Here is a 110,840-nt window from a genome sequence, read left to right on the forward strand (position 1 = left end):
CGCGGCGCGGCCCGCCGGTGTCCCGCCCGCGGGTGACCCCGTCGGCGACGGCTACCAGACGCTGAGCGGCACGTCGATGGCGACACCGCACGTCGCGGGGTCGGCGGCGATCCTCGCCCAGCAGCACCCCGGCTGGACCGCCGACCGGCTCAAGGCGGCCCTGACCAGCACCGCCGTTCCCGTCGACGCCGGCCCGGCGGCGGTCGGCACCGGCCGCGTCGACGTCGCCCGCGCGACGACCACGACGGTCACCGCGACCGGCAGCGCGTCGGCGTACCTGCCGTGGCCGAACCGCGGAACGGCCAAGAAGGCCACCGTCACCTGGTACAACTCCGGCGCCACACCGGTCACGCTGACGCTCGCGTCTTCCCTCGAAAGTGTCGCGTTTCCGCCGGCCGTGACCGTGCCGGCGGGCGGCAGCACCCCGGTCGAGCTGACCTTCACCGCGCGCGACGGCCACCCGGGCACCTTCACCGGTGTCCTCACCGCCCGCGGCGACGGCGTCAGCACCCGCACGGCGCTGTCGATGCGGCAGGAAGGCGAGATGTACGACCTGACCATCGGCCTGGTGAACCGCGAGGGCAAGCCGTGGACGACGACCGGCTACCCACCGGTGACGATCTTCGACCTCGACACCGGCGCGGTCACCAACGGCGAGCCGGGTACCTACCGGCTGCCGCGCGGCCGGTACGTCGTGAACAGCGTCATCGAGACGCCGCGGCCGGGTCAGGAACCGTCGTACAGCTTCATCACCCACCCGGAGCTGGTCCTCGACCACGCCGTGACGCAGACCCTGGATGCGCGCGACGGCCACCCGGTGTCGCTCGAGCCGGACAACCCGGCCGCGCGCGGCGGCCCGCACACGGTCGAGCGGCTCAGCCGGGTCGCGGCGTGCGCGTGCGTCTTCGCCGCCCGGATGGATCTCGATCCGCGGTTCCAGCCGGCGTTCGCCGCGACGGTGCCGGGGACGGCGTCGCCGACCTTCGCGTTCAGCCAGGAACGCCGCGCCACCGAGCCCGACCTGGAACTCACCGCCGACGACGGGACACCGTTCGCCGTCCGCGGGAGCTGGCTCGGAGCGGCCGCGCCGGCCGGAAAGACCACACTTCCGGTGGTTTTCGGCGGCACCGGCACCCCCGAAGACCTGGCGAAGATCGACGCGCACGGCAAGCTCGTGGTCGTCGAGCTGCCGCTGGGCACATCGGTGGGCGAGGCGTACCAACGGCTTTCCAACGTCCAGCGGGCCGGGGCGAAACTCGGCCTGGTCGGCCTGTCCGGCGGTACGGCCGGTCCCACGGTCCTCGGCGGCGGCCCGGACCTGACCCTGCCGGCGATCTGGAGCGGGCAGAGCGTGACCGCGCAGCGGTTCACCGAGCTGGCGAAGACCGGGCACGCCTCGGCGACGGTCGTCAGCCGTCCGTCGCCGGACTTCCGCTACGAGCTGGCGGACGGCGCCCAGCAGCGGGTGACGGCGCCCCGGGAGCAGCGGCCCAAGACCCGCGACCTCGCCGAAGTGCGCACGGCGTACCACGACAACGCCCCGGGCGAGGTCCGGTACGTCGCCGCGCACGAGTTCTTCGGCCGGATGGTCGGCTACGGCTACACCGAACCCGTCGCGGCGCAGCAGGAACGCGTCGAGTACTTCTCCCCCGGCAAGTGGGAGACGGTGTGGACGGCCGGTTTCCGCGGCGAGCTGACCGAACACCTCGACGTGACCGCCGGCCGGAAGTACCGGCTCGCGTGGAACAAGGCCGTCGCGGGACCGTCGCTGCGCGGGCTGATCGTGACGTACTCCGGGGAGCCGCCGCGGCCGTGGGCGTGGCGCAAGAACGGCGTCTTCGACCTGTGGCTGCCGATGTTCGGCGACGCCGCGGGCCGGCCGCGCAAGCCGGACTCGGCCGCCGGCGACACGGGCTCGGTGAGCCTGGCCCGGGACGGCGTCGCGATCCCGGTCGAGCCGACCGGCGAACCGACGCTGGCCACTATCCCCGTGCCGGACGCCGACGGCGCGTACCGGCTCACCGCCGAGGTCCACCGGCACACCGCCTGGTGGCCACTGTGGACGGACGTCTCGGCGGAGTGGGCGTTCCGCTCGTCGGCCGCCGCGGAGGGCAAGGCGTTGCCGCTGCTGACGGCCCGCTTCGATCCCGCCACCGACCTGCGGAACACCGCGCCGGCCGGGCGGGTCGTCACGTTCCCGGCGTACGTGGAGCGGCAAGGCGGCGGAGCGGGAAGCTCCTTGGCCGTCGAAACGTCCACGGACGACGGACGGACCTGGCAGCCCGCGCCGGTCATCCGCCTCGGTGACCACTGGACGGTCGTGGTGCGGAACCCGGCCAGTGGCTACGTCTCGCTGCGGGCGAGCGCCGCGGACGAGAGCGGGAACACCGTGCGGCAGACCGTGATCCGGGCCTACGGGGTCGGCTGAACGGAAATGAACCGGTCCGGTGACGGGGAGCCGCCGTCACCGGACCGGTCCGGACCCACACCATCCCAACAGTGTGGAATCCGGCCTCCCCTCGTCAGGTAGGGGAGGCCGGGGCCCCTGCTACCGGGCGTCCGTGAGGTACCGCGCGTAGGCACCCGTGGTGAGGAAGCTCGGCAGCTTCTCGCCCAGCGCGGTTTCGGTGAAGATCTCGCGGGCGTCGTCGAGGCGGTTGGCCTCGCCGAGGTCAGCGCGGACCTTGGCCAGCTCCTCCTGGAGGAACTCGACCGCCAGCTCGCGGGTCAGCGCGGTGCCGTCCTCGAGCTTCGTGCCGTTGCGGATCCACTGCCACACCTGGCAACGCGCGATCTCCGCGGTCGCCACGTCCTCCATCAGGTTGTGGATCGCCGCGGCGCCGGTGCCGCGCAGCCACGCGTCGACGTAGCGCAGCGCGACGTTGATGTTCGCGCGCACGCCCGCTTCGGTGACCTCGCCGCCGGCGCTCGCCACGTCCAGGAGGTCCTCCGCGGTGACGTGGACGTCTTCGCGGAGCTTGCCGAGCTGGTTCGGCCAGCCGCCGAGCACGCGGTCGAACACCTCGCGGCAGACCGGGACCAGGCCGGGGTGCGCGACCCAGGAACCGTCGAAGCCGTCGCCGGCCTCGCGTTCCTTGTCGGCACGGACCTTCTCGATCGCGGTCGCGTTGACCTCGGGGTCCTTGCTCGGGATGAACGCGGCCATGCCGCCGATGGCGTGCGCGCCGCGCTTGTGGCAGGTGCGCACGAGCAGCTCGGTGTAGGCGCGCATGAACGGCACGGTCATGGTGACCTGCGCGCGGTCCGGCAGCACGAAGTCGGCGCCGTGCGCGGCGAAGTTCTTGATCAGGCTGAAGATGTAGTCCCAGCGGCCGGCGTTCAACCCCGCGGCGTGCTCGCGCAGCTCGTAGAGGATCTCGTCCATCTCGAACGCCGCGGTGATCGTCTCGATCAGCACGGTGGCGCGGATCGTGCCGCGCGGGATGCCCAGCTCGCGCTGCGCCATCAGGAAGACGTCGTTCCACAGCCGCGCTTCGAGGTGGTTCTCCAGCTTCGGCAGGTAGAAGTACGGGCCGGCGCCGCGGGCGATCAGCTGGCGCGCGTTGTGGAAGAAGTACAGGCCGAAGTCGACCAGGCTCGCCGACACCGGACGGCCGTCGATGCGGATGTGCTTCTCCACCAGGTGCCAGCCGCGCGGGCGCGCGACGATCGTCGCGGGGTCGTCGCCGATCGTGTAGCGCTTGCCGGCCTCGGTGGTGAAGTCGATGTTGCGGCGGATCGCGTCGTAGAGGTTGATCTGGCCGTCGATGACGTTGTGCCAGGTCGGCGACGTCGCGTCCTCGAAGTCCGCCAGCCACACCTTGGCGCCGGAGTTCAGGGCGTTGACCGTCATCTTCCGGTCGGTCGGGCCGGTGATCTCGACGCGGCGGTCCTCCAGGCCCGGCGCGGCCGGGGCGACGTGCCACGACTCGTCTTCGCGGATCCGGCGGGTCTCCGGCAGGAAGCCGAGCGGCTTCTCACCGGACTGCAGGTCCTCGCGCCGCACGCGGCGGGCGTCGAGCAGCTCGCGCCGGCGTCCGGCGAACGTGTTGTCCAGCTTGGCCAGGAAGTCGAGCGCCGCCGGGGTGAGGATCTCGGCGAACCGGCCCTCGACTCCTCCGGTGACCTCGATGCGGTAGTTCAGCCGATCAACCATGGGATGCCTCCGCGAGCTGTGGGCAGGGGAAGGAAAAGGAGGGACGCGGCCCGGCGGCTGAGGGGGTGTCGCCGCCGGGCCGCGGCCGGGATCAGTGGAACTGGGCTTCCTCGGTGGAGCCCTTGAGCGCGGTGGTCGAGCTCTCCGGGTTCAGCGCCGTCGACACGAGGTCGAAGAAGCCGGTGCCGACCTCGCGCTGGTGCTTGGTCGCGGTGTAGCCGCGCTCCTCCGAAGCGAACTCGCGCTCCTGCAGGTCGACGTAGGCGGTCATGCCCTCGCGGGCGTAGCCGTGCGCCAGGTCGAACATCGAGTAGTTCAGGGCGTGGAAGCCGGCCAGCGTGATGAACTGGAACTTGTAGCCCATCGCGCCCAGCTCGCGCTGGAACCGCGCGATCGTGTCGTCGTCCAGGTGCTTCTTCCAGTTGAACGACGGCGAGCAGTTGTAGGCCAGCATCTGGTCCGGGTACTCGGCCTTGATCGCCTCGGCGTACTTGCGCGCGATCTCCAGGTCCGGCGTGGAGGTCTCCATCCACAGCAGGTCGGCGTACTTCGCGTAGGCCAGGCCGCGGTCGATGCACGGCTCGATGCCGTTGCTGACCTCGTAGAAGCCCTCGGCGGTGCGGCCGCCGGTCAGGTACTTGCGGTCACGCTCGTCGACGTCGCTGGTCAGCAGCGTCGCGGCCTGCGCGTCGGTGCGGGCGACGACCAGCGTCGGCACGTTCAGCACGTCCGCGGCGAGGCGGGCGGCGTTGAGCGTGCGCTCGTGCTGCTTGGTCGGGATGAGGACCTTGCCGCCGAGGTGGCCGCACTTCTTCTCCGACGCGAGCTGGTCCTCCCAGTGCACACCCGCGGCACCGGCGGCGATCATGCCCTTCATCAGCTCGAACGCGTTGAGCGGGCCACCGAAGCCCGCCTCGGCGTCGGCGACGATCGGGGCGTACCAGTCGATGTCGGTGTTGCCCTCGGCCCAGTTGATCTGGTCGGCGCGGCCCAGCGCGTTGTTAATGCGGCGGACGACGGCCGGGACCGAGTTGGCCGGGTAGAGGCTCTGGTCCGGGTAGGTCTGGCCGGCCAGGTTGGCGTCGGCCGCGACCTGCCAGCCGGACAGGTAGATCGCCTTGAGGCCGGCCCGCACCTGCTGGACGGCCTGGTTACCGGTCAGCGCGCCCAGCGCGTGCACGTAGTCCTCGGTGTGCAGCAGGTCCCAAAGCTTCTCCGCGCCGCGGCGGGCCAGGGTGTGCTCCTCGACGACGCTGCCGCGCAGCTTGATCACGTCTTCGGCCGAGTAGGAGCGCTGCACGCCCGCCCAGCGGGGGTCGTTCGCCCACTGCGCTTCCAGCTCCGCGGCCGCCTGCTTGGCCTGTTCCGTCATCGGATCTCCCGGTGTTGCGAAGTTTGCGATTGCTCGCCTTGCCTGCTCTGACCATTGCACGCCAGGGAAAACCCGGTCCAGTCGTCCAATTTGCCAATTTGTGCGAAGAGTACGTACGCTCTTTGCAAAGCTTGCGAATCGCTGGTTCGCAAGCTGGCCGAAAATCCGCGTTCTTGACCGTTCACGTAACCGTTCAGGACCGGAAACCTTCCGGAGAGGCAGGCACGAATGGAGAAGACTTTCGCCGGAGCGAGGTTGCGCCATCTCCGCGAAAGCCGGGCGATGAGCCAGGCCGACCTCGCCCGTGTGCTGGAGATCTCACCCAGCTACCTCAACCAGATCGAGCACAACTCGCGTCCGCTGACCGTCCCGGTGCTGCTGCGGATCACGCAGGCGTTCGGCGTGGACACCGAGTTCTTCGCCAACAACGACACCTCCCGCCTGGTCGCCGACGTCAAGGAAGCCCTGCTCGACGAGGTGCTCGGCATCGAAGTCACGACCAGCGAGCTCAACGAGCTGGCGACGAACCTGCCGGCGATCGCGCAGGCGCTGGTCAAGCTGCACCGCAGCTACCGCAACGCCGTCGAGAGCACCGCCGCGCTGACCACGGAAAACGGCCTCGGCCTGCACGGCAGCGCCGCCGCGCCGCTGCCGCACGAGGAGGTCAGGGACTTCTTCTACGAGCGCGAGAACTACGTCGCCGAACTGGACGAGCGCGCCGAGAAGATGGCCGCGGAGATTCCGCTGCAGCGTGGCCAGGTGCTGAGCGCGCTGAAGGAACGGCTCTCCCAGCGCTACGGCGTCGAGGTCACCAGCGAAGGCATCGACGAGGCGTCCGGTCAGCAGCACCGCTACGAGCCCGCGACGCGCGTGCTGCGCCTGGCCCCGAGCCTGCGCGTCGGCCAGCAGGCGTTCCGGATGGCTTCGCAGATCGCCCTGATCGAGTACGACGACCTGATCACCGAGCTGGCCGACTCGTGGGCGTTCTCCGGGCCGGCGGCCCGCTCGCTGGCCCGCGTCGGCCTGGCGAACTACTTCGCCGGGGCGCTGATCCTGCCGTACGGACCGTTCCTGGCCTCGGCCGAGCGGTTCCGCTACGACATCGAGCGGCTGTGCGACCACTACGGCGTCGGCTTCGAGACCGTGTGCCACCGGCTGTCCACTTTGCAGCGCCCGAAGCAGCGCGGCGTGCCGTTCTCGTTCGTGCGCGTGGACCGGGCCGGGAACATGTCGAAGCGCCAGTCGGCGGCAGGCTTCCACTTCTCCCGGGTCGGCGGCGCGTGTCCGCTGTGGAACATCTACGAGGCGTTCACCCAACCGGGGAAGATCCTGACGCAGATCGCGACGCTGCCGGACGGCAAGAGCTACTTCTGGATCGCGCGCACGGTGTCCCGCAACATCGGCGGGTACGGCAGCCCGGGCAAGACGTTCACGGTCGGCCTGGGCTGCGAGCTGCGCCACGCCGGCCGGCTCATCTACTCGACCGGCCTCGACCTGGACGAGCCGGCCGCGGCGACGCCGATCGGGATGGGCTGCAAAGTCTGCGAACGGCCTGCCTGCTCGCAGCGCGCGTTCCCGACGATCGGGAAGCAGCTCACCGTGGACGAGAACACCAGCACGTTCGTTCCGTACCCGGCGGTGCCGAAGAGCTGATCACCCGATCACGTGCGTGGTCCACTTCGTCTCGTCCGGGCCGAGCACCGTGATCCGGCTCAGGAGTTCCTCGGCGGTGACGCCTCCGATCTTCGGCTGGTTGAACGAGACGCACGCCTTCAGGCCGTTCTTCGTCACGCACTCCGGCTCGCCGAGGCCGTCCGTGGGGCCGCCGGGGGGCGAGACGTTGATCGTCGCCAGCCCGCCGTCCGCGGTGTACTGCAGCACCAGCCGCCACGGGACGCCGTCCTGGCCGGCACGACGCCTCAGGTAACCGTCACTGAGGGAGAACGTGCGCGGCAGGCTGGTGATGTGCAGCGGCAGCGGAACCGGCCGGTTCCCGAACCGCACGTCGGCCGCCACCCGCGTCAGCACCTGCTGCAAGTCCGGGCCCGCGAGGTAGTACGCGTGCAGCTGGGCCCACCGGCCGTCCCGGGCCCGCCAGCTCAGGTAGGTGTCGCCGTGGTTCAGCGGGTCGTTCGCCTCGGTCGTGAGCCAGTAGCCGTCACGGTCGCCGACCCGGGCCGGGATCCGGGACGGCGACCCGCCCAGGCCACCCGGGATCGGCGGCTCCTGGTCGTGCACCGACAACCAGATCATCGGCGGCAGCTCGCCGCGGCCGACGGCCAGCGCGGCGTCGCCGTGCGCGCCCACGGCGTACTCGACGCCCTCGATCTGCCCGGGCAACCAGCCGAAGCTCGCCTTCGTCTCCATGGGATTGTCCGCCGGCACCGGCGTGACGGGCGTGACCCCGGGGGCCGTGGCCACCGGCGCGGTCGCCGGCGGGACCGGCCGGAACAGCGAAACCGCCGTCACCGCGCCGGCCGTCACGACCGCGGCGCAGCCCAGGACCAGCGCGGTGGTCCGCACGCGACGACGGCGTCCCCCGATCCGGCGGGCGCGGCCGAGGTCGATCCGGGGTGGCGGGGCGGGCGCCTCGGCCAGTTCCTTCAGCTTGGTGGCCAGCTCGTGGTCGGTCATGCTCGTCCCTCCCGGATCGGTTCGCGCAGCAACTCGCGAAGCGCGTCCACGGCTTTCGCGGTCTGGCTCTTGACGGTGCCTTCGGAGCAGCCCAGCGCCCGGGCGGTTTCCGCGACCGGCAGGTCGCAGAAGTAGCGCAGGACGACGGTCGCGCGCTGGCGCGCCGGGAGCCGCTCCAACGGCGCCCGCAGGTCCAGCGCCAATTCGACGTCCGCCCCCGGCGCGGGGCTGTCGCCGGCGCCGCGCAGGTCGACCCGCCGCCACCACGACGTCCGCTGTTCGGCCAGGAACGTGTTGACCAGCGTGCGGCGGGCGTACCCGTCGACGTTGCCGGCGCGGGAGGCCCGCGGCCAGTTCGTGTACAGCCGGGTGATCGCCGACTGGACCAGGACGTCGGCCCGGTGCCAGTCGCCGCAGAGCAAGTACGCGACCTTGCGCAGCCAAGCGGTGCGCGCGGTCGCGTACTCGGTGAAACCGGCGTCCATCGGCGTCCCCCATTTCGTTCGGCACCTCTTTGATGCGGCCGGAGGCCCGGGAGGTTGCCCGGGGCGCGCGAGTCGTAGATTCATCGGGGTGCACGACATCGACACGGTGACCGCGGCGACCATCGAGAAGGCCGCCGAGCGGCTGGCCGGGGTGGTGACCCGCACGCCGCTGGAGCCGAGCGCGCGGCTGTCGTCCCGGGTCGACGCCCAGGTCTGGGTGAAGCGCGAGGACCTGCAGACCGTCCGGTCGTACAAGATCCGCGGCGCCTACAACTTCATCGTCCAGCTCGGCGAAGACGTCCGCGCGAACGGCGTCGTCTGCGCCAGCGCGGGCAACCACGCCCAGGGCGTCGCGTACGCGTGCCGGCGGCTCGGCGCGAACGGCCGCGTGTACGTCCCGGGCACCACGCCACGGCAGAAGCGGGAACGCATCGCGACGCTCGGCGGCGCGCACATCGAGGTCATCGTCGTCGGCGAGACGTACGAAGACGCCTTCGCCGCGGCCAACGAGGACGCCCAGCGCACGGGCGCGACGCTGGTGCCGGCCTTCGACGACGTCCGGACCGTGGCCGGCCAGGGGACGGTCGCGCTGGAGGTCGTCGAGCAGCTCGGCTTCGTCCCGGACGTCGTGGTCGTGCCGGTCGGCGGGGGCGGGCTGCTCGCCGGCGTCGGCAGCTGGCTGCGCGAACGTCACCCGGAAGTGCGAATTGTCGGCGTCGAGCCCGCGGGCGCGGCGTGCATGGCGGCGGCGCTCGCGGCCGGGCGGCCGGTGCGGCTGCCGGAGCTCGACTCGTTCGTCGACGGCGCCGCCGTGCGCGAGGCCGGCGCGGTCACCTACCCGCTGATCCGCGAGAGCGGCGCCGAGCTGACCGCGGTCGCCGAGGGCGCGGTGTGCACCGAGATGCTGGCGATGTACCAGTCCGACGGCATCATCGCCGAGCCCGCGGGCGCGCTCGCGGCCGCCGCGCTCGGGTCGGTCGTCCAGGTGGAGCCGGGACAGACGGTCGTCGTGCTGGTCTCCGGCGGCAACAACGACGTCAGCCGCTACAGCGAGATCCTCGAACGTTCGCTGATGCACGAAGGGCTGAAGCACTACTTCCTGGTGAGCTTCCCGCAGGAGCCGGGCGCGCTGCGGTTGTTCGTCGAGCAGGTGCTCGGACCGGAGGACGACATCACGCGCTTCGAGTACGTCAAGCGCAACAACCGCGAAACCGGCCCGGCGCTGGTCGGCGTGGAAATCGCCCGCCCGGCCGACCTGCCGGGGCTGCTGGCGCGGATGGCGGCGAGCCCGCTGCAGGTCGAGCGGATCGAGCCGGGCAGCCCCCTGTTCCACTTCCTGCTCTGAGACGTGGTCCACTGGGCGGATGATCGAAGGTGTCCGCAGTGTCGAGGCGTTGCGCGAAAAAGTCCACGAGGGTGCGGAGCCCGAGTACCTGCTCTTCTACGGCCACACCCCGTCGAAGTCCGGGCGGGTGACGGCGAGCTGCCTGAGCCAGTGGTGGCTGGACCCGTTCGAGGCCGACGGCGTCGTGTACCCGACCGCCGAGCACTACGTGATGGCGGGCAAGGCGGAGCTGTTCGGCGACCACGAGAAGGCGTCGCTGATCCGCGCGGCACCGGACCCGAAGACGGCGAAGGTGCTCGGCCGCGAGGTCGCGGGGTTCGACACGGACACCTGGGAGCGGCACCGGTTCGACATCGCCGTCGACGCCAACCTGGCCAAGTTCCGCGCCCACCGCGACCTGCGCCGCTTCCTGCTCGGCACCGGCGACGCGGTGCTCGTCGAGGCGTCCAAGAAGGACCTCGTCTGGGGCAGCGGCCTCGCCCGTGAAGAGAAGAACGCGACCAAGCCGGACTACTGGCGCGGGCTGAATCTGCTCGGTTTCGCGCTGATGGAGGTCCGCGACCAGCTGCGGGCTCGCCTCTGAGCGGTCACGGCGCCGGGCCGTGGTCGATTCGCGACCACGGCCGTCGCGCTCACTCCAGGCCGACGAACATCGTCTGGTGCAGGCCGCGCACGTGCTTTCTGGTCACCCGGGCTGCCGCGTCCGGGTCGCCCGCTGCCAGCGCCTTCACCAGCTTCCCGTGGTCGCGGTTCGACTCTCGCAGCTTCGGCATCGGGTACGGCAGGTAGAACCGGTACAGCTCCGCCAGCACCATCTCGTACTGCGCGACCGCCGCCGGTGGGCCCGGGGCCGCCACCGCCCGGTGGAACTCCGCGTCCAGTTCGTGGAACTCCGCCCAGCCCGTCGCCGTGTCCATCCGGGCGACCAACGTCCGCAGGCGCGGGAGGTCAGGGGACCGTTTCGCCACCAACTGGACCAAGCCCGACTCCAGGACCAGGCGGTGGTCGATCAGCTCGCGGACCTCGGCCGCCGACTCGCGGTACGCGCCGACCTCGCCGACTCGCTCCGACGGCGGGTTCGCGGCCACGTGCGTTCCGCCGCCACGGCCGCGGCGGCGTTCGATCAGGCCGTCGCCGACCAGGGACTCCAGGGCCCGCCGGACCGTGATCTCCGCGACGCCGAGCGCGCGGGCGATCTCGGCGTTCGACGGCAGGCGCTCCCCCGGCTTCAGCAGGCCCAGCTCCACCGCGAGCGCGATGCGGGCGCGGACCGTGTCCAGCGCGGACAACCGCCGGATGCCGGTCAGCGCGGGGGCGCTCAGGTCTGCCGTCGCCATGAACCGACCGTACCGCACAAACTGCTCATCTTGAGCACTCTTGTTTAAGTGTTCAAGATGGACTATTTTTCGTCCATGCCGCGACCACTGCCGATCGCCCTGGTGCAAGCGCCACCCAGGCCCGTCGGGGACGCCGGGTTCGCCGACGAGGTCGAGGCGGTCCTTCGCCGTTTTCCGGACACGCGCCTGGCCGCCTTCCCCGAGCTGCACCTCTGCGGCGTCGACGGCGAAGGCGACGAACGCACCGGACAACTGCGGGCCGCCGCGGAGCCGTTGGCCGGAAAACGGACCAGGGCCCTCGCCGAGCTGGCCGGTGACCTCGGGATCTGGCTCGCGCCGGGGACCGTTTGCGAAGCAGGCGACCACGGCGAGCTGTTCAACACCGCCCTCGTCTTTTCCCCGCGAGGGCAGCTCGCCGGCTGGTACCGGAAGGTCTTCCCGTGGCGGCCGCACGAGCCCTACGACCCCGGTGACCGGTTCGTCGTCGCCGATCTGGCCGACGCCGGCCGCGTCGGGTTCTCCATCTGCTACGACGCCTGGTTCCCCGAAGTGACCCGGCACCTCGCGTGGATGGGCGCCGAGCTCGTGCTCAACCCCGTCCAGACCACGACCCCCGACCGCGCGCAGGAGCTCGTCCTCGCGCGGGCGAACGCCATCGTCAACCAGGTCTTCGTCGCCAGCGTGAACACGGCAGGCCCGTTCGGCATGGGCGACAGCCTGCTCGTCGGCCCCGAAGGTGACGTCCTGGCCGCGTTGCCGGGAAACGACCACGGCGTCCTCGCCCACACCATCGACCTCGACGAGGTGGCCCGCGTCCGCCGCGACGGCACCGCCGGCACCAACCGCGTCTGGGCGCAGTTCACGCCTGCCGACGCACCCCTGGACCTGCCGCTCTACCAGGGCCGGATCAACCCGGACCGCTGGCGTCCACGAGAAGGAGACGACCGATGACCACCACGGCCGCGGCCCCCGCCCTGCAGCGCCGGCTCGGCCTGCCCGGCGTCGTCCTGTTCGGGCTCGCCTACATGGCGCCGCTGATCGTGCTCGGCACCTTCGGCATCGTCGCGACGACGACCGGGGGCATCGTGCCCTCCGCCTACCTGCTGGCCCTGGTCGCGATGCTGTTCACCGCCGCCAGCTACGGTAAGATGGCCGCCACCCACCCGGTCGCCGGGTCGGCCTACACCTATGTCCGGAAATCGGTCGACGCCCGCGCCGGGTTCCTCGTCGGGTGGGCCGTGCTGCTCGACTACTTCTTCCTGCCGATGGTCATCTGGCTGATCGGCGGCGCGTACCTCTCGGCCGAGTTCCCCGCGGTCCCCAAATGGATCTGGTTGATCACTTTCATCGCGCTGACGACCATCCTCAACGTGCTGGGCATCAAGATCGCCGAGAAGGCCAACTTCATCCTCATGGCGTTCCAGCTGCTGGTGATCGGCTTCTTCGTCGTCCTTTCGATCAAGCAGGTGCTGCACGTCGGCGGCTCGCTGGCGAGCACCCAGCCGTTCTTCCACGCCGGCAGCACGCTGGGCACGATCTCCGGTGGCGCCGCGCTCGCGACCTACTCCTTCCTCGGCTTCGACGCCGTGACGACGTTGACCGAGGAGACGACCGAGCCGCGCCGGACGATCCCGCGGGCCATCCTGCTCACCGCGCTGATCGGCGGCGGCATCTTCGTCGTGCTCGCCTACTTCACCCAGCTCGCGCACCCGGGCAGCGCGTTCGGCGACGAGTCGTCCGCCGCGTTCGAAATCGCGACGACGATCGGGGGCAACCTCTTCGCTTCCTTCTTCCTCGCCGGCCTGGTCGTGGCCCAGTTCGCGTCCGGGATCGCCGCGCAGGCGAGCGCGTCGCGGCTGATGTACGCCATGGGCCGCGACGGCGTGCTGCCGCGGATCTTCGGCAAGCTGCAGCCGCGGTTCGCGACCCCCGTGTTCGGGATCGTCCTGACCGGGCTCGTCGGGCTGGTCGCGCTGGCGCTGGACGTCAGCACGTCGACGTCGTTCATCAACTTCGGCGCATTCACCGCGTTCACGTTCGTCAACGTCAGCGTGCTGGCCACGTGGCTGCGCGACCGGGCCGGGAAACGGGTGCTGACCTGGGTGGTGTTTCCGCTGGTCGGGGCCGTGGTCGATGTGTGGCTACTGGTCAACCTCGACGGCATCGCGCTGGTGTTCGGCCTGGTCTGGCTGGCGATCGGCGTCGTCGTGCTGGCGGCCATCACCCGTGGCTTCCGGCGGCCGCCACCGGAAATGACCTTCGAGGAGTAGTCAGCCGCCCGGGCACTCGTTGCCGCCGCCGCTGTGCTCGACGCAGTGGCGCGGGCCCGGCGGCGGTGGCGGGGCGTGCCGGAGGTCGTCGGCCAGGCTCAAGGCCGCGACCGCGGCCGCCAGCGCCAGGCAGCTGCCGAAGAACCACGTCCAGCCGCGGCGTCGCGTTGTCGCGGAAACGACCACGCCGGCGGCCGGGAGGCCCGCGCCGAGCACCGCCGCCCAGGTCAGGTAGCCGCCCGCGTGGTCGCCGACCTCGCCGAACACCGGAATGCTCGCCAGGAAACCCAGCAGCACCAGGAACGGGACGACGAGCAGCAGGCCCCCGGCACACAGCGCCAGCACGAGCGAGGACCAGCCGGTCCGGAATTCCCCCACCGGACCAGCATGCCCGGCCGGCCGAGCGAAAGCCTGAGTACTTCTACGCCTCGCCGAGCGTCTTCTGCAGCGCCTTGTTCGCCTTCCGCGCCATGTCGGCCACGGCCTCGCGGCGCGCGGCGTCGGCGGCGTAGTCGTCCTCGCGGTTACGGACCACGCGCGCCGGTGCGCCGACCGCGATCGAGTAGTCCGGGATGTCGCCGCGGACCACCGCGTGCGCGCCGAGGACGCAGCCGCGGCCCACGCGGGTGCCCTTCAGGACGCTGACCTTCGTGCCCAGCCACGTGTCCGGGCCGATCCGGACCGGTGACTTGACGATGCCCTGGTCTTTGATCGGCACGTGGATGTCCGAAATGACGTGATCGAAGTCACAGATGTAGACCCAGTCGGCGACCAGCGTCGCCGCGCCGAGCTCGATGTCCAGGTAGCAGTTGATGACGTTCTGGCGGCCGAACACGGACTTGTCGCCGATCCGCAGCGAACCCTCGTGGCAGCGGATCGCGTTGCCGTCGCCGATGTGGACCCAGCGGCCGATCTCCAGCCGCCCGTAGCCGGGACGGCAGTGGATCTCGACATCCTTGCCGAGGAACAGCATGCCGCGCAGGATGATGTGCGGGTTGGCGAGCCGGAACTTGAGCAGCCGGTAGTAGCGGACCAGGTACCAGGGCGTGTACGCGCGGTTGCGCAGCACCCAGCGCAGCGAGTCGGCGGTCAGGAACTTCGCCTGCCGCGGGTCGCGCCGGGCGCGGCGCCAGGCCCGCACCCGCGACAGCGCGGGCGCACCCCACATCGACGTCATGCCCGTGACCGTAACCTGTGTGCGGGACGGGTTCACAGGCAAGGGGAGCTGGATGGGCACGAAGCTGATCATCGACACCGACCCGGGCGTCGACGACGCGCTGGCGATCGCGCTGGCGGCGCTGTCCCCGGACGTCGAGCTCCTGGGCGTGACGTCGGTGTTCGGCAACGTGCCCCTGGACCGCACCACGTCGAACGCGCGGCGGCTGCTGGAGCTGTTCGGCCGCGCCGACGTGCCCGTGGCCGCCGGGGCGGCGCGGCCGCTGGTGTACTCGAAGCCACGTGACGCCAAGGCGGTCCACGGCGGCGACGGCCTGTCGGGCCACTCCTACACGCTGCCGGAGGCGAGCCGGCCCCTCGACGAACGTGACGCCGTCCGGCTGATGCTCGACCTGCTGGAGGCGTCCGACGAGCCGGTGACCATCGCCCCGATCGGGCCGCTGACCAACATCGCCGCGCTGCTGGCCGCGCACCCGGGCGCGGCGGCGAAGATCGCGCGGCTGGTGATCATGGGCGGCGGGGTGACGTTCGGCAACAGCACCACCGCCGCCGAGTTCAACATCTGGAGCGACCCCGAAGCGGCGCGCCGGGTGCTGGTCGAGGAGGACGTGCCGGTCGTGCTCGTGCCGCTGGACCTCACGCACCGCTGCGCCGTCGACGGCGAGTGGCTGGCGAAGCTCGCTGCGTCGGGGCCGGTCGGCGCCACCCTCGAAGGCCTCACCGCCACCTACCGGCAGCACTACACGCGCGTGTTCGGCGAAGACCGGATGGTCATGCACGACGCCGTCGCGGTCGCGGAGGCGATCTCGCCGGGGATCCTGCGCACCGAGACCTACCGCGTCGACGTCGACTGCGGGCTGGGCCCGGCACGCGGGCAGACCCTCGTCGACCGGCGACGGCTCGGCGAGGACGATCCGCAGTTCACGCCCGGCCGGCCGATCGAGGTCGCCATGGACACCGACCTCGACGGCCTGCGCGGCTTCGTCCTCGACCGGCTGACCGGGGCCGCGCGGTGAGCGAGGAGCCCGCGGCCGTGCCGGACGAGACCCCCCAGCCGCGCCGTCGCAAGGCCGCCGTCGTGGTCGCCGCGGTGGTCGTGGTCGTCGCCGCGCTGGTGGCCGGCGTGCAGTTCGCGCCGAAGCAGGAGACGACGACCAACGCGGCCGCGACGGTCACGGCGCCGCCGACCGTTGCCCGGAAAACGACCACGCCGCCCACCCAGCCGAACGTGCCGCAGGCCGGCGAGTTCGACGCCTGGGCGTCCAAGACCAGCCAGTGGCTCGACATCCCGCTGCGCGCGATGGTCGGCTACGCGAAGGCGACGACGAAGCTGAGCAAGGACGTCCCCGGCTGCCACCTGTCCTGGGTGACGCTGGCCGCGGTCGGAAAAGTGACCACGGACCACGGCCGGGCGAAAGGCGGCCAGTTCGGCCCCACCGGCGTGCTGGACAAGCCGCTCGGCACGGTCGAGGTGCGCGACTTCTACGACAAGGTCGTCTCGACGGCGAACGCCGCCGGGCCGATGCAGCTGTCGCCGTCGATCTGGGCGAAGTTCCAGGCCAGCTACGCCGGCGGGAAGCCCGATGTCCAGAACATCGACGACGCCGCACTGACGACCGGCCGCGCGCTGTGCGACGGCGGCCGTGATCTGTCGCAGGGCCAGCCGTGGTGGGACGCCGTGAGCACGCTGGAGCCGGCGCCGCTGCTGCTGCACCGGACGCTGGCCACGGTCAACGTCTACGGCACGGTCGGCCAGGGCTCGGCGGCGCCGAACCCCGCGGTCCTGAGCGCGGTGAACTTCGCCATCGACAAGATCGGCCTCCCGTACATCTGGGGCGGCAACGGCACCGGCGGCAACGACCCGGGCTTCGACTGCTCCGGCCTGACCACGGCGGCGTACGCGAGCGCCGGGATCAAGCTGATGCGCACCGCCGACACGCAGTTCCGCAGCGTCCCGCACGTGACCGATCCGCAGCTGGGCGACCTGATCTTCTACGGCGAGCCGTCGACGAAGATCCACCACGTCGGCCTCTACATCGGCAACCAGCAGATGATCGACGCACCGCAGACCGGCCAGGCCGTGCAGGTCCACCCGTACCGCAAGGACGGCGACGACTACGCCGGCGCCGGCCGTCCGACGGCCTGACCCCGCGGATCAGCTCGCCAGCTTGCGGAGCAGGCCCTCGAGGTCGCGTTCGCCGTCGCGGGTCTGGGCGCCGTGGGCCAGCCCGTCGCGGATCAGCCGTTCGGCCGCGGGCCGGACGAACTGGCCCGCCCAGGCGTCGTGCTCCCGCCGGTACCCCTCGGCCAGCTCTTCGGGGACGAGGGCGTGTTTGGCCGCGGCGACCACACCTTCGGGTAGCGCGGCGATGTTGCGGGCCAGGCGGTCGACGACGTCGTCGAGCTCGCCCGCCGGGACCGCGCGGTTGACCCAGCCGTAGCGCTCGGCCGTCTGCGCGTCGTACAGGTCCGCGCCGAGCACCGCCTCCAAAGCGCGGTGGCGGCCGATCCGCCCGGCGAGGTACTGGGTGCCTCCGCCGCCGGGAACGATGCCCATCAGGGCTTCGATCTGGCCGATCCCGGCGCGGCCGATCGCGGCGAACGCCATGTCCGCGGCGGCGACGAACTCCGCCCCGCCGCCGCGGGCCAGGCCGGCGAGCTTGACGATCGTGACCTGGGGCTGGTGCCGCAGCAGTTCCCCGAGCGCTTGGAAGACGTTGACGCCCGGGGGTGCTTCCGCCGCCAGTTCGGCGAAGGCGTCCGGCGTGTCGACGAGGGACATGTCGACGTGGGCGATGAAGAAGTCGGGGTCGGCGCTGTCGAACACGATCACGCGGACCGACTCGTCGGCGCGCAGGCTGGTCAGCAGCCGCCGGAGATCGGTCATGAGCGCGACGTCCAGGACGTTGACGGGTGGATTGTCGAGCGTGACGCGGACGATGCCGGGCTCGCGACTCAGCCGCAGGGTCGCGTAGGCGTCGTGGGACATACCGATCTCCGATCCGTATCTGGCAGGCATGCAGGTATCTGCCGTATACCTAGGCTGTGGCGAAGATCGACGAGCGTCAAGAAGGCACTTCCGGCAGCCCAAGGATCGCGGAGGATACCGGTCCGGTGTACCGGGCCGACTGTCCCAGCCGCCCGATCCTCGACCAGATCGCGGACAAGTGGTCGATGATGGCGATGGCCGTCCTCGAACGGCCCCGGCGGTTCAACGACATCCGGCGCCGCCTCGAAGGCGTGACGCAGCGGGTCCTGACCCAGACCCTGCGCCGTCTGGAACGCAACGGGATGATCGAGCGGCGGGTGCTGCCGACGTCGCCGGTCGGGGTCGAGTACTCCCTCACCCCGCTCGGCGAATCCCTGCGGGAGCCGTTCGGCAGGCTGTACGACTGGACGGTCGCCCACGCCGCCGAGATCCAGGAGTGCCGGCAGGTCTACGACCGGCGGACGGGCTCCGCGGAAACCGGTTCGCCGGGCGATGTCGAAAACGCGTGACCGGCTGCGTCCCCGGGGCGGACACGGCCAAGATGGGCCGCACCCGACACCGAGGAGAACCACGATGGCCAAGTACCTGCTGCTGAAGCACTACCGCGGGGCCCCGGCTTCGGTCAACGACGTGCCCATGGACCGGTGGACGCCGGAGGAGATCTCGGCCCACGTGCAGTACATGCAGGACTTCGCCGCCCGGCTGGAGGAGACCGGCGAGTTCGTCGACACCCAGGCGCTCGCCCCGGACGGCGTGTTCGTCCGCAACGACGGCGAGGGGCGCCCGCCGGTCACCGACGGGCCGTTCGCCGAGACCAAGGACCTCATCGCCGGCTGGGTGGTGATCGACGTCGACAGCTACGAGCGCGCGCTCGAGCTGGCCGGCGAGCTGTCGGCCGCGCCCGGCGCGGGCGGGAAGCCGGTCCAGGAGTGGCTCGAGCTGCGGCCGATCTACGGCACGGCGCCCACCATCACCGAATGACCGGGAGGAGACCGTCATGGCGTTTCCGCGTCTGGAACACGTCGGCATCGTCGTCGGCGACTTGGCCGCGGCCAAAGCGTTCTTCGCCGAACTCGGGCTCGAAGTGGAAGGCGAAATGACCATCGAGGGCCCGGCGGTGGACCGGATCACCGGGGTCGCCGGGGGCCGGTCGGAGGTGGCGATGCTGCGGACCCCGGACGGGCACGGGGCACTCGAGCTGATCCGGTACCTGGCCCCGGCGGGCCCGGACGGCGACCCGGGCGCGCCGGCGAACACACCCGGCATCCGGCACATCCTGTTCGAAGTGCAGGACATCGAAGACGTCCTGCACCGCCTGCGGCCGCACGGCGCCGAGCTCGTCGGCGAGCTCGTCCAGTACGAAGACAGCTTCCGGCTCTGCTACGTCCGCGGCCCCGAAGGCATCATCGTCGAGCTGGCGGAACGGGTCGGGTGAGCGTGGACGAGGCACTGCTGCGGGCCCTCACGCCGGAGGTGCTCGGCGTTCTCGTGCGGCGCGGGGCCGGCTTCGCGCCGGCCGAGGACGCCGTGCAGGACGCGCTCGTCGAGGCGCTGCGCGTCTGGCCCGCCGATCCGCCGCGTGACCCGAAAGGGTGGCTGATCACGGTCGCCTGGCGGAAGTTCCTCGACGCGACCCGGGCGGAGACGGCTCGCCGCCGGCGTGAGGACCTCGTCGACGTCGAGCCGCCGCCCGGGCCTGCGTCCACTGTGGACGACACGCTCCAGCTGTATTTCCTGTGCGCGCACCCGTCGCTGACGCCGTCGTCGGCGGTCGCGCTCACGCTGCGGGCCGTCGGCGGGCTGACCACCCGCCAGATCGCCCAGGCCTACCTCGTCCCGGAAGCGACCATGGCGCAGCGCATCAGCCGGGCCAAGCACACGGTCTCGCGGGTGCGGTTCGACCAGCCCGGCGACGTCGCGACCGTGCTGCGCGTGCTCTACCTGGTGTTCAACGAGGGGTATTCCGGGGACGTCGACCTCGCCGCCGAGGCGATCCGGCTCACCCGGCAGCTCGCGGCCGCGATCGACCACCCCGAGGTCGCGGGACTGCTCGCGCTGATGCTGCTGCACCACGCCCGGCGGCCGAGCCGCATCGCACCCGACGGCAGCCTGGTGCCGCTCGCCGAGCAGGACCGCGGCCGATGGGACACCGCGGCGATCGCCGAAGGCGTCGGGATCCTGCAGGCCGCGCTGGCGCGTGACCGGCTGGGCGAGTTCCAGGCCCAGGCCGCCATCGCCGCGCTGCACGCCGACGCACCCAGCGCCGCGGAGACCGACTGGGTGCAGATCGTCGAGTGGTACGACGAGCTCGCGCGGCTGACCGGCAGCCCGGTCGTCCGGCTGAACCGGGCGGTGGCGGTCGGCGAGGCCGACGGGCCGCGCGCCGGGCTGGCGGCCCTCGCCGAGCTGGACGAGTCGCTCCCCCGCTACACCGCCGTGGCCGCGTACCTCCACGAGCGCGACGGCGATCTGGTGACGGCGGCCCGTCTCTACGCCGAAGCCGCGCAGAAAGCCCTCAACCTCGCCGAGCGCGAGCACCTCACCCGCCAGGCCGCCCGGCTCAACGCGCACCAGTGACGGACCTCGGTCCGGCGCCCGCCCGGTCGAGGTCGAAAAACGACCGCAGCAGCGGCACCAGGACGTCGGGCCGGTCCAGCGGGATGATGTGGCCGCAGTCCGCCACCAGGTGGGTCACCAGGTCGTCGGCGACGGGCGCCAGCTGGTGCGCGAGCGCGTCCCCCACCGGGTGGGCGCCGATCGCCATCGTCGGCACTGCCAGCCGTCCCGCTGCGACCGCGTCCGCGATCTGTCCCGCGCTCACCGGCATCGCGCGGTAGTGCGCGAACGCGCCGCGCAACGCGTCTTGCCCGGTGTACGCGGCGACGAAGTCGTCACGGATCTCGCGCGGCACGCCGCGTCCCTGCGTGCCCGCTTGGAGGAACCAGTCGACGTATTCGGCTTCGTGCCCGGCCAGGACGGTCTCGGCGAGCCCGGGGACGGCGTGGAACCCGAACCACCACGGCGGCCCGCCGGCCAGGAAGTCTTCGGCGCCGGGCAGGCGGCCCAGCAGCGACTCCATGAGGACGAGCCGCCGCACGCGCTCCGGGCGGCGCATGGCCAGCAGGAAGGCGGGCGGCGTACCCGCGTCGATGCCCACCACGGCCGCCGCCGGTTCGCCCAGCGCGTCCAGCAGTGCCTCGGCGTCGGCCGCCAGGGTGCCGGCGTCGTAGCCGCCGTCCGGGCGGGCCGACGCGCCGAGCCCGCGGAGGTCCGGCGTGATGACCCGGTAGCGCGTCGCCAGGTGCGGGACGACTTCGGCCCAGAGCCGCCGGGTGTGCGGAAAGCCGTGCAGCAGCAGGACGGCGGGCCCGTCCCCGGTGACCGTCACGCCGACCTCGATGCCGTTGACCCGCAGCATGACGCTCCTTTCGGTTACCATTGGTTACCTGCAAACCGTAGGTAACTCGACAGCGCCGGCCAAGACGGCACTTTCCCGACAGGTGGTGAGCTCCAGGTGACCCCCTCCGCGCGCGGCGACCTGTTCGACCCGGCGTGCCCGACGCGCCGGCTGCTCGACCGGATCGGCACCAAGTGGACGTCGATGGTGGTCAAGGTGCTGGCCGAAGCGGACCCGCGGGAGGTGCGGTTCGCCGAGCTGCTGCGGCGGATGCCGGGTGTCTCGCAGAAGATGCTGTCGGTGACGCTGCGCTCGCTGACCCGCGACGGCCTGGTCGCCCGCCGCGTCGAGCCGACCGTGCCGCCGAAGGTGCATTACCGGCTCACGGATCTGGGCCGGTCCCTGGAAGTTCCGCTGGCCGCGCTGCGGAACTGGGCCGAGGAGCACATGGCCGCGATCGACCGGGCCAACGCGGCCGCGGCGGACTGACGCCTCAGGCCGGGCCGGCGAGCCCGATCAGGTTGCCCTCGGGGTCGGTGAAGTGGGCGACCACCAGGTCGCGTCCCGGCGCCCGGTCCGGCCCCATCCGGCGCGTGCCGCCGAGCCGTTCGGCCGCCGCCAGCGCGGCCCCGACGTCCGGGACACCCACGTAGAACACCACGTGACGCTCGTATCCCGCGCCGCCGCCGACACCGCCCGGAATGCCGTCCGGCCGCACGAAGCCGTAGCTGCCCGCTTCCGAGACGCAGTCCGACACCGGGCCCGACGTGTCGAACTCCCAGCCGAACAGCTCGCCGTAGTAGCCGCGCAGCCGCGCCGGGTCGGTCCCGATGATCTCGAAGTGCACGACCGGGTGTCCCATGACGTTCCTTCCTTCGGCGACGCGGCCACCGTACGCCGCGATAGTTGTTAAAAACAACCTCGAAGTTGTAAGTTCATACTATGCCGACGAGCCGCAGCTACGGGGACGCCTGCACCATCGCCCGCGCGCTGGACGTGGTCGGGGAACGCTGGGCACTGCTCGTCGTGCGCGAGCTGCTGCTGGGACCACAGCGGTTCTCCGACGTCCGCCGCGCGCTGCCGGGCGCCAGCTCCAACCTGGTCACCGACCGGCTCCGCGAGCTGACCGGCCACGGCGTCGTGACGCGGCGGAAGCTGCCGCCTCCCGCGGCGTCGACGGTCTACGAACTGACGGAGTGGGGCCGCGAGCTGGAACCCGTCGTCCTGGCGCTGGGCGCGTGGGGCTCCCGGCTGTCCCTGCCGCCGTCGGCGCACCTCGGCACGACGTCCACGCTGCTGTTCCTCCGCGGCTTCGCCCGACCGCGCTCGGCCGCCTGCTTCCACGTCGAACTCGACAGTCGCGTGTGGACGGTCCGCGCCGAGCCGGGACGGCTGACCGTCGAACCCGGCGAGCCCGCCGCGCCGGACGCCACGATCCGGACCGATCCGCCCACGTTGAACGCGCTGCTCGAAGTGCCGTCCGACCTGGACGCGGCGATCGCCGACGGCCGGATGCGGATCGAAGGCGACCGGAAAGCCGTGCGACGGCTGCTGCGCGAGACGCTCAGCGCGTGAGCGCACCCTCCCGCACCCGCAGCGACGGCGCCAGGAAGCAGATCGCGAAGGTCACCACGACGGCCGAAGACAGCGCCCAGTGCAGGCCGATCCGGGTGGCCAGTGCCCCGACCAGCGCCGGCTCCACCAGGAAACCCAGGTAGCCGCACGCGGCGACGGCGGCGACCGCCCGGCCCGGCGCGTCCGCCTGCTTCCGGCTCGCCACGCTCCACGCGACCGGCACGATCCCGGCCACGCCGAGCCCGACGACCGCGAAGCCGGCCACTGCGGCGGCCGGCCACGGCGCGGCCAGCACGACGGCGAACCCCACGACGGCGACCGCGGCCGCCACGCGGACGAACCGCACCGCGCCCGTGCGCGCCACGATCCGGTCGGCGACCAGCCGGACCGCGATCATCGTCCCGGAGAACGCGAAGTAGCCCAGCGAGGCGAGCGCGGGTGCCGCACCGGTGACGCCGGCGAGGTACACCGCGCTCCAGCTGTTGACCGCGCCCTCGGCGACGAACCCGCAGAACGCGATCACGCCCAGCGGCACCAGGGCCCGGCTCGGCCACGCGAACGCCGTCTCGCCCTGGCCGCGGTCGGCTCCGGTCAGGAACAGCGCCCGGCCCCAGAGCGCGAACGCCAGCAGCACCGCGCCCGCGACGGGGAAGTGCACCGCGACCGGGACGTGCGCGGCCTCCATCAGCGCGTCGGCTCCGGAGCCGGCGAGGCCGCCGATGTTCCAGAAGGCGTGGAACCCGGCGAAGATCGGCCGCCCGTAGCCCTCCTCGACGCGGGCCGCGTGCGCGTTCATCGCGACGTCGAGCAGGCTGTTGCCCACGCCGAGGACGACGAGCGCGACGACGAACACCGGCGCCGACCACGCGAACGCGACCAGCGGCAGCCCGCCGCACAGCACGACCGCGCCGAGCACGACCGCCGCGCGGCTGCCGATCCGGGTGAGCAGCGCACCCGCGCCCAGCAGCGCGGCCACCGACCCGAAGGCGAGGCCGAACAGGCCGGTCGCCAGCTGCCCGGTGGTCAGCCCCAGCTGCTCCTGCACCGCCGGCACGCGGGCCAGCCACGTCGCGAACGCCGCGCCGCACACCGCGAACACGACGGAGACGCCCACGCGGGCGCGCTCAAGTTCCCCCGTCACGTCGCGAGGTTATCCAAACCGGACCACCAGGCGGCGTAAGGTTCCTGTCATGAGTCCAGCACCGACCGGCGAACGGCCCGGCTACCTGCTGAAGCGGGCCCAGCAAGCGTTGCACCAGGCCTGCACCGAGCGCCTGCGCTCCCTGGAGCTGTCGATGTCGCAGTACGCCGTGCTGCGCGCGCTCGACGACCACCCCGGCGCGTCGTCGGCCGAGCTGGCCCGGATCACCTTCGTCACGCGGCAGTCGTTGCGAGACGTCCTCGGCGGGCTGCGGACGGCGGGACTGGTCACGGTGGCCGAGCAGGCGAGCACCGGCCGGGCGCGGCCAGTGGCCCTGACAGCGTCCGGACGCGCGAAGCTGCGCGCCGCCGAAGAGGTCGTCACGCGGGTCGAGACGGAGATGCTGGGCGACCTGTCGGCCGGCCAGCAGCAGTCACTGGCGGACCTGCTGCGGACCTGCATCGGCAACCTGGCTTGACCGACGCCGTATAGTCGGTTCCGACTAATAGGGAGCGACTAGTGGCACGCAAAATCCGCAACACGCTCGCGCTGGCCCTGCTCGGCCTGCTGCTGGAACGTCCGATGCACCCGTACGAAATGGCGTCCACGCTGCGCGAACGGCACAAGGACACGAGCTTCAAGATCAACCCCGGCTCGCTCTACGACACCGTGGAGTCGCTGGCGAAGCACCGCTGGATCGAGCCGGTCGAGACGGTCCGGGAAGGCAACCGGCCCGAGCGGACCGTCTACGCGCACACCGAGCTCGGCCGCCAGGAGTTCATCGCCTGGCTCGACGAGCTGGTCCGCGAGCCCGTCGCCGAGTACCCGAAGTTCGTCGCGGCGGTGAGCTACCTCGGGGCGCTCGGCCCCGAACGGGCCGCCGACGCGCTGGAGGAACGCGCCCGCCACCTCGCCGAGCGGATCGACGGCGCGAACACCGCGCTCGAGGCAACCGTGGGCAAGGGGGCGCCGCGGCTGTTCATGATCGAGGTCGAGTTCGTCCGGCACGCGTGGCAGGCCGAGCTCGAGTGGGCGCGCGCCACCGCCGCCGAAATCCGATCCGGCTCCCTTTCCTGGCCCGACCACTTCTGAGGGGAAACTCGTGCTCGACACCGATGTCCTCGTCGCCGGCGCCGGTCCGGCCGGCCTGCTGCTCGCCGCGGAGCTCGCGCTGGCGGGCGTGCGCACCACCGTCGTCGAACGCCACCCGGAGCGGCCGCCGTACTGCCGCGGCTTCAACCTCAACGCGCGCGCGTTGGACCTGCTGGCCCGCCGCGGGCTGGCCGAGGACCTGGTCGCCGAGGGGCACCGGGTGCCGCACGCGCCGGTCACCGGCCTGCCCGGGCCGCTGCTGCTCGACGGGACGGCGACCGGCCACCCGTTCTCGCTGGGCATCCCGCAGACCCGCGTCGAGGAAGTGCTGGAGGCGCGGGCCGCCGGTCTCGGCGCCGAGATCCTGCGCGGCCACGAGCTGCGGACGTTCACGCAGACGCCGGACGACGTCTCCGCGTTACTCCACAATGGACGGACGATCCGGGCCCGCTACCTCGTGGGGTGCGACGGCGGGCGCAGCACCGTCCGCAAGCAGGCGGGAATCGGCTTCCCCGGCGTCGACGCGCGCTGGTACGCGTTGCTCGGCGACGTCGAGTGCGACCTGCCGTACGGTCCTTCGGCCGGGCCGGACGGGCGGACGGTATTCGTCATCCCGCGGCCGGGGTACGTCCGCGTCATCGTGCGCGAGGACGCTCCGCCGTCCGACAAGAACGAGCCGGTCACGCTCGACCGGTTGCAGGCGCAGGTGGACGCGGTGCTGGGCAGGCACGTCGAGCTGCGCAACCCCCGCTGGCTGAGCCGGTTCGGCGACGCGGCGCGCCTGGCCTCGCGCTACCGCGAAGGCCGGGTACTGCTGGCGGGCGACGCGGCGCACATCCACCCGCCCGCCGGCGCGATCGGGGTGAACGTCGCGCTCGACGACGCGTTCAACCTGGGCTGGAAACTGGCGGCGACGGTGCGCGGAACGGCCCCGGAAGGCCTCCTGGACACCTACCACGACGAGCGCCACGCGGCGGGCGCGCGAATCCTGGCGAACACGCGGGCGCAGGTGGCGCTGGAGGAGGCCGGCGACGAGCCGTGGGCGGACCTGATGCGCCGGGTCGCCGCGCATCCCGCGGGAAACCGCGCCCTGACGGAGATCATCACGGGCCTGGACACGTGTTACGCGCCGGGTGATCACCCGTGGCTGGGCCGGCTGGCGCCGGACGTGCCCATCTCGGTCGGCGGGCGCGCGACGCACCTGGCCGCGCTGCTGCACCCGGGACGTCCGGTCCTGCTGGACTTGACGGGCTCCCTCAGCGCGTGGTCGCCGGCGGTGGAAGTGGTTCCCGGCACGTCGCTGTCCGATTTGGACATCGCGGCCGTGCTGCTGCGGCCGGACGGCCACGTGGCGTGGGTGGGTGTGCCCGGCTCCGGGGACGACGGGCTCGCCGAGGCGCTCCACCGCTGGATGGGCGGCGTCCCGGTCCGGGCGTAGGTCAGCGCGGGCGGTCCAGCACCGCCCGCTGCTCCACCCTTCCGTCCAGCGTGAACCGGCTGTGCGGCGTGAAGCCCAGCTTTTCCACCACCCGCGCCGACGCCGTGTTCTCCGGTTCGTACACCGCCAGCAGGCGGTCCGCGAAGCCCGACTCGAACACAAAGTCGCGCACCGCCGTCGTCGCTTCCGTCGCGTAGCCGCGGCCCCAGCCCGACGGCGCTATCCACCAGCCCATCTCCACCGCCGGCAGGCCCAAGCCCGACTCCGTGGCCGTCCGGCGGACCAGCGACACCACTCCGTCGAACGAGCCCGGCGCCGTGGACACCGCGAACCAGCCGAACCCGTGCTCGGCCCAGTGCGCGAGCGTCGCGCGGTGCTTGGCCAGCGTGTACTCGCGCGCCCACGGCTCGCCGGTGCCCACGTACCGGACCGTCTCGGGAATCCGGGCCAGGGCGAACAAGCCGTCGAAGAACTCTTCCGACCACGCCCGCAGCGTCAGGCGTTCCGTGGTGATCCGCACCCGCCACAGTCTAGGCGTGCGCGGTCTTCCCGCCGTCGATCACCAGCTGCGCCCCGGTCATGTACGGGAAGTCGCCGGAGGCCAGCGCCAGCGCGAACACCGCGATCTCGTCCGCCGTCGCCATCCGCTTCAAGCCTGGCACGTTCGTCTTCGCCCAGTTCGCCGCCATCGCGTCCCACACCGCGTCCGGCAGGTTCATCGCGCCGCCCGCGCGGCGGACCAGCTCCGTGTTCGTCGTGCCCGGCACCAGTGCGTTGACGCGGATGCCCTGCTCGGCGTAGTCCAGCGCCGCGGTCTGGACCAGCCCGACCAGGCCGCGCTTGGACGCCGTGTACGCGGCGCGGCCGGCGTCGGTCGCGAGCGCGTTGGAGGACGCCGTGACCACCACCGTCCCGCCGCCCGCCGCCAGCAGGTGCGGGACCTCGTACTTCAGCGCGAGGAAGTTGCCGCGCAGGTTCGTCCCGATGACGTCGTCCCACTCCGCCGCGGTGTACTCGTGCAGCGGCTTCTGGATGGTGATGCCCGCGTTGTTGAAGCACACGTTGAGGCCGCCGTACTTCGCCGCGATCGTGTCGACAAATCGCTTCACATCGTCCTCGGAGCGGACGTCGGCACGCACGTACGTCGCTTCGCCGCCCGCCGCACGGATCTGGCGCTCCACCTCCGCGCCCAGGTTCTCGCGGCGTCCGCAGAAGCCGACTTGCCCGCCTTCGGCCGCGAAGCGCACCGCGGCCGCGCGGCCGATACCCGACGTCGCTCCCGTGACCAGCACGACCTTCCCCGCGAACCGCCGCGCCGCCGACGGCCCGATCTGCGGGGCCGGCGCCCCGCCCTGCACGAACGCGACGCCGCCCGCGACCCCCGCGACCGCGCCCACCCCGGCGGCGATCCCGCCGGTGGCCAGCAGCCGGCGACGGCTGTAGCGGCGGGGTTCTTCGTTGTTCTCGCTCATGCCCCCAGCCTGGCCGGACCGGGCGGCGCGGCCATCCGTCAAACCGACTGGTGCCGCTCCAGCAGCACGGCGATGCCGTCGAGCTGGCGCACCAGCCCGAACTCGAACGCTTCGTCCAGCCCGACGTCCTCGACGCCGCTCATCACCTCCACGAGCACCGGGAAGCGGCCCGAGCCGAGGTACTCCGCCAGCAGCGCCATGTCCGCCGCCAGCCGCTGCTCGGCGGAGATCCCGGTGTCCTGCTCGGCCTGCACCTCGAAGGCGTTGCTCGCGGCGAGGCCGCCGACCCAGCCGTTGAGCGTCATGACGACCTGCAGCTTCACCCGCCGCCGCAGCCCGGTGCCGGCCAGCGCCCGCAGCGACCAGTCGACCAGCCGCAACCCGGCAGCCAGCACCGGGGGCCGGACCAGGGAGTTCAGCAGGATCGGCGCGAGCCACGGGTGGCGCCGGTAGGCCCGCCACTGCGCGCGGGCGGCCAGCTCCAGCCGCGGCCGCCAGTCCGCCGGTCCCGGCTCGGGCAGTTCCGCTTCGCCGAGCGCCGCATCCGCCATCAGGCGCAGCAGCTCTTCCTTGCCCGGGACGTGCCGGTAGAGGGCCATCGGCCCGACGCCGAGCTCGGCGGCGAGCCGGCGCATCGACAGCGCGGCGATGCCCTCGGCGTCGGCCAGCCGGACCGCCGCCCGGACGAGGTTGTCCCGGCCCAGCGGCGGTTTCCGCGGCGTCCGGTCGGCGACGACCGTGCCGCTGCCCGAGACGGCACGCACCCAGCCTTCTTCGCGCAGCGTGGCCAGCGCCCTCGCCGCGGTCGCCATCGCGACGCCCCACTCCCGCACCAGCGCGCGCGTCGACGGGACGCGGTCGCCTGGCCGCAGCTCGCCGGCATTGATCCGGCGGCGCAGGTCGGCCGCGATCCGCAGGTACGGCGGCTGCTCGGCCACACATCCTCCGTTCTAGAACACTTCACCCGGACACCTAGAACACTTTCAGGGTAGTCCCCCATTACGCGCCCGCGAGATTGCCGCCTGTCTCGGCCGGTCCATACGCTGCTCTGACAGCGTAAGGAGAGACTCAATGACCACAACCGAAACCCGCGCCCCGGCCGGCACCGCCCCGCGCGCGACACCGTGGTGGCGCCGCCCGTGGGTGTTCCCGCTCGGGCTGATCGTCACGGTCTTCCTGGTGTACTCGCTCCCGCCGTACTTCGGGCTCGACCCGGCCGAGTCGCGCGTCCCGGTGCCCAGCGGCGCCGGCTGGTACTACCCGGCGCTGGTGACGCACATCGGGTTCGCGACCATCGCGATGGTGACCTGCGCGCTGCAGATCTGGCCGTGGCTGCGCCGGAAGCACCCGGTCGCCCACCGCCGGATCGGCCGCGTCTACGTCTTCGCCGGCGCGATCCCCGCCTCGATCGCCGGGTTCGCGATCGCGCTCGCCGCGCCGTTCGGGCCGGTCGGCGCGGTGTCGAACGTGCTGCTGGCGACGCTCTGGTTCGGCTGCACCGTGCAGGGTTACCGGATGGCGCGGGCGCGCCGGTTCGGCGAGCACCGGCGCTGGATGGTCCTCAGCTTCGCGCTGTGCATGTCGATCATCAGCAACCGGGTCTGGGGCGTGGTCTGGGTGATCGCGCTGGGCCCGCAGCTGGACACGACGTTCGGCGGCAGTCCGGCGGCGATGGGGCAGACGATCGCCGGGCTCACGACGTGGACCGGCTGGGTGGTGCCGCTGCTCGTGGCGGAGTGGTGGGTGACGCGGCGGCGGGCCGGGGCGGGTTCCCGCTGAGCGGGGTAGCCCGTTCGGCTGATGGTCCGGACCACAGTAGTGGTCTATACCAATCATGACCGGAATTCCCGCCTCGCGCACCACGCCGTGGAGGTTTCCCATGCGCCTGCGTTCCCTGCTGGCCGGCCTGGCCCTCGTGACCACCGGCTTCGCCGCTCCGGCCGAAGCCGCCGCCGGATCCCCGATCCCCGTCGGGCCCTACGTCGACATGGGCGCGTGGCCGACGCCCAGCCTGTCGGCGATGTCGGCCGCGAGCGGCGTCAAGGGCTTCACGCTAGCCTTCGTCAACTCCTACGGCTGCAGGGCCAGCTGGTTCGGCGCGTACGACCCGCGCACGGCGTGGCAGAAGGACGAGATCACGAAGATCCGCAACGCCGGCGGCGACGTCAAGATCTCCTTCGGCGGCGCGTCGGGCATCGAACTGGCCCAGGCGTGCAGCACGTCCGCGCAGGTCGCGGCGGAGTACGACGCGGTCGTCAAGGCGTACGGCCTGAAGTACGCCGACTTCGACATCGAGGGCGCGGCCGTCGCGGACCCGGCGTCGATCACCCGCCGTTCGCAGGCGCTGAAGACGTTGCAGGGCAACAACCCGGGCTTGAAGATCTCGCTGACGCTGCCGGTGCTGCCGAGCGGCCTGACCGCCGACGGGCTCAACGTCGTCAAGTCCGCCAAGGATGCGGGCGTTTCCCTCGATCTGGTGAACATCATGGCGATGGACTACTACCAGGGCGCGGGCGACCAGGGCGCGAAAGCGATTTCCGCGGCGAAGGCGACGCAGGCCCAGCTGAAGTCGCTGTACGGGCTCAGCGACGCGGCGGCGTGGAAGAAGGTCGGCGTGACCCCGATGATCGGCGTCAACGACTCGCAGAACGAGATCTTGTGAGAGCGAAATGCCCTCTGACCTGGGGATCAGCACCTCGATTCATGGGCTATGAGTAGGCCAGGCCGTCACCAGGCCGTCAGGCCGTCTCTTCGGCTTCTCCACCAGCCTTGCGCGACTTGAACATCTCATCGGCAGCGGCCCGCGCCCGCTCGTGGCTGGTTGCATTTCGACCTTGGGAATGCAAACGAAGCAGTGCAGTCCTGGCGAAAGACGCTGAAGATTGCCAAGGACTCGGGCGACGCCCCTTTGGCGGCGTGCGCGCTCTCCTATTGGAGTTACCTGGCATCGTCGCGGAACGACACCATCCCAGCCGTGCGACTACTACAACAGGCCGAAAGCTACGTTCCTGGTAATACAGCTCCCGCTACCCGCTCGTGGGTAGCGGCGCGCGAGGCCGAGGAACTAAGCCGTCTAGGAAAAGAGACAGAAGCTATGCGCGCACTCGAACGGGCTTTCACCGCTTTCGACTTCGCACATCCGCGTACGGAGCGTCATTGGAATACGTTCTTCACGGCGAACAGACTCGGAAGTCTCACAGTGTCGACCTACATGAGACTACAGCATAAGGACGCTCCTGCTATCGCAGATTCCCTGCTCGCCTCCCTACCTCCGACCGTTCGGAAGCAGCACGCGCTAGCTCTCGCCGACTTGACCACGCTTTGCGTGCGAGCGAACGACTACGACCGAGCGCGCGCATTGGTGGACAGCGCGATAGATTCGACGATCCGCACTGAAAGCAGCTTGTCACGACAGCGCCTGCTCACACTTTCTTCCGAGCTTGCGTCCGCGAAGAAGGGCAGTCCCGGAAGCACCATGCGAGATAAGATCCGATCAGGCTTGCAGCGATAGCGATTACGCTGGTCGAGTCTCGACTGTCAGCCAGGCAAGATATTCTTCGCTACCGGCTTCGATCGGCTGCGCGACGATATCGGGTACGTCGTAATGGTGATTCTCTTTGATGTGCGCGAAAAGCAGGTCAAGCCGGTCACCGTCAGTCTTGACCAGGCATTGCCACTCCTGCTCATCGTGAATGCTGCCTTGCCAACGGTAGAAACTCCGGACAGGGCCAGTCACTTGAGCGCACGCGCCGAGACGCACCTCTACGATGCCCCGAGCTAAACGCGCTGCATCTTCCGCGCTGTCCGTCATCGTAACGACCGTGTAGTAGCTCCGCGACAACATGTCCTCCTCGATCCGCTCCCGCTCAGCCGAGTTTACTGCCGAATTTGGCTCTATGGGATCAAGGCGCGCCACCTGCGGCGGCGCGCACAGGTCACCTTGCGTCCGTCGGGCTCCGCCCTTGGCGGACCGGCCTCCCGCTCCGCTCCGCTCCGGCCGGCCGCCGGGCGAGCCCGCCGAAGAGCTCGGTACCCGCTTACGCGCCGCCGCTACCTAATCGACATCTTCGAAGAACTGCCTGACGTCGTAGTTCGCGATGAGTCGAGCCAGTCCGGCGGGGGTCTGTCCGGAGCCGTTGACCCTGTTTGGATCGGCCCCGTGCCGCCGAAGGAGCCGAATGACTTCGCCTCGTCCACGTGAATGGAAAGCCGCCACGAAAAGTGGCGTGTTCCCGTATTTGTTTACCGCGTCGACGGTAGCTCCGGCCTCGAGCAGCACCTCGGCGACGGCCACGTTCCCCTGCTGGGCGGCCAGATGGAGCGGGACGAAGCCGTCACGGTCCCCTGAGTTCGGGTCCTGCCCCGCCGCCAAGAGCGCGCGAGCCTGGTCGGCGGTACCTTCAAGCGCGCTGTAGTGCAGCTCGGAGCGACCTTGGCGATCAACCATGCCTGCGTCTCCCGTTGCTCATCGAGGTAGCTAGTGCGCTCACCTCGCAGGCGATCATTTAACGCCGGGCCGCCGATATCAAGGGCGCCTTCGGCGTCGCTACGCGATGAGCTGCGCTCACCCTTGACACCGACGACCCAGCGCTAACCGTGGCAGGGGCGAGGAAGGCGGGAGCGGACCGCCACTCCCTGAGTTTGACTGCGAGGAGCGCCACCATGAAGCGACCGAGCCGACAGCTCAGCCCGAATCAGACGGCCCTGTTCAGCCCGTACCAACTCACCCTTTGGACCGAGCAGGCCCGCGCCGCCAGGCCGTCAAACGACCCGACGGGACCGGACGCAACAAGCACAAAGCAGCAGGTCAACGGCACGTCACGCCGCCGACCCGCTGCTAGGTCGCGCAAGCTCGCAGAACGAGATCTTCTACCAGAAGGACGCGAAGGCGCTGGTGGCGTTCGCGAAGACGGTCCACCTGGGCATGCTGTCGTTCTGGGAACAGGGCCGCGACGCGAACGCGTGCACGGGCGCGCTCTACCGGTGCACGAACGTGCCGCAGTCGCCGTACGAGTTCGCGAAGATCTTCGCCGGCTACACCGGCTGAGTCACCACCGGTCGGCGTCCGCGAGCAGTGCGTCCCGCACTGCCGCGGGCCCCGGCCGGCACGGTTCCGCCCGGGTGACCACGAACAGCGTGTTGATCGGTGGCTCCGCCGGCTCCAGCAGCGCGACCAAGTCCCCCGAAGCCAGCTCCGCCGCGCACAGGTACCGCGGGAGCACCGACACGCCGAACCCGGTCAGCACGCACGTCAGCACGCCGCGCAGGTCCGGGACGACCACCGCCGGCCCGGACGGCGGCCGCACGCCCAGCACCGAACGCCAGTAGCGGCGGATGATCGGCAGGTCCTCGGCGTAGGCCACCAGCGGGGCCGTGCGCGGGTCGCCGTCGAAGCCGCGGGGGCCGACCAGGACGAACTCCTCGTCCGTCAGCGGTGTCGCCGTCAGGCCGCGGCCGCGCGGGCGGATCGTCGAGACGACGACGTCGAACCGGCGCTGGGCCAAGCCCGCCAGCAAGTCTTCGGCCAGCCCGAACGTCACCCGCAGCCGGAGCCCGGACGCCACCAGGCCGGTCAGCGCGGGCAGCACCCGCATGGTCGTCAGCTCGGCCGGGCCCGCCAGGTGGACCGGCGCGGCGAAGGCGTCCGCCGGGCCCAGGGCGACGTCCGACAGCGCGTCCACGTGCGGGGCGATCCTGGCCGCCAGCTCGTCGGCCACCGAGGTCGGTGTCACGCCGCGGGCGCGCCGGACGAACAGCTGCTGCCCGAGCTGCTCCTCCAGGGCCCTGACCTGCGCGGTCACCGTCGGCTGGGACAACCCCAGCGACGGCGCCGCACCGGTCAGCGATCCCGCCCGGTAGACGGCCAGGAACGTCCTCAGCAGGTCGAGGTCCAGCTCAGTCCTCGATCAGCTCGATCGAATCCACGACGTTCGGGTAGAACGCGACGTGGTCCTTGATCGGCGCGACCGCGTCGTACGGCCGCTCGTACGTCCAGACCGCGTTCTCGCCCTTCACCTCGCCGGCGTTGAGCGTGAAGTAGCCGGCCTCGCCCTTGTACGGGCAGTACGTCTCGTGGTCGGTCCGCTCCAGCACGCTGAAGTCGACGTCCGCCCGCGGGATGTACTGGACCGCCGGGTACGACGCCTCCTGCAGGGTGAGCGCGTTGCGGCTGTCGGCGACGACGCGCCCGCCCGCCTTGACCACCACGCGGGCCTTGGTCGGCTCGACGGTGATCGGGTGGTCCGGGCCCGGCTCCAGAACCTTCTTCGCCATGTCAGCTCCCTAAGAGTCCTGTGTACCGGGTCCAGCACGCCGGGAGCGGCCGTTATTCCGTCCCCGCACTCAGGGCAGGTAGTACATCGGGTTCGGCAGCTTGACCGGACGCAGCGCGTAGCCGCCTTCGAGGTCGCTGAACTGGTCACCGACGTTGAGCACGATCCTCGCGCCCGTCGCCTCGATGTGCGCCCGCGTACCCGACTTGTACTGGACGGTGGTGCAGGTCAGCCCGCACGGCAGGTAGCCCGGCGCGGTCGTCTTCGGCTTGAAGAACGCGCCGGCCGGCGCCGGGTAGCCCTCGCCGGCCAGGTTCTTCAGCGACTGCGGGCCCTGGAACTCGTTGCGCCCGGTCAGGAAGTAGACCTTGACGCCGTGCTGCGCGGCCCAGCCGGCCAGCTCCAGCACCGGCTTGTTGGCCACGAACGTGCCGTTGTCGATGGCCTGCTGCTGCTTGACCGGGTCGAAGCCGAAGTCGTTGTCGGCCTCCCAGCCGTAGGTCACCTCGGAGGTGTCGTCGACGTCCAGCACGATCGCCGGGTTCGGCACGCGGCCCAGCTGCTGCTGCAGAAAGCGCTTCGCGTCCGAGACGATCCGGTTGGTGTCCTTCACGAACTGGCTCGTGTCGGAGTAGTGGTGCTTGCCCGCGGCGTCGAGGTAGTCGCCGTAGTAGGCCTTGACGTCGAGCTTGACCTGGCCGATGTTGGCCGGCTCCTTCGAGCGCGCGGCGGTCGAGTCGGCCGAGCCGGCGAGCGCGGTGGCTCCCGAGGCGACGGTGGCGCCGATGGCCGCCGCGGCGGCGAGCTTGACGAGGCCTGACCATTTTCCGGACACGGCGACCCTCCAGTGACGACTTGCCGACCGGGGGAACCTACGTCACCCGCTCCGCCCGGCAGACAAAAGCCACCGGCGCGCGGCCGATCCGCGTCAAAACCACCGAAGCTTCCGCTTCCCCGCGCGGCTTCAGCCTGCGGCGCAACGCGTCCGGGTCGACGTCCAGGCCGCGGACCAGGATCTCCAGGCGGCCGACGTCGTGCCGCTTGAGGACGGCCTTCAGCGCCTTTTCGCTGTACGGGCCGTGTTCGAGGACGCGGAACGCGCGCACGCCCGGTGGCGGCGTGTCACCGGTCAGGTACGCGATGCGTTCGTCCAGCTGCCACAACCCGTGGCGGGCCGCGTAGTGGCGGACCAGCCCGGCCCGGACGACGGCACCGTCGGGATCGACGATCCACTCCCCCGGCTCGCGCGTGGGCAGGTCGTCCGGCTCCGCGTCGGTGACCGTCCACTGTGTCCCGTCCGAGTGCAGCACGCTCGCCCGGCGGGTGACACCGGTGCCCAAGCCGCGCCAGAGGCAGGATTCGCGCACCTGGCCGTCGAGCGACACCAGCTCGACCTCGTCGGCCCACGGCGTGAGCGCGAAGTCGAGCCCGGGCGCGCACTTGACGGCCAGCGGCCGTCCCGGGTACGCCTCGACCAGCCCGTCCAGCGGCGGGGCGAAGTCGGCGGGTTTCCACGCCCGGCGCCCGGCGGAGTCGCGGCGGGCCGGATCCGCGACGACGACCCCGGAGCGGCTGACCGGCCGCAGCGCGTCGGCGCGGGCGAGCCCGAACGCGACCCCCGCGGTGAGTCCGTTGTGCCGCGCCATTTCCAGCCGCACCGGGTCCACATCGGACCCGAGGGCGCACCGCGCCACCTTGGCGATCTCGACGAGGTCCGCGCCCACCGAGCACGTGACGTCGTGGACGTCGAGCCCGGCCAGGCGCCCCGCGCGGTGCCGCGCGACCGGCGCGGCACTCGCCTGCTGCAGCGCGTCCGCGGTGAACAGCCAGTCCTCCGTGGACAGCTTGGCCACGGCTTTCCGGCGCAGCAGCACGGTTTCCAGCACCGCGGCCGCGTGCTCCTCGCCCACGAGGCGGCGGACGGCGGCGACGGCCGCGATCCGGTCGGTCAGCGGCAGCGCCGAGACCGCGGCGAGCGCCGCCTTCCCCGCGCCGGAACGCAGGTAGGCGACGTCGCCGAGGGTGAACGAATAGCCCAACTCAGGACGGCCGCTTGGTCCCGGTGATCATCACGTTGTAGAACAGCTCGCGCGGCAGCACCTTCGCCAGCACCTTCTTGTCCACGGCGGACAGCCGCAGCCACAGGTGGTAGGCGAACATCCGCCAGCGCACGGTGAGCTTCTCCTGCGGTACGGCGGCCTCGAACGTCCGGATCGGCCAGCCGGCCAGCGCGGCGGCGAACTCCTCGGTCACCGCGCGGACGTCCTGGGCGCCGGCGCCGCGGGCCGTCGACTCCAGCTCGGACGGGTCGAACGTGTGGATGTCGACCACGGCCTCGAGCGCGGCAGCACGCGAGGACTCGTCCAGCTCGGACTGCGGACGCCGCCAGCCGCGCAGCGCGGGCAGCTTCGTCACCCGGGTCGTCAGGAACCAGGTGAGCTGGCCGAGCTTGCGGGCGTAGAAGTCGCCGATCTTCGTCGGCTCGCCCGCGAAGACGAACCGGCCACCCGGCTTGAGCACGCGCAGCACCTCGCGGAACGCCGCCTGCACGTCCGGGATGTGGTGCAGCACCGCGTGCCCGACCACCAGGTCGAACGTGTTGTCGTCGTACGGGATGCGCTCGGCGTCGGCGACCCGGCCGTCGACGTCGAGGCCGAGCTTCTCGGCGTTGCGCAGCGCGACCTGGACCATGCCGGGCGAAAGGTCGGTGACCGACCCCTTCTTGGCGACGCCGCCCTGCATCAGGTTCAGCAGGAAGAAGCCGGTGCCGCTGCCCAGCTCCATCGCGTGCTGGTAGGGCTGGCCGTCCTCGCCCGCGACGGCGTTGAACACGTCCGTGGCGTAGGAGATGCAGCGCTCGTCGTACGAGATCGACCACTTCTCGTCGTAGGTCCCGGCTTCCCAGTCGTGGTAGAGCACGTTTGCCAGCTTGGGGTCGGCGTAGGCGGCCTGGACCTCTTCGGCGGTGGCGTGCGGGTTCGGCGCCGGGTCGTTCACGTCGGTCAAGGCGTCATTTCCCTTCGAAAGTGGCCTTGCCCGGCCCGTTTTCGATGAACGACTGCATGCCGTTCTTCTGGTCTTCGGTCGCCCAGAGCGCGGCGAACAGGTGCGACTCGAGCCTGAGCGCGTTCGGCAGGTCCATGTCGAGGCCGCCGTCGATGGCCGCCTTCGCCGCGCGCAGCGCCACGGCCGGGCCGTTGGCGAACTGCGCGGCCCACTTGTGCGCGGCCGCGTAGACGTCGTCCGGGGCGACGACCTCGTCGACGATCCCGAGCCGCAGTGCCTCTTCGGCCTTGACGAACCGTCCCGTGTAGACGATGTCCTTGGTCTTGCTCGGCCCGATCAGCCGCGCCAGCCGCTGCGTGCCGCCCGCGCCGGGGATGACGCCGAGCTGGATCTCCGGCTGGCCGACCTTGACGTTGTCGCCGGCGATCCGGCGGTCCGCGGTCAGCGCCAGCTCGAGGCCGCCGCCGAGGGCGTACCCGGTGATGGCGGCGACGACCGGCTTCGGGATGTTCGCGATGGCCGCGAGGGCGCCGGTCAGGTTCGCGCCGAACTTCGCGATCTCCGGGTAGGTGCGGGTGGCCATCTCCTTGATGTCCGCGCCGCCCGCGAAGGTCTTCTCGCCGCCGTAGAGGATCACCGCGCGGACGTCGTCACGGTCGGTGACCTCCTTCGCCAGCTCCGCGAGCTCGGCGGTGACCTGGGCGTTCAGGGCGTTGACCGGCGGCCGGTCGAGCCGGATGGTGCCGACCCCGTCCTTGACCTCCAGGGTTACGAACTCTCCCACGCCCATCCTCCTCGTTGACGATCTGCCAGCACGCTACCGGTCGGTAGGGACAGCCTAGCGACGACGGGCGAAGAAGCGATCCCCGGAACGCTCGAGCACGAGGTCCTGGTCGAACGTCTTCGACAGGTTTTCGCCGGTGATGACGTCGTCGACCAGGCCGGAGACGACCGCGTGGCCGTCGCGCAGCAGCAGCGCGTGGGTGAACCCCGGCGGGATCTCCTCGACGTGGTGGGTGACCAGCACGAGCGCCGGTGCGTCCGGGTCCATCGCCAGCGCCGAGAGCCGGGCCACGAGGTCTTCGCGCCCGCCCAGGTCGAGGCCCGCGGCGGGTTCGTCGAGCAGCAGCATCTCGGGGTCGGTCATCAGCGACCGGGCGATCAGGGCCCGCTTGCGCTCGCCCTCGGACAGCGTCCCGAACGTGCGCTCGGCCAGGTGCCCGATGCCCATCGCTTCGAGCAGCTCGGTCGCGCGGGCGGTGTCGAGGGTGTCGTATTCCTCACGCCAGCGGCCGAGGACCGCGTAGCCGGCGCTGACCACGACGTCCTTGACCAGCTCGTCGCCGGGGACGCGCTGGGCGATGGCCGCCGAGGTGAAGCCGATGCGCGGGCGCAGGTCGAAGATGTTGACCCGGCCGATCCGCTCGCCGAGCAGGTCGACCTCGCCGGTCGTCGGGTGCAGCTCGGCCGCGGCCAGCCGCAGCAGGGTGGTCTTGCCCGCGCCGTTCGGCCCGAGCACCACCCACCGCTCGTCCAGCTCCACGCTCCAGTCGAGACCGGCGAGGAGGTCGTTGGTGCCCCGGCGGACGCCGACACCGGCCATCCGGACCACGAGGTCGTCAAGTTCGCTGGGCTGGATCGGCTCGCTCACGAGGCCCATTCTGTCTGCCGTCGCGCGCGCGTGCGCACCCGCCCGGGTGAGACGGCGAACCGGCAGGTCGGAGCGTGTCCACGACGTGGAACACCGCACCGCGGAAGTGCCGGGCGCGGCGGCGCTGTGGCAGGATCACGGCATGTCCGCCGACGCGCCCGTGACCCCGGTGACCCGGGGCTCGTTCTGGCGCCGTCGCGCGATCGACCTGCTCCTGGTGGCTTCGGCCGGGTGTACGCGGGCGCGGCTTCGCTGATCTTCTCCTGCGGTGCCGCGCTGCCTCGCGCCCTGATCACCTTCGCGTCCGAGGAGCACCCGCGTTGACCACATCCATCATCCGTCCCGCCGTCGAGATCCACCCGCAGCTGACCGACCCGCTGCTGCCCGAGCTGCTGCACCCGTCGCGGCTGCTCTGGACCCCGCGTGAGCTGGCCGACCTGACGGCCACCGTGACGACCGAGCTGACCGCCGGCCTGCGCGGGATCCTGCGGTTCGACGAGGACCGCCGCTGGTGGGCCCGGCTGGCCCTGACCGACGGCGTCGAGCTGTGGCTGCTGTCCTGGCTGCCCGGCCAGCGGACGAAGCCGCACGACCACGGCGGCGCATCCGGCTCGTTCACGGTCCTGCAAGGCGAGCTGGGCGAGGAGTACCGCTACCCGGGCGGCCCGATCCGGCGGCGCACGCACGTGGCGGGCGAAGGAATCGGCTTCGGCGCCGGCCGCGCCCACCAGGTGACCGGAATCGGCGACCAGCCGGCGGCGAGCGTCCACGCGTACTCGCCACCATTGGTGCCGACGCGGGAGTACGCGTCGCTGGCCGACGTCCCGGCCGAGATCCCCCCGCTGCCCGCTATCGTCCACGGATGAGCGCGATCGACGTCTTCCTGGCCGACGCCCGGTCCGGACTGGACCGCGTCAGCCCGGCCCGGGCCCGCGAGCTGCAGGCGGCCGGTGCGCTGCTCGTGGACATCCGCCCGCTGGCGAACCGCCAGGCGGAAGGCGAGATCCCGGGGGCGGTGATCGTCGAGCGGATCCATCTGGAGTGGCGGCTGGCGCCGGACTCCGACTGGCGGCTGCCCGGCGTGACGGCCGAGTCGACGGTCGTGGTGTTGTGCAATGAGGGCTACTCGTCGAGCCTGGCCGCGGCTGACCTGCAGCGGCTGGGATTGGCTCGGGCGACGGATCTCGAGGGCGGGTTCCGTGCCTGGGCCGCCGCTGGGCTGCCGGTTGTCGAGGGTGGGAGCCCGGCGGTTCCCTAGGCCTGCGGTGCGGCTGCCACTCGCGGCGGGGTTCCTGCTGGCCACGCGGCGTGCGGCTCGGGCGAGGTATCCCGAAGGTGGGCTCCGCACTTGGACGGCCGCCGGGCTGCGGGTACCGCCCCGCGGGGCCTGGTTGTCCACATCACGACGGCGCTGTGGACAAACCAGGCTCGAACGTCAAGCGAGTGCCGGTGCGACCTTCTCGGCGAACAGATCGATGCCCGACCGGTCGTACGCCGCTTCCGGGAAGTTGAAGATCGCGTACGACATGCCCAGCTCACCCATCGCCGTGAGCTTCTCCGTGACCTGTTCCGGCGTGCCGGTCGTCGGGCTGTTCTCGAAGTTCGCCGCCCAGCGCTCGACCGCCTCCGCCTCGATGTACTTCGCCAGGTGGGACCGCAGCCAGGCCAGTTTGTCCTGGACGTCCTTCTCCGTCTCGCCGAGGACGATGTTGTGGTTCGCCGAACGCACGATCGCGTCGAAGTCCGTGCCCACGTCCTTGCAGTGCGCGGCGAGGATCTCCGACTTCCGGGTGAACGTCTCCGGGTCGGCGGCGAAGTTCGTGTACTTCGCGTACTTCGCGGCGATCCGGAGCGTCTTCTTCTCGCCGCCGCCGGCGATCCACAGCGGGATACCGCCCTCCTGCGGGGGCAGGGGCCGCAAGATCGCGCCGGCCGTCCGATAGTGCTTTCCGTCCAGTGTGGACGTTCCCGTCGTCCAGAGGTCACGCATGATCCGGACGCCTTCGTCGAGCTGGCCCAGCCGCTCGCCCGCGGCCGGGAAGCCGTAGCCGTACGCCCGCCACTCGTGCTCGTACCAGCCCGCCCCGATGCCCATTTCGACGCGGCCGCCCGAGATCGTGTCCGCCGTCGCCGCCACCTTCGCCAGGTAGGCCGGGTTGCGGTAGCCCATGCACGTGCACATCTGGCCGAGCCGCACCGTCTCCGTCGCCGCGGCGAACGCCGAGATCAGCGACCACGCCTCGTGCGTGGCCTCCTCCGTCGGCACCGGCACGGTGTGGAAGTGGTCGTAGACCCAGATCGATTCGAACGGCCCGGCCTCCGCGTGCTTGGCCAGGCCGAGCATGGTCTTCCAGTGGTCCGCGGGCTCGATGCCGGCCAGGTCGAGCCGCCAGCCCTGCGGGACGAACATTCCGAAGCGCATGCCTCCAACCTAACGCGCCCGCGGCGCCCGCGCGGGGTGTTTTCGCCGACGCGCGAGGTGGAGCAACTCCAGGTCAGGCCAGGACGACGCGGGCCAGCTCCGCCGGCGTCGCCAGCAGGCCGTGCTTCGGCAGCACCCGCACCGTGTACCCGACCGCCCCCGGCCTCGGCAGCTTCAGGCGCGCCACGAACGCGCCGATGCCGTCGGGGGTCATCGGGACCGTCACCGTGTCGCGCAGCTCGTCGTCGTCGCCCACCTGGCCGACCACCGCCTGGACGTCCACTTCGGACGGATCCAGCCCGGCCAGGTCGATGCGCGCGCGGATCGTCACCTCCGTGCCGACGACCAGCCGCTCGCTCGTCTCCACCAGCAGCTCCGAGTCGAAGATCCGCACGCGCGGCCAGGACACCTCCAGCTTGGTGCGGTAGTCCGCCAGCGACAGCGCGCCGCGGTACCCGTCGCCGGTCGCCGCCGCCACCATCCTCGACGCGGGGAGGTAGCCGTTGTCGACGTACTCGCGGACCATCCGGGACGCCTGGACCCGCGGCCCGAGCGTCTCCAGCGTGTGCCACACCATCGACAGCCAGCCGGTGGGCACGCCGTCGGGCGAACGGTCGTAGAACAGCGGCGCGATCTGCTGGCCGAGCAGCTCGTACAGCGCCGCCGCCTCCAGGTCGTCACGGCGCAGCGGGTCGGTGACGCCGTCCGCCGTCGGGATCGCCCAGCCGTTGCTGCCGTCGTAGCACTCGTCCCACCAGCCGTCGCGGATCGACAGGTTGAGCCCGCCGTTCAGCGCCGACTTCATCCCCGACGTCCCGCACGCCTCCAGCGGCCGCACCGGGTTGTTCAGCCAGACGTCGCAGCCGCGGTACAGGTAGCGCGCCATCGACATGTCGTAGTCGGGCAGGAAGACGATCCGGTGCCGCACGTCCGCGCCGTCGACGAACCGGACGATCTGCTGGATCAGCTGTTTGCCGTTCTCGTCGGCCGGGTGCGACTTGCCGGCCACGACGACCTGGATCGGCCGGTCCTCGTGCAGCAGCAGCGTCCGCAGCCGGTCCGGGTCGCGCAGCATCAGCGTCAGCCGCTTGTACGTCGGGACGCGGCGGGCGAACCCGACGGTCAGCACGTCCGGGTCGAACACCGAGTCCACCCAGCCCAGCTCCAGCGGCGACGCGCCCCGCTGCAGCCACGCGGCGCGCACCCGGCGCCGCACCTCGTGCACCAGCTTCTCGCGCAGCTCACGCCGCAACGCCCACAGCTGGGCGTCGGAAACACCCTCGCGCAGCGGCCCCTCGCCGACGTCGAGGCCCCACTCGCGGCCGAGCAGCGTGCTCAGCTCACGCGCCACCCACGTCGGGCCGTGGACGCCGTTGGTCACCGACGAGATCGGCACCTCGTCGTGGTCGAAGCCGGGCCACAGCCGCGAGAACATCTTCCGCGTGACGCGCCCGTGCAGCTGCGAGACGCCGTTCGCGCGCTGCGCCAGCCGCAAGCCCATGTGCGCCATGTTGAACAGGCCGGGGTTGTCCTCGGCGCCGAGCGCCAGGACGCGGCGCGGGTCGATGTCGGGCACCAGGCGGCCGTCGGCGAAGTAGCGCTGCACCAGGTCCACCGGGAACCGGTCGATGCCCGCGCTGACCGGCGTGTGCGTGGTGAACAGCGTGCCGGCCCGGACCGCGGGCATGGCCTCGTCGAACGACAGGCCGTCGGCCTGGACGATCTCGCGGGCCCGCTCCAGCCCGAGGAACCCCGCGTGCCCCTCGTTCGTGTGGAACACCATCGGCTGCGGGTGCCCGGTCAGCTCGCAGTACTTCCGGACCGCGCGGAACCCGCCGATGCCGGCGAGGATCTCCTGCCGCAGCCGGTGGTCGGCGTCGCCGCCGTAGAGCCGGTCGGTGACGCCGCGCAGGTCTTCGTCGTTGGCCTCGGTGTCGGTGTCGAGCAGCAGCAGCGGCACGCGGCCGACGCGGGCCTGCCAGATCTGGGCGCACAGTTCGCGCCCGCCCGGCATCGCGACGCCGATCAGCACCGGCCGCCCGCCCGCCGTCAGCAGCTCCAGGGGGAACGCGTTCGGGTCGATCACCGGGTAGTGCTCGACCTGCCAGCCGTCCAGCGACAGCGACTGCCGGAAGTAGCCGTTGCGGTAGAGCAGCCCGACCCCGACCATCGGCACGCCCAGGTCGGACGCGGCCTTGAGGTGGTCGCCGGCCAGGACGCCGAGGCCGCCCGAGTAGTTCGGCAGGGCCTCGGTGACACCGAACTCCATCGAGAAGTACGCGACGGCCGGCGGCAGGTCGGCCTCCTCGCGACGCTGGTACCAGCGCGGCTCGGACAGGTACCGCTCCAGGTCTTCGGCGGCGGCACGGGCGCGCGCGAGGAAGTCGTCGTCGACGGCCAGCTCGTCCAGCCGCGACGGCGGCAGCGCGGTGAGCATCCGCAGCGGGTCGCGCACGGCGTTGAACAGCTCGGCGTCCATCGACGCGAACAGGTCACGCGTCGGCGGGTGCCAGGTCCAGCGCAGGTTGGTGGCGAGCGCGCCGAGCCCGGACAGGGACTCCGGAAGGCTGGCGCGGACGGTGAACCGGCGGACTGCACGCATGGGAAGCGACGATATCGGGCCGCGGGCCGCGCTGCGCAGGGAGTAGTTCGGGGATTACGTGCACGCTCCGCGTATGCCCTGGGTATGGTCCTGCCGTCGGGTACCGGGTGGGCACGAGAGCGAGTGAAGAAGATGATCCCAGGGGGAGGACGGCGCGCGCTGGTCGCGCTGCTCGCCGTCGCGGCGGTCGCGGTGAGCGGATGCGGCGGCAAGGGCGGTCCGGGCGGCGGGCCGGGCCAGGACACCGGCGCCGGATCGGTCGCCGGCCTGCCGGTGACGCACTTCGAGAGCGGCCTCAAGCCGGACGCGCCGACGCCGCGCATCGACGTGCGCAACGCCGACGGCGGCGAGGACGACAAGCTCGCCACCGCCGCGATCGACGACGTCCAGGCGTACTGGGGCGAGCGGCTGCAGGCCGACTTCGGGCAGCAGTTCGAGCCGGTGAAGTCGCTGCTGTCCTACGACTCGAAGACCGACACCGAAGAAACCGGCTGCGGCAGCGTGAAGAAGCTGATCAACGCCTTCTACTGCCCGGTCGACGACTCGGTGGCGTGGGACCGCGGCGTGCTGCTGCCGATGCTGCGCCAGCGGTTCGGGCCGATGTCGGTGGTCGTCGTGCTGGCGCACGAGTTCGGCCACGCCGTCCAGTACCGGCTCGGCGACAAGGCGGGCATCACCAAGAGCACCCCGACCGTCGTCAAGGAGCAGCAGGCCGACTGCTTCGCCGGCGGCTACTTCCGCTGGGTCGCCGAGGACAAGAGCAAGTACTACCGCGTGTCGACGTCCGAGGGCCTGAACCAGGTGATGGCGTCGATGTTCCTGATCCGCGACCAGGCGGGCACGAGCGCGACCGACAAGGGCGCGCACGGCACGGCGTTCGACCGCACGTACGCGTTCCAGGCCGGGTTCGAGAAGGGCCCGAAGGAGTGCGCGGCGATGAACACCGAGAACGTCAAGGCGCGGCTCACCGAGCGCCCGTTCGACAAGGGCGACAAGGGCAAGGGCGACGCGAAGTTCGACGCCGAGGCCGTGCGGCTGCTGAAGAAGAGCCTCGACGAGGCCTTCCAGCGCGCCGGGGTGGCCGCGCCGGAGATCACCGACGGCGGCAGCTGCCAGACGACCCCGCCGGCGTCGTACTGCCCGGACGACAACACGGTCAGCATCGACCTGGCGAAGCTGTCCGCGCTGGCCCAGCCGCTCGACCGCGAAGCCGAGATGAAGGGCGAGGACCCGGGCGGCATGGGCGACTTCGCGGCCTTCGCCGAAGTGGCGTCGCGGTACGCGCTGGGCATCCAGAAAGGCGCCGGCGCGTCGATCGACAACCCGAACGCGGGCCTGCGGACGGCGTGCCTCGTCGGCGCGTGGGCGGCGTTCACCAACCGGCCCGGCGACCTGCGGCTGTCGGCGGGTGACCTCGACGAGGCCATCGCGGACCTCCTGCAACCGGAGAGCCTGGTGTCGGCGGACGTCAACGGGAAGCGCCCGGACAGCGGTTTCGACCGCGTCGAGTCGCTGCGGCGCGGGTACCTCGAGGGGTCCTCGGTCTGCTCGAAGCAGTACGCCTGAGCAAAGCCGTGAACGCCACTCGTGAAGGTGGCGTTCACGGCTTCCAGGGTCAGAAGAGGGCGCTCGCCAGGTCGCGGCGGGCCTTCATCACGCGCTCGTCGGCCGGGTCGAACAGGTCGAACAGGGCCACCAGGTGCTCCCGGACCTTGTTGCGGTCCTCGCCCGCCGTGCGGCGGACCGTGTCGACCAGGCGCTTGAACCCGGCCTCCACCTGGTTCTCGGCGATCTCCAGGTCGGCGGCGTCGAGCTGGGCGGCGATGTCCGACGGGTCGGCGTCGGCCTTGGCGACCGCGTCCGGGTCGGCCTTCTCCGCGCGGGCGGTGAACTTGACCTGGGCCAGCGCGTTCTTCGCCAGCTCGTTGGCCGGCTCGACGTCGAGGATGCGCTCGTAGGCGGCCTGCGCGGCGGCGAAGTCGCCCCGCTCGAAGGCCTCCTCCGCCTCGGTGAAGCGCGGGTCCTCGGGCTCCTCGGCCCGGCCGCCTCCTTCCGCGTCGCGGATCGACGGCAGCTTGTCGCGCAGGGCGTCGAGCAGCGCGTCGATCCACTTGCGGATCTCGGGCTCGGGCAGGGCGCCGGAGAAGGCGTCGACGGGCTGGCCGCCGGCGATGGCGACGATCGTCGGGATGGACTGCGCGCCGAAGAGCTGCGCGATCCGCGGGTTGGCGTCGACGTCGACCTTCGCGACGACCCAGGCCCCGCCGGACTCGGCGGCGAGCCGTTCCAGCACCGGGGACAGCTGCTTGCACGGGCCGCACCACTCGGCCCACAGGTCGACGACCACGAGCTGGCGCAGGGACCGCTCCACGACCTCGGCCTGGAAGGTGGCCTCGGTGACATCGATCACGGCCTCGGACGAGGGCGGCGGCCCATCACCGGAGGGGGCGGGGCCGCCCGCGGGCGGGGCCGGCTGCTTGCGCGCCGCTTCGGCGCGGGCCTTGAGCGCGGACAGGTCGACCGCGCCGGACAGGGCGGCGGACAGGGCCGCTGACTTCGCTGCAGATCCGCGTGGGTGTGTCACGCTTCCATCCTGGCACGCGCGCCGGAGGAGTTTCACCGGGTGCCCGGGCGGTCCACCCGGCAGGACTGCCGGGTCGGCCGGTTGTGCGGCCGGCGTGCCCGGGAGTGGCGGAGCGGGCCGGGTCGGACGGCCCTCTGCTGGGCCGCTTCACCCGGCGCCCAGGCGGCCCATCCGGCAGGACCGCCCGAACGGCCGGTTGCGGCGGCCGGAAGTGACGGACCAGGCGGCCAGGACCAGGCCACTTCACCCGGCGCCCAGGCGGCCCATCGGGCGAGACCGCGTGATCGGGCGGTCGTGGCGGCCGGGAGTGACGGATCGGACGGCCTGTACCGGGCCACTTCACCCGGCGCCCAGGCGGCCCATCCCGCAGGACCGCGCGATCGGCCAGTCGTGCATCCAGCGCGGCGGAGAGTGGCGGGGTCGGGCGGCCCGCACCGGGCGCGACCCGCGCCGGTCAAGCATCCGGCAGCCTCGGCTCCGCGCCCTCCGCTCGGCACGACCGCCGCCGGGCAACCTCCGTGTGCCGGGCCGTTTCGCGCGGTCCCGGCCCGTCCGCTTGGCAGGACGGCGCCGCTGGGGCAGGCTCGGCCGGGTGCACATCCGGCGTGACGTGAAGGTCGGCCTCTCGGTCGCGGCCGCCGTCGTCTGGGTCGGCGCGGTGACCTTGCTCATCGGGCACGAACCGGACCCGGGCGCCGCCTCGCCCGGTGAACTGCGCGACCGGCTCGCCGCGGCGCTCGGCGCCCACGACTCCGACGCGCTCGCCGACCTGCTCGATTACCCCGGCTCCGGCGGGAGCGACTTCGCGAAGGACTACGTCGCGGTCCTGGCCGACCACGGCGTCCACGACGTGCACGTCGACCTCGGCCCGGACGCGAGCGCCCCGACCCGCGCGACCGTCGCGGGTGCCCTCGGCGACGGCAAGCCGTTCAGCTACCCGCTGACAGTGACCAGCGAAGACGGCCGCTGGACGGTCGCCTTCACCCCGCCGCTGCCGTAGTTCACGACTCGCGGAGGTGGGCTTCGACGCGCTCCACCTTCGCCTCCAGCTGGTCGGTGAAGCCCGGCCGGATGTCGGCCTTCAGCACCAGCCCCACCCGGGCCGACCCCTCGCCCGCGGCCGCCACCGCGCGCTTGACCACGTCCATCACTTCGTCCCACTCGCCTTCGATGTTCGTGAACATCGCGTTGGTCGAGTTGGGCAGCCCCGACTCGCGGACCACCTTCACCGCGCGGGCCACGGCCTCGCTCACCCCGCCGTCGGGGTCCCCGCCGGACGGGCTCACGCTGAACGCGACGATCATGCTCGGAAGTCCCTTCTTCGGTGTTGTTTCCGCCGGTCGTGCGACACCCGCCGGTACCCGCTGGTAACTTCGCGTGTCATGAACCGTCCGCTGCCGTTCGACCCGATCGCCCGCGCGGCACAGCTGTGGGAGGACCGCATCGGGCCCTCCGGGACCATGGCCGCGGTGACCGGGGTCATGCGGGTCCAGCAGATCATCCAGTCCGCGGTGGACGGCGCGCTCAAGCCGCACGGCCTGACCTTCGCCCGGTACGAAGCCCTGGTGCTGCTCACCTTCGCCCGCAGCGCCAGCCTGCCGATGCGGGTGATGGGCGAGCGGCTCCAGCTGCACCCCACCAGTGTCACCAACATAGTCGACCGGCTGGAGCGCGACGGGCTCGTCAAGCGCGTCCCCCACCCGACCGACCGCCGGACGACGCTGGTCGAGATCACCGACGAGGGCCGCGCGCGCCGCGAGGCCGCGACCGAGGCCGTCACCGCCATCGACTTCGGGCTGTCCGGGCTCACCGAGCGGCAGACCGAGCAGCTGACCGAGCTGCTGACGAAGGTGCGCCGGGCGGCCGGCGACTTCACCGAATGACAAGAAAGGCCCGCGCGGGCAGCGCGGGCCTTTCTCACGTCCTGGGAATCAGGCAGCGACGGTTTCCTTGGCCTGGAACAGGCCGACACCGCCGTGGGACAGCCGCTGCGGGCCGTCGAGCTTGCCGTTGCGCAGCGCCCACTTCTCGAACAGCCACGTGAACAGCGGCGGGATGCTCGCCAGCAGCGCCAGGACCAGCGTCTTCGGGCGCCAGCCGAGCGGCTTCGCCACGGACAGGGAGACGACCACGTAGAGGACGAAGATCACGCCGTGCACCATGCCGAGGACGGGCACGCCGCCCTCGCCGGAAGAGTGGACGACGTACTTGAGGAACATCCCGACCAGCAGCCCGGCCCAGGAGAGGGCTTCGGCTACCGCGGCCACGCGGAAAATGAGAGCGGCCTTGCTGGACACTGCTTCCTCCTGTGGGGTCTCACCACGTTGGTCTGCACACACGAAAACGTCCGACAGGGACCGTCCAAGGCGGACTTGCCTTGTACGTCAACGGCGCTGTCGGACGTCCTGATACCCAGTGTGAGGCGTGACGGCCCTCACGGGAACACCGGGGCCCGTGACGATGCTCACGGCCGTGGTCCACTGTGGTCTGGACCACGGCCGTGAGCGTCCGTGGCCTACTCCGCGCAGGGCGACACCGGCGCGGACGCGGGTGACGTGCCCCACGTTGCGGCGGCGTCGCCGGTCAGGCGGAAGCCGAGCGTCACGCCACGCTTCAACTGGTCCACGTTGACATACACGCGGTCACTGGATCGCGACGCGACGTCGACACCCGACACGTACTGCAGCTTCGCGCCGTCCGCTCCCGGCGCCTCGATCGTGATGTCGCGCCCGTTCTCCAGGTGCAGCACGGACTCGGCGAACCGCGGCGCGTTGAGCACGAAGTTCCCAGTCCCCGGGACAGCCGGGTACAGCCCCAGCGCGCTGAAGACGTACCACGCCGACATCGTCCCGAGGTCGTCGTTGCCGGTGACGCCGTTGGGCGCGTTAGTGAACAGCGTGTGCGCCGCCCGGACCACCGTCGACGTCTTCGCCGGCTGCCCGGCGAGCGCGTACATCCACGGCGAGTGCAGGTCGGGCTCGTTGTTCGGGTTGTAGCGGAACTGGTCGTAGTAGTCGTACGGGCCGACGACCCAGTTCTCGCGGACCGCCTTCGCCGGGTCCTGCACCAGCTTGTCGTAGGCGAAGAAGTCGTCGAGGCGCTTTCCGGTGGCCGCCGGGCCGCCCATCCGCCGGACCAGCCCCGGCACGTCCTGCTGGACGAGCCACTGGTACTGCCAGGCCGTGCCCTCGTGGAAGCCGTCCTGGCTCTGCGGGCTGTACGGCTTGTCCGCGGGCGAGAACCAGGCTCCGCCGAGGACCTTCGGCCGGAAGAAGCCGGTGAAGCCGCGATCGGTCCGGGTTTCGTCCCACAGCGTCCGGTAGGTCCGGCCCTTCGCGGCCAGCGCCGCCGCGTCGTCCTTCTTGCCCAGCGCCGCCGCCATGATCGACAGCGAACAGTCACCGAGCGCGTACTCCAAGGTGGCCGACGCGCCGTGGTTCGGGTCGGTGTCCTGGCCCTTCTTCGGGAAGTCCGGGTCGTACTGGACGAACCCGTCCTGCTGGTAGCTGACGTTCCCCGACCGCCCTTGGAACGGCGACGCCGCGGGCGGGATCTCGCGCGAGTTCTGCAGCAGCGCCTGGTAGGCGTGCACCTCCTCGCCCGGCAGCGCGCCGAACCGCCAGAGGTCCACCAGGAACGGGGTGACCGGGTCACCGGTCATCGTGTTCGTCTCCTGGCTCGCGTACGCCCACCTCGGCAGCCAGCCGCCCTGGTCGTGGATGGCCAGGATGCTTTTCGCGATGTCGCGCGCCCGGTCCGGCCGCAGCAGCGCCAGGAGCTGGTTCTGCGAGCGGTAGGTGTCCCAGAGCGAGAAGAAGTCGTAGTAGGTCCAGCCGATCGCGCGGTGGATCTTCTTGTCGAAGCCGTAGTAGCGGCCGTCGGCGTCGTTCGCCGTCAGCGGCTGCAGGAGGGCGTGGTAGAGCGAGGTGTAGAACACCGTGCGGTCGTCGGGCGTGCCACCCTTGACGTCCACAGTGGACAGCTCGTGGCGCCAGGCGCGCTGGACGCCGGCCTTCGCCGCGTCGAACGAGCGGATGCGCTCGGCGGCCAGGTTCACGCGCGGACCGGCCGCGTCCACCTGGGAGATCGCCGTGGTCGCGGTGACCTGTCCCCCACCGGCGAAGGTCAGCCACGCGCCGCGCAGGCCGGCGCCGCCTCCGGAAGAACGCGCGCCGGGCGTGCCGCCGGTCGGCGACCACGTGCCGAAGGTCTTGAACGGCTTGTCGAACTTCGTCGTGAAGTACGTCGTGTAGGGCTTGCCGCCGCAGAACGCCTGCGACTCCACGGTGCCCTCGACGGTCCGGTCGTCGACGACGCGGATGCTGCTGCCCGTCACCGGTTCCTTGTCGTTGGCCTGCCCGACGTTGACGAAGACGTTGGCGTCACCCGGTTTCGTGAACGTGTACCGCTCGACACCCGCCCGGGTCGCCGCCGTCGTCTCGACGTCGACGCCGCCGTAGCCGGTCAGGTGGACCTTGTAGTAGCCGGGCTTGCCGACTTCGCCGTCGTGCGTGAACGGCGACGCGTACTGCTTCTGGTCGAACGTGGCGGCCTTGGTCGTGTCGAACGCCTTGCCGGGCCCGATTTCGCCGGTCGTCGGCAGGGTCGAGACCAGGCCGCCCTGCTCCCAGCAGCCAGCGCCGGACAGGAAGAAGTGCCCGAACCCGCGGATCGCCGGGTCGGTGTAGCGGTAACCGGCGTAGTGCGAGGTGATCGGGCTGACCTGGGTCATCCCGAACGGCGCCGAGGCGCCGGGGAACGTGTTGCCCTCGTCCTGCGTGCCGATGAACGTGTTGACGGCGTCGAGGGCGTCACCACCGGAAGCCGAAGCGACGGCGGGACTCACCCCCGTCGCCACCACGGCGAGCGTCAGCGCGCCCGCCAGGACCTTGCTCTTCACTGAGCCTCCCGGGTGCGGGAAAGGCCGCCCGCACGGAGGCGGACGGCCTTTCCGGGTTGGATCATTACGCGCCGATGCCGATCGCGAACACGTGCAGGGCGCCGCCGCTGACGTTGCCCGGCAGCGTCACGCTCGCCACGGTCTTGCCCGCGTCGAGGGTGATCGGGTTGGTGCCGAACACCATCGTCCGGATCTGCTGCGGGTCGCCGCCCGAGGCGTTGCGGTACGGCGTGGACAGCACGATCCGGTTGCCGAACGCCGGCTGCGCGCCGCCGCCCCCGAGGGTCCAGTCGGAGAACCCGATGGTGGCGGTGGACTTCGTGCCGTCGGTGTAGGTGACCGTCAGCGTGCCGGACGCGTTGCCGTTGGACGCCGCGCCGAGCAGCGCGAGCCGCCCGGAACCGCTCACGTTCACCGTCTGGCCGGCCGCGATCACGTTGTCCGGGTCCCCGGCCGGGAACGACGGCCAGGTGAACTTGAGCCCGTCACTGGTGATCGTCGCGCCCGGGGTGGCGCCGGCCGCGGCCAGCGCGTCGGCCGAGTAACTCCAGCCGCCGCCGTCGAAGTTCGCCGCGGCGGGCTTCGAGTCCGGCGAGATGCCCGCGTTGTTCACCGTGGCCAGCCAGCTGTTCGGCTGGGCCACGAGCACGGTCAGCACGGCCTGCGACGAAGCCACGCCCGGCGCGGAGAACGTCACCGGGATGCGGCGCGCGCCGTCGGCCAGCCCGGCCGGGACGCTGACCGTCAGGTCGGCCTGTGCCTTGCCCGCGGCGGGCACGGCGACGCTGCCGGTCGCCGGGGTCAGCGTGATCCCGTCGACGCTGCCCGCGGTGTAGGTCCAGCTCCGGGCCGTGCCGGAGAGGTCCTGGACGCCCACCGACACCTTGGACGTCGACCCCGCCGGGACCACCGCCCGGGCCGGGTTGACGAACGACAGGCTCGGCTTTTCCTGGTCGCGGAAGGACGGCGGCGCGTCGGCCGGGGCGCTGCCCCACGCGGTCGGGATCTCCGACAGCGTGAAGTCCAGCGTGCCGCCGGTGGAGACGAGGGCCTCCGGCATCCACGCCTTCGCCGCGTCCCCGCCGTTGACCTTCAGGCCCGCGACGTAGTCACCGGTGCCGGACGAGGTGACGGTGATCTTCTTGCCCGCGCCGGTGGTCAGCACGGCCTTGCCGAACAGCGGCGTGTTGAGGACGAACTCGGCGCGGCCCGGGATCTCCGGGTAGATGCCGAGCGCGGCCCAGACGTACCAGGACGACATCTGGCCGAGGTCGTCGTTGCCGATCAGGCCTTCGGGACGCGGGTTGTACAGCTCGTTCATCGACCGCCGGACGATCGCCTGCGTCTTGGCCGGCGCGCCCGCGTAGGAGTACACCCACGGCGCGTTCGAGTTGGGCTCGTTGCCCATGAACGCGTACGGCAGCTGCGTTCCCGCGTTGAGCTGGGTGAAGAAGGTGTCCAACCGGGACTGGACCGCGGTGTTCCCGCCGAACGCCGTGACAAGACCGCCGAGGTCGTAGGGCACCATCCAGTCGTACTGCGCGCCGTTGCCCTCGACCCAGCCCTGCGAGCTGGCCGGGTTGTAGGTGCCGGAGAAGGAGCCGTCGGCGTTGCGCGGCTGCAGGTGACCGGTGCCCGGGTTGTAGAGGTTCTGCCAGTACTGGGCTCGCTTCATGAACGTCGTGTACGTCCCGGAGTCGCCGAGCCGCTTGGCGAACTGGGCGATGGCGAAGTCCGCGCTGGTGTACTCGAGCGTGTCGGCGCCCGCGCCCGGGACGTACCCGAGGGTCTGGTAGTCCTGCAGCCCCGGCCGCTCGGTGTAGCCCTGCGTCGGCTGGGTGGCACCCTTGATCATGAGCAGCAACGCCTTCTGGGCGTCGAAGTCACGCGCGCCGAACGCGTACGCGCTGGACACGATGATGTGGTACGGGTCGCCGTTCATGACGCCGGTGTAGTCGTTGGCCACCGTCCAGCGGTCCCAGGAGCCGCCCTGCTCGGCGTAGGCCATCATCGACCGGACGATGTCCGACGTCTCGTGCGGCGCGATCGTCGCCAGCAGCGGGATCTCCGAGCGGTAGATGTCCCAGCCGGAGAAGTTCGTGTACATCGCGTGGCCCTTGTCGGCCGTGTGGATCCGGCCGTCGAAGCCGATGTACTGGCCGTTGACGTCGGAGAACACGTTCGGCTGGATCAGCGCGTGGTAGAGCGAGGTGTAGAACGTCGTCAGGTGCTCGTCGGAGCCGCCGGTGACGGCGATCTTGCCGAGCTGGGCGTTCCACGCCTTCCGCGCGTCGGCCGCGACCGTGCCGAACGACTTGCCGGTGTTCTCCGCCTTGAGGTTGGCCTTCGCGCCGTCGACGGACACGAAGGACAGTCCCACCTGGACGTTGACCTGCGCGCCGTTGAGGTTGGCGAAGGTGACGTACCCGCCGCTGCCCGGGCCGGACACGGTGGTGTCCTGCGGCGCCACCTTGGCCGGGCGCGCGATCGAGGCGTCGACGCCGTTGGGCTGCGCGACCTTCGCCTTCGCGCCACCGGTTTCGGCGGCCTTGCCCGGCGTCACGGCCCCGTTCTTCCAGGTACCGATCGACTCGAACGGCGTGTCGAACTTCGCCGAGAAGTAGACGCGGTAGCTGTTCTGCGCGCCGCAGAAGCGGCCGCTCGTGGCCCAGCCGCTGATGGTGTCCTTGCCGATGGTGATCGACGCGTCGTCGGTGCCGTTGACCGAGCCGGACGTGTTGATCAGCAGCGTCGACGACGCGCCGGCCGGGTAGGTCAGGCGCGCGGAGCCGGTGCGCTGGGTCGCGCTCAGCTCCACCTTCGCGCCGCTGTCCAGGGTGACGTCGTAGGCGCCCGCCGTCGCGTGTTCGTTCGTGTGCGAGAACTTCGACGTGTAGTGCGCGGGGTCGGTCGCCGGGGAGGTGGTCACCTCGCCGACGTACGGGATGAACGGGATGTCCTCGTAGGTCGAGCAGCCGGCGCCGGAAAGGTGCGTCAGGCTGAACCCGGTCAGGGCGTTGTCGTCGTAGAAGTACCCGCCGGGCTGGGACTTCACCGTGTCCGGGCTCCACTGGACCATGCCGAACGGCACGACCGCGCCCGGGAACGTGTTGCCGGCACCGCCCCCGGTGCCGTGGTCGGCCCCACCGGGCCGGGTGCCCACGAAGGGGTTGACCCACTTCGCGTAATCGGTGCTCGTAGCTGCGGCGGCGGGAACAGCGGGAGCCACCGCTGCGGTCACCGCCAATGTCAGGAAAGCTAAACCGGCTCTGAAGCGCGCTCGCGCCATGGCCATCGCCTCTCCACCTCGTCAGCGCGACCGGAACCGGTGTCATGACAACCTTGTCGCGCAGTCGGTCGAACCGGGCCACCTTGGGCAGCGGCTCACCAGGCAGTCAAGGGTCCCGTCAAGACCTGTCCGGTTCCGGACAGCGTGATCAGCCGTCTGCCCTACGACTTCGGTAGCCGAATCGGCACAATCCGCGCGGGAGGCGTTGACAAGGCGCGGGGTCGTGGCGTTCAATCCCGGTCACTATGACAACGTTGTCTCCTCCTGGGCGGGACCCCGGCGGCGCCCCGCGCACCACGAGCAGGCGGGCCACGATGAGCGACGTGGCCCGGCTGGCGGGCGTGAGCATCAAAACCGTCTCACGCGTCGTCAACGACGAGCCGGCGGTGCACCCCGACACCGCCGAGCGGGTCATGGCCGCCATCGAGCAGCTGGGCTTCCGGCGCAACCTCGGCGCGCGCAACCTACGCCGCGGGTCCACGACCGGCACCATCGGGCTGATCGTCGAGGACGTCGGCAACCCCTTCTACTCCGAGCTGAATCGCGCGGTCGAGCGGATCGCGACGTCGTTCGGCCGCCAGGTGCTCACCGGCTCGTCCGAGGAGAACTCCGACCGCGAGCGCGAGCTCGTCCTGGAGTTCTGCGCGCGGCGGGTGGACGGCATCCTCGTCGTCCCGGCCGGCCTGCAGCACGGCTACCTGGTGCCGGAGATGCGCGCCGGCACGCCGGTCGTGTTCATCGACCGCCCGGCCGGCGACATCGTGGCCGACACGGTGCTGGTCGACAACCTCGGCGGCACCATCGAAGCCGTCACCCACCTCGCCAAGCACGGCCACCGCCGGATCGCGTTCCTCGGCGACAGCCCGGACATCTTCACCGCGGCCGAGCGCCTGCGCGGGTTCCGCGAGGGCTGCGTGCGCAACGGCATCTCCTACGACGAATCGCTGGTCTCCATGCGGACGCCGACGCAGGAGGGCATCGGCGACGCGGTGAAGCGGCTGCTGCACGGCCCGGACGCGGCGACCGCGGTGATCGCGGGGAACAACCGGGTCGCGGTGCACCTGCTGCGCGCACTCGCCCACGCCGAGCACCGCCCGGCGATGGTCGGCTTCGACGACTTCGAGCTGGCGGACCTGCTCGACCCGCCGGTCACCGTCGTCGCGCACGACGTCAGCGCGCTGGGCCACGCCGCGGCCGAGCTGCTCTTCGCCCGCGTCCAAGGAGACCAGTCCCCGCCCAGAAAGGTAGTCCTGCCCGTGCATCTCGTCGCCCGCGGTTCCGGTGAGGTCGCCCCGTGACCCTCGAACCCATCCGGCTCCCGGCCAACCAGCCGCCCCAGTTCTACCGCGGGGGCGACGCCATCGCGGCGCTGCGCGGAGCCCCGTCCGAGTCGAAGTTCGGCCCGGAGGACTGGGTCGCCTCGGCGACCACCATGTTCGGCCAGGACACCAACGGCCTGACCCGGCTGCCGGACGGCGCCTGGCTGCGCGACGCGGTCGTGGCGAACCCGAACGGCTGGCTCGGCGCCAAGCACGTCGAGGCGCTCGGGACGTCGACCGGGCTGCTGGTCAAGCTGCTCGACGCCGGCCAGCGGCTGCCCGTGCACTTCCACCCGGACGACACGTTCGCGAAGCGGCACTTCGACTCGCACTTCGGCAAGACCGAGGCGTGGATCGTGGTCGGCACGTACGGCGCCGACCCGCGCGTCTACCCCGGCTTCAAGGAGACGCTGTCGAAGGCGACCGTGTCCGAGTGGACGCGGGAGCAGGACGTGCCGTCGATGCTGGGCGCGCTCAACAGCGTCCCGGTCCGCCCGGGCGACACGGTTTACATCCCGGCCGGGCTGCCGCACGCGATCGGCGAAGGCGTCTTCGTGGTCGAGCTGCAGCAGCCGACGGACTTCTCGCTGACCATCGAGTGGCGCGACTTCCTGGCGTCGCCGGAAAAGGGCCACCTCGGCCTCGGCTTCGACACCGCGATCGAGGCGCTGGACACGTCCGGGTGGGACGCCGAGCGCCTGGAGACCCTCATCAAGCGCACGGCGGCCGACAGCTCGTCCACTGTGGACCTGCTGGCCGGCGGTTCGGAGCGGTTCTTCCGCGCCGACCAGCTGCGCACGACCATGACGACAACGTTGTCACTCGATCCGTCGTTCGCGGTCCTGGTCGTCCTCGACGGCGAAGGGACCCTCCGCACCGAGCACGGCGGCGAGCACGCGCTGGCGAAGGGCGACACCTACGTCGTCCCGTTCGACGCCGGTCAGACCGAGCTGTCCGGCACGGCGACGGTGATCCGCTGCCGCCCACCGGCCCCGGAAGAGAGGCACGGATGAGCGAAATCCTCCTCGACGCGGTCGAGCTGACCAAGCACTACGGGTCCGTCGAAGCCCTGCGCGGCGCGTCGTTCCAGGCCCGCGCGGGCGAGGTGACCGCGCTGATCGGCGACAACGGCGCCGGCAAGTCCACTTTGGTCAAATGCCTCTCCGGCGCGGAGCAGCCGACGTCCGGCAAGATCCTCCTCGACGGCACCGAGGTGCACCTCGACTCGCCGACGACGGCCCGGCGGCTGGGCATCGAAACCGTGTACCAGGACCTCGCCGTCGCGCCCGAGCTGGACCCGGCGGCCAACCTGTTCCTCGGCCGGGAGATCCACCGCAAAGGCATCCTCGGCAAGCTCGGCATGCTCGACAAGGCCGAGATGCGGCGCCAGGCGGTCGAAGAGTTCCAGCGGCTGGGCGTGACGCTGCAGAGCACCGACGTCCCGATCGGCTCGCTGTCCGGCGGCCAACGGCAGAGCGTCGCGGTGGCACGCTCGGTCGTGTGGGCGTCGAAGGTCGTGTTCATGGACGAGCCGACGGCCGCGCTGGGCGTGGTGCAGCGCGAGCGCGTCCTCGACGTCATCAAGAAGGTGCGCGACAAAGGCATCGCCGTCGTGCTGATCAGCCACAACATGCCCGAGGTGCTGTCGGTCGCCGACCGCGTCGAGGTGCTGCGGCTCGGCAAGCGCGTCGCCCGGTTCGCCGGGCCGGACACGAAGCTCGAAGACCTCGTCGCCGCGATGACCGGCGCGCTGGTGCAGGAGGAGGCCGCATGAGCGTGTCCGCGCCGCAGCAGAAGGACATCCAGGAGTCACCCGAAGCGGGCTTCGGCAAGCGGCCGCTGGGCAAGCGGCTGGTCGAGGCCAACACGTTCTGGATCGGGCTGGTCCTGGTGGCCCTCGTCATCCTGTTCAGCGTGATCGCGCCGGACAGCTTCCCGACCCTGTTCACCTTCCAGACGCTGTTCATCGAGTCCGCGGTGCTGCTCATCCTTTCGGTGGGCATGACGTTCGTGATCATCACCTCGGGCATCGACCTCTCGGTCGGCTCGGTGCTGATCCTCGCGGGCATGGTCGCGGGCAAGACGATGGAGGCGATGTCCGGCGGCGACGCGTCGAAGGCGGGTTGGGGCGTGATCATCGTCGGGCTCGTCGTCGCCGTCGTCACCGGCACGATCTGGGGGCTGATCAACGGCGTGCTCGTCGCGCTGGCCAAGATCCCGGCGCTGATCGTCACGCTCGGCACCATGGGGGCCGCGCTGGCCACCGCCTACCTGCTCAACGGCGGCTCGGACCTGCGGACCGTGCCGGCCGCGCTCACCCAGACCCTCGGCTACGGTACGTCGTTCGGCGTGGTGCCCAACCTCGTGATCGTGGCGATCGTGATCACGGTGATCGGCGCGTGGCTGCTGCGGACGACCAAGTTCGGCCGGTACACCTTCGCGGTGGGCTCCAACGCCGAGGGGGCGCGCCGGGCGGGCATCGGCGTGACCGCGCACCTGCTCAAGGTCTACACGCTGACCGGCTTCCTGGCCGGGATCGCCGGGTTCCTCTCGCTGGCCTACTACAACTCGACCACCATCTCCGGGCACACCACCGACAACCTCAACGCCATCGCCGCGGTCGTCATGGGCGGCACCAGCCTCTTCGGCGGCGTCGGCACGATCCTCGGCACGGTGATCGGGGTGTTCATCCCCGCCGTGCTGCGCAAGGGCTTCAACATCATCCACGTCCAGGACTTCTGGCAGATGTTCATCGTCAGCTGGGTCCTGGTCGCCGCCGTCTGGTTCGACCAGCGACGCCGGCGCCGCCGCAACTCCCGCTGAATCCCCTGAGTACGAAGAGGTGCTTATGAAGCTGACCAAGACTCTCACCGCCATGGGTGCCGTGGTCTCCGCCGCCGCCCTGCTCACCGCGTGCGGGTCCGGCACGGTCGGGCAGAGCGGGTCCGGCAGCTCCGCCCAGCCGCCCGGCGGCAAGAAGCTGGCGCTGATCCCCGGCGTGCAGGCCGAGCCGTTCTACATCTCGCTGCAGTGCGGCGCGGAGGCCGAGGCGAAGAAGCTGGGCTACGAGCTGACCACGCAGGCGCCGCAGAAGTTCGACGCGCCCCTGCAGACGCAGCTGGTCAACGCCCTCGGCGCGAACCCGCCGGCGGCGCTGCTCATCGCCCCGACCGACGACACCGCGATGCTGGCCCCGATCCAGCAGGTGAAGGCGCGCGGCACGAAGATCGTCGAGGTCGACACGGCGCTGAAGGACACCGGCGTGGCCGTGTCCTCCATTTCGTCCGACAACGCCGCGGGCGGCAAGCTCGCCGCGCAGACGATGGCCAAGCTGGCGGGCGGCAAGAGCGGCTCGGTGCTGGTGCTCGACACGATCGCCGGCACGTCCACGACCGCGGCGCGGGCCAAGGGCTTCGAGGACGAGCTGAAGAACACGCCGAACCTGAAGTCGATCGGCGTCCAGTTCACCCAGAACGAGCCCGAGCAGGCCGCGGCCAAGGTGACGGCCGCGCTGTCGTCGACCCCGGACCTGATCGGCGTCTTCGCGACCAACCTCAACACCGGTGAAGGCGCGGCGACCGGCCTGCGCAACGCGGGCAAGGTCGGCGCGGTGAACCTGATCGGCTTCGACGCCAGCCCGTCGGAGGTGGAAGGCCTCAAGAACGGTCAGTACCAGGCGCTGATCGCCCAGGACCCGGCCTCGATCGGCACCCAGGGTGTCGACCAGGCCGTGGCGGCCATCGAGGGCAAGCCGGTGACGCGCACGCTCACCGCGCAGCTGCACTCGATCACCAAGGCCGACATGGACGCCAACTCGCAGTACTTCTACAAGCAGTCCTGCTGAGCCGTCCGTCAGGGTCCTGCGAGCGGCGTACCCGTCGCTCGCAGGGCCCTGACCTGCAGATTCACTGCCAGTGATCGCACCGGGCCGGTCACCGCGGGGAAGACACCGCTCACCGCACGGCCCGTTCCCCCGCACGGGTGGCCGGCGTCACACTCACTTGCACATGCATCGGCACATGCATGATCGCAGGGAGGGTGCGATGAACTACGAACGGCCGGCCGTGCACCGGACGATCTTCGCCGTGGACGTCGAGGGCTACGGCGACCAGCGCCGGACGACACCACACCGCCTGGCGTTGCGCGCCGGGCTCTACCGCGCGCTCTGCCGGGCGTTCGACGACGCCGGTGTCCCGTGGGCGGACTGCCGGCGCGAAGACTGCGGCGACGGCGTCTTCGTCCTCGCGCCGGCGGAGATCCCGAAAGGGCCCTTCGTCGAGTTCCTGCCCACCGCGCTCGCCGTGGCGCTGCACCGGCACAACCGCACGCACCACGCCGAGGCCCGGATCCGGCTCCGGATGGCCCTGCACGCGGGTGAAGTCGCCTACGACGACCACGGCGTCACCGCGCCGGCGATCAACCAGACGTTCCGGCTCCTGGAGGCCGCGCCGCTGAAGGCGGCCCTCAAGGCGTCGCCCGGCGTGCTGGCGCTCATCACGTCGGCCTGGTTCTTCGACGAGGTCGTCCGGCACAGCGAAGGGCTCGACCCGACGACGTTCCGGCCGGTGCCGGTGGCGGTCAAGGAGACCCGCACGACCGGCTGGATCGCGCTGCCGGACCGGCCCTACCCCGCCGACGCCCGGCTGCTGGAGTCGGCGCCCGCCCGGGTCACCGGGCTCGACGACTACCGCACCTGGCGCCGCTTCCGCCGCCACGCCCAGGTGCTGGCCGACCGCGAGGACCCCGCCTGGCCGTAGGATCTACTGCCCTGGACACCGTCGCCAAGGGGAGGCCCGATGACCGTGCACCTGCGCCCGGCGTCCCGCGCCGACCCGCTGCCGGTGCTCGCCGCCGCCCGCCGGATCACCGACGACCTGCGTGACGGCCTCGCCGGCACCCGGGCCCGCCGCGCCGCGCACGGCCTGCGCCGGCTGTTCGGCTTCCCCGGGCTCGGCCTCACCGACCTGTCCGGCTCGCTGCTCTGGTCGGGACGGCCGGGACCGGACGCGGTCGTCGCGACGGTGCTCGACGGCGTGCTGCACACGGAGGAACCCGGCTCGGCGCCGGACGTCCTCGCCCTGCCGTTGCACGTCCGCGACGAGCTGGCCGGCGTCCTGCTGGTCGTCGGCGACGTCCGGGACGCCGTCGCGAGCGAAGCGGCGGACCTCGTCGTCCGGGCGCTGGAGCGCGGGCGGCTGGAGGCGTCGGCGGACCAGGCGGCGCAGGCCGAGCTGCGGGCGTTGCGGGCGGAGATGTCACCGCACTTCGTCTACAACGCGCTCACCGTCATCGCGTCGCTGGTGCGTTCGGACCCCGACCGCGCCCGCGACCTCATGCTCGACTTCGCCGACTACACGCGTTACAGCCTGGCGCGGCACGGCGAGTACACGGTGGTCGCCGAGGAGTTCCGCGCGATCGAGACGTACCTGGCGCTGCAGCGGGCGGTGCTCGGCGAACGGCTGCGCGTCCAGGTGCGGGTGGCGCCGGAGATCCTCGCCGTCGCCGTGCCGTACCTCGTCCTGGAACCGCTGGTGGAGAACGCGATCCGGCACGGCATCGAGCCGCGGTCGGGCACCGGGCTGGTCCAGGTGCACGGCCAGGCGGAAGGGAACGACTGCGTGATCTTCGTCGAGGACGACGGGGTCGGCATGGACCCGAAGCGGGCCGCGGACATCCTGGCCGGGCGCACCGGCGAGGACGACCCCGCTGGCCTTGGACTGGCCAATGTGGACAGGCGATTGCGGGACGTCTACGGCGCCTGGTACGGCCTGACGGTCGAGACCGAGGTCGGCGCGGGCACCCGGGTGATCGTGCGGGTGCCGCGGTTCCAACCGGGGGTGCTGCCGTGACCGGGCTGCGGGTCCTCGCCGTCGACGACCTGCCACCCGCGTTGGACGAGCTGTGCCGCATGCTGCGCGAAGCACCCGAAGTCGGCGAAGTCGTCGGCGCGGGTGACGCGCTGAAGGCGTTGAAGCTGCTTCAGGCGGACAGGTTCGACGCGGTGTTCCTGGACATCTCGATGCCGGGCCTCGACGGCCTCGAACTGGCGTCCCTGCTGGCGAAGCTGAGCGAGCCACCGGTGATCGTCTTCGTCACGGCACACGACGGCCACGCGGTGACGGCGTACGGCATCGGCGCGGTGGACTACCTGCTCAAGCCGGTCCGCGCGGAACGGCTGTCGGCGGCGCTGGCGAAGGTGCGGCGGATGGCGACCCCGGCCCCGCGCCCGGCCCCGGACGCGATGGCGGCGCTGCCGGTGGAGTCGGGCGGCCGGACCCGGTACGTCCGGCGCGACGACGTCCTGTTCGCCGAGGCCCACGGCGACTACGTCCGGCTGCACACGCGCGGCGGGGTCCACCTGGTGCGGATGCCGATCTCCCGGCTCGAGGAGTACTGGGAGGGCACGGGTTTCAGCCGCGTGCACCGCGGGTTCCTGCTGGCCGTGGGAGCGGTGCTGGAGCTGCGCAGCGACACGGCGGGCGGCCTGCTGGCCCACACGGAGGCCGGCGACGTCCCGGTGAGCCGTCGTCACGCGCGGGACCTGCGGGACCGGCTGCTGGAGGCCGCCCAGCGCGGCCAGCTCGGGCCGGGCCCGCGGTGAGCCGCCCCCGGGCACCCGGGCGGGGACCGCGATGAGCAAGATCCGCCGGGTGGCCGTCACCAGCCCGCAGACCCGCCTCGCCCACGCGCGGCGCCGCTCGCGCGCCCGCTGGCGCCAGCCGCGCCTGCCCGCGGGCGACACCCAGCGCGCCACCGCGCTCTACCGCGCCCAGCGCCGCCGCGGCGTGCCCGCCCTGCTCCTGATGTTCGCCCTCCTCCTCGGCCTGCCCGGGATCTTCGCCCTCTTCCCCGGCCTGGACACCGTGCGGCTGCTGGGCATCCCGCTGTCCTGGCTGATGATCGCGGTCCTGCCGTACCCGGCGATGGCCGTCCTGGCCCGCTGGCAGCTGCGCCGCGCCGAACGCCTCGAGGACGACCGATGACCCGAGCACCCCAATGTGGCCTTCGGTGCGTCACACGCACCCAAGGCGGCCTTCGGTGCGTCACACGCACCGAAGGCCGCCTTGGGGCGCTCGAGACCGGCGGGGCCGGGTAGTGGGCGTCGCGCTGGCCGTCGCGCCGGTCGTGCTCGTGACCCTGCTGATCGGCGTCCGCGGGGTCGCCGCGATGCGCACGACCTCCGACTTCCTCGTCGCGTCCCGCCGGATCTCCCCGCTGGTCAACTCCGCGGCCGTCTCCGGCGAGTACCTCAGCGCGGCGTCCTTCCTCGGCGTCGCCGGGCTCGTCGTCAAGGACGGCATCGGCGCCCTCTGGTACCCGGTCGGCTTCACCGCCGGCTACATCGCCATGCTGGTGCTGGTCGCCGCGCCGATGCGCCGCTCGGGCGCGCTCACCGTCCCGGACTTCGCCGAAGCCCGCCTCAACTCCCCCGCGCTGCGCCGCCTTGCCGCCGTCGTCGTGCTCGTGATCGGCACCATCTACGTCGTCCCGCAGTTCCGCACCGCCGGTCTCGTGCTCGCGGCCGTCGGCGGCACCCAGTACTGGGTCGGTGTCGTGCTCGCCGGTGCCGCGGTCAGCGTCACCCTCGCCCTCGGCGGCATGCGCGCGGCGACGTACGTGCAGGCGTTCCAGTTCGTGCTCAAGCTGCTGCTGTTCCTGGTCCCGGCCATCTGGCTGGTGCTGCAGGCCGGCGCGGTCAACCGGACCGACGCCCTGCACCCGGTCGAATTCACCCACTTCGCCCGCGAGACGCCGGTGCGGTTCGAGGTCGACGTCACCATGGAGCTGCGCGAGCCGACCCCCGTCCGCCTCAACGGCGCCGTGCAGACGCTCCCGCCGGGCGAGTTCACCGCGCACAGCCAGGACGAGGTCGTGTTCGGCACGGGCGCGGCGGTGCCCGCGGTCCGCGGCGGGGCCCCGCTCGGCGGCGCCGACTGGCAACGCCCGCTGCTCGACCTCGGCGACCAGGGCTACCCGCTGCTCGGCACGTGGTCCGTGCTCATCGCGACCATGCTCGGCACGATGGGCCTGCCGCACGTGCTCATGCGCTTCCACACCAGCCCGGACGGCCGCGCCGCGCGCCGCACCGCCGCGATCACCGTCGCGCTGCTCGGCGTGTTCTACCTCTTCCCCGGCGTGTACGGGGTCCTCGGCCGCGTTCTCGTGCCCGGGCTCTACCTGTCGGGCGCCACGGACACCGTGGTCGTCGCACTGCCGTACCAAGTGGACAGTGGCTGGGCCGGCGGCCTGTTCACGGCGTTGCTGACCGCGGGCGCGTTCGCCGCGTTCCTGGCGACGTCGCTCGGCCTGCTGCTGGTGATGTCCGGCGCGCTCGCGCACGACCTCGTGCCCGGCGGGCTGCGGCGGCTGCGGATCGCCGTGTTCGGCGTCGCCGGCGTGATGGTGCTGCTCGCGCTGCGTTCGGCCGAACTCGACGCCGGGGTGCTCGTCACGTGGGGCTTCACCGTGGCGGCGTCGACGTTCTGCCCGCTGCTCGTGCTCGGCATCTGGTGGCCGCGGCTGACCGCGGCGGGCGGGATCGCCGGCGTGCTGACCGGGCTGGTCGCGTCGTCCGGCTCGATCCTGTTCGCCCTCGCCGGGCCCGGCCTGCACGGCTGGGTGGCGATCTTGGTCCAGCAACCGGCACCCTGGTCGGTACCGCTGGCATTCGGCGTAATGGCGCTGGTCTCGCTGCGGGGCAGGCCACCGGCCTGGTCCACGGCGGCGATGCTCCGCCTGCACCTGGACGAGCCCCGTTCGACCCGGCCGCGCGACCGTTCGTCAACCGTTCGTCGTCTCGCCCGGCTGTTGAGCCGCTGAATCTTCACGCGAGACTCACACGTCCCTACGGTGTCGCACGTCACTTTCCGCAGCGCCGCGAGGGAGCAAGCGATGAGCACGACCGACACCGGCGGGCCCCCGGACACCTCAGAAACCATCTGGGAACGAGCGCACGACAGCACCGAGTTCCGCGAGCTGCGCAGCCGCCTGCGCCGGTTCGTCTTCCCGATGACGGCGTTGTTCCTGCTCTGGTACCTGCTGTACGTGCTGCTCGCCGACTACGCGCACGGCTTCATGAGCACCAAGCTGTTCGGCAACATCAACGTCGGCCTGGTCTTCGGCCTGCTGCAGTTCGTCTCGACGTTCGTCATCACCGGCCTGTACGTCCGGTACGCCAACCGGAAGCTGGACCCGGTCGCCGAGAAGATCCGTGACGACATCGAGGGAGAGCAGGCATGAAGATCCTCGCCGCGGGGGTGGAGGGCAGCAACCCGCTCCTCAACATCATCATCTTCGCCCTCTTCGTGGTCATCACGCTGGTGATCGTGTTCCGGGCCAGCCGCAACACGAAGACCGCGTCGGACTACTACGCCGCCGGCCGCGCGTTCACCGGCCCGCAGAACGGCATCGCGATCTCGGGTGACTACCTTTCCGCGGCGTCGTTCCTGGGTATCGCGGGCGCGATCGCCATCAACGGCTACGACGGCTTCCTCTACTCCATCGGCTTCCTCGTCGCGTGGCTCGTGGCATTGCTGCTGGTCGCCGAGCTGCTGCGCAACACCGGCAAGTTCACGATGGGCGACGTGCTGGCGTTCCGGATGAAGCAGCGTCCGGTGCGGGCGGCGGCGGCGACGTCGACGCTGATCGTGTCGTTCTTCTACCTGCTGGCGCAGATGGCCGGCGCCGGCGGCCTCGTCGCGCTGCTGCTCGGCGTCGAAGGCACCGGGGCGCAGGCGCTGGTCATCGCCGTGGTCGGCGTGATCATGATCGCCTACGTGCTGATCGGCGGCATGAAGGGCACCACCTGGGTGCAGATCATCAAGGCCGCGCTGCTGATCATCGGCGCGCTCGCGATCACCCTGTGGGTCCTCGGCAAGTACGGCTTCAACTTCTCGAACCTGCTGCAGGCCGCCGTCGACAAGGCGGGCAAGGCCGGTCAGACGCTGCTCGGGCCGGGCAAGCAGTACGGCACCAACGGAACGTCCAAACTGGACTTCCTGTCGCTGGGCATCGCGCTGGTCCTGGGCACCGCCGGCCTGCCGCACGTCCTGATGCGCTTCTACACGGTGCCGACGGCGAAGGACGCGCGGCGCTCGGTGGTTTGGGCGATCGTGCTGATCGGCGTGTTCTACCTGTTCACGCTGGTGCTGGGCTACGGCGCCGGTGCGCTGGTCGGGCCCGACGCCATCAAGAAGGCGCCGGGCGGGGTCAACTCGGCCGCGCCGCTGCTCGCGCTGGAGCTGGGCGGCCCGGTGCTGCTGGGCCTGATCTCCGCGATCGCGTTCGCCACGATCCTCGCGGTGGTCGCCGGCCTGACGATCACGGCGTCCGCGTCCTTCGCGCACGACGTCTACGCCAACGTCGTGAAGAAGGGCAAGACGTCGCCGGATTCGGAGGTCAGGGTCGCCCGGATCACCGCGGTGGTGATCGGCGTGCTGGCCATCGGCGGCGGCATCCTGGCCAACGGGCAGAACGTCGCCTTCCTGGTCGCGCTGGCGTTCGCGGTCGCGGCGTCGGCGAACCTGCCCACGATCCTGTATTCGCTGTTCTGGAAGCGGTTCAACACCCAGGGCGCGCTGTGGTCGATCTACGGCGGCCTGGCCGTCACGATCGTGCTGATCGTGTTCTCGCCCGCGGTGTCCGGCAAGAGCACGTCGATGATCAAGCACGCCGACTTCGCCTGGTTCCCGCTGAGCAACCCGGGCATCGTCTCGATCCCGGTCGCGTTCATCCTGGGCTGGCTCGGCACGGTCCTGTCCAAGGAGCACGACGAGAAGAAGTACGCCGAGATGGAGGTCCGCTCCCTGACCGGCGCGGGCGCCGAGAAGGCGGTCGTCCACTAACCGGTCTTTCGGGGGTTCCGGGTGGCGGAGCCCCGATTCGGCACAGCCCCCACCAACCCCGGAGGCCGCCGCGAGGGTGTTCCCGATCCCCTCGCGGCGGCCTTCGGCCATCAGTACGGCAGTTTTCCTTCGGCGACGGCCCGCACGGTCGCCTCGAACTGCTTGCGGACGTACTGCCACAGCCCGCCGCCCAGCGAAATCCTCGCCACCCCCAGTTCGGCGAGGCCGGCCAGGCCCGGGCTGCCCGGCCACGCGGGCGCGTTGACCGCTCCGCCGACACCCTGCACGAACTCCGCGATCAGCCCGGGCGTGCGCAGGTGGATCGGGTAGACGCAGTCGGCGCCCGCGTCGAGATAGGCCTTCGCCCGAGAGATGCCGTCGGCCAGCGCCGCTTTCGGGTCGACTTCGCGGAACGAGTCGACCCGGGCGTTGATGACCAGGGCGTCGCCCGCCGCCTCGCGCAGGGCGGCGATGCGCCCGGCCTGCTCGGCGACCGGCCGCACCTCGCCGGTGGCGTGGTCGGTGTCCTCGAAGTTGCAGCCGGCCGCACCCGCGTCGAGCAGCCGTCCCGCCAGCTCCGCGCCGGACAGGCCGTAGCCTGACTCGGCGTCGACGGTCACCGGCACGCCGACGGCCTTGGCGATCCGCGCGGCGGCCGCGAACATCTCGTCAGCGGGCGCCTTTTCGCCGTCGGCGAAGCCGAGGGCAGCCGCCACGGCGACCGAGCTGGTCGCCACGGCGGGGAACCCGGCGGCCTCGACGAGCTTGGCCGTGTCGGCGTCCCACGCGTTCGGCAGCACCAGCGGCTTGCCGGGCACGTGCAGCGCCTTGAGCGCGGCCGCGCTCACGCGTCGCGCTTCGGGAGCGGCGTGTGGCTGGTGATCGTCATCCGGTTCCAGCTGTTGATCGCGATGATCTCCCACGCGACCGCGCGGTACTGGTCCTCGGTGAACACCTTCACCGCCTGCTCGTAGACGTCGTCGGGGACAGCCTGGGTCGCGGACAGCTTGGTCATCGCCTCGGTGAGGGCGAGGGCGGCCTGCTCCTGCTCGGTGAACAGGTCCGTCTCGCGCCAGCCGTCGAGCACGAACAGCCGCCGCGGCGACTCGCCCAGCTCCAGGGCGTCGCGGGAGTGCATGTCGAGGCAGTACGCGCAGCCGTTGATCTGGGACGCGCGGGTCTTCACCAGTTCGAGGAGCTTGGGGTCGAGTCCGGCGTTCGCCCCGGCCTTGTTGACCTCCGCCTGCAGGTTCGCCATCGCCTGGTAGAGCTCGGGCGCCTGCCCGAGTCCGATTCGCTTCGTCATGCCACCACGCTAGCCCCAACTGGTCCACGGGTATGGTCCAGTCACATGACGGATTCGTGGTCCAGTTCCGGGCTCGACGTCCACCTCGGCTGGCAGCCGTCGACGGGCCGCCGCGGTCTCGCCGCGGCGATCCGCACCGCCATCCGCGAGGGCCGGTGGCAGCCGGGCGCGGCGGTGCCCTCGACCCGCGCGCTGGCGCACGACCTCGGTGTCGCGCGCGGCACGGTCACGCGGGTGTACGCCGACCTCGCGGCCGAGGGCTACCTGCGCACGGCCCAGGGCGCGCCGACCCGGGTGGCGACCGCGGGGTCACTCCCCCAGTCCGCCCCACGGCAGGCGCCCCGCGACCCGGCGCCGCGCTGGGACCTGCGGCCGGGACGCCCGGACCTGACGGCCTTCCCGCGTCAGGCGTGGATCACCGCGACGCGGCGCGCCCTGCTGCGGACCCCGGCGGCGGCGTTCGGCTACGAGTCGGAGTTCGGCGCGCCGGAGCTGCGCGACACCCTCGCGGCATACCTGGCCCGCAGCCGCGGGGTGGTGGCCGACCCGGAGCGGATCGTGGTGTGCCACGGGTACTCGCACGCGGTCGCCGTGCTGTCCCGGGCGTTGTCCGGCCTGGGCGTCGGCGAAATCGCCTTCGAGAACCCGTCGTTCGGCAGGTACCGGTCCATCGCGGCGGCCCAGGGCCCGCGGGTGGTCGGCGTGCCGGTCGACGAGCACGGGATCGACGTGTCCGCCTTGGCCAGCCCGGCGGTGGTCGTGACGGCGGCACACCAGTACCCGACCGGCGTCACGCTGGCCCCGCCGCGACGGGCGGCACTGACCCGCTGGGCCACCGAGTCGGGGGCGTTCGTGCTGGAGGACGACTACGACGGCGAGTTCCGCTTCGACCGTCAGCAGGTCGGGGCGTTGCAGGCGCTGGCGCCGGAGCGGGTGGTGTACGCGGGCACGGCGAGCAAGACGCTGGCGCCGGCCTTGCGCCTGGCGTGGCTGGTGCTGCCGCGGTCGCTGGTGGAGCCGGTCCGCGCGGCGATGGCCGACAGCGGTTCGCGCCCGGTGGTGCTGAACCAGCTGGTGCTGGCGGAGCTGATCGACTCGGGCGCGTACGACCGGCACGTCCGCCGCAGCCGCGCCGAGTACCGCTCACGCCGTGCGCGCCTGCTGGCCGCGTTGCCGGACTCGGTGCGCCCGCGAGGCATCGCGGCGGGCCTGCACCTGCTGCTGATGCTGCCGGCGGACGGCCCCTCGGAAGCGACGGCGCTGGCGGCCTGCCGCCGCCGCGCGATCGGCATCGAGGGCCTGTCGGGCTACTGGATGGAGCCCGGCGGCCCGGGAGGCCTGATCGTCGGCTACGCGGCGACGCCGAAACACGCGTTCGCGGGAGCCACGCAGACGTTGGTGGAAGCCCTCTGGGAAATCACCTCCTGACCGGTCCGCGGGCCGTCAGAACCAGCAACCGGGGCGGACGCGAAGCAGTTCCGTCCGCAGCACGGGCGTCCCGTCGACCGGCGCCGGATCATCGGCAGTCGGCTGGATTCCACCGGCGGCGACCTTGTCTAGCGTCTTCAGCCCTTCGGCGCCGACCGTCCCGAAGACCGTGTAGTTCGGCCGCAGCGCGGAATCGCCGTACACGACGAAGAACTGCGAGCCGTTCGTGTCCGGTCCCGCGTTGGCCATCGCCAGCAACCCGCGCGCGTACACCCGCCGAGCCCCGGTCGGGTCGGTCGGCGCGGGCGGCAGGTCCACCGGCAGCTCGTCCTTGTACTTGTAGCCCGGGCCGCCTTCGCCGGTCGCGGTCGGGTCGCCGCACTGCAGGACCTTCAACGTCGGGTACGCCGTGAGCCGGTGGCACACCGTGTGGTCGTAGAACCGGTGCCGCGCCAGGTGCAGGAAGCTCTGCACGGTGCACGGCGCCTTCGCCCGGTCGAGCCGCAGCGGCAGCGCGCCCTGGGTGGTCGGGATCGCGACGTCGACCTGGCCGTGACTCGGCGTGTGCCGCGGGTCGGGCGGCAGCGGTACCGGCCGCGCGGGCGGGTCGTCGGGCGTCCCGGTGTACTGGCAGGGCCCGTGCGTCGTCTTCGGCGGCGGCGCGTCGGCCGCGGTGGCGACGCCGTTGCCGGCCACGAACAACGCGCCGGCCGCCAGCGCGGTGACGAGTGTCTTCTTCATCCTGCACGCCCTCCCAGTGATCGCCCGGTTCCGGAGCGCCCCGCAGTCTAGGGCCCGGCACCGACAGCCAGAACCGGCGAAAGTCGCCCATGTCAACCGGTCGGGTGAACCTCGGCGGCGGCCCCCCGGAAATTGTCGGACCCCCGGCGCACGATGGTCAGCACGCGGCGAACCCGCCGCCAACGAGGGAGGGCACCATGGAATTCCGGCGAAGATCCGTTGCCGTGGCACGGTTTCTGTTCACGACGCTGGCCCGGGCCGCGCTACCGCCGCAGATCCGCGATCAGCTCTTCCGCGGCGGCGAACGGATCGATCTGCCGGGCCACCACGCGTTCGGCGACCCCGGCGAGCCGTCCGCCGCCGCGCAGGTCCACCAGCTCGGCGCGCAACCGCCGGAGCGCGATGGCCTCGATCTCTTCGCGCGCCCGCTGGACGCGACGCCGGGACAGCTCGCCGTGTTCGGCGAGCCAGTCGTGATGGGCGGCGAGGGCGCGCACGACCTCGTCGATGCCCTCACCTTTCGCCGCGACGGTCCGCACGATCGGCTGGCGCCAGGCGGGCCCCCGGATCTCCCGGCGCGCCAGGGAAATCATCTGCTTGAGGTCGTGCACCGTCGCGTCGGCGCCCTCGCGGTCCGCCTTGTTCACGACGAACACGTCGGCGATCTCGAGCACCCCGGCCTTCGCCGCCTGGATCCCGTCACCCATGCCCGGCGCGAGCAGCACCACCGTGGTGTCGGCCAGCTTCACGACGTCCACTTCGGACTGTCCGACGCCCACGGTCTCGATCAGTACCACGTCGAAGCCCGCGGCGTCGAGCACGCGCACGGCCTGCGGGGTCGCCCAGGAAAGGCCGCCGAGGTGCCCGCGCGTGGCCATCGAGCGGATGAACACGCCGGGGTCGGTGGCGTGCTCGGTCATCCGGATCCGGTCGCCGAGGAGCGCGCCGCCGGAAAACGGCGAAGACGGGTCGATGGCGAGGACCCCGACGCGTTTGCCTTCCGCGCGCAACGCGGTGAGCAGCGCCGAAGTCGAAGTCGACTTGCCGACGCCGGGCGGACCGGTGAGCCCGACGACCCGGGCCCGTCCGGTGTGCGGGGTCAGCGCCCGCGCGATCTCGGCGACGCGGGGGTGGGCGTCTTCGACGAGCGACAGCAGCCGCGCGACGGCACGGGGCTGCCCGTCCCGCGCGCGGCCGACCAGGTCGTCGAGGTCGGGTGCGCCGGCCACTTACGCCGACGGCACCCGCAGCAGGAGGGCGTCGCCCTGGCCGCCGCCACCGCACAGCGCGGCCGCGCCGAGCCCGCCACCGCGGCGGCGCAGCTCGTGCACGAGGTGCACGGCGAGCCGGGCACCGGAGGCGCCGATCGGGTGGCCGAGGGCGATGGCGCCGCCGTTGACGTTGACCTTTTCCGGGTCGAGGCCGAGCTTCTCGGTCGACACGAGCCCGACGGCGGCGAAAGCCTCGTTGATCTCGACGAGGTCGAGCGCGTCGGCGGTGAGGTTCGCCTTCGCCAGCGCGGCGAGGATGGCGTTCGAGGGCTGCTCGTGCAGGCTCGCGTCCGGCCCGGCGACGACGCCGTGCGCGCCGATCTCGGCGAGCGGCGTGATGCCGAGCTCCTCGGCCTTGGCTTTGCTGGCCACGACGACCGCGGCGGCGCCGTCGGAGATCTGCGAGGCCGAGCCCGCGGTGATGGTGCCGTCGGAGGCGAAGGCCGGGCGCAGCTTGGCGAGGCCTTCGGCGGTGGTGTCGGCGCGGACGCCCTCGTCGGTGTCGAAGACGACCGGGTCGCCCTTGCGCTGCGGGATGGTGACCGGCGCGATCTCCTCGGCGAAGTAACCGTTCTTGATCGCCTCGGCGGCGCGCTGGTGCGAGCGGGCCGAGAAGGCGTCCTGCTGTTCGCGCGTGACGCCGTAGCGAGAGTTGTACTTCTCCGTCGAGGCGCCCATCGCGACCTGGTCGAAGGCGCAGAAGAGCCCGTCGTAGGCCATGTGGTCGACGAGGGTGGTGTCGCCGTACTTGAAGCCGGAGCGGGACTTCGGCAGCAGGTGCGGCGCCTGGGTCATCGACTCCTGGCCGCCGGCGACGACGAGGTCGAACTCGCCGGCCCGGATCAGCTGGTCGGCGAGCGCGATGGCGTCGAGGCCGGAAAGGCAGACCTTGTTGATCGTGAGGGCGGGCACGCTCATCGGGATGCCCGCGGCGACGGCGGCCTGCCGGGCCGGGATCTGGCCGGCGCCGGCGGTGAGCACCTGGCCCATGATCGTGTACTGCACGGCGTCCGGGGAGACCCCGGCGCGTTCGAGGGCGGCCTTGATCGCGATCCCGCCCAGCTGTGCCCCCGTGAAGTCCTTGAGGGATCCGAGCAGGCGCCCGATCGGCGTACGGGCGGCACCCAGGATCACGGAACCGGACACGGCGTCCTCCAAGCATCGGCGCATGGGCAGTTTTCCCGACCATACCCGGGTGACGGCCATCTTGATGGAGCCAGTGTGAGGCGGGGCACGCGACGATTCCGGGCCGCGGCGGCGCGCGGGCCCCCTATCCTGCCTCCATGAATGACGCCCTGCGGCCGTTCGTGACGGCCATCGACCACGTCGGCATCGCGGTCCCGGACCTGGACGCGGCCATCGAGTTCCACCGCGCGCACTTCGGCCTGGAGGTCGCGCACGAGGAGGTGAACGAGGAGCAGGGAGTGCGGGAGGCGATGCTGCGCGCCCCCGGCACGGCGGCCACGGAGACCCAGATCCAGCTGCTGGCCCCGCTGCGCGACGACTCGGCGATCGGCAAGTTCCTGGCCAAGAGCGGCCCGGGACTGCAGCAGCTGGCCTACCGCGTGTCCGATGTGGACGCAGCAGCGGCAGCACTGCGGGAGCAGGGCCTGCGCCTGCTGTACGAGACGGCGAAGCGCGGCACCTCCAACAGCAGGGTCAACTTCGTCCACCCGAAGGACGCGGGCGGCGTGCTGGTGGAACTGGTCGAGCCGGCCAAGGACACCACGGCCCACTGACGCGAGCCCGTTCGCGCACGGCGACTGCACCGCGAAGGCAGGCGACCAACGGCGGACCGCAGCGCGACGGCATCACGTCCGGCGACATGCCCGGCCACCGGGCCGGCAACCCACCGGTTCCCGGACAACCCGCCCCGACCGGAACGACCGGCGCCAAGCCGGCCCCGGGCGGCTCAAAGCCCACGCAGGGCCGCACGGCCGAGCCGCAACCACGGCCGCACGGCCCCGCCTCGGCTAAGCCGGCGCCGTTTTCGAGACCAGGGCGTCGGCGATGAATGTCAGCTCGCCGTCGAACTCGGCGGGGAGGTCGTCGTCCGAGTGGCGGGCCGTCGCGTGGCGGTGGCTCACCGCCCGGGCCAGCAGGCCCGAGGCGTGCTCCACGTCCGCCGGGGGCAACACTCCGCCGGTGGCCGCCAGGATCACCGCGCGGACCTGGCGCACCAGCACCTGGAAGCGCTCGTGCAAGGCGTCGCGGACCACGTGGTGGGTGTCGGCCTCGCGCCACAGCAGGTGGGACAGGCCCAATGACCTGCTGAACCGGTGGTCGAGTTCGCGAACCAGCCGCCGCAGGCTGCCCGCGAGGTCACCCGGGACCACCACCACGGACGGCTCTATGCGCTCGTCGGGCAGCCGCTCGACGAGCGCCGTGAGCAGGTCCGCCTTGTGGCGGAAGTAGTAGTGCACCAGCCCCTTCGGCACCCCGGCCTGCTCGGCGATGCGGGAGGTCGGGGTGGCGTCGAAGCCGGACTCGGCGAAGAGCGCCTCGGCGGCGCAGAGGATGCGCTCCTTCGCCGAATCCTCGGTCATTCCGGTGCCTCCTGGTCCGTCAGTGCTGGCCTGCCGTGCGGTGCGCGGCGTTCGCGACCGGCATCGCCGCCGCGCCCGCGATGACCGTCAGCACCCCGGCGATCCAGGACGTCCAGGAAGCGCCGTTGAACTCGGTGTACCCCATCACCCACGGCGCGATGAACAGCAGCACGCCGAGCGCGATCTGGATGCCTTCGCCGTAGACCATGCCCGGCATCGCCAGCGAGACCAGGCCGTCGAGTGCGATCAAGACGCCCAGGACGACCATCGTCCACATCGCGGTCGTGTCCGTGCTCAGCCAAAGGGGTGAAAGAGCGGCGACCACCCCGATGACGACCTCGGCCCAGTCGTGCGGCCGGGTCCAGGCGCGCGTAGAGACTTCACTCATTCGTGCTCACCTCCGTCGGTGAAACTACTGGTCGGGTGGGTGTTCCCACTGCCGATCATCCGCTTGACTGGCCAGCCGGTCAAGATTCGTCGGTCACAGTTGGGCGTGTAATCGTGCCCTCCGTCTCGTACAGTTGTGTCCGCGAGTTACTGGCGAGTAATTTCTGCCGCCAACGCCGTTGACCCCCACTCCGCGGAGGAACCGATGACGCAGCTCGGCGAGATCCAGCAGGCCATCCTGAACGGCGACTCCGCCGCGGTCGGCTCGTTGCCCGTGCCCGAGAGCTACCGCGGGGTGACCGTGCACGCGGACGAGGTCGACATGTTCGAGGGCCTCGAGAGCCGGGACAAGGACCCGCGCAAGTCGCTGCACGTCGACGACGTGCCCGTCCCCGAACTGGGCCCCGGCGAGGCGCTGGTCGCGGTGATGGCGAGCGCGATCAACTACAACACCGTGTGGACGTCGATCTTCGAGCCGATCCCCACGTTCAAGTTCCTCAAGAAGTACGGGAAGCTCTCGCCGCTGGCCAAGCGGCACGACCTGCCCTACCACGTCGTCGGGTCCGACCTGTCCGGCGTCGTGCTGCGCACCGGCGTCGGCGTGCACAACTGGAAGCCGGGCGACGAGGTGGTCGCGCACTGCCTGAACGTCGAACTCGAGGGCCCGGACGGGCACAACGACACGATGCTCGACACCGAGCAGCGGATCTGGGGCTTCGAGACGAACTTCGGCGGCCTCGCCGAGATCGCCCTGGTCAAGGCCAACCAGCTGATGCCGAAGCCGGACCACCTGACCTGGGAGGAGGCCGCCTCCCCCGGGCTGGTCAACTCCACCGCCTACCGCCAGCTCGTCTCGCGCAACGGCGCCGACATGAAGCAGGGTGACGTCGTCCTGATCTGGGGCGCTTCCGGCGGCCTCGGCTCCTACGCGACGCAGTACGCGCTGAACGGCGGCGCGATCCCGGTGTGCGTCGTCTCCAGCCCGGAGAAGGCGGCGATCTGCCGCAAGCTCGGCGCCGAGCTGATCATCGACCGCAGCGCCGAGGGCTACAAGTTCTGGAAGAACGAGACCGAGCAGGACCCGAAGGAGTGGCAGCGCTTCGGCGCGAAGATCCGCGAGCTGACCGGCGGCGAGGACCCGGACATCGTCTTCGAGCACCCCGGCCGCGAGACGTTCGGCGCGTCCGTCTACGCCGCGCGCAAGGGCGGCACGATCGTCACGTGCGCGTCGACGTCGGGCTACCTGCACCAGTACGACAACCGCTACCTCTGGATGAACCTGAAGCGGATCATCGGCTCCCACTTCGCGAACTACCGCGAGTCCTGGGAGGCGAACCGGCTGATCGCGAAGGGCCTGATCCACCCGACGCTGTCGAAGACCTACCCGCTGGAAGAGACCGGGCAGGCCGCGCTGGACGTCCACCGCAACGCCCACCAGGGCAAGGTCGGCGTGCTCGCGCTCGCTCCCGAAGAGGGCCTCGGCGTCCGCGACGAGGAGAAGCGCGCGAAGCACATCGAAGGGATCAACGCCTTCCGCGGTGCCTGATCCGGGTGGGCGCCGGGGGCCTGTTTCCCCGGCGCCACCGGCAAGTCCCCCGCCGCAGCAGACGGCACGTTCGGCGCACCACACGGGTGCTCACCCTTCCGTGACCCGGCTGCGACTACGGTAGGGCCATGAGCCTTGGCGATGAACGGGAGCTTGTGCCGCTGGGAGCCGGCTTCGACGTGGCGAAGCGGGGGTACAGCCGAGCACAGGTCGACGAGCACCTCGAACGGCTGGACGCCGACCTGAAGATGCTCACCGCCGACCGGGACGCGGCCATCGCGCAGGCCGGCGACCTGGCCCGGCAGCTGGAGATCGCCCGCGGGGAGATCGCGGACCTGCGCGGGCAGGTCGACCGGCTCGCCCAGCCGCCGACGAGCGTCGAAGGCCTGTCCGAACGGCTGCAGCGGATGCTGCGCCTGGCCCAGGACGAGGCCGCCGACACGCGCGCCCGCGCCGAAGCCGAGGCCGGGCACATCCGCGCCAAGGCCGAGACGGACGCGAGCGCCATGCGGGCCCGCTACGAGCAGCTGCTCACCGAGCTCGACCTGCGGCGCAAGGAGATGGAGGCCGAGCACCGGAAGGTCCTCGAAGACGCCCGCGCGCAGGCCAAGGAGATCACCGACAAGGCCGAGGCGGAGCGCAAGCGGCTCGACACCGAGTCCCTGGAACGGCGCACCAAGGTCGAAGAGGACTTCGAGATCGCCATGGCCGCACGCCGCACCGAGGCGATGCGGGTGCTGGCCGAGCAGGAGGCGGCGAGCAAGGCCGAGGCCGCGCGCCGCGTCCAGGAGGCCACTCAGGACGCCGCCGACATCCGGGCGAAGGTCCTCGAAGAGGAGAAGGCCGCGAAGGCCGACATCGAACGCCGTCAGCGCGAGTCGGTCGCGGAGGCGAACAAGCGCCGTCAGGACTCGATCACCGAGGCCAACGCCCGGCTCGCGGAGGCCGCCGACGAGGCGCGCCGCCGCGTCACGGCGGCGACCGAGGAGTCGAACCGGCGGATCATGCAGGCCAACGAGCGTGTCGACGCGCTGCGCAAGGTGCGCGGCGGCCTCGCGGAGCAGGTCCGCGCGGCGCGCGCGGCGCTGGCCGAGGCGCACACCGTGCTCGGCGACGAGATCAAGGTGCCCGCCGAGGTCAAGGCCGACCTCGCCACGGACAAAACCGGCAAGCCGGACATAGTGTCCGCGGACGATACCGAAAAGACGGTCAAGGTCCCGGACGTCGAGGAGACGGTCCGGATCCGCGCCGCCGACGTGCCGAAGCCGAAACCGGCCGCCAAACCGGCTCCGAAGCCCGCGCCGAAGCCGGCTCCGAAGCCGAGCGGAGCGCAGAAAGCGACTGGCGAGTAACCTTCCACCCGACACGGGCGCGGACGAGCCGGCACGGTCGGTACCGACCGGCTATCGTCCCTGCTCACGCGGGATCACCTGGAGGTTTGCGCATGGGTGCGGCATATCGGACCGTGGTGGTGGGCACGGACGGCTCGGAGTCCTCGTTCGCCGCGGTGGACCGCGCGGCGGCGGTCGCCGGCGACGCGGGCGCCACGCTCGTCATCGCGTGTGCGTACTACCCGGCCAGCAAGTCCGAGGTCGACAAGGCCCAGGACGTCCTCGGCGAGGAGGCGTACCAGGTCGTCGGCTCGGCACCGGCCGAGGACACCCTGCAGTCGGCGCGGGACCGGGCGGCGCGCGCGGGCGCGGAGAAGATCGACACGGTCGCGGTGAAGGGCGACCCGGTCGACTCGCTGCGCAAGGTCGTCCACGAGCGCGAGGCCGACCTGCTGGTGGTCGGCAACCGCGGGCTGAACACGATCGCCGGGCGGATCCTGGGCTCGGTGCCGTCGGAGGTGGCGCGCAAGTCCGGCGTGGACGTGCTGATCGTCCACACGACCTGAGCCCGTGACCGAACCGAGCGAGGAGCTCCAGCAGCGGCTCGAACGCGTCCTGCTCGGCGGCAGGCGGAAGTACACCCGGCTCGAGGTGGCGGAGCAGGCCGGCGTGCCCGACGAGCGGTCACGCCGGCTCTGGCGCGCGCTGGGCTTCGCGACCGTCCGTGACGACGAGGTCGTCTTCACCGACGCGGACGTCGAGGCGATGCGGACGGCGGACCAGCTGGTCCAGTCGGGGCTGATCGACCCGAGCATCGAGGTCTCGGTGACGCGCGCGCTCGGCCAGCACCTGTCGCGGCTGGCCGAGTGGCAGGTCGACATGCTGTGGGAGCTGATCCGGGAGCAGCCGGAGCTGGGCCGCAGCGAGCGTCAGGTGACGCGCCTGGTCGACCGGCTGCTGCCGGAGCTGGAGCGGGTGCAGAACTTCGTCTGGCGCCGGCACCTGGCGGCGTATGCGGGCCGGGCGTTCGCGGCCCCGGACGAGCACCTGGAGTCCCGCACGGAAGTTGTCGGGTTCGTCGACATGGTGGGCTACACGCGGCTGACGCGCCAGATCGGCGAAGACGAGCTGAGCCGGGTGCTGGACGCGTTCGAGACGCTGGCGACGGAGGTGATCGCCGAGCACCACGGCCGGGTGGTGAAGATGATCGGCGACGAGGTCCTGTTCGTCGCGGACTCGCCGGTGGACGCGGCGGAGATCGCCCTGGTGCTGGCGGAACGCACGTCGGCGGACGAAAGCCTGCCGGCGGTGCGGGCGGGAATGGCGTCGGGCCGCATCCTGTCGCGCTTCGGCGACGTGTACGGCTCGGTGGTCAACCTGGCGGCCCGTCTGACGTCGGTGGCCCGCCCGGGGACGATCCTGGTGGACCGCGAGCTGGCGGCCGAGCTGGCTGAGGAGAAGGCGTACGAGCTGCGCTCCCGCCGCCCGGTGACGGTGCGGGGCTACAACCGCCTGCGCCCGGCGGCGCTCCGCCGGGCCCGGGAGGAGCCGTCGGGCATGTTCGCCAGCTCGCAGCAGCTGGCGGCCGAGATGCTGGGCCTCGCGGACGGCTCCGCCCGGGTGGCCGCGCCGGAAGAACCCGCCACCCCGGTGGAAGACGATGTGACAGAGGCGCCGGAGCGGAAGTCCCGCCGCCGGCGGCGCCGCATCCTCTGACCGGCGGGCTCAAGCGTCGAAATCGACCGTCAGCGTCTCCGAGACCGGGTACGACTGGCAGGTGAGCACGAATCCCGCGGCCACCTCGGCCTGCTCCAGTGCGAAGTTGCGCCGCAGGTCGACCTTGCCCTCCGTCACCTTGCCCCGGCAGGTCCCGCACACGCCGCCCTTGCAGGCGAACGGCAGGTCCGGGCGGAACTTCTGGGCTCCGTCCAGCACCGACGACGACCGGGGCAGCGTCATCGGCGTCGAACGGCCGTCCAGGACCAGCGTCACCTCCGACGACTCCCCCGCCACCGCCGGGTCCTCGTGCGTCACCGGGGCCGGCGGGGTGTCCACGTAGAACAGCTCCTGGTGCACCCGCGACTCCGGTACGCCCAGCGACAGCAACAGGTCACGGGCTCCCGAGACCATTTCGAACGGGCCGCACAGCCACCAGTGGTCCACCGACGGCACCGGAACCAGCGACGAGAAGAGCGCCCGCAGCTTCGGGACGTCCAGGCGGCCGGTGAACAGCTCCGCTTCGCGTGGCTCGCGCGACAGCACGTGGATCAGCTCCAGCCGGTCCGGCGCCGAGTCCTTCAGGTCCGCCAGCTCGTCCGCGAACATCACCGTGTCCGTGCGGCGGTTGCCGTACAGCACCGTCACCGTCGACGTCGAAAACCGCAGCAGCGACGACACGATCGACAGCACCGGGGTGATGCCCGAACCCGCCGCGATCAGCACGTGGTGGCCGCCCGCCGAGAGGTCCGGGGTGAACGAGCCCGACGGCGGCGCCACCTCGACCGTGTCGCCCGGCCGCACCTGGTGCACCAGCCACGACGAGAACAGCCCGTCCGGCACCAGCCGGACGCCGACCCGCGGCGGGGCGCCCGCCGGCGCGCAGATCGAATACGACCGGCGCTCGTCACGCCCGTCGATCGACCGCCGCAGTGTCAGGGACTGGCCCGGCTTGAAATCGAACTCCGCCGAAAGCTCCGCCGGCACGTCGAACGTCACCGCGACCGCGTCCTCGCACAGCCGCTCGACGCCCGCCACCTTCAGCTCGTGAAACCGCGCCACGCTAGATCTCCTTGACGTGCTCGAACGGCTCGGCACACGACCGGCAGCGCCACAGCGCCTTGCACGCCGTCGCGCCGAAGCGGGACTGCTCCTCCGTGTCCGCCGATCCGCACTGCGGGCAGCGCACGGCCGGAACCGGCGGCGACAGCGTCAGCGGGATCGGCCCGGACCGCCGGGGCGCCGCACCCGGCGGGGCGATCCCGGCCGCGGCCAGCTTCGACCGGCCCTCGGCCGAAATCCAGTCCGACGTCCACGCCGGCGACAACTGCGTGCGGATCTCGACGTCGGCGAAACCCGCCGAACGAAGGGCGTGTTCGAGGTCGTCGCGCATGGTGTCCATTGCCGGGCAGCCCGTGTACGTCGGCGTGATCGAGACGACCACGCGGCCGCCGGACTCGGCCACCGAGCGCAGCACGCCCAGGTCCGCCAGCGTCAGCATCGGCAGCTCGGGGTCGGCGACCGTGGCCGCGACGGCCGCCGCGGTCACCATTTCGCGTCCGGCATCGCCCGGGCGACGCTCTGCAGCTCCGCCAGCACGTACCCCATCTGCTCGGTGTGGACGCCGTCGCGGCCCGTCCGGCCCGACACCCCGGCGATCTCGCCCGAAACCGGCCGGGCCAGTGTCGCCGCGGACAGCGCCTGGTCCAGCACCGCGTCGAACTCGGGCCGCAGCGAAGCCGCGTCGACGAACTCCACCGGGTGCGTCCGGAACAGCTCCCCGACGTACGGCCAGACCGCGTCGAGCCCTTCCTGCATCCGCTCGTGCGACAACGCCGTCCCGTCGCCGAGGCGGACCAGCCACTGCGCGGCGTAGTCGCGGTGGTAGGTCAGCTCCTTGACGCCCTTGTCCGCGATCGCCGCCAGCACCGGGTCCACCGACGAGACCAGCCGCTGCAGCAGTGCCAGCCGCCACGTCGAGAACACGAACAGCCGCGCGATCAGGTGCCCGAAGTGCCCGCCGCCCAGCTCCGCGAGCCGGACGTTGCGGAACTCGTGCTCGGCCCGGAAGAACGCGAACGAGTCCTCCGTGCGGGCCGAGCCGTCGGCCTTGCCCGCCCGGGCCAGCAGCAGCCGGGCCTGCCCGAGCAGGTCCAGCGCGATGTTGGCGATCGCGACCTCGTCCTCCAGCTCGGGCGCGTTGGTGCACCACTGCTGGAGCCGGTGGGAGAAGATCAGCGCGTCGTCGCCGAGCATCAGGCAGTAGGCGGACAGCGCCGCACCGTCCACACCGGACGGAACGGAGGTGTCCACACCGGACAGCGGGTCTTCGAAGCCGGTGCCGAACGCCCAGCGGGCGTCGTTCTCCTCGGTGATGGCCTCGTACACGTTGTCGAAACTCATATGTGCGGCACATCCTCGGGAATGTCGTAGAACGTCGGGTGCCGGTACACCTTGTCCCCGCTCGGCGCGAAGAACGGGTCCTTCTCGTCCGGCGAGGACGCCGTGATCGCCGAAGCGCGCACGACCCAGATCGACACGCCTTCGTTGCGGCGGGTGTAGAGGTCACGCGCGTGGTGCAGCGCCATCTCGTCGTCGGCCGCGTGCAGCGAACCAACGTGCACGTGGTTCAGCCCGCGCTTGCCGCGGACGAACACCTCGTACAGCGGCCAGTCGTGCTTGATCGGCCCGGGGGCGGCGGGGACGCCCTCCAGCGGGACGGCCCCGTGGCCGCCTTCGGCGGTCAGGTCGCTCACTTGCGCTCCTTCTTCTCCGCGTGCGCCACGGCGGCTTCCCGCACCCAGGCGCCGTCTTCGTGCGCGCGACGCCGGTGGGCGATCCGCTGCGCGTTGCAGGGACCGTTGCCCTTCAGCACGTTCTTGAACTCGTCCCAGTCGACCGCGCCGAAGTCGTAGTGCCCGCGCGCGGCGTTCCACTTCAGGTCCGGATCCGGGAACGTGACGCCCAGCGCCTCGGCCTGCGGCACCGACATGTCGACGAACCGCTGCCGCAGCTCGTCGTTGGTGTGCCGCTTGATCTTCCACGCCATCGACTGCGCGGTGTTCGGCGAATCGGCGTCCGGCGGGCCGAACATCATCAGCGACGGCCACCACCAGCGGTTCACGGCCTCCTGGACCATCTCGCGCTGCTGCTCGGTGCCCCTCATCATCGTCATCAGCAGCTCGTAGCCCTGCCGCTGGTGGAACGACTCCTCCTTGCAGATCCGGATCATCGCCCGCGCGTACGGCCCGTAGGACGAGCGGCACAGCGGCACCTGGTTGCAGATCGCGGCGCCGTCGACCAGCCAGCCGATCACGCCCACGTCGGCGAAGGTCAGCGTCGGGTAGTTGAAGATCGAGGAGTACTTCTGCTTGCCGGTGATCAGCTTGTCGGTCAGGTCCGCCCGGTCCGCGCCCAGCGTCGCCGCCGCGGAGTACAGGTACAGCCCGTGGCCGGCCTCGTCCTGCACCTTGGCCAGCAGGATCGCCTTGCGCCGCAGCGACGGCGCCCGCGTGATCCAGTTGCCTTCCGGCTGCATGCCGATGATCTCGGAGTGCGCGTGCTGCGCGATCTGCCGGATCATCGTCTTGCGGTAGCCCTCGGGCACCCAGTCGCGCGGCTCGATCCGCTGGTCGCGCTCGATCGTCGCCTCGAAGTGCTCTTCCAGCGAAACAGTGGCGGTCACGGCTGCTCCTTCGCGACGAGGGTCAGGACGTCGTACTTGGCCACGGACTCGCCGTCGGCGTTGGTGACGTCGGCGTCCCAGCGGACCTCGCCGTAGTCCTGGTCGATCCGCGGGGTGATCTGCTTGGCGGTCAGGGTCACGGTCAGGGAGTCGCCGACCTTGACCGGCGTGAGGAACCGGAGGTTCTCCAGGCCGTAGTTGGCCAGCACCGGGCCCGGCTCGGGCGAGACGAACAGGCCGGCCGCGAACGACACGACCAGGTAGCCGTGCGCGACGATCCCGCCGAACAGCGGGTTCGCCGCCGCGGCCTCCGGATCGGTGTGGGCGTAGAACGTGTCGCCGGTGAACTCGGCGAAGTGGTCGACGTCCGCCTGGGTGACCGTGCGCGGCCCGGCGACGACGGAGTCGCCGATCTTCAGCTCGGCCAGGGACTTCCGGAACGGGTGGACGCCTTCGCTGCGCGGGGCGCCGGTGACCCAGCGGCCGGTCACCGCGGAGAGCACCGCGGGCGAGCCCTGCACGGCCGTGCGCTGCATGTGGTGCAGCACGCCGCGGACGCCACCCAGCTCTTCGCCGCCGCCCGCGCGGCCCGGCCCGCCGTGGACCAGCTGCGGCATCGGCGAGCCGTGCCCGGTGGACTCCTTCGCGTCGTCGGCGTCCAGCACGAGCAGCCGGCCGTGGAACGGCGCCGCGCCCAGGACGACGTCCCGGACGAACTCCCGGTCCGCGCTGACCACGGACCCGGCCAGGCTGCCGCCGCCGCGGGCGGCGAAGTCGACCACCTGCTCGGTGGACGTGTACGGCATCAGCGTCGAGACCGGGCCGAACGCCTCGACCTCGTGCGGCTCGCTGCGTTCCGGGTCCGCCTTGAGCAGCACCGGCGAGATGAAGGCACCGCGCTCGGCGTCGGCGTCGACGACCTCGACGTGCTCCGGGTCGCCGAACACGACGCTCCCGGCGTCCAGCAGCGCCTTCAGCGACCGCCGGACCTCCTCGCGCTGCTCCAGGCTGGCCAGCGCGCCCATCCGGACGCCTTCGGACGCCGGATGGCCGACGGTCACCTTCGCGAGCCGCCCGGCTGCCGCCGCGGCCACGTCGTCCAGCAGCTCGGCGGGGACGAACGCGCGGCGGATCGCGGTGCACTTCTGGCCCGCCTTGACCGTCATCTCGGTGACCAGCTGCTTGACGAACAGGTCGAACTCGGTGGTCCCGGGACGCGCGTCCGGCCCCAGAATCGAGCAGTTCAGCGAATCGGCCTCGGCGTTGAACCGGACGGCGTTGCGGACGATGACCGGGTGCGCGCGCAGCTTCTGCGCGGTGGACGCCGAGCCGGTGAACGACACCAGGTCCTGCGCGGTCACGTGGTCGAGGAGGTCGCCGACGCTGCCCGCGACGAACTGCAGCGACCCCTCCGGCAGGATGCCGGACCCGACGATCAGCTCCACCAGCCGCGCGGTCAGGTAGGCGGTCTGGCTCGCGGGCTTGACCAGGCTCGGCACGCCGGCAAGGAACGCGGGCGCGAACTTCTCCAGCGGCCCCCACACCGGGAAGTTGAACGCGTTGATCTGCACCGCGACCCCGCGCAGCGGCGTCGCGATGTGCTGCGCCACGAACGTGCCGCCGCGCGAAAGCGGCTCGACGTTGCCCTCGACGTACACGGTGTCGTTCGGCAGCTCGCGCTTGCCCTTGGAGGCGTAGCTGAACAGCACGCCGATGCCGCCGTCGATGTCGAACTTCGAGTCACCCAGCGTGGCGCCGGTCTTCGCCGACAGCGCGTACAGCTCTTCCCGGTGTTCACGCAGGTGCGAGGCCAGCGCCTTCAGCAGGGCCGCGCGCTGGTGGAACGTCAGCTCCCGCAGCGCCGGACCGCCCACCCGGCGGCCGTGCTCCAGCGCCGCGGCGAAGTCGACCCCCTTCGACGAGATCCGGGCGACCTCCTCGCCCGTGGCCGCGTCGTGCAGCGGGACGCCGTCGTCCGCCGCCGTGTGCCACCCGCCCGAGACGTAGCTGCGCAGCAAAGCCATCAGGTCCGACCTCTTCCGCCGAATTACCAACCGGACGTTCAGTTAATCGCATGGTAGCCGCCCGCCCCCGAGATCGGAAGAGGTGAACGCTTGACACGGCCCCGGCCGCTGCCTTTACTGAGCGGCACCGTGAGGTGACCGTCCATTCGGTCAGTCTGGAGACTGCATGACCAACGCCGCGCACACCATGTTCGCCGCCGACGAGGCGTCGCGGGCGCTGGGCATCGAGCTGGTCGAGGCGAGCGACGGCCGGGCCGTGGCGACCATGACGATCACCCGCCGGATGGTGAACGGGCACGACATCGCGCACGGCGGGTACGTCTTCCTGCTCGCCGACACCGCCTTCGCCTGCGCCTGCAACACCCACGGGCCGGTGACGGTCGCCGCCGGCGCCGAAATCTCGTTCGTCGCGGCCGGACGGCTCGGCGACCACCTCGTCGCCACGGCCACCGAGCGCACCCGCTACGGCCGCAACGGCATCTACGACGTCACCGTGCACCGGGACACCCCCGGCGGGCCGGAGGTCGTCGCCGAATTCCGCGGCCGCAGCCGCGTCCTCTCCGCGAAACGGGACTGACCATGATCGAGGCGAACATCGGCGCGGACGAGCTGGCCGCCCTCCAGCTCGAACGTCTGCAGTGGACGCTCAGACACGCCTACGCCAACGTTCCGGCGTACACGCGCAAGTTCGACGAGGCCGGCGTCCACCCGGACGACTGCAAGGAACTGGCCGACCTGGCGAAGTTCCCGTTCACGACGAAACAGGACCTGCGGGACAACTACCCGTTCGGGATGTTCGCCGTGCCGCAGGACCAGGTCCGCCGCATCCACGCCTCCAGCGGCACGACCGGCAAGGCCACCGTCGTCGGCTACACCGAGCAGGACATCGACACGTGGGCGACGGTGATGGCCCGCTCGATCCACGCCGCGGGCGGCCGTCCGGGCCACAAGGTGCACGTCGCCTACGGCTACGGCCTGTTCACCGGCGGGCTCGGCGCGCACTACGGCGCCGAGAAGCTGGGCTGCACGGTGATCCCCGCGTCCGGCGGGATGACCGCGCGGCAGGTCCAGCTGATCACCGACTTCCGGCCCGAGATCATCATGGTCACCCCGTCGTACATGCTGACGCTGCTCGACGAGTTCGAGCGCCAGGGCATCGACCCGCGGGAAAGCTCCCTGAAAGTCGGCATCTTCGGCGCCGAGCCGTGGACCGAGCAGATGCGCGCCGAGATCGAGGAGCGCTTCGCCCTCGACGCCGTCGACATCTACGGGCTGTCCGAGGTGATGGGCCCGGGCGTCGCGCAGGAGTGCGTCGAGACGAAGGACGGCCTGCACGTCTGGGAGGACCACTTCTACCCCGAGGTGATCGACCCGTACTCCGAGGAGGTCCTGGGCGGCGGCGAGACCGGCGAGCTGGTGTTCACGTCGCTGACCAAGCAGGCGCTGCCGATCATCCGCTACCGCACCCGCGACCTCACCGCGTTGCGCCCCGGCACGGCCCGGCCGGCGTTCCGGCGGATGGACAAGGTCACCGGCCGCACCGACGACCTGATCATCCTGCGCGGGGTCAACGTATTCCCGACGCAGATCGAGGAGATCGTGCTGCGGACGCCCGCGCTGAGCCCGCACTTCCAGCTCGTCCGGTCGACACGCGGCCGGCTCGACCACCTGACCGTGCGGGTCGAGGCGCGTCACGACGCGTCTGCCGCGGCTCGCGAGGATGCCGCCGCTTCGCTGGTTTCGCAGGTGAAGGACGGCGTCGGCGTGACGGTGTCGGTGGAGGTCGTGGATCCGGACACGCTGGAGCGGTCGATGGGCAAGATGCGGCGGATCGTCGACCAGCGGGAGAAGCCGTGACCACGCCGCGGCGCGGGCGTCCGGGCTACGACCTCGAATCACTGCTGCAGGTGGCCGTGCGGCTGTTCAACGAGCGCGGCTACGACGGCACCAGCATGGAGGACCTCTCCCGCAAGCTCGGCATCACGAAGTCGGCGATCTACCACCACGTGCCCAGCAAGGAGGAGCTGCTGCGGCTGGCGGTCGACCGGGCACTGGACGGGCTGTCCGAAGCCGCGTCTTCGACGGCCCAGCTCGACGGGCGCGCGATCGACCGGCTCGAGCACCTGGTGCGCGGCAGCGTCCTGGTGCTCGCCGACCGGCTGCCGTTCGTGACGCTGCTGCTGCGGGTGCGCGGCAACACGAAGGTCGAGCGGGCGGCACTGGCCCGGCGGCGCGAGTTCGACCGGCTGGTGACCGACCTGGTCAAGCAGGCCGAAGCGGAGGGCGACATCCGCCCGGACGTCGACCCGGCCGTGACCGCGCGGCTGATCTTCGGCATGGTGAATTCCCTGATCGAGTGGTACAAGCCGCGGCGCGGGTCGTCCGCGACCGAGGTGGCGGACGCGGTGTGCAAGATCGCGTTCGAGGGCCTGCGCACCGGCTCGTGAGCGAGAAACAGCGTTGGAACACTGTTTCTCACTCACGACCGGTCACTCGCCGGCGGCTTGCGGGGGACGGCCCGCCTGCCACAGCAGGGCGTCGCGGAGCTGCTCGATCAGCCGCTCGTCGTCCGCTTCGGACGGGTCGATGCCCAGCGGGATCCAGCGCTCCGAGACCTTCTCGCCGTCGTCGTAGCTCGTGATCACGATGCCCGAGTACGTCACGGACTCCTCGTCCGCGCAGTCGCCGTCGGGCAGTGGTTCGTCCGGTTCGAAGCTGTCGTCGAAGCTGACGTGGCGATGCTGCAGGCGGACGCTCACCCAGCGTCCGGCCGACCGGATCGGCGCGTCGTCTTCGGTCATCTGCTCCTGCCCTGGGTCACGGGTCCCTGCCGACTCGTCGCGTCCGGGCGCCGGGAAGTTACCGGCGGGTTGTTCCGGTTGCGTAACGACGAAGAGTGGCGCGAAACACCGGCGGCCCGCCACCGGAGTCACTCTTTTGACGAGAGGTCAACTGCTTGTTGACAGCGTGCCGATCCGCCGCGAGGCTGAGCGGGTGACCAGTGGGACCCGGCCGCGGCGGCGCCGTCTCGAACCGGCCGAACGGCGCGCGGAGATCCTCGCCGCCGCGCGGCACCTGTTCGGGGCCGGCAGCTACGCGTCGGTGTCCACTTCGGACATCGCCGAGGCCGCCGGGGTGGCCCGCCCGCTCATCAACCACTACTTCGGCGGCAAGCGCGAGCTCTACCTGGAAGTGGTGCGGCAGCTGATGATCGTGCCGGCGCCGGTCACCGAGGCGCTGCCGGACACCACGATGGAGGAGCGGCTCGCGGTCGGCGTCGAGCGGTGGATCGACGTCGTCGACCGCAACCGCGACGCCTGGCTGACCGTGATCGGCCCGGAGTCCGCCGGCCGCGATCCCGAGATCGAGCGCATCATGCTGGAGGCCGACGAGGTCGCCGCCGACCGCGTCCTGGAAGCCGCGCTGATGACCGGCGTGACGGAGGGCCGCGAGGAGCTGCGCGCGATGATCCGGTCGTTCGGCGGGATGCTGCGGGCCGCGTCGCGCGAGTGGCTGATCCGCGGCACCCTCGACCGCGACGCGCTGCGGACCTTTCTCACCGATTCGATCCTCAACCTGCTGAAGCTCACCTACCCGGCGGTGCTTGCCGGGCGGCGCGGAAGCGGCGGGCGAACGCCGCCGGCGTCATCCCGGTCCAGCGCTTGAACGCGTAGATGAAGCTGGACGCCTCGGCGTACCCCAGCCGGTAGGCGACGTCCTCGACGGACAGCACGCCCGTGTCGAGCAGCTCCTCGGCCAGCGTCTGGCGGACTTCGTCGACCAGCGCCCGGTAGCTGGTGCCCGCCTCGGTCAGCCGCCGCCGCAGCGTGCGGGTGCTGAGCGTCAGCTGGCGGGCGATCTCGTCCATCCCGGCGTCGACGCCGCCGAGCCGGACCAGGCGTTCCCTGACCTGCTGGGCGATGCCGGTGCGACGGCGCTTGCGGGCGACGAGCGCTTCGCACTGCGCGGCGCACAGGGCGACGGTCTGCTCGTTGGCCTGCGGCAGCGGGCGGGTCAGCAGCGCCGAGTCGAGCGTCGCGCGGCAGGCGTCGGCGCCGAACCGCGGCGTCAGGCCGAACGTCTGCCGATAGGCGTCCACTGTGGACGCCTCGTGCCGGAAGCTCAGGTCCGCCGGCGCGATCTCCGGCAGGAGGTCACGCATCACCGAGAAGATCGCGGCGAGGTCGCGCAGCACGAGGAACCGGGCGACGTCGGCGGGCACGCGGCTGTCGTCGAGCTCCAGGACCAGGCGCCCGCCGTCCAGCTCGACGTGCGGGATGCAGAACGCGAAGCTGAGGTCGAAGTAACGCAGGGCGAACAGCATCGCGTCACGCAGAGTCGGGCTGCTGATGCAGGCGAAGCCGAAGATGCCGAAGGTCGTGACGCGGTAGCGGCACCCGAGCGCCAGCGCCGTCGCGTCGGTACCGTCCAGTTCGGCCAGCGCGCGGACGACGGCCAGCTCCTGACGCGCGTCGACCTGGACCGACGGATCGGCGAGCAGCTCCGGTGACAGCGTCGTCGCGGCGAGGAGCTTCCCGGCGGGCAGGCCGCGGCCGGCGGCGAACCGGGTCATCAGCTCGATGCTCGCGGTGCCGCGCGGGAAGTCCCAGTCCCCGACGGCGGGCGCGGCGAGCTCGGCCATGGCCGGAATTATGGATCACGGACTGGCGGCGTGCAATCGAGGACCGGAACTGTCCGGGTCGGTCGTTAGGGTGACGGCCGTGGAGACCTTGAGCCGGCGGGCCCTGAACCGCGCGACGCTGGAACGCCAGCTGTTGCTGCGGCGCGTGAAGATGTCCGCGTACGACGCTGTGGAGCACCTCGCCGGGCTGCAGGCGCAGGCGCCGTTCCCGCCGTACTACGCGCTGTGGGCGCGGTTGTCCGGATTCCGGCCGCCGGAGCTGGCTTCGCTGCTGGAGAACCGCCGCGTGGTGCGGATCGCGCTGATGCGCGGCACGGTCCACCTCGTCACGGCTGCGGACGCGCTCGCGTGGCGGCCGGTGGTGCAGCCGCTGTACGACCGCGACCTGAAGACGAACACCCAGCACGCCGGCGAGGTCGCCGAGCTGGACCACGACCTCGCGGCCAAGGCGGCGCGGGAGCTGCTGGCCCGGTCACCGTTGTCGAGCACGGCGCTGGGCACCGAGCTGGCGCAACGCTGGCCGGACGTCGCCCCGGCATCGCTGACGCACCTGGCGCGGGCGAAGCTGCCGCTGGTGCAGACTCCGCCGCGGGCGATCTGGGGCAAGGCCGGGCAGACGACCTACGCGTGCCTGGACGAGTGGGTCGGAGCACCGCTTTCGCCGCCTGCGCCCGCTTCACTGATCGCGCGGTATCTGCGCGCGTTCGGGCCGGCTTCCGTCGCCGACGTACAGGCTTGGGCGGGTATCACGCGGCTGGGCGAGGTGGCCGCTTCGATGGAGTTGAGGCGCTATCGCGACCCCGACGGCCGCGAGCTGATCGACCTGCCGGAGCTGTCGATCCCGGACGAAGATATCCCCGCGCCGCCCCGGCTGCTGGGTCCGTTCGACCAGATGATCCTGTCGTACGCGGACCGCACGCGGGTGATTTCGGACGAGTACCGCAAGCGCGTGATCTCGCAGAACGGGCTGGTCAAGGGCACGCTGCTGGTCGGCGGCCAGGTGCGGGGGTTCTGGGAGCTGAAGTCGGCCCGGAAGGCCGCGGTGGTGGAGCTGGCGCCGTTCGAGAAGCTGCCGAAGCGGGACCTGGCGGCGCTGGAGAGCGCGGCCGGGCGGCTGGCGGGCTGGGCGGAGCCGGCGGCGGAAACGCGGGAGGTGCGCGTCCACGCGCCGGAGTGAGCTGGCCGGAATTCTCGATCGAGTGACCGATCGTGGCCTGTTGTCACAGCTGCTCGGTGCGTAGCGTTTTCCGGCATGAGTAGTTCGGCGAAGGGCCCGTCGGTGCTGATCGTGGGCACCGGGTTCGGCGGCATCGGGACGGCGATCGAGCTCAAGCGCGCCGGGTTCACCGAGTTCACCATCCTGGAGAGCGCGGCCACGTCCGGCGGCGTCTGGCGGGACAACACCTACCCCGGCGCGGCGTGCGACATCCCGTCGCCGCTGTACTCCTTCTCGTTCGAGCCGAACCCGCGCTGGCCGAAGCGCTTCTCGCACCAGCCCGACATCCTCGCCTACCTGCGGCGCGTCATCACCAAGTACGGGCTCGAGCCGCACATCCGGTACCGGACCCAGGTCACCGGGGCCGCGTTCGACGAAGACCGCGGCGTCTGGCGGGTCGAGACCCGCGGCGGCGAGACGTTCGAGGCGAACGTCTTCGTGCCCGCCGTCGGCCAGCTGTCCCGGCCGGTGCTGCCGGACATCCCGAACCGGGAGCGCTTCGCCGGCGACGCCTTCCACTCGGCGCGCTGGGACCACGGCGTCGAGCTGACCGGGAAGCGGGTCGCTGTCATCGGGACCGGCGCCAGCGCCGTCCAGTTCGTGCCCGAGCTGCGGAAACACGCGAAGCACGTCACGGTCTTCCAGCGGACGCCGCCGTACATCATGGCCAAGTCCGACCCGGCCTACCGGCGGTGGCAGCACTGGCTGTTCGAGCACGTGCCGCCGACGCAGCTGCTCGGACGGCTGCGGATCTTCCTGCTCGCCGAGTACGCGACGTACGCGATGACCCGGCACCCCGTGCTGGCGAAGATGTTCGAGCTGAGGACCGCCCAGCTGCGCCGCCGCCACATCAAGGAGCCGCAGTTGCGGGCGAAGCTGAAACCGGCCTACCCGCTGGGCTGCAAGCGGATCCTGTTCACCAACGACTACCTGCCCGCGCTGGCCCAGCCGAACGTCGACGTCGAGACGCGGCGGATCAGCGAAATCACCGAACAGGGTGTCCGCGTCGAGGACGGAACCGAGATCGAGGCCGACGTCCTGGTGTACGGCACCGGGTTCGCCGCGACGGAGTTCCTCGGCCGGATGAAGGTGCTCGGCCTCGGCGGGCGGGCGCTGCAGGACGCCTGGTCGGGCGGCGCGCGGGCGTACCTGGGCATGGCCGTGCCCGGGTTCCCGAACATGTTCTGCGTCTACGGGCCGAACACGAACCTCGGCGCCGGGTCGATCATCTACATGATCGAGCGGCAGGCGCGCTACATCCGGCAGGCGGTGGAGCGGCTCGCCCGGCCCGGTGTGTCCTATGTGGACGTCCGGCCGGAGGTCGAGCAGCGGTACGACGACGAAGTGCAGCGGCGGCTCGGGCGCAGCGTGTGGAGCGCGTGCACGAGCTGGTACCGCCAGGCCGACGGCCGCGTGACGACCAACTGGCCGGGCCTGGTCACCGAGTACGACCGCCGGACCCGGCGGCTCGACCTCGCGGACTACCGGGTGGTGGCGTGATGGACTACGACGTCCTCGTGATCGGGTCCGGGTTCGGCGGCAGCGTCACGGCGCTGCGGCTGACCGAGAAGGGCTACCGCGTCGGCGTGCTGGAGGCCGGGCGGCGGTTCGCCGACGACGAGTTCGCCGAGACGTCGTGGCGGGTGCGGAAGTACCTGTGGGCGCCGGCGCTGGGCTGCTTCGGGATCCAGCGGCTGACATTGCTGAAGAACACCTTCGTGATGAGCGGCGCCGGCGTCGGCGGTGGTTCTCTGGTGTACGCGAACACACTGTACGAGCCGCCGGACCAGTTCTACGCCGACCCGCAGTGGGCGCACATCACGGACTGGAAGGACGAGCTCGCGCCGTACTACGACCAGGCGAAGCGCATGCTCGGCGTGGTCGAGAACCCGGCGACGACGGCCGCGGACCGGGTGCTGCGCGAGGTGGCCGGGGACATGGGCATCGGGCACACGTACCGCCGCACCCCGGTCGGCGTCTACTTCGGACAGTCCGGAGTGGACCCGTTCTTCGGTGGCGCCGGGCCGGTGCGCCGGTCCTGCACGTTGTGTGGCGAGTGCATGACCGGCTGCCGGGTCGGGGCGAAGAACACGACGGTGAAGAACTACCTGTACCTGGCCGAGCGGGCGGGCGCCGTGGTGCACCCGCTGACCACGGTGGTGACGGTCCGTCCGGTCGAAGGCGGGTACGCGGTCGACACGGTGCGCACCGGCCGCCGGGCCCGCCGGACGTTCACGGCGACGCAGGTGGTGTTTTCGGCGGCCGCGCTGGGGACCGAGCGACTGCTGCACCGCATGCGGGACACGGGAACGCTGCCCGATCTGTCGCCCCGCCTCGGATTGCTGGCCCGCACGAACTCGGAGGCGGTCCTGGCGGCGCGGTCACTGCGCGCGGACACGGATTACTCGCGCGGCGTCGCGATCACGTCGTCGATCCACCCGGACGCCGTGACGCACGTGGAGCCGGTGCGGTACGGGCGCGGCAGCAACCTGATGGGCCTGCTGGCGACGGTGCTCGTGGACGCGTCGCCGGGGCGTCGCCGCTGGGTGCTGGGGGTGCGGGAGCTGTGGCGTTCCCGCCGCGACCTGCTGCGGATCCACAACCCGCGACACTGGTCGGAGCGGATGATCGGGCTGCTGGTGATGCAGACCCTCGACAATTCGGTGACGACGTACACGAAACCGCGGTTCTTCGGCCTGTTCGGCCGCCGGATGACGACGCGCCAGGGGTCGGGAGCACCGTCGCCGGAGTGGATCCCGGCGGGCCACGAGGTGACCCGCCGGGTGGCGGAGAAGATCGGCGGGCTGCCGCAGGGCGCGTGGACGGACCTGGCGAACATCCCGATCACGGGCCACTTCATCGGCGGCTGCACGATCGGAGACTCCCCTTCGACGGGGGTGGTCGACCCGTACCAGCGGCTGTACGGGTACCCGGGGCTGCACGTGGTCGACGGCTCGGCGATCACGGCGAACCTGGGCGTGAACCCGTCACTGACGATCACCGCCCAGGCGGAGCGGGCGATGGCGTTCTGGCCGAACCGGGGCGAGGCGGATCCGCGGCCGCCGCTGGGTTCGCCGTACCGGCGGGTGGCGCCGGTGACGCCGAAGAACCCGGTGGTCCCGGCGGACGCACCCGGAGCCCTGCGGCTGCCGGTCGTGCCACTCGGCTGACGTGAAGAGGCCCTCCCGGCCGCGCTTCCGGGAGGGCCGTCCTTCAGCGCACGGTCACGGCAGGCCCGCGAGGCCGGCCGAGACCGTGTCGGCGAACGCGTACCCCTGCGACGCGTCCCAGTTGATCGACCACGTCATCGCGCCGCGGATCGACGGGTACGTCGCCGACGGCTTGAAGCTGCCGCACGACGTTCCCCGCGCCAGGCAGTTCAGGGCCGACACCGTGTTGGCCGGGGCCTGGTAGCCGCCGCCCGCCGCCTGGGGTGAGGCCGGGAGCCCCAGGCCCACCTGGTCCGGGCGCAGGCCGCCCTGCAGCTGGATGCAGGCCAGCGCGGTCAGGAAGTCGACCGTGCCCTGGGAGTACACGTTGCCGTTGCAGCCGTTCATCGATCCCGAGTTGTAGTACTGCATGTTGACGATCGTCAGGATGTCCTTGATGTTCAGCGCCAGCTGGAAGTAGCCGCCGGCCGTGGACTGCATGTCGATCGTCTGCGGCGCCATCGTGATGACCTTGCCGCCGCCGGTGTAGATGCTCCGCAGCGCCTGGCCCATGTACGTGGCGTTGATGCCGTTCTCCAGGTCGATGTCGACGCCGTCGAAGCCGTAGTTCGCGATCAGCGACTTGACGCTGTTCGCGAAGTTGTTCGCCGAGGTCGAGTCACTGACGCTGATCGTGCCGTTCTGGCCGCCGACCGAGATGATCACCTTCTGGCCGCGCGCCTGCACCGTCTTGATGTCGGCCTTGAACTGGGCGTCGGTGTAGCCGCCGAGCTGCGAAGACAGGCCGGAGTCGAGCGTGAAGCTCACCGCGCCGGGTGTGCCGGTGGCGTCCGCGAAGGACACCGCGATGATGTTGTACGTCGTCGGGACGTCGGCCAGCTTCAGCGCCTTCGCGCCGTTGTAGAAGTTCTGCCAGTAGCCCGTCAGGACGTGCTTCGGCAGGTCACCCTGCGTGGGCGGCGGCGTGGTGGTCGTCGTCGGCGGGGTGGTCGTGGTCGTCGGCGGAGGGGTGGTGGTCGTCGGCGGGGTCGTGGTCGTCGGCGGCGGGGTGCCCGGGCCGTCGAGGCTGACGTCGTCGGCGTAGTACGTCGGCTGGCCGTACCAGCCGTGCAGGTACACCGTCAGGGACGTGCTCGAACCGGTCGTGAAGCTCAGCGACAGCTGCTGGTAGCCGCTGGTGCCCGGCGTCCACGTGCTGGCCGTCGCCGAGCCGGAAACGCCCAGGTAGACGTAGCTGCCCTGGACCCAGCCGGACAGCTTGTAGGCCGTGTTCGGCGAGACGGTGAGCGTCTGCGAGCACTGCGCGTTGTCCGACGAACTGGGCGTCACGCTCAGCGCGCGGCTGCCGCTGTGGACCGGCGTGCTCACGGCCGTCGGCGCGGAAGTGCACGTCCAGCCCGTCGTCCCGGCTTCGAAGCCGGGGTTGGCCAGGATGTTCGCCGCCGACGCGCTGCCGGCGAGAACGAACGTCACGCCGAGAGCCAGCGTGACCACCGAAAGTAACGAAAACAGAGCTAACCGGACCTTGGGGACCACGGGCGAACCTCCACGACGGTGGTGAGGCAGGTCACCACAAAGTGGACTAGACCAATCTGATTGTCAAGGAGCCCCATCCGAAAGTCGGGGTGGCGGGAACGGCAGAATGGGACGATCGGATGCAGGCGAAGCAGGAGCGTGTTGGAGTGAGCGTGTCGGTCGAGCAGAAGATCGCCGAAGAACTGGGCGTGCGCGAAGGCCAGGTCAAGGCCGCCGTCGAGCTGCTCGACGGCGGATCGACCGTGCCGTTCATCGCGCGGTACCGCAAGGAAGTCACCGGCATGCTCGACGACGCGCAGCTGCGCACGCTCGAGGAGCGGCTGCGCTACCTGCGGGAGCTCGACGAGCGGCGGGAGGCCGTCCTCGAGTCGATCCGCAGCCAGGGCAAGCTCGACGACGCCCTCGAAGCCCGGATCATGGCGGCCGACACGAAGTCGCGCCTGGAGGACATCTACCTCCCCTACAAGCCGAAGCGCCGCACGAAGGCGCAGATCGCCCGCGAAGCGGGCCTGGAGCCGCTGGCCGACGGCCTGCTCAACGACCCGACGACGGACCCGCAGGCCGCGGCCGCGGTGTTCGTCGACGCGGCCAAGGGCGTCGCGGACGCGCAGGCGGCCCTCGACGGCGCCCGCGCGATCCTCGTCGAACGCTTCGCCGAAGACGCCGACCTGATCGGCGAGCTGCGCGAGAAGATGTGGAGCCAGGGCCACCTGGTCGCCAAGGTCCGCGCGGGCAAGGAGGAGGAAGGCGCGAAGTTCTCCGACTACTTCGACTTCTCCGAGCCCTACACCAAGCTCCCCTCGCACCGCATCCTGGCGATGCTGCGCGGTGAGAAGGAGGAGATCCTCGACCTGACGATGGCGCCTTCGGAGCCCACGGACGAGCCGCAGGCCGGGCCGACCGACTACGAGCAGCGCATCGCCACGAAGTTCGGCATCACCCAGCAAGGGCGCCCGGCGGACAAGTGGCTCGGCGACACCGTCCGCTGGGCCTGGCGCACCAAGATCCTCCTGCACCTGGGCATCGACCTGCGGATGCGGCTGCGCCAGGCGGCCGAGGACGACGCCGTGCGCGTGTTCGCGGCCAACCTGCGCGACCTGCTCCTCGCCGCGCCCGCCGGCACCCGCGCCACGATGGGCCTCGACCCGGGCTTCCGCACCGGCGTCAAGGTGGCGGTCGTGGACGCGACCGGCAAGGTCGTCGACACGCACGTCATCTACCCGCACCAGCCGGCGAACAAGTGGGACCAGTCGATCGCCGAGCTGGCGGCGCTGTGCGCGCGGCACAAGGTCGAGCTGATCTCGATCGGCAACGGGACGGCGTCGCGCGAGACGGACAAGCTCGCCATCGAACTGATCAAGAAGCACCCGGAGCTGAAGCTGACGAAGGCCGTCGTGTCCGAGGCGGGCGCTTCGGTGTACTCGGCGTCGGCGTTCGCTTCGCAGGAGCTGCCGAACATGGACGTCTCGCTGCGCGGCGCGGTCTCGATCGCGCGGCGGCTGCAGGACCCGCTGGCGGAGCTGGTGAAGATCGACCCCAAGTCGATCGGCGTCGGGCAGTACCAGCACGACCTGTCCGAGGTGTCGCTGTCGCGGTCGCTGGACGCGGTGGTCGAGGACTGCGTGAACGCGGTCGGCGTCGACGTCAACACGGCTTCGGCGCCGCTGCTGACGCGCGTTTCGGGCATCACGACCGGGCTCGCGGAGAACATCGTGGCCCACCGCGACACGAACGGGCCGTTCCGGTCCCGGATGGCGCTGAAGGAGGTCGCGCGGCTCGGGCCGAAGGCGTTCGAGCAGTGCGCGGGCTTCCTGCGCATCCCGGACGGCGACGACCCGCTCGACTCGTCGGCGGTGCACCCGGAGGCATACCCGGTGGTGCGGCGGATCCTGTCGAAGACGGGCACGGACATCCGGTCGCTGATCGGCAACACGCGGACGCTGTCGTCGCTGCGCCCGCACGACTTCGTCGACGAGCAGTTCGGCCTCCCGACGGTGACCGACATCCTGGCGGAGCTGGACAAACCGGGCCGCGACCCACGCCCGGCGTTCAAGACGGCGACGTTCGCGGAAGGCGTGGACAAGATCTCGGACCTCAAGCCGGGCATGCGGCTGGAGGGCGTGGTGACGAACGTGGCGGCGTTCGGCGCGTTCATCGACGTGGGCGTCCACCAGGACGGCCTGGCCCACGTCTCGGCGCTGTCGAAGAACTTCGTGAAGGACCCGCGCGAGGTCGTGAAGCCGGGCGACATCGTGAAGGTGAAGGTCCTCGACGTGGACGTGCCGCGGAAGCGGATCTCGCTGACGCTGCGGCTGGACGACGAGCCGGGTGCCTCGCCGTCACGCGGCGGTGGCGGCGGCCGGGACCGCGGTCAGGGCGGCGGCGGCCAGCGTCGCGGCGCTTCCGGCGGGGACCGGCGTGGTGGCGGCGGCCGGGACCGCGGGGGCAATGCCGGTGGCGGCGGCGCCATGGCGGACGCCTTGCGGCGGGCCGGATTCGGCAAGTAGGACCAACGGCGAAGGCCGCCTCCGGAAGGTGCGGAGGCGGCCTTCGTGCTCAGCGCAGCGTGACCAGGCCCGCCGCGAACAGGGCCACCGGCACCACCGCCGCCGCCGTGCTGATCAGCCAGTTGCCGTCCCGCCAGCCCACCGGCGAGGACTCCGGGCCGTGGTCTGGTGCTCGGCTCGGGCGAACAGCCAGAACCCCGCGTCCAGCACCGCCACGACCGTCGCGAGCACCAGGAACCCGGCACGGAACGTCGTCACCGCGTCACCCTAGCGGGACCTGCGCCATGATCGCGGTCGGATGACCGTCCGGGTCGGTGAAGAACGCCATCCACTCCTCCATCCCGGACTCGTGCCGGAAAATCAGGTGCGGCGCGCCCAGGAATTCGACGCCGCGGGAGCGCAGCTCGTCGTACGCCGCTTCGATGTCCGGGACCTTGAAGTACAGCACCGACTCCGCGCCCTCCGGCTCGCCCGCGGTCAGGAACAGGCGGACGCCGTCGCAGTCGAAGAACGCCAGGTCGCCGAACGTGTAGAGATGCTGCAAGCCCAGTACGTCGCCGTAGAACTCCTTGGCCATGGACAGGTCCGTGACCGTCCGGGAAACCTGCCCGATCCGTCCCAGCACCGCTGCCTCCTCACCCGCCCGGCCGGCGAGTGCGCTGCCGGCCGGGGCGCCGCGCCACGCGCGCAGCTGCGCGCGCCCCGCCAGGCCGAGCTTGCGGACCGCGTTGCCGACGTGGAACTTGACGGCGTCCTGGCTGATGCCGCGCCGCCGGGCGATTTCGCGGTTGGTCAGGCCGTGGCGGACCGCGTCGACCACCCGCCACTCCGCGGGGGTCAGCCGGTCCGGGTGCCGTGGCCTGCCGCGCTCGCCCACGCGCCGACCATAGCTCGACGGCCGCCGAATTACCCTCCCCCCGCGAACCGCGCTTCCACGCTGCCCAGCGGGCCGAAGTCGGCGACCACGTGGCCGCCGGCGTGGATCGGGCACGGCGGGGTCGCCGTGCCCGTCGTCACGACGTCGCCCGGGCGCAGGGAACGGCCGTGGCGGGACAGCTCCATCGCCAGCCAGTGCAGCGCCAGCCGCGGGTCGCCGAGGACCAGGCTGCCGCCGCCGCGCGAAAACTCCGCGCCGTCGGCGTGCAGGACGACGACCTGCCGCGGCAGGTCGAGGTCGCGCCAGCCCGGCACCGCGCGGCCCGCCACGAACCGGCCCGCGCACGCGACGTCGGCCAGCAGCTGCGGGCCGCCCGCGTGCTGGTGGTCGGTGTAGCGGCTGTCCGGCATCTCCAGCGCCAGGAACATCGTGTCGACCGCGTCGAGCACCGCCGTCAGCGACGGTGACGGCCCGGGGTCGGCCTTGAGCCGGAAGGCGAACTCGGGCTCGGCGACGCCCATGGTCATCGTGTCGGCGGGCACCGGCTCGCCCTCGGCGTGGTGGAACCGCTCGAACAGCACGCCCGGCAGCGGGCCGGGGACGTCGAGGTACTGGCGGGCGTACGCGGTGGTCGCGGCGATCTTCCAGCCGGACACCGGCCCGGCCAGCTCGGCGAGCGCCGCCTGCGCGGCCATGCCTTCCGCCGCGTCACGCGGGCGGGCGTCGTCGGGAAGGCCGTCGAGGCGGTCGCCGGACTGCCACGCGTTCCAGATCAGCTCCGCCGCCCGCTCTCGGTTCACGCCCGTGATCTTGCCAACCGGAAGACCGGGTGTCGATCGGCTTCCGCGGCGAACGCCTCCGGCGGGTCCGTCAGCTTCGCGTCGAAGAACGGCGCCGTCACCGGGATCTTGCGGACGTACGCGCGCAACACCGGCCCCGCCGTGGCGGCGTCCGCTTCCTCGACCTCCCACGTCTCGCGGGTCCGGCCGCGCCACAGCCGGGCGGTCGCGCCGGCGCGCAGGTTGTGCACCCAGCCGACCGTCCCGTACGGCGAGACGAGCCAGCGGTCGCCGGCCACCTCGACGACGTTGACCGGCGTCGTCCGGTCCGCGCCGCTCTTGCGCCCACGGGTGGTCAGCAGCCATCCGGTGGCGCCCGCGACCGGGATCCCGCGCGCCAGCAACGCCTTCACGACGGCGTTCACGGCCTTCCGCGTCACGCCCAGCCGGTACTTCCTGGCCATCACGGGGTCATAGCGTAGACCCCGGAGAGCGCCCGCACCCGCGCCCAGACGTTCTCGAAGCGCTCCGCGTCCACCACCGGCTTGCGGACGGCCGCCAGCGCGATCGCCTGCTGGGCCTCCGTCGAACTCGCCTTGCCGTTGAGGTCGACCGCCGCGGCGCTGAAGTCCTGGACCAGTACCGCGAAGAGCTGGTCGACCACCTCGTCGTCCACGCCGGTGATCCGGGCCTGCTCCAGGATCAGCTGGCCGTACACGATCAGCGTGAACAGCTCGGTGAGCGCCAGCCCGAAGTCGAGGTCCGCCTGCTGGGCCTCGTCCGGCGCCGCCTCCGTGAGCAGCTTGACCAGGTAGCCGGCCTGCTCGGTGAACAACGCGACGTTCGGGATGTGCGCCGCTTCGGCGTAGGCGGTCTTCCAGTCGTGGAACCGGACCTTCGACAGCCCGCGCGCCGGGCCCTGGCGGAAGAGGAACTCGTCGTCCGCCGCGTCCGTGCGCGTCGGGACCGGCGGGTACTCCCGCGGCGCGAACAGGTACGCGGGCATGAACTTCGCGATCAGCGCGAGGTTCACCGCGACCGTGCCCTCCAGCTTCGGCAGGCCGTCGATGTCGTTCTTCGACATCGCGAGGTAGGTGTCGGCCTCGAAGCCCTTGGCCGCCACGACGTCGGCGACCAGGCCGATCACCTTCTGCGCCTCGGTGGTCACCTTCATCTTGGTGATCGGGTTGTAGAGCAGGTAACGGCGGTCTTCGGCGTGCGCGCTGCGGAAGTAGTCGACGGCCCGGTCGGAGAACAGCTTCATGCCGGCCAGCCGCGCGTACGCCTCGACGAACTCCCGGCGCACGTGCGGGAAGTCGGTGACCGGCTTTCCGTACAGGACGCGGTTGTGCGCGTGCGTGATGGCTTCGTACAGCGAGTGCGTCGCCATGCCGATGCCGCCGAAGCACAGGTTGAACTTGCCGATGTTGACCGTGTTCAGCGCGGCGCTGAACGCCTCGGCGCCGACGTGCAGGATGTCCTCGGCGCGCACCGGGTAGTCCTCGAGCCGGAACTCGGCGACGTACATCTGCGACGGCACCACGTTCTTGACGACGTGGTAGTCCGGGTGCTCGGAGTCGGCGTAGAAGAAGACGTACTGGTCAGGGCCTTCGACGCCGTCGATGCGGCCGAAGACCGACACCGTCCGGGCGCAGTTGCCGTTGCCGATGTAGTACTTCGAGCCGGTGGCGCGGTAGCCGTCGCCGTCCTTCGTCAGCACCATGTCGGTGGCGTAGATGTCGGCGCCGTGGTCCTTTTCGGACAGTCCGAACGCGCCGACGCCGCCCGCGTCGAGTGCCTCGGCCGCGCGCTGCCGGGCCGCCTCGTTGCCGCTCTGCCACACCGGGCCGAGGCCGAGGATCGTGACCTGCCACGGGTACCAGTAGTTGAGGCCGTAGAACCCGAGGATTTCCGACAGCGCCGCGATGCGTGCGGTGTCCCAGCGCTTGCCGGGGTTCCCGCCGGCGTTCGCCGCCGGCGTCAGGAACGTCGAGAACAGGCCTTCCTTGCCCGCGAACTCGACGAAGTCCGCGTAGAAGGTGCGGTTGTGGTAGTCCTCGGTCAGCTTCGCCTTGCCGCGCTGCTCGAACCAGTCGATGGTGGCGCGCAGCAGGCGGCGCGTCTCCGCGTCGAAGTGCGCCGGGTCGTGTTCGCGCGGGTTCAGCAGCATGGGGCCTCCTCGATTACCGACCGGTAACTTAGCAAAGGGCGGCCCGGTAAACCAAGCGACAACCCGCCCGCGCGGGAATACCGTCACCGCCATGCCCGCAGATCTGACGTGGCGGCCGCTGACCCGCGAGGACGCCCAGGCGTCGGCCGACCTCCTCAACGCCGTCGAGACGCTCGACCGGATCGGGGAGAACTACACCGCCGAGGACACGCTCCAGGAGCTGATCGACCCCTACGCCGACCTCGAGCGCGGCAGTCTCGCCGCCTTCGACGGCGACACGATGGCCGGTTACATGAAGATCCGGTACAAGCCGTCGGCGGCGGAGGTCCACCGGGTCTTCCTGGACGGCGGCGTCCACCCCGCGCATCGGCGCCGCGGCGTCGGCGCCCGGCTCCTGGACGCCGGGATCGAAGCGGCGAAGCTCCTGCACGCGCTGCACCACCCGCAGCAGCGGCTGGCGATCGACGTCCACAAGGCCGAGCACGTCGCCGGGCTCGCCGAGCTCGTCCGCTCCCGTGGCTTCGTCCCGGTGCGGTACTTCCAGCGCCTGGAACACCCGCTCGGCGAGGTCGCGGGTCCGGCCGAGCCGCGGATCGAGCCGTGGTCGGCGCGGACCGACGAGGACTTCCGGCTGGTCCGCAACGAGTCCTACCGCGACGTCTGGGGCGCGGCGCCGATGCCCGCCGACCAGTGGCGCAACCGGATCACCAACCAGACGTTCCGGCCCGACGTGAGCTTCCTGTTCCGGGCCGCGGACGGCACGCCGGCGGGCGTGCTCGTGACGATGTCGTGGGACGCGGACACCGCGGCCACCGGCGTCCGGGACGCGCACTTCATGGTCATCGGGACGCGGCCGGAGTACCGGCAGCGGGGTGTCGCGAGTTCACTCGTCGCGCACGCCCTGCGAGCCGCGGCCGAGCACGGCTACGACCGGGCCGGCGTGAACGTCGACTCCGCGAGCCCGTCCGGGGTGTCCGGCCTCTTCGCGCGGGCCGGGTTCCGGCCGGGAATGCGGTACGTGCGGTGGGCGTTGGAGGTCTGAGACACATCAGGGGGAGGCGGTGGGGCCGTCTCCGCTACACTGATCATGCGGTCCGCTCAGTTCTGCCTCGGGCCGCTGCTGTTGTCGACTACCACGCGCCGCGGCCGCACTCCGGTCTGCGCCGGGCAGGACAACCCTTCTCAGGTTACGGAGACCAGGGCACCCGCGTGCCCGCACCCACTTATGACGACTTTCGCTGAACTCGGCCTGCCGCCCGCACTCGTGGCCGCGCTGGCCGGCCAGGGCGTCACCGCGCCCTTCCCGATCCAGGCGGCGACCCTGCCGCACACCCTCGCCGGGCGCGACGTGCTCGGCCGCGGCCGGACCGGCTCCGGCAAGACGTACGGCTTCGTGCTGCCCGTGCTGGCCCGCCTCGCCGCGGGCCCGACGCGCCGGCGGCCGGGGCGGCCGCGCGCGCTGATCCTGGCGCCGACGCGCGAGCTGGCGACGCAGATCGAGGCGTCGATCCTGCCGCTGGCGAAGCCGCTGGGCCTGAAGGCCACCACGATCTTCGGCGGCGTCAGCGCGAACCCGCAGATCACGCGGCTGCGCGACGGCGTCGACATCGTCGTGGCGTGCCCCGGCCGGCTCGCCGACCACATGCGCTCCGGGCACGTGAAGCTCGACGCCGTCGAGATCACCGTGCTCGACGAGGCCGACCACATGGCCGACCTGGGCTTCCTGCCCGAGGTCCGGCGGATCATGGACGCGACACCGTCGCGCGGCCAGCGGCTGCTGTTCTCGGCGACCCTGGACAACGGCGTCGACGTGCTGGTCAAGCGCTTCATGGACGACCCGGTGCTGCACAGCGTCGACTCGGCGCAGTCGCCGGTGGCGACGATGGAGCACCACGTGCTGCACCTCGAGGAGACCCACCGGCTGCCGGTGCTGGTCGACCTGACCGCGGCGCCGGGCCGGACGCTGGTGTTCACGCGCACGAAGAGCCGGGCGAAGGCGCTGACGCGCAAGCTCGTGGCTTCGGGCGTCCCGGCGGTGGAGCTGCACGGCAACCTCGGCCAGAACGCGCGGACCCGCAACTTGGAGGCGTTCTCCTCGGGCACGGCCCGCACGCTGGTGGCGACCGACATCGCGGCGCGGGGCATCCACGTCGACGACGTCCGGCTGGTCATCCACGCGGACCCGCCGGTGGAGCACAAGGCGTACCTGCACCGCTCGGGCCGCACGGCGCGCGCGGGGGCGTCGGGCACGGTGGTGACGCTGATGACGGACGCGCAGGTCCGCGACGTGCGCGACCTGACCCGCAAGGCGGGCATCAAGCCGACGACGACCCAGCTCGGGCCGGGCCACCCGCTGCTCGCGGAGCTGGCCCCGGGCGAGCGGACGTTCTCGAAGGCCCCGGCGGTGGACAACCGCCCGAAGAAGGTTTCGGCCACGGGAGCGGCGCCGGGCGCGGGCCGCGGACGACGCGGCGGCGCGCCGAAGGAGAACCGGGGCGGCCAGCGGGCGCGGGCGAACGGCCAGGCGCAGCAGCAGTCACGTGCTTCGGAGGCCGGCGGGCGCCGGTCGGGAGCTGCTTCGGGCGGTTCGTGGCGATCGGGCGCCCCGGCCGGCGGCGCGAAGACGGGCGGGAGCGGCCGTTCGGGAGCCGCCGCGGCCACGGGCAACCGGCGCAGCGGCGGCGCCGCGGCCTTCTCGTCCGGAACCCGCGCAGGATCGCGCCGCACCGGCCGCTGAGGCCACTCCAAATCGGAGGTGAGTGAGAAACAGGGTTCTAATCCTGTTTCTCACTCACGACCGGCGGGCGTCGTCACAGCGCGGGCAGGCCTCGCGCGGCCGCACGAGCCGCAGCCGCGTCGCGGCGCTCCTCGAACCGGGCCGCCTGGGCTCCCAGAGTCTCCAGGAACGCGGCCAGCTCTTCGCGTGCCTTCTCGCCCACCTCGCCGAAGCCGGTCCGGTCGAACACCTTCCAGTACTTCAGCAGCGGCATCACCACGTCGTCGTGGTGGATGCGCAGGTCGTAGATTCCCGCCTTCGCGATCAGCGCCGCCTTGCGGGCGAAACTCGGGATCACCGCGCCCGGCATCGCGAAATCCAGCACCTCGTCGGTGATCGCCCGCATCGTCGCGTCCGGGGCGATCTCCAGCGCCGCCTTCACCAGGTTCCGGTAGAAGACCATGTGCAGGTTCTCGTCGGTCGACACGCGGGCGAGCAGCTTCTCCGCCAGCGGGTCCTGCGTGTACCGGCCCGTGTTGCGGTGCGAGAGCCGCGTCGCCAGCTCCTGGAACGAGACGTACGCGCACACCCGCAGCAGTGGCTTGTCCCCCGTTTCGTAGCCCGCCTGCATCGTCTCCATGCGCATCCGCTCCAGCTCGACCGGGTCGACCGCGCGCGTCACCAGCAGGTAGTCGCGGATGCAGATGCCGTGCCTGCCCTCCTCCGCCGTCCAGCGGTGGACCCACGTTCCCCAGGCGCCGTCGCGGCCGAAGGCGCGCTCGATCTCCCGGTGGTAGCTCGGCAGGTTGTCCTCGGTGAGCAGGTTGACCTCGAGCGCGGTCCGGGCGATCGGCGACACCCGGGACTGCTCCGGATCCCACGCCTCGCCGCCCAGGTCGGCGAAGTTGCGGCCTTCGCTCCACGGCACGTACTCGTGCGGCATCCACTCCTGGGCCGCCGCGAGGTGCCGGTTGAGGTTCTCCTCGACCGTCCCCTCCAGCTCGTACATGAGCGCGGCGCTCTCCGAAACGGTCATGCGCACGTCCTTCCGGGTCGGGTACCTACGCGGCCGTAACTTACGGGTCCGTAGGTAACGACAACGAACGCCCGCGCCACATCGTTCCGTGAGCGGCGTCACCGGGGACCGGCCAGGGGCCCTTCAGAGCGACGACGTCAGCCCGCGCGCCCGCAGGACCGCGCGCTCCAGCGGGCGGAACACCAGCAGCTCGATGCCCACACCGACCAGCAGGATCAGGAAGATCGCCGCGATCACCGTCTCGATGCTGTTGAGCGACGACCCCTGGTTCAGGTACGCGCCGAGCCCGACGCCCAGCTGCGGGGACAGCGCGATCAGCTCCGCCGCCATCAGCGAGCGCCACGAGAACGCCCAGCCCTGCTTCAGCCCGGCCAGGAACCCCGGCAGCGCGGCCGGCAGCAGGATGTGCCGGGCCGACGAAAACCGGTTCGCGCCCATCACCTGACCCACCCGGGGCAGGATCGGCGGGATCTGGTCGATGCCGGAGACCAGGCCGTTCGCGATCGACGGCACCGAGCCGAGCAGGACGACGAAGTAGATCGCCGCGTCGTTGATGCCGAACCACAGGATCGCCGCCGGCACCCACGCCACCGACGGCAGGCTCTGCAGCCCCGTCAGCAGCGGCCCGATCGCCGCGCGCACCACGCGGACCTTCGCCACCACCAGGCCCAGCGGTGTCCCGATGATCACCCCGGCGACGAACCCGAGCGCGGCGCGGTGCACCGACGTCCAGACGAAGCCGAACACCTCACCCGAGACGACCCGGCTCCAGAACTCGTCCCACACCGCGATCGGCGCCGGCAGCTGCGCCTCCGACCAGAACGCCGCCGCCCAGAGGACCTGCCAGACGACGATCAGCAGGACGAGCGCGAGCACCGGCGGCAGGAACCCCCAGGCGAACCGCTTCCAGAAGCCGGGACGGCGCTCGCCGGCCGGGGCGTCGAGCGAGTCCAGCCCGGCGCCGACGGCGTCGAGGTTCTCCTCGACCTCCGGCCGGTCAAGCTGCGGCATGGGTGCTGATCACCTCACGCAGGTGCGCAGTGATTTCCTCGGTCAGCTCCTCGGCGTCGGCCAGCGGCACGTCCGTCCACTCGCGGACGACCCGGCCGGGCCGCGACGACAGCAGCACCACGCGCTGCCCGAGCCGCACGGCTTCGCGCACGTCGTGGGTCACGAACAGCACCGACGTGCCCGTGCTGCGGTAGACGCGCAGCAGCTCGCCCTGCAGGACGTCGCGGGTGATGGCGTCGAGCGCGGCGAACGGCTCGTCCATCAGCAGCAGCGACTGCTCGGGGTCCCCGCCGACGCGCAGGGTCGCCGCCAGCGCCCTGGCCAGCGCGACCCGCTGGCGCATGCCGCCGGACAGCTCGTGCGGCCGCTTGCCGCCCGCGCCGGTGAGCCGGACCAGCTCCAGCAGCTCGGCGGCCTTCTCGCGGCGCTCGGCGCGCCCGAAGCCGGCCAGCCGCAGCGGCAGCTCGACGTTGCGGGCGGCGGTCAGCCACGGCATCAGCGCGGCTTCCTGGAACATGACCGCCGGCCGCGACGTGTTCAGCGTGATCTCACCCGCCGACGGCGCGTCCAGCCCCGCGACCAGGTTCAGCAGCGTGCTCTTGCCGCACCCGGAGGCGCCGAGCAGGCAGACGAACTCGCCGGGCGCGACCGTGAGGTCGACGCCGTCGAGCGCGACGACCGCCCGGCCCGCCGGGCCGAACGTCTTGCGGACGCCGTCGAGCCGGACCGCGGTCGCGCCGGTGAAGCTGCTCCGGCCGGTCGGGAGGGTCGTGGTCATCGCTGGCTGCCTCTCCGGATCACTCGCTTTGTTCGGGGGTTCCGGGTGGCGGAGCCCCGCCCCGGTTTCACTTGGTCAGTTCGGGAGCTTCGACGGCCGGCAGGTTCTTGGCCTTGAGCACTTCGTTCAGCGGGCCGAAGTCGGCGAAACCCTTGAGCGCCACCGCCGACTTCACCACCCCGGCGGTCACGGAGTCCTGCGCGAGCTGCGGGAACTCCTTCGCGACCGGGTCGGTGGCCAGTTCGATGCCGGAGAACGCGCGGTCGAGGACCGCCGCGCTGAGCGTACTGCCGGCCAGCTCCTTGAGGGCACCGTTGACCACGGTCTTCGCGTCCGCCGGGTTGGCCTTGGCCCAGTCGATCGCGGCCAGCTCGCCGCGCAGGACGGCCTTGACGGTGTCCGGGTGCTGCTGCAGGAACTCGCTGCGCACGATGACGACGGTGGTCGGGAACCGGCCGCCCGGCCACAGGGTCTTCTCGTCGACCAGGACCTTCGCGCCGGCGTCGAGCACCAGCCGCGACGACCACGGCTCGGGCAGCCAGCCGCCGTCGAGCTCGCCCTTCTTGAACGCGTCGAGCGTCTTGGAGTTGTCCAGGTTGGTGATCTTGACCTGGTCGGTCAGCTGCTTGCCGGCCAGGAACTTCTTGAGCGCGACGTCCTGGGTGTTGGCCAGCTGCGGCGTCGCGATGGTCTTGCCCTTGAGCTGGTCGACGCCGGTGATGTCCGGCTTGACGACCAGCTGCGCGCCGCCCGAGACGGCGCCGGAGATCAGCTGGATGCTGCCCTTCGACTTCGTGAAGGCGTTGATCGCCGGGCCGGAGCCGATGAAGGCGATGTCGAGCGAGCCGCCGAGCAGCGCGTTGACCTCGTCGGGACCGGCGTTGAAGGTCTGGGTGGTGAGCTTGGTCGAGCCCAGCTCGGTTTTGAAGAAGTCCTTCTTGACGCCGATCAGCGCGGGCGCGTGCGTGACGTTCGGGAAGAACCCCAGCCGCACCTCCCCGGCGGTGCCCTGGTTCGCGGCAGGCGCGGCGCTGCTGTCCGCGCGGGAACAGCCCGCGAGCACGCCCACGACGGTCAGGGCGGCCAGCGCCGAGGCCAGGAAGCGGGTTCTGTGGTGGGTGCGCACGTCGGCGTCGCCTTTCGGGGTCGGTGTCGGGGCGAGGTTCGCACGGGCACCCACTGAGGCGCATAGCCATCCGCATCCCGGGAAATCCGGTGAGATTCCTTGACATCGGTGGCCGCTGCGCTTACAGGGGGCCTGTCCTCGCGTTCGGTGCCGCCAGAGCATGCTGGCTGACCCGCCCGGGCGCGAGGGTCCGTCCGAAGTTCCCGGTATGTGGACGGCGTCCCCGCGGCGCGGCAACCTTGCCCGTCACCCGAACGTGGTAAGGGTGACGACGACCCCGGGAGGGAAGACATGACGAGCACCGCATCTCGAGGCGGCCAGGGGGCCGCCGGCGTCCGCGTGGCGCTGGTCGTGCTGTTCATCGGGCTGGGCCAGGCGTCCTTCGAGTGGCTCAGGTCACTCGGGATGGACACGGTGACGAGCGTGGTGGTGTGGGCGATCCCGGTCGTGACGGCGGCGGCGGTCACGCTCGTGCTCTGGCTGGCGTCCGAACGGGCGTTCACCCTGCGGAACTGGCTGCCGGTGGCGGTGTGCATCCCGGTCTACCTGGCCGGGGCGTTCGGGCTGGCCACCGGCACGGCGAGCCTGGTGGCGTCGATCGTGACCGGCGCCGGGTTCGGCATCGCGGTGGTCGCGGTCGCCGGCCTGCTGCGCGCGCGGCGCCGGGAGCCCGCCCGCCGCTGACGTTCAGCGGCGCAGGAGCAGGGACACGTCGCCGAACTCGTGCCACAGGTAGCGGCGCTGCACCGCCGCGTCGTAGGCGCGCTGGACCAGCTCGCGGCCCGCGACCGCCTCGAGCAGCAGCAGGTGGGACGCGTCGGGCGCGTGCAGGCCCGTGACGATCCCGTCCACCACGGCCGCCGGGCGGTCCGGGCCCAGCACCAGGTCCGTCCAGCCCTCGGCCGCGCGGACCTCGCCGTCCGCGACCGCCGACTCCAGCGCGCGGGCCGCCGTCGTGCCCACCGCGATCACCCGGCCGCCGCGGGAGCGGACCCACGAGACCAGCGCCGCCGTCGCCGCCGGGACGCGGAAGCGCTCCGCCTGGGGCGGCTCGCCCGCTTCCGGGGACGACACGCCGGTGTGCAGCAGCAGCGGCGCGAACAGCACACCGTCGGTGACCAGCCGCGTCACCAGTGCCGTGGTGAACGGCCGGGCCGCCGACGGCATCTCCGCGCTGCCGGGCTCGCGGGCGAACACCGTCTGGTAATCCGACAGCGGCCACGCACGCGGGACGTACCCGTAGCGGATCGGCCGGCCGGCCGCGGCCAGCAGGCCCGGGACCGGAACCGACACCTGCGCCCGCCACAGCCGCGCCGCCCCGGGGGCTACCGGGGCCAGCAGCGTCAGCGACGCGCCCGCCGGCAGTTCCACGCGCTCCCCCGGACGGCCGTCGAGCAGCGGGCCGCCCGGTCCGCGCAGCTCGACGACCCAGGTGCCGTCGTCGAGCGCCGTGGCGAAGTGGACGGCGACCGGACGACCGGCCCGGACCGCGTCGACGGCCGCGGGCAGCGTCCCGGAAGTGTTGACGACCAGCAGGTCCCCGGCACGCAGATGGTCGCCGAGCGACGCGAACACCGTGTGGTGGACGCCGGACGGCGCAGCGACCAGCAGGCGGACCTCGTCCCGCGCCAGGCCGCGTGCTTCCGGCGGCGCCGACGCGGACAGCTCGTCCGGCAGCTCGAAACGGACGCTCACGCGGCCACCAAGAGGTCGGCGGCGCGGTAGCGGCCGCTGGCCGGCCGTTCGCCGAGCAGCCGCAGGAACGCCGGGACGGCCGTCTCCGGCAGCGGCCGGTCGGAGATGTCCTCGCCCGGGAACGCGCGCTGGTGCATCGCGGTGCGCAGGTCACCCGGGTCGACCGCGTACACGGCCAGGTCCGGGTTCTCCACCGCGAGCACGGCGGTGACGTGGTCGAGCGCGGCCTTCGCCGAGCCGTAGCCGCCCCAGCCTTCGTACGCTTCGACGGCCGCGTCCGAGCTGACGTTGATCACCGTTCCCCGCGCCGCGGTCAACGCGGGCAGCAGCAGCTGGGTCAGCGCGAGCGGCGCGAAGACGTTCGTCCGGTAGACGTTCTCCAGTTCCGCCAACGGATACCCGCCCAGTGGTGGCAGCGGGCTGGCGCCCAGCGAGCTGGCGTTGTTGACGAGCAGGTCGAGTCCCGGACAGGCGCCGGCCAGGGCAGCGCGGTGGGCCGGGTCGGTGACGTCGCCGGGCACGGCGGTGAAGCCGACCTCCCGGGCCGCCGCCGTCAGCGCGGCTTCGTCGCGGCCGTCGCCGACGACCGTCCACTTGCGACTCACGAGTGCGGCGGCCAGGGCGCGGCCCAGGCCCGCGGACGCACCGGTGACGAGTGCGGTTGGCATGGTTCCTCCTTCGAGGGGTACCACACCATCCTGAAACCTCTACATTACTTCAGGTCAACGGCGGCCCGGCCGCGCAGCGCGAAATACGCTGCCAGCGAAACGACGAGCCCGACGTAGTACGCCAGATCCGCGCCGTGCAGGGCCGCCGCGACCGGTCCCGTGTA

114 protein-coding genes (2 of these 114 running past the window's edge) are annotated in these 110,840 nt (G+C 71.5%); 56 read left to right on the top strand and 58 right to left on the bottom strand.

Annotation, left to right across the window (positions count from 1 at the left end):
• Window positions 1–2,428, top strand: the 3' portion of a protein-coding gene (locus BT341_RS45780; RefSeq protein ID WP_084743146.1) for a S8 family serine peptidase. The gene continues 1,172 nt to the left of window position 1, outside the view; the window shows 2,428 of its 3,600 coding nt (coding positions 1,173–3,600); the start codon falls outside the window, past its left edge; its stop codon occupies window positions 2,426–2,428.
• A gap of 120 nt (window positions 2,429–2,548) precedes the next feature.
• Here BT341_RS45780 and aceB read toward each other — a convergent pair whose 3' ends face one another.
• Both aceB and aceA read right to left on the bottom strand, forming a co-directional pair.
• Window positions 2,549–4,156 (bottom strand): malate synthase A, encoded by a 1,608-nt coding sequence (aceB, locus tag BT341_RS40360; RefSeq protein ID WP_072481229.1) that lies wholly within the window; start codon window positions 4,154–4,156, stop codon window positions 2,549–2,551.
• Window positions 4,157–4,247: 91 nt separating this feature from the next.
• Complete coding sequence (gene aceA / locus BT341_RS40365) at window positions 4,248–5,528, bottom strand: isocitrate lyase (protein ID WP_072481230.1); 1,281 nt, start codon at window positions 5,526–5,528, stop codon at window positions 4,248–4,250.
• Between the two features lie 228 nt (window positions 5,529–5,756).
• On the opposite strand from aceA, the gene BT341_RS40370 reads away from it, so the two are divergent.
• Entirely contained in the window at window positions 5,757–7,181 is a 1,425-nt protein-coding gene (locus tag BT341_RS40370; protein ID WP_072481231.1) for a short-chain fatty acyl-CoA regulator family protein, read from the top strand.
• On the opposite strand, the gene BT341_RS47550 is transcribed toward BT341_RS40370, so the two are convergent.
• Both BT341_RS47550 and BT341_RS40380 read right to left on the bottom strand, forming a co-directional pair.
• Complete coding sequence (locus BT341_RS47550; protein WP_072481232.1) at window positions 7,182–8,162, bottom strand: hypothetical protein; 981 nt, start codon at window positions 8,160–8,162, stop codon at window positions 7,182–7,184.
• Window positions 8,159–8,647 (bottom strand): SigE family RNA polymerase sigma factor, encoded by a 489-nt coding sequence (locus BT341_RS40380; protein ID WP_072481233.1) that lies wholly within the window; start codon window positions 8,645–8,647, stop codon window positions 8,159–8,161. The genes BT341_RS47550 and BT341_RS40380 overlap by 4 nt, the downstream gene beginning before the upstream one ends.
• An 88-nt stretch (window positions 8,648–8,735) precedes the next feature.
• On the opposite strand from BT341_RS40380, the gene ilvA reads away from it, so the two are divergent.
• Both ilvA and BT341_RS40390 read left to right on the top strand, forming a co-directional pair.
• On the top strand, window positions 8,736–9,992 hold the full coding sequence (ilvA, locus tag BT341_RS40385; RefSeq protein WP_072481234.1) for a threonine ammonia-lyase IlvA: 1,257 nt from the start codon (window positions 8,736–8,738) through the stop codon (window positions 9,990–9,992).
• 19 nt (window positions 9,993–10,011) lie between these two features.
• Window positions 10,012–10,575 (top strand): riboflavin biosynthesis intermediates N-glycosidase, encoded by a 564-nt coding sequence (locus BT341_RS40390; protein WP_072481235.1) that lies wholly within the window; start codon window positions 10,012–10,014, stop codon window positions 10,573–10,575.
• 49 nt (window positions 10,576–10,624) lie between these two features.
• Here the strand turns inward: BT341_RS40390 and BT341_RS40395 are convergent, their stop codons facing one another.
• Window positions 10,625–11,329: a FadR/GntR family transcriptional regulator gene (locus tag BT341_RS40395; RefSeq protein ID WP_072482443.1), complete on the bottom strand. Its 705-nt coding sequence runs from the start codon at window positions 11,327–11,329 to the stop codon at window positions 10,625–10,627.
• 75 nt (window positions 11,330–11,404) lie between these two features.
• Between BT341_RS40395 and BT341_RS40400 the strand changes: the two genes are divergently transcribed.
• Both BT341_RS40400 and BT341_RS40405 read left to right on the top strand, forming a co-directional pair.
• Entirely contained in the window at window positions 11,405–12,280 is an 876-nt protein-coding gene (locus BT341_RS40400; protein ID WP_072482444.1) for a carbon-nitrogen hydrolase family protein, read from the top strand.
• Window positions 12,277–13,599 (top strand): APC family permease, encoded by a 1,323-nt coding sequence (locus tag BT341_RS40405; RefSeq protein ID WP_072481236.1) that lies wholly within the window; start codon window positions 12,277–12,279, stop codon window positions 13,597–13,599. Before BT341_RS40400 ends, BT341_RS40405 begins: the two co-directional genes overlap by 4 nt.
• Here BT341_RS40405 and BT341_RS40410 read toward each other — a convergent pair whose 3' ends face one another.
• Both BT341_RS40410 and BT341_RS40415 read right to left on the bottom strand, forming a co-directional pair.
• Complete coding sequence (locus tag BT341_RS40410; RefSeq protein WP_072481237.1) at window positions 13,600–13,977, bottom strand: hypothetical protein; 378 nt, start codon at window positions 13,975–13,977, stop codon at window positions 13,600–13,602.
• 43 nt (window positions 13,978–14,020) lie between these two features.
• On the bottom strand, window positions 14,021–14,776 hold the full coding sequence (locus tag BT341_RS40415; RefSeq protein ID WP_072481238.1) for an acyltransferase: 756 nt from the start codon (window positions 14,774–14,776) through the stop codon (window positions 14,021–14,023).
• 52 nt (window positions 14,777–14,828) lie between these two features.
• Here BT341_RS40415 and BT341_RS40420 point away from each other — a divergent pair, with 52 nt between their 5' ends.
• A complete protein-coding gene (locus tag BT341_RS40420; protein ID WP_072481239.1) occupies window positions 14,829–15,791 on the top strand; it encodes a nucleoside hydrolase in 963 nt (320 codons plus the stop codon).
• 17 nt (window positions 15,792–15,808) lie between these two features.
• Window positions 15,809–16,921 carry a C40 family peptidase gene (locus BT341_RS40425; RefSeq protein ID WP_072482445.1) on the top strand — a complete coding sequence of 371 codons (1,113 nt, stop codon included), beginning with the start codon at window positions 15,809–15,811 and terminating at the stop codon, window positions 16,919–16,921.
• Window positions 16,922–16,930: 9 nt separating this feature from the next.
• Here the strand turns inward: BT341_RS40425 and BT341_RS40430 are convergent, their stop codons facing one another.
• On the bottom strand, window positions 16,931–17,764 hold the full coding sequence (locus BT341_RS40430; RefSeq protein WP_072481240.1) for an enoyl-CoA hydratase/isomerase family protein: 834 nt from the start codon (window positions 17,762–17,764) through the stop codon (window positions 16,931–16,933).
• Between the two features lie 125 nt (window positions 17,765–17,889).
• Between BT341_RS40430 and BT341_RS40435 the strand changes: the two genes are divergently transcribed.
• The 4 genes from BT341_RS40435 (at window position 17,890) to BT341_RS40450 (ending at window position 20,341) form a co-directional block, all read left to right on the top strand.
• Window positions 17,890–18,273 (top strand): winged helix-turn-helix transcriptional regulator, encoded by a 384-nt coding sequence (locus BT341_RS40435; RefSeq protein WP_245805258.1) that lies wholly within the window; start codon window positions 17,890–17,892, stop codon window positions 18,271–18,273.
• Window positions 18,274–18,337: 64 nt separating this feature from the next.
• The gene (locus BT341_RS40440) at window positions 18,338–18,745 is read left to right on the top strand and encodes a YciI family protein (protein ID WP_072481241.1); all 408 of its coding nucleotides are present in this window, start codon (window positions 18,338–18,340) and stop codon (window positions 18,743–18,745) included.
• A gap of 16 nt (window positions 18,746–18,761) precedes the next feature.
• Complete coding sequence (locus BT341_RS40445) at window positions 18,762–19,199, top strand: VOC family protein (protein WP_072481242.1); 438 nt, start codon at window positions 18,762–18,764, stop codon at window positions 19,197–19,199.
• A gap of 2 nt (window positions 19,200–19,201) precedes the next feature.
• A complete protein-coding gene (locus BT341_RS40450; RefSeq protein ID WP_072481243.1) occupies window positions 19,202–20,341 on the top strand; it encodes an RNA polymerase sigma factor in 1,140 nt (379 codons plus the stop codon).
• Here the strand turns inward: BT341_RS40450 and BT341_RS40455 are convergent.
• Window positions 20,325–21,182 carry an alpha/beta fold hydrolase gene (locus BT341_RS40455; RefSeq protein WP_245805259.1) on the bottom strand — a complete coding sequence of 286 codons (858 nt, stop codon included), beginning with the start codon at window positions 21,180–21,182 and terminating at the stop codon, window positions 20,325–20,327. The two genes, BT341_RS40450 and BT341_RS40455, sit on opposite strands and share 17 nt — an antisense overlap.
• A 96-nt stretch (window positions 21,183–21,278) precedes the next feature.
• On the opposite strand from BT341_RS40455, the gene BT341_RS40460 reads away from it, so the two are divergent.
• Window positions 21,279–21,650 (top strand): winged helix-turn-helix transcriptional regulator, encoded by a 372-nt coding sequence (locus BT341_RS40460; protein WP_072481245.1) that lies wholly within the window; start codon window positions 21,279–21,281, stop codon window positions 21,648–21,650.
• A 4-nt stretch (window positions 21,651–21,654) separates the two neighbouring features.
• Here the strand turns inward: BT341_RS40460 and BT341_RS40465 are convergent, their stop codons facing one another.
• The gene (locus tag BT341_RS40465; protein WP_072481246.1) at window positions 21,655–22,023 is read right to left on the bottom strand and encodes a VOC family protein; all 369 of its coding nucleotides are present in this window, start codon (window positions 22,021–22,023) and stop codon (window positions 21,655–21,657) included.
• 80 nt (window positions 22,024–22,103) lie between these two features.
• Between BT341_RS40465 and BT341_RS40470 the strand changes: the two genes are divergently transcribed.
• Entirely contained in the window at window positions 22,104–22,736 is a 633-nt protein-coding gene (locus BT341_RS40470) for a winged helix-turn-helix transcriptional regulator (protein WP_072481247.1), read from the top strand.
• On the opposite strand, the gene BT341_RS40475 is transcribed toward BT341_RS40470, so the two are convergent.
• Entirely contained in the window at window positions 22,726–23,877 is a 1,152-nt protein-coding gene (locus BT341_RS40475) for an MFS transporter (protein WP_072481248.1), read from the bottom strand. The genes BT341_RS40470 and BT341_RS40475 overlap by 11 nt on opposite strands.
• Window positions 23,878–23,926: 49 nt before the next feature.
• Between BT341_RS40475 and BT341_RS40480 the strand changes: the two genes are divergently transcribed.
• The 3 genes from BT341_RS40480 to BT341_RS40490 are packed head-to-tail and all read left to right on the top strand — an operon-like array spanning window position 23,927 to window position 26,407.
• A complete protein-coding gene (locus BT341_RS40480) occupies window positions 23,927–24,355 on the top strand; it encodes a MarR family winged helix-turn-helix transcriptional regulator (protein WP_072481249.1) in 429 nt (142 codons plus the stop codon).
• 41 nt (window positions 24,356–24,396) lie between these two features.
• The gene (locus BT341_RS40485) at window positions 24,397–24,969 is read left to right on the top strand and encodes a PadR family transcriptional regulator (protein ID WP_072481250.1); all 573 of its coding nucleotides are present in this window, start codon (window positions 24,397–24,399) and stop codon (window positions 24,967–24,969) included.
• A 10-nt stretch (window positions 24,970–24,979) separates the two neighbouring features.
• Window positions 24,980–26,407 (top strand): FAD-dependent monooxygenase, encoded by a 1,428-nt coding sequence (locus BT341_RS40490; protein WP_072481251.1) that lies wholly within the window; start codon window positions 24,980–24,982, stop codon window positions 26,405–26,407.
• Window position 26,408: 1 nt separating this feature from the next.
• Here BT341_RS40490 and BT341_RS40495 read toward each other — a convergent pair whose 3' ends face one another.
• The 3 genes from BT341_RS40495 to BT341_RS40505 are packed head-to-tail and all read right to left on the bottom strand — an operon-like array spanning window position 26,409 to window position 28,817.
• Window positions 26,409–26,927, bottom strand: a complete 519-nt coding sequence (locus BT341_RS40495) for a GNAT family N-acetyltransferase (RefSeq protein ID WP_072481252.1) — start codon at window positions 26,925–26,927, stop codon at window positions 26,409–26,411.
• 10 nt (window positions 26,928–26,937) lie between these two features.
• Window positions 26,938–27,879 carry an SDR family NAD(P)-dependent oxidoreductase gene (locus BT341_RS40500; RefSeq protein ID WP_072481253.1) on the bottom strand — a complete coding sequence of 314 codons (942 nt, stop codon included), beginning with the start codon at window positions 27,877–27,879 and terminating at the stop codon, window positions 26,938–26,940.
• Between the two features lie 38 nt (window positions 27,880–27,917).
• Complete coding sequence (locus BT341_RS40505; RefSeq protein ID WP_072481254.1) at window positions 27,918–28,817, bottom strand: TetR/AcrR family transcriptional regulator C-terminal domain-containing protein; 900 nt, start codon at window positions 28,815–28,817, stop codon at window positions 27,918–27,920.
• A 133-nt stretch (window positions 28,818–28,950) separates the two neighbouring features.
• Here BT341_RS40505 and BT341_RS40510 point away from each other — a divergent pair, with 133 nt between their 5' ends.
• From BT341_RS40510 to BT341_RS48080, 3 genes are all read left to right on the top strand, one after another.
• Window positions 28,951–29,658 carry a DUF2306 domain-containing protein gene (locus BT341_RS40510; RefSeq protein ID WP_143168792.1) on the top strand — a complete coding sequence of 236 codons (708 nt, stop codon included), beginning with the start codon at window positions 28,951–28,953 and terminating at the stop codon, window positions 29,656–29,658.
• 100 nt (window positions 29,659–29,758) lie between these two features.
• Window positions 29,759–30,541, top strand: coding sequence for a chitinase (locus tag BT341_RS40515; protein ID WP_245805260.1), 783 nt, complete (start codon window positions 29,759–29,761; stop codon window positions 30,539–30,541).
• Between the two features lie 159 nt (window positions 30,542–30,700).
• Window positions 30,701–31,390: an NsdA family TPR-like regulatory protein gene (locus tag BT341_RS48080; RefSeq protein ID WP_483860504.1), complete on the top strand. Its 690-nt coding sequence runs from the start codon at window positions 30,701–30,703 to the stop codon at window positions 31,388–31,390.
• A 3-nt stretch (window positions 31,391–31,393) separates the two neighbouring features.
• On the opposite strand, the gene cutA is transcribed toward BT341_RS48080, so the two are convergent.
• Window positions 31,394–31,690: a divalent-cation tolerance protein CutA gene (cutA, locus tag BT341_RS40520; protein ID WP_245805261.1), complete on the bottom strand. Its 297-nt coding sequence runs from the start codon at window positions 31,688–31,690 to the stop codon at window positions 31,394–31,396.
• Between the two features lie 243 nt (window positions 31,691–31,933).
• Complete coding sequence (locus tag BT341_RS40525) at window positions 31,934–32,326, bottom strand: ankyrin repeat domain-containing protein (protein ID WP_072481256.1); 393 nt, start codon at window positions 32,324–32,326, stop codon at window positions 31,934–31,936.
• Between the two features lie 447 nt (window positions 32,327–32,773).
• Between BT341_RS40525 and BT341_RS44945 the strand changes: the two genes are divergently transcribed.
• On the top strand, window positions 32,774–32,926 hold the full coding sequence (locus tag BT341_RS44945) for a hypothetical protein (RefSeq protein WP_245805262.1): 153 nt from the start codon (window positions 32,774–32,776) through the stop codon (window positions 32,924–32,926).
• A gap of 1 nt (window position 32,927) precedes the next feature.
• Here the strand turns inward: BT341_RS44945 and BT341_RS40530 are convergent, their stop codons facing one another.
• From BT341_RS40530 to BT341_RS40560, 7 genes are all read right to left on the bottom strand, one after another.
• The gene (locus BT341_RS40530) at window positions 32,928–33,773 is read right to left on the bottom strand and encodes a LysR family transcriptional regulator (protein WP_072481257.1); all 846 of its coding nucleotides are present in this window, start codon (window positions 33,771–33,773) and stop codon (window positions 32,928–32,930) included.
• A 1-nt stretch (window position 33,774) separates the two neighbouring features.
• On the bottom strand, window positions 33,775–34,152 hold the full coding sequence (locus BT341_RS40535; RefSeq protein WP_072481258.1) for a DUF427 domain-containing protein: 378 nt from the start codon (window positions 34,150–34,152) through the stop codon (window positions 33,775–33,777).
• Window positions 34,153–34,221: 69 nt separating this feature from the next.
• Window positions 34,222–34,986, bottom strand: a complete 765-nt coding sequence (locus tag BT341_RS40540) for an HAD family acid phosphatase (RefSeq protein ID WP_072481259.1) — start codon at window positions 34,984–34,986, stop codon at window positions 34,222–34,224.
• Between the two features lie 37 nt (window positions 34,987–35,023).
• Window positions 35,024–36,190 (bottom strand): THUMP-like domain-containing protein, encoded by a 1,167-nt coding sequence (locus tag BT341_RS40545; protein WP_072481260.1) that lies wholly within the window; start codon window positions 36,188–36,190, stop codon window positions 35,024–35,026.
• Between the two features lies 1 nt (window position 36,191).
• The gene (locus tag BT341_RS40550) at window positions 36,192–37,157 is read right to left on the bottom strand and encodes a class I SAM-dependent methyltransferase (RefSeq protein ID WP_072481261.1); all 966 of its coding nucleotides are present in this window, start codon (window positions 37,155–37,157) and stop codon (window positions 36,192–36,194) included.
• Between the two features lie 4 nt (window positions 37,158–37,161).
• Window positions 37,162–37,941, bottom strand: a complete 780-nt coding sequence (locus tag BT341_RS40555) for an enoyl-CoA hydratase/isomerase family protein (RefSeq protein ID WP_072482447.1) — start codon at window positions 37,939–37,941, stop codon at window positions 37,162–37,164.
• A 54-nt stretch (window positions 37,942–37,995) separates the two neighbouring features.
• On the bottom strand, window positions 37,996–38,817 hold the full coding sequence (locus tag BT341_RS40560) for an ABC transporter ATP-binding protein (RefSeq protein WP_072481262.1): 822 nt from the start codon (window positions 38,815–38,817) through the stop codon (window positions 37,996–37,998).
• 76 nt (window positions 38,818–38,893) lie between these two features.
• On the opposite strand from BT341_RS40560, the gene BT341_RS45785 reads away from it, so the two are divergent.
• The 3 genes from BT341_RS45785 to BT341_RS40570 all read left to right on the top strand — a co-directional run bounded on the left by BT341_RS45785 (window position 38,894) and on the right by BT341_RS40570 (window position 40,066).
• Window positions 38,894–39,064, top strand: a complete 171-nt coding sequence (locus BT341_RS45785) for a hypothetical protein (protein WP_177328712.1) — start codon at window positions 38,894–38,896, stop codon at window positions 39,062–39,064.
• A gap of 64 nt (window positions 39,065–39,128) precedes the next feature.
• A complete protein-coding gene (locus BT341_RS40565; RefSeq protein ID WP_072481263.1) occupies window positions 39,129–39,674 on the top strand; it encodes a cysteine dioxygenase in 546 nt (181 codons plus the stop codon).
• Window positions 39,671–40,066 (top strand): rhodanese-like domain-containing protein, encoded by a 396-nt coding sequence (locus tag BT341_RS40570; RefSeq protein ID WP_072481264.1) that lies wholly within the window; start codon window positions 39,671–39,673, stop codon window positions 40,064–40,066. Before BT341_RS40565 ends, BT341_RS40570 begins: the two co-directional genes overlap by 4 nt.
• Window positions 40,067–40,243: 177 nt before the next feature.
• Here the strand turns inward: BT341_RS40570 and BT341_RS40575 are convergent, their stop codons facing one another.
• Together BT341_RS40575 and glgP are read right to left on the bottom strand one after the other, a co-directional pair.
• On the bottom strand, window positions 40,244–41,230 hold the full coding sequence (locus BT341_RS40575; protein ID WP_072481265.1) for an LLM class F420-dependent oxidoreductase: 987 nt from the start codon (window positions 41,228–41,230) through the stop codon (window positions 40,244–40,246).
• A 73-nt stretch (window positions 41,231–41,303) separates the two neighbouring features.
• Window positions 41,304–43,832 (bottom strand): alpha-glucan family phosphorylase, encoded by a 2,529-nt coding sequence (gene glgP, locus BT341_RS40580; protein ID WP_072481266.1) that lies wholly within the window; start codon window positions 43,830–43,832, stop codon window positions 41,304–41,306.
• A 132-nt stretch (window positions 43,833–43,964) separates the two neighbouring features.
• Between glgP and BT341_RS40585 the strand changes: the two genes are divergently transcribed.
• On the top strand, window positions 43,965–45,398 hold the full coding sequence (locus tag BT341_RS40585; protein WP_072482448.1) for a neutral zinc metallopeptidase: 1,434 nt from the start codon (window positions 43,965–43,967) through the stop codon (window positions 45,396–45,398).
• A 49-nt stretch (window positions 45,399–45,447) separates the two neighbouring features.
• Here BT341_RS40585 and BT341_RS40590 read toward each other — a convergent pair whose 3' ends face one another.
• Complete coding sequence (locus BT341_RS40590) at window positions 45,448–46,416, bottom strand: tetratricopeptide repeat protein (RefSeq protein ID WP_072481267.1); 969 nt, start codon at window positions 46,414–46,416, stop codon at window positions 45,448–45,450.
• 592 nt (window positions 46,417–47,008) lie between these two features.
• Between BT341_RS40590 and BT341_RS40595 the strand changes: the two genes are divergently transcribed.
• A complete protein-coding gene (locus tag BT341_RS40595; RefSeq protein WP_143168795.1) occupies window positions 47,009–47,416 on the top strand; it encodes a nuclear transport factor 2 family protein in 408 nt (135 codons plus the stop codon).
• Window position 47,417: 1 nt separating this feature from the next.
• On the opposite strand, the gene BT341_RS40600 is transcribed toward BT341_RS40595, so the two are convergent.
• Window positions 47,418–47,720 (bottom strand): thiamine-binding protein, encoded by a 303-nt coding sequence (locus BT341_RS40600; protein ID WP_072481268.1) that lies wholly within the window; start codon window positions 47,718–47,720, stop codon window positions 47,418–47,420.
• Window positions 47,721–47,798: 78 nt separating this feature from the next.
• Between BT341_RS40600 and BT341_RS40605 the strand changes: the two genes are divergently transcribed.
• Complete coding sequence (locus tag BT341_RS40605; protein WP_072481269.1) at window positions 47,799–48,299, top strand: MarR family winged helix-turn-helix transcriptional regulator; 501 nt, start codon at window positions 47,799–47,801, stop codon at window positions 48,297–48,299.
• A gap of 48 nt (window positions 48,300–48,347) precedes the next feature.
• Here the strand turns inward: BT341_RS40605 and BT341_RS40610 are convergent, their stop codons facing one another.
• From BT341_RS40610 to BT341_RS40620, 3 genes are all read right to left on the bottom strand, one after another.
• Entirely contained in the window at window positions 48,348–48,713 is a 366-nt protein-coding gene (locus BT341_RS40610) for a DUF3817 domain-containing protein (protein ID WP_072481270.1), read from the bottom strand.
• A 218-nt stretch (window positions 48,714–48,931) separates the two neighbouring features.
• Window positions 48,932–51,316, bottom strand: coding sequence for a GH92 family glycosyl hydrolase (locus tag BT341_RS40615; protein ID WP_072481271.1), 2,385 nt, complete (start codon window positions 51,314–51,316; stop codon window positions 48,932–48,934).
• Window positions 51,317–51,380: 64 nt separating this feature from the next.
• Entirely contained in the window at window positions 51,381–54,605 is a 3,225-nt protein-coding gene (locus tag BT341_RS40620) for a GH92 family glycosyl hydrolase (protein WP_084743306.1), read from the bottom strand.
• Between the two features lie 314 nt (window positions 54,606–54,919).
• Between BT341_RS40620 and BT341_RS40625 the strand changes: the two genes are divergently transcribed.
• From BT341_RS40625 to BT341_RS40680, 12 genes are all read left to right on the top strand, one after another.
• Window positions 54,920–55,903 (top strand): LacI family DNA-binding transcriptional regulator, encoded by a 984-nt coding sequence (locus BT341_RS40625; RefSeq protein WP_072481273.1) that lies wholly within the window; start codon window positions 54,920–54,922, stop codon window positions 55,901–55,903.
• Window positions 55,900–56,937, top strand: coding sequence for a class I mannose-6-phosphate isomerase (locus tag BT341_RS40630; protein WP_072481274.1), 1,038 nt, complete (start codon window positions 55,900–55,902; stop codon window positions 56,935–56,937). The genes BT341_RS40625 and BT341_RS40630 overlap by 4 nt, the downstream gene beginning before the upstream one ends.
• On the top strand, window positions 56,934–57,698 hold the full coding sequence (locus BT341_RS40635) for an ATP-binding cassette domain-containing protein (RefSeq protein WP_072481275.1): 765 nt from the start codon (window positions 56,934–56,936) through the stop codon (window positions 57,696–57,698). The genes BT341_RS40630 and BT341_RS40635 overlap by 4 nt, the downstream gene beginning before the upstream one ends.
• Window positions 57,695–58,747: an ABC transporter permease gene (locus tag BT341_RS40640; protein WP_072481276.1), complete on the top strand. Its 1,053-nt coding sequence runs from the start codon at window positions 57,695–57,697 to the stop codon at window positions 58,745–58,747. Before BT341_RS40635 ends, BT341_RS40640 begins: the two co-directional genes overlap by 4 nt.
• 25 nt (window positions 58,748–58,772) lie before the next feature.
• A complete protein-coding gene (locus tag BT341_RS40645; protein ID WP_072481277.1) occupies window positions 58,773–59,768 on the top strand; it encodes an ABC transporter substrate-binding protein in 996 nt (331 codons plus the stop codon).
• Between the two features lie 199 nt (window positions 59,769–59,967).
• The gene (locus BT341_RS40650; RefSeq protein WP_072481278.1) at window positions 59,968–60,681 is read left to right on the top strand and encodes a hypothetical protein; all 714 of its coding nucleotides are present in this window, start codon (window positions 59,968–59,970) and stop codon (window positions 60,679–60,681) included.
• Between the two features lie 39 nt (window positions 60,682–60,720).
• Window positions 60,721–61,773, top strand: coding sequence for a sensor histidine kinase (locus BT341_RS40655; RefSeq protein ID WP_072481279.1), 1,053 nt, complete (start codon window positions 60,721–60,723; stop codon window positions 61,771–61,773).
• Complete coding sequence (locus tag BT341_RS40660; RefSeq protein WP_072481280.1) at window positions 61,770–62,525, top strand: LytR/AlgR family response regulator transcription factor; 756 nt, start codon at window positions 61,770–61,772, stop codon at window positions 62,523–62,525. The genes BT341_RS40655 and BT341_RS40660 overlap by 4 nt, the downstream gene beginning before the upstream one ends.
• A 31-nt stretch (window positions 62,526–62,556) precedes the next feature.
• The gene (locus tag BT341_RS40665; protein ID WP_072481281.1) at window positions 62,557–62,907 is read left to right on the top strand and encodes a hypothetical protein; all 351 of its coding nucleotides are present in this window, start codon (window positions 62,557–62,559) and stop codon (window positions 62,905–62,907) included.
• A gap of 112 nt (window positions 62,908–63,019) precedes the next feature.
• Complete coding sequence (locus BT341_RS40670) at window positions 63,020–64,744, top strand: sodium/solute symporter (protein ID WP_072481282.1); 1,725 nt, start codon at window positions 63,020–63,022, stop codon at window positions 64,742–64,744.
• 72 nt (window positions 64,745–64,816) lie between these two features.
• Window positions 64,817–65,164, top strand: a complete 348-nt coding sequence (locus BT341_RS40675) for a DUF485 domain-containing protein (RefSeq protein ID WP_072481283.1) — start codon at window positions 64,817–64,819, stop codon at window positions 65,162–65,164.
• Window positions 65,161–66,768 (top strand): solute symporter family protein, encoded by a 1,608-nt coding sequence (locus tag BT341_RS40680; protein WP_072481284.1) that lies wholly within the window; start codon window positions 65,161–65,163, stop codon window positions 66,766–66,768. Before BT341_RS40675 ends, BT341_RS40680 begins: the two co-directional genes overlap by 4 nt.
• A 110-nt stretch (window positions 66,769–66,878) precedes the next feature.
• Here the strand turns inward: BT341_RS40680 and BT341_RS40685 are convergent, their stop codons facing one another.
• Window positions 66,879–67,616: an isocitrate lyase/PEP mutase family protein gene (locus BT341_RS40685; protein ID WP_072481285.1), complete on the bottom strand. Its 738-nt coding sequence runs from the start codon at window positions 67,614–67,616 to the stop codon at window positions 66,879–66,881.
• Window positions 67,613–68,074 (bottom strand): carboxymuconolactone decarboxylase family protein, encoded by a 462-nt coding sequence (locus tag BT341_RS40690; protein ID WP_072481286.1) that lies wholly within the window; start codon window positions 68,072–68,074, stop codon window positions 67,613–67,615. Before BT341_RS40690 ends, BT341_RS40685 begins: the two co-directional genes overlap by 4 nt.
• A 45-nt stretch (window positions 68,075–68,119) precedes the next feature.
• Between BT341_RS40690 and pdxR the strand changes: the two genes are divergently transcribed.
• On the top strand, window positions 68,120–69,502 hold the full coding sequence (gene pdxR, locus BT341_RS40695) for a MocR-like pyridoxine biosynthesis transcription factor PdxR (protein WP_072481287.1): 1,383 nt from the start codon (window positions 68,120–68,122) through the stop codon (window positions 69,500–69,502).
• 15 nt (window positions 69,503–69,517) lie between these two features.
• On the opposite strand, the gene BT341_RS40700 is transcribed toward pdxR, so the two are convergent.
• The 3 genes from BT341_RS40700 to BT341_RS40710 all read right to left on the bottom strand — a co-directional run bounded on the left by BT341_RS40700 (window position 69,518) and on the right by BT341_RS40710 (window position 72,660).
• The gene (locus BT341_RS40700; RefSeq protein ID WP_072481288.1) at window positions 69,518–70,243 is read right to left on the bottom strand and encodes a peptidylprolyl isomerase; all 726 of its coding nucleotides are present in this window, start codon (window positions 70,241–70,243) and stop codon (window positions 69,518–69,520) included.
• Window positions 70,244–70,506: 263 nt separating this feature from the next.
• Window positions 70,507–71,472 carry a methylmalonyl Co-A mutase-associated GTPase MeaB gene (gene meaB, locus BT341_RS40705; RefSeq protein ID WP_072481289.1) on the bottom strand — a complete coding sequence of 322 codons (966 nt, stop codon included), beginning with the start codon at window positions 71,470–71,472 and terminating at the stop codon, window positions 70,507–70,509.
• On the bottom strand, window positions 71,473–72,660 hold the full coding sequence (locus tag BT341_RS40710) for an acetyl-CoA C-acetyltransferase (RefSeq protein ID WP_072482450.1): 1,188 nt from the start codon (window positions 72,658–72,660) through the stop codon (window positions 71,473–71,475).
• A gap of 137 nt (window positions 72,661–72,797) precedes the next feature.
• Between BT341_RS40710 and mce the strand changes: the two genes are divergently transcribed.
• Window positions 72,798–73,253 carry a methylmalonyl-CoA epimerase gene (mce, locus tag BT341_RS40715; protein ID WP_072481290.1) on the top strand — a complete coding sequence of 152 codons (456 nt, stop codon included), beginning with the start codon at window positions 72,798–72,800 and terminating at the stop codon, window positions 73,251–73,253.
• Window positions 73,254–73,487: 234 nt separating this feature from the next.
• On the opposite strand, the gene BT341_RS40720 is transcribed toward mce, so the two are convergent.
• Window positions 73,488–74,060 (bottom strand): TetR/AcrR family transcriptional regulator, encoded by a 573-nt coding sequence (locus BT341_RS40720; protein WP_072481291.1) that lies wholly within the window; start codon window positions 74,058–74,060, stop codon window positions 73,488–73,490.
• Window positions 74,061–74,079: 19 nt separating this feature from the next.
• Window positions 74,080–74,448, bottom strand: coding sequence for an SPW repeat domain-containing protein (locus tag BT341_RS40725; RefSeq protein ID WP_072481292.1), 369 nt, complete (start codon window positions 74,446–74,448; stop codon window positions 74,080–74,082).
• 204 nt (window positions 74,449–74,652) lie between these two features.
• Here BT341_RS40725 and ccrA point away from each other — a divergent pair, with 204 nt between their 5' ends.
• From ccrA to BT341_RS40745, 4 genes are all read left to right on the top strand, one after another.
• The gene (ccrA, locus tag BT341_RS40730; protein ID WP_072481293.1) at window positions 74,653–75,993 is read left to right on the top strand and encodes a crotonyl-CoA carboxylase/reductase; all 1,341 of its coding nucleotides are present in this window, start codon (window positions 74,653–74,655) and stop codon (window positions 75,991–75,993) included.
• A 155-nt stretch (window positions 75,994–76,148) separates the two neighbouring features.
• Window positions 76,149–77,345 carry a coiled-coil domain-containing protein gene (locus BT341_RS40735; RefSeq protein WP_072481294.1) on the top strand — a complete coding sequence of 399 codons (1,197 nt, stop codon included), beginning with the start codon at window positions 76,149–76,151 and terminating at the stop codon, window positions 77,343–77,345.
• 92 nt (window positions 77,346–77,437) lie between these two features.
• A complete protein-coding gene (locus tag BT341_RS40740; protein ID WP_072481295.1) occupies window positions 77,438–77,890 on the top strand; it encodes a universal stress protein in 453 nt (150 codons plus the stop codon).
• Window positions 77,891–77,894: 4 nt separating this feature from the next.
• Window positions 77,895–79,040, top strand: a complete 1,146-nt coding sequence (locus tag BT341_RS40745; RefSeq protein ID WP_072481296.1) for an adenylate/guanylate cyclase domain-containing protein — start codon at window positions 77,895–77,897, stop codon at window positions 79,038–79,040.
• Window positions 79,041–79,049: 9 nt separating this feature from the next.
• On the opposite strand, the gene paaE is transcribed toward BT341_RS40745, so the two are convergent.
• The 6 genes from paaE to paaZ form a co-directional block, all read right to left on the bottom strand.
• Window positions 79,050–80,102, bottom strand: coding sequence for a 1,2-phenylacetyl-CoA epoxidase subunit PaaE (gene paaE, locus BT341_RS40750; protein ID WP_072481297.1), 1,053 nt, complete (start codon window positions 80,100–80,102; stop codon window positions 79,050–79,052).
• 1 nt (window position 80,103) lies between these two features.
• Window positions 80,104–80,592 (bottom strand): 1,2-phenylacetyl-CoA epoxidase subunit PaaD, encoded by a 489-nt coding sequence (gene paaD, locus BT341_RS40755; protein WP_072481298.1) that lies wholly within the window; start codon window positions 80,590–80,592, stop codon window positions 80,104–80,106.
• Window positions 80,586–81,443 carry a 1,2-phenylacetyl-CoA epoxidase subunit PaaC gene (paaC, locus tag BT341_RS40760; RefSeq protein WP_072481299.1) on the bottom strand — a complete coding sequence of 286 codons (858 nt, stop codon included), beginning with the start codon at window positions 81,441–81,443 and terminating at the stop codon, window positions 80,586–80,588. Before paaC ends, paaD begins: the two co-directional genes overlap by 7 nt.
• The gene (gene paaB / locus BT341_RS40765) at window positions 81,440–81,724 is read right to left on the bottom strand and encodes a 1,2-phenylacetyl-CoA epoxidase subunit PaaB (RefSeq protein WP_072482451.1); all 285 of its coding nucleotides are present in this window, start codon (window positions 81,722–81,724) and stop codon (window positions 81,440–81,442) included. The genes paaC and paaB overlap by 4 nt, the downstream gene beginning before the upstream one ends.
• Before the next feature lie 68 nt (window positions 81,725–81,792).
• Window positions 81,793–82,725 carry a 1,2-phenylacetyl-CoA epoxidase subunit PaaA gene (gene paaA, locus BT341_RS40770; protein WP_072481300.1) on the bottom strand — a complete coding sequence of 311 codons (933 nt, stop codon included), beginning with the start codon at window positions 82,723–82,725 and terminating at the stop codon, window positions 81,793–81,795.
• Window positions 82,722–84,749 carry a phenylacetic acid degradation bifunctional protein PaaZ gene (gene paaZ, locus BT341_RS40775; protein ID WP_072481301.1) on the bottom strand — a complete coding sequence of 676 codons (2,028 nt, stop codon included), beginning with the start codon at window positions 84,747–84,749 and terminating at the stop codon, window positions 82,722–82,724. Before paaZ ends, paaA begins: the two co-directional genes overlap by 4 nt.
• 166 nt (window positions 84,750–84,915) lie before the next feature.
• Between paaZ and paaI the strand changes: the two genes are divergently transcribed.
• From paaI to BT341_RS40790, 3 genes are read left to right on the top strand one after another with little or no spacing between them, the layout of a single operon-like run.
• The gene (paaI, locus tag BT341_RS40780; protein ID WP_072481302.1) at window positions 84,916–85,326 is read left to right on the top strand and encodes a hydroxyphenylacetyl-CoA thioesterase PaaI; all 411 of its coding nucleotides are present in this window, start codon (window positions 84,916–84,918) and stop codon (window positions 85,324–85,326) included.
• 2 nt (window positions 85,327–85,328) lie between these two features.
• A complete protein-coding gene (gene paaK, locus BT341_RS40785; RefSeq protein ID WP_072481303.1) occupies window positions 85,329–86,606 on the top strand; it encodes a phenylacetate--CoA ligase PaaK in 1,278 nt (425 codons plus the stop codon).
• Complete coding sequence (locus tag BT341_RS40790) at window positions 86,603–87,196, top strand: TetR/AcrR family transcriptional regulator (RefSeq protein ID WP_072481304.1); 594 nt, start codon at window positions 86,603–86,605, stop codon at window positions 87,194–87,196. The genes paaK and BT341_RS40790 overlap by 4 nt, the downstream gene beginning before the upstream one ends.
• 42 nt (window positions 87,197–87,238) lie before the next feature.
• Here BT341_RS40790 and BT341_RS40795 read toward each other — a convergent pair whose 3' ends face one another.
• Entirely contained in the window at window positions 87,239–87,550 is a 312-nt protein-coding gene (locus tag BT341_RS40795) for a hypothetical protein (RefSeq protein ID WP_072481305.1), read from the bottom strand.
• Between the two features lie 193 nt (window positions 87,551–87,743).
• On the opposite strand from BT341_RS40795, the gene BT341_RS40800 reads away from it, so the two are divergent.
• Window positions 87,744–88,415, top strand: a complete 672-nt coding sequence (locus BT341_RS40800; RefSeq protein ID WP_072482452.1) for a TetR/AcrR family transcriptional regulator — start codon at window positions 87,744–87,746, stop codon at window positions 88,413–88,415.
• Here BT341_RS40800 and BT341_RS40805 read toward each other — a convergent pair.
• The gene (locus BT341_RS40805; protein ID WP_072481306.1) at window positions 88,336–89,391 is read right to left on the bottom strand and encodes an AraC family transcriptional regulator; all 1,056 of its coding nucleotides are present in this window, start codon (window positions 89,389–89,391) and stop codon (window positions 88,336–88,338) included. The two genes, BT341_RS40800 and BT341_RS40805, sit on opposite strands and share 80 nt — an antisense overlap.
• 79 nt (window positions 89,392–89,470) lie before the next feature.
• Here BT341_RS40805 and BT341_RS40810 point away from each other — a divergent pair, with 79 nt between their 5' ends.
• The 3 genes from BT341_RS40810 (at window position 89,471) to BT341_RS40820 (ending at window position 93,777) form a co-directional block, all read left to right on the top strand.
• Window positions 89,471–90,568, top strand: a complete 1,098-nt coding sequence (locus BT341_RS40810) for a winged helix DNA-binding domain-containing protein (protein ID WP_072482453.1) — start codon at window positions 89,471–89,473, stop codon at window positions 90,566–90,568.
• A 75-nt stretch (window positions 90,569–90,643) separates the two neighbouring features.
• The gene (locus tag BT341_RS40815) at window positions 90,644–92,107 is read left to right on the top strand and encodes a flavin-containing monooxygenase (RefSeq protein WP_072481307.1); all 1,464 of its coding nucleotides are present in this window, start codon (window positions 90,644–90,646) and stop codon (window positions 92,105–92,107) included.
• Window positions 92,107–93,777, top strand: a complete 1,671-nt coding sequence (locus tag BT341_RS40820; RefSeq protein ID WP_084743149.1) for a GMC oxidoreductase — start codon at window positions 92,107–92,109, stop codon at window positions 93,775–93,777. Before BT341_RS40815 ends, BT341_RS40820 begins: the two co-directional genes overlap by 1 nt.
• A gap of 54 nt (window positions 93,778–93,831) precedes the next feature.
• On the opposite strand, the gene BT341_RS40830 is transcribed toward BT341_RS40820, so the two are convergent.
• Complete coding sequence (locus BT341_RS40830) at window positions 93,832–95,313, bottom strand: chitinase (RefSeq protein ID WP_072481309.1); 1,482 nt, start codon at window positions 95,311–95,313, stop codon at window positions 93,832–93,834.
• A 119-nt stretch (window positions 95,314–95,432) separates the two neighbouring features.
• Here BT341_RS40830 and BT341_RS40835 point away from each other — a divergent pair, with 119 nt between their 5' ends.
• The gene (locus tag BT341_RS40835; protein ID WP_218177821.1) at window positions 95,433–97,820 is read left to right on the top strand and encodes a Tex family protein; all 2,388 of its coding nucleotides are present in this window, start codon (window positions 95,433–95,435) and stop codon (window positions 97,818–97,820) included.
• Window positions 97,821–97,934: 114 nt separating this feature from the next.
• Here BT341_RS40835 and BT341_RS43925 read toward each other — a convergent pair whose 3' ends face one another.
• The 5 genes from BT341_RS43925 to BT341_RS40860 are packed head-to-tail and all read right to left on the bottom strand — an operon-like array spanning window position 97,935 to window position 101,646.
• Window positions 97,935–98,078, bottom strand: a complete 144-nt coding sequence (locus tag BT341_RS43925; protein ID WP_245805263.1) for a hypothetical protein — start codon at window positions 98,076–98,078, stop codon at window positions 97,935–97,937.
• Window positions 98,079–98,082: 4 nt separating this feature from the next.
• Window positions 98,083–98,697 (bottom strand): VOC family protein, encoded by a 615-nt coding sequence (locus BT341_RS43930; RefSeq protein ID WP_177329012.1) that lies wholly within the window; start codon window positions 98,695–98,697, stop codon window positions 98,083–98,085.
• 29 nt (window positions 98,698–98,726) lie between these two features.
• Window positions 98,727–99,497, bottom strand: coding sequence for a 2-keto-4-pentenoate hydratase (locus BT341_RS40850; protein WP_072481311.1), 771 nt, complete (start codon window positions 99,495–99,497; stop codon window positions 98,727–98,729).
• Window positions 99,494–99,940, bottom strand: a complete 447-nt coding sequence (locus tag BT341_RS40855) for a nitroreductase family deazaflavin-dependent oxidoreductase (RefSeq protein WP_072481312.1) — start codon at window positions 99,938–99,940, stop codon at window positions 99,494–99,496. The genes BT341_RS40850 and BT341_RS40855 overlap by 4 nt, the downstream gene beginning before the upstream one ends.
• Window positions 99,940–101,646, bottom strand: a complete 1,707-nt coding sequence (locus BT341_RS40860) for an acyl-CoA dehydrogenase family protein (protein ID WP_072481313.1) — start codon at window positions 101,644–101,646, stop codon at window positions 99,940–99,942. Before BT341_RS40860 ends, BT341_RS40855 begins: the two co-directional genes overlap by 1 nt.
• Window positions 101,647–101,737: 91 nt before the next feature.
• Here BT341_RS40860 and BT341_RS40865 point away from each other — a divergent pair, with 91 nt between their 5' ends.
• Together BT341_RS40865 and BT341_RS40870 are read left to right on the top strand one after the other, a co-directional pair.
• Window positions 101,738–102,688 (top strand): GNAT family N-acetyltransferase, encoded by a 951-nt coding sequence (locus tag BT341_RS40865; RefSeq protein ID WP_072481314.1) that lies wholly within the window; start codon window positions 101,738–101,740, stop codon window positions 102,686–102,688.
• A 183-nt stretch (window positions 102,689–102,871) separates the two neighbouring features.
• Entirely contained in the window at window positions 102,872–104,383 is a 1,512-nt protein-coding gene (locus tag BT341_RS40870) for a DEAD/DEAH box helicase (protein WP_072481315.1), read from the top strand.
• Between the two features lie 73 nt (window positions 104,384–104,456).
• Here the strand turns inward: BT341_RS40870 and BT341_RS40875 are convergent, their stop codons facing one another.
• The 4 genes from BT341_RS40875 to BT341_RS40890 form a co-directional block, all read right to left on the bottom strand.
• Window positions 104,457–105,398, bottom strand: coding sequence for an acyl-ACP desaturase (locus tag BT341_RS40875; RefSeq protein WP_072481316.1), 942 nt, complete (start codon window positions 105,396–105,398; stop codon window positions 104,457–104,459).
• 123 nt (window positions 105,399–105,521) lie between these two features.
• The gene (locus BT341_RS40880) at window positions 105,522–106,409 is read right to left on the bottom strand and encodes an ABC transporter permease (RefSeq protein ID WP_072481317.1); all 888 of its coding nucleotides are present in this window, start codon (window positions 106,407–106,409) and stop codon (window positions 105,522–105,524) included.
• Entirely contained in the window at window positions 106,396–107,187 is a 792-nt protein-coding gene (locus BT341_RS40885) for an ABC transporter ATP-binding protein (RefSeq protein ID WP_072481318.1), read from the bottom strand. Before BT341_RS40885 ends, BT341_RS40880 begins: the two co-directional genes overlap by 14 nt.
• Window positions 107,188–107,254: 67 nt before the next feature.
• A complete protein-coding gene (locus BT341_RS40890; protein WP_072482455.1) occupies window positions 107,255–108,313 on the bottom strand; it encodes an ABC transporter substrate-binding protein in 1,059 nt (352 codons plus the stop codon).
• A 291-nt stretch (window positions 108,314–108,604) separates the two neighbouring features.
• On the opposite strand from BT341_RS40890, the gene BT341_RS40895 reads away from it, so the two are divergent.
• Entirely contained in the window at window positions 108,605–108,997 is a 393-nt protein-coding gene (locus BT341_RS40895) for a hypothetical protein (protein ID WP_072481319.1), read from the top strand.
• A 3-nt stretch (window positions 108,998–109,000) separates the two neighbouring features.
• Here the strand turns inward: BT341_RS40895 and BT341_RS40900 are convergent, their stop codons facing one another.
• The 3 genes in view from BT341_RS40900 to BT341_RS40910 are tightly spaced (at most 44 nt apart) and all read right to left on the bottom strand, a layout consistent with a single transcriptional unit that may run on beyond the window.
• The gene (locus BT341_RS40900; protein ID WP_072481320.1) at window positions 109,001–110,008 is read right to left on the bottom strand and encodes an S-adenosylmethionine:tRNA ribosyltransferase-isomerase; all 1,008 of its coding nucleotides are present in this window, start codon (window positions 110,006–110,008) and stop codon (window positions 109,001–109,003) included.
• Window positions 110,005–110,676, bottom strand: a complete 672-nt coding sequence (locus tag BT341_RS40905; RefSeq protein WP_177329013.1) for an SDR family NAD(P)-dependent oxidoreductase — start codon at window positions 110,674–110,676, stop codon at window positions 110,005–110,007. The genes BT341_RS40900 and BT341_RS40905 overlap by 4 nt, the downstream gene beginning before the upstream one ends.
• A gap of 44 nt (window positions 110,677–110,720) precedes the next feature.
• Window positions 110,721–110,840, bottom strand: the 3' end of a protein-coding gene (locus BT341_RS40910) for a purine-cytosine permease family protein (protein WP_072481322.1). Its footprint extends 1,248 nt past the window's final position; 120 of the gene's 1,368 nt are visible here — the last part of the coding sequence; its start codon lies off the right edge, out of view — the gene reads right to left on this strand; it ends in the stop codon at window positions 110,721–110,723.

Origin of the sequence: Amycolatopsis australiensis, assembly GCF_900119165.1 — a bacterium.
Taxonomy (GTDB): domain Bacteria; phylum Actinomycetota; class Actinomycetes; order Mycobacteriales; family Pseudonocardiaceae; genus Amycolatopsis; species Amycolatopsis australiensis.

What these genes read in the sequence shown, in the direction of transcription:
- aceB (WP_072481229.1), bottom strand. Translation starts at nt 4,156, where the DNA reads ATGGTTGATCGGCTGAACTACCGCATCGAGGTCACCGGAGGAGTCGAG.
- aceA (WP_072481230.1), bottom strand. Translation starts at nt 5,528, where the DNA reads ATGACGGAACAGGCCAAGCAGGCGGCCGCGGAGCTGGAAGCGCAGTGG.
- BT341_RS40370 (WP_072481231.1), top strand. Translation starts at nt 5,757, where the DNA reads ATGGAGAAGACTTTCGCCGGAGCGAGGTTGCGCCATCTCCGCGAAAGC.
- BT341_RS47550 (WP_072481232.1), bottom strand. Translation starts at nt 8,162, where the DNA reads ATGACCGACCACGAGCTGGCCACCAAGCTGAAGGAACTGGCCGAGGCG.
- BT341_RS40380 (WP_072481233.1), bottom strand. Translation starts at nt 8,647, where the DNA reads ATGGACGCCGGTTTCACCGAGTACGCGACCGCGCGCACCGCTTGGCTG.
- BT341_RS40390 (WP_072481235.1), top strand. Translation starts at nt 10,012, where the DNA reads ATGATCGAAGGTGTCCGCAGTGTCGAGGCGTTGCGCGAAAAAGTCCAC.
- BT341_RS40395 (WP_072482443.1), bottom strand. Translation starts at nt 11,329, where the DNA reads ATGGCGACGGCAGACCTGAGCGCCCCCGCGCTGACCGGCATCCGGCGG.
- BT341_RS40400 (WP_072482444.1), top strand. Translation starts at nt 11,405, where the DNA reads ATGCCGCGACCACTGCCGATCGCCCTGGTGCAAGCGCCACCCAGGCCC.
- BT341_RS40405 (WP_072481236.1), top strand. Translation starts at nt 12,277, where the DNA reads ATGACCACCACGGCCGCGGCCCCCGCCCTGCAGCGCCGGCTCGGCCTG.
- BT341_RS40415 (WP_072481238.1), bottom strand. Translation starts at nt 14,776, where the DNA reads ATGACGTCGATGTGGGGTGCGCCCGCGCTGTCGCGGGTGCGGGCCTGG.
- BT341_RS40420 (WP_072481239.1), top strand. Translation starts at nt 14,829, where the DNA reads ATGGGCACGAAGCTGATCATCGACACCGACCCGGGCGTCGACGACGCG.
- BT341_RS40430 (WP_072481240.1), bottom strand. Translation starts at nt 17,764, where the DNA reads ATGTCCCACGACGCCTACGCGACCCTGCGGCTGAGTCGCGAGCCCGGC.
- BT341_RS40440 (WP_072481241.1), top strand. Translation starts at nt 18,338, where the DNA reads ATGGCCAAGTACCTGCTGCTGAAGCACTACCGCGGGGCCCCGGCTTCG.
- BT341_RS40445 (WP_072481242.1), top strand. Translation starts at nt 18,762, where the DNA reads ATGGCGTTTCCGCGTCTGGAACACGTCGGCATCGTCGTCGGCGACTTG.
- BT341_RS40455 (WP_245805259.1), bottom strand. Translation starts at nt 21,182, where the DNA reads ATGCTGCGGGTCAACGGCATCGAGGTCGGCGTGACGGTCACCGGGGAC.
- BT341_RS40465 (WP_072481246.1), bottom strand. Translation starts at nt 22,023, where the DNA reads ATGGGACACCCGGTCGTGCACTTCGAGATCATCGGGACCGACCCGGCG.
- BT341_RS40470 (WP_072481247.1), top strand. Translation starts at nt 22,104, where the DNA reads ATGCCGACGAGCCGCAGCTACGGGGACGCCTGCACCATCGCCCGCGCG.
- BT341_RS40480 (WP_072481249.1), top strand. Translation starts at nt 23,927, where the DNA reads ATGAGTCCAGCACCGACCGGCGAACGGCCCGGCTACCTGCTGAAGCGG.
- BT341_RS40500 (WP_072481253.1), bottom strand. Translation starts at nt 27,879, where the DNA reads ATGAGCGAGAACAACGAAGAACCCCGCCGCTACAGCCGTCGCCGGCTG.
- BT341_RS40510 (WP_143168792.1), top strand. Translation starts at nt 28,951, where the DNA reads ATGACCACAACCGAAACCCGCGCCCCGGCCGGCACCGCCCCGCGCGCG.
- BT341_RS40515 (WP_245805260.1), top strand. Translation starts at nt 29,759, where the DNA reads ATGCGCCTGCGTTCCCTGCTGGCCGGCCTGGCCCTCGTGACCACCGGC.
- cutA (WP_245805261.1), bottom strand. Translation starts at nt 31,690, where the DNA reads ATGACGGACAGCGCGGAAGATGCAGCGCGTTTAGCTCGGGGCATCGTA.
- BT341_RS40525 (WP_072481256.1), bottom strand. Translation starts at nt 32,326, where the DNA reads ATGGTTGATCGCCAAGGTCGCTCCGAGCTGCACTACAGCGCGCTTGAA.
- BT341_RS40535 (WP_072481258.1), bottom strand. Translation starts at nt 34,152, where the DNA reads ATGGCGAAGAAGGTTCTGGAGCCGGGCCCGGACCACCCGATCACCGTC.
- BT341_RS40560 (WP_072481262.1), bottom strand. Translation starts at nt 38,817, where the DNA reads ATGGGCCTCGTGAGCGAGCCGATCCAGCCCAGCGAACTTGACGACCTC.
- BT341_RS40570 (WP_072481264.1), top strand. Translation starts at nt 39,671, where the DNA reads ATGAGCGCGATCGACGTCTTCCTGGCCGACGCCCGGTCCGGACTGGAC.
- BT341_RS40575 (WP_072481265.1), bottom strand. Translation starts at nt 41,230, where the DNA reads ATGCGCTTCGGAATGTTCGTCCCGCAGGGCTGGCGGCTCGACCTGGCC.
- glgP (WP_072481266.1), bottom strand. Translation starts at nt 43,832, where the DNA reads ATGCGTGCAGTCCGCCGGTTCACCGTCCGCGCCAGCCTTCCGGAGTCC.
- BT341_RS40585 (WP_072482448.1), top strand. Translation starts at nt 43,965, where the DNA reads ATGATCCCAGGGGGAGGACGGCGCGCGCTGGTCGCGCTGCTCGCCGTC.
- BT341_RS40600 (WP_072481268.1), bottom strand. Translation starts at nt 47,720, where the DNA reads ATGATCGTCGCGTTCAGCGTGAGCCCGTCCGGCGGGGACCCCGACGGC.
- BT341_RS40605 (WP_072481269.1), top strand. Translation starts at nt 47,799, where the DNA reads ATGAACCGTCCGCTGCCGTTCGACCCGATCGCCCGCGCGGCACAGCTG.
- BT341_RS40620 (WP_084743306.1), bottom strand. Translation starts at nt 54,605, where the DNA reads ATGGCGCGAGCGCGCTTCAGAGCCGGTTTAGCTTTCCTGACATTGGCG.
- BT341_RS40625 (WP_072481273.1), top strand. Translation starts at nt 54,920, where the DNA reads ATGAGCGACGTGGCCCGGCTGGCGGGCGTGAGCATCAAAACCGTCTCA.
- BT341_RS40635 (WP_072481275.1), top strand. Translation starts at nt 56,934, where the DNA reads ATGAGCGAAATCCTCCTCGACGCGGTCGAGCTGACCAAGCACTACGGG.
- BT341_RS40640 (WP_072481276.1), top strand. Translation starts at nt 57,695, where the DNA reads ATGAGCGTGTCCGCGCCGCAGCAGAAGGACATCCAGGAGTCACCCGAA.
- BT341_RS40645 (WP_072481277.1), top strand. Translation starts at nt 58,773, where the DNA reads ATGAAGCTGACCAAGACTCTCACCGCCATGGGTGCCGTGGTCTCCGCC.
- BT341_RS40650 (WP_072481278.1), top strand. Translation starts at nt 59,968, where the DNA reads ATGAACTACGAACGGCCGGCCGTGCACCGGACGATCTTCGCCGTGGAC.
- BT341_RS40655 (WP_072481279.1), top strand. Translation starts at nt 60,721, where the DNA reads ATGACCGTGCACCTGCGCCCGGCGTCCCGCGCCGACCCGCTGCCGGTG.
- BT341_RS40665 (WP_072481281.1), top strand. Translation starts at nt 62,557, where the DNA reads ATGAGCAAGATCCGCCGGGTGGCCGTCACCAGCCCGCAGACCCGCCTC.
- BT341_RS40675 (WP_072481283.1), top strand. Translation starts at nt 64,817, where the DNA reads ATGAGCACGACCGACACCGGCGGGCCCCCGGACACCTCAGAAACCATC.
- BT341_RS40680 (WP_072481284.1), top strand. Translation starts at nt 65,161, where the DNA reads ATGAAGATCCTCGCCGCGGGGGTGGAGGGCAGCAACCCGCTCCTCAAC.
- BT341_RS40690 (WP_072481286.1), bottom strand. Translation starts at nt 68,074, where the DNA reads ATGACGAAGCGAATCGGACTCGGGCAGGCGCCCGAGCTCTACCAGGCG.
- pdxR (WP_072481287.1), top strand. Translation starts at nt 68,120, where the DNA reads ATGACGGATTCGTGGTCCAGTTCCGGGCTCGACGTCCACCTCGGCTGG.
- BT341_RS40700 (WP_072481288.1), bottom strand. Translation starts at nt 70,243, where the DNA reads ATGAAGAAGACACTCGTCACCGCGCTGGCGGCCGGCGCGTTGTTCGTG.
- mce (WP_072481290.1), top strand. Translation starts at nt 72,798, where the DNA reads ATGAATGACGCCCTGCGGCCGTTCGTGACGGCCATCGACCACGTCGGC.
- BT341_RS40720 (WP_072481291.1), bottom strand. Translation starts at nt 74,060, where the DNA reads ATGACCGAGGATTCGGCGAAGGAGCGCATCCTCTGCGCCGCCGAGGCG.
- BT341_RS40725 (WP_072481292.1), bottom strand. Translation starts at nt 74,448, where the DNA reads ATGAGTGAAGTCTCTACGCGCGCCTGGACCCGGCCGCACGACTGGGCC.
- ccrA (WP_072481293.1), top strand. Translation starts at nt 74,653, where the DNA reads ATGACGCAGCTCGGCGAGATCCAGCAGGCCATCCTGAACGGCGACTCC.
- BT341_RS40740 (WP_072481295.1), top strand. Translation starts at nt 77,438, where the DNA reads ATGGGTGCGGCATATCGGACCGTGGTGGTGGGCACGGACGGCTCGGAG.
- paaD (WP_072481298.1), bottom strand. Translation starts at nt 80,592, where the DNA reads ATGGTGACCGCGGCGGCCGTCGCGGCCACGGTCGCCGACCCCGAGCTG.
- paaC (WP_072481299.1), bottom strand. Translation starts at nt 81,443, where the DNA reads ATGAGTTTCGACAACGTGTACGAGGCCATCACCGAGGAGAACGACGCC.
- paaZ (WP_072481301.1), bottom strand. Translation starts at nt 84,749, where the DNA reads ATGGCTTTGCTGCGCAGCTACGTCTCGGGCGGGTGGCACACGGCGGCG.
- paaI (WP_072481302.1), top strand. Translation starts at nt 84,916, where the DNA reads ATGACCAACGCCGCGCACACCATGTTCGCCGCCGACGAGGCGTCGCGG.
- paaK (WP_072481303.1), top strand. Translation starts at nt 85,329, where the DNA reads ATGATCGAGGCGAACATCGGCGCGGACGAGCTGGCCGCCCTCCAGCTC.
- BT341_RS40795 (WP_072481305.1), bottom strand. Translation starts at nt 87,550, where the DNA reads ATGACCGAAGACGACGCGCCGATCCGGTCGGCCGGACGCTGGGTGAGC.
- BT341_RS40805 (WP_072481306.1), bottom strand. Translation starts at nt 89,391, where the DNA reads ATGGCCGAGCTCGCCGCGCCCGCCGTCGGGGACTGGGACTTCCCGCGC.
- BT341_RS40815 (WP_072481307.1), top strand. Translation starts at nt 90,644, where the DNA reads ATGAGTAGTTCGGCGAAGGGCCCGTCGGTGCTGATCGTGGGCACCGGG.
- BT341_RS40820 (WP_084743149.1), top strand. Translation starts at nt 92,107, where the DNA reads ATGGACTACGACGTCCTCGTGATCGGGTCCGGGTTCGGCGGCAGCGTC.
- BT341_RS40835 (WP_218177821.1), top strand. Translation starts at nt 95,433, where the DNA reads ATGCAGGCGAAGCAGGAGCGTGTTGGAGTGAGCGTGTCGGTCGAGCAG.
- BT341_RS40855 (WP_072481312.1), bottom strand. Translation starts at nt 99,940, where the DNA reads ATGGCCAGGAAGTACCGGCTGGGCGTGACGCGGAAGGCCGTGAACGCC.
- BT341_RS40860 (WP_072481313.1), bottom strand. Translation starts at nt 101,646, where the DNA reads ATGCTGCTGAACCCGCGCGAACACGACCCGGCGCACTTCGACGCGGAG.
- BT341_RS40865 (WP_072481314.1), top strand. Translation starts at nt 101,738, where the DNA reads ATGCCCGCAGATCTGACGTGGCGGCCGCTGACCCGCGAGGACGCCCAG.
- BT341_RS40870 (WP_072481315.1), top strand. Translation starts at nt 102,872, where the DNA reads ATGACGACTTTCGCTGAACTCGGCCTGCCGCCCGCACTCGTGGCCGCG.
- BT341_RS40875 (WP_072481316.1), bottom strand. Translation starts at nt 105,398, where the DNA reads ATGACCGTTTCGGAGAGCGCCGCGCTCATGTACGAGCTGGAGGGGACG.
- BT341_RS40880 (WP_072481317.1), bottom strand. Translation starts at nt 106,409, where the DNA reads ATGCCGCAGCTTGACCGGCCGGAGGTCGAGGAGAACCTCGACGCCGTC.
- BT341_RS40885 (WP_072481318.1), bottom strand. Translation starts at nt 107,187, where the DNA reads ATGACCACGACCCTCCCGACCGGCCGGAGCAGCTTCACCGGCGCGACC.
- BT341_RS40895 (WP_072481319.1), top strand. Translation starts at nt 108,605, where the DNA reads ATGACGAGCACCGCATCTCGAGGCGGCCAGGGGGCCGCCGGCGTCCGC.
- BT341_RS40905 (WP_177329013.1), bottom strand. Translation starts at nt 110,676, where the DNA reads ATGCCAACCGCACTCGTCACCGGTGCGTCCGCGGGCCTGGGCCGCGCC.